This is a genomic window from uncultured Parasphingorhabdus sp. (genome assembly GCF_963975555.1).
Lineage (GTDB): Bacteria > Pseudomonadota > Alphaproteobacteria > Sphingomonadales > Sphingomonadaceae > Parasphingorhabdus.
Genome location: NZ_CAXBHH010000004.1, coordinates 1 through 115343, shown reverse-complemented (window position 1 = coordinate 115343; position 115343 = coordinate 1). Strand labels below are relative to the sequence as shown.

Below are 115343 nucleotides of genomic sequence, written 5' to 3'. Positions count from 1 at the left end.
CTCGCTAACACCCGAAAACGGTCTGGTGTCCGGCTATGTGCGCGGCGCGCACTCGCGCAATATGCGTCCGATACTGATCCCGTCCAATATTGTGCAGGCCGATTATCGCGCTCGGACCGAGGAGCAGCTGGCGTCGATGACGGCGGAACTGGAGCAGAGCAGGGGGCCGTTTCTGGGCGAACCGCTGGCCAGCGCAGCCCTGGACTGGGTGACGGCCCTGACCGCTGCGATCTTGCCGGAAGAACATAGCTATCCGCAAATCCATTCCGCTTTGTCCGCTTTGCTAGACGCGATTTGCGGTGCTCCATCTGCCAAGGGCTGGGCGGTGGCTCTGGTGCGCTACGAGCTGCTTTTGCTCTCGGAACTGGGCTTCGGGCTCGCGCTGGACAAATGCGCGGTAAACGGTTCGGTAGAGGATCTCGTCTATATCAGTCCCAAGAGCGCGATGGCGGTCAGCGCAGGAGCGGGAGCGCTTTACAAGGACCGCCTTTTGCCGCTCCCGGCCTTTCTGAAAGAGACGGTAACCCCTGAATGGGAGGATATATTTGACGGATTGCGCGTCACCGGCTTTTTCCTGAAACGCCATTTCTTTGACGACCGCCGCAAGGATGTGATGGCTGCGCGCTCGGTTCTTGTCGATCGGCTGAAAAGGGTGGTTGCCTAATCGCGCGATTCTCGGCAGGAAGCGGCGCATTCACAAGAAGGAAATTTCATGCATATTGCGGTGCTTGCCGGAGACGGTATTGGTCAGGAAATCATGGTCGAGGCGCTGCGCGTTCTGGAAGCTATGGGCTTGCCGAACCTGCGACTGGAGCACGCCGATGTTGGCGGTATCGCCTATCGTAACCATGGCCATCCTCTGCCGCCGGAAACCGTCGCGCTGGCGAAGTCGGCCGATGCGGTCCTGTTCGGTGCGGTCGGTGATCCGTCCTGCGACAATCTGGAACGCCACCTGCGCCCCGAGCAAGCGGTACTCGGTCTGCGCAAGGAAATGCAGACTTTCGCCAATTTGCGACCCGCCAAAATGTTTCCGGGCATGGAAGATGCCTCCGGCCTCAAACCCGAAATCGCACGCACCATCGATGTTGTGATCGTCCGTGAACTGAACGGCGATGTCTATTTTGGCGAGAAAGGCATGCGCAAGACGGCGGATGGCCTGCGCGAAGGCTATGACATCATGTCCTATGACGAGAGCGAAGTCCGGCGCATCGCGCATGTCGCTTTTCGGACGGCCATGGTGCGCGGTAAGAAACTCTGTTCGGTCGACAAGGCCAATGTGCTGGAAACATCGCAATTGTGGCGCGACGTGATGATCGAGACCTCGGCCGAATATCCCGAAGTCGAGCTCAGCCACATGTATGTCGATAATGCGGCGATGCAGCTGGTGCGCAACCCGGGCCAGTTCGATGTGGTCGTGACCGGCAACCTGTTCGGTGATATTCTTTCCGATCAAGCGAGCATGTGCGTCGGCTCGATTGGCCTGCTGGCGTCGGCATCGCTCGGCGAAGGCACCAAGGGCCTCTATGAACCCATCCACGGCAGCGCGCCCGATATCGCAGGGCAGGGCATTGCCAATCCTTCGGCTATGATATTGTCCGCAGCGATGATGTTGCGGCACAGCTTCGCTATGGACGCCGAGGCGGACCGGATCGAAGCAGCGGTTGCCGCCGTGCTCGCTCAAGGGGTTCTCGGCCATGATCTGGGCGGCAAGGCTTCAACCACGGAAATCGGCGATGCTATTGTCGCGCAGCTGACGGAAGGCTAGGAAAGAAATATGAAAAGAAACACTGGCCAAGACCGTAATATCACCAAGAACTGGCGCCCGGCGACCAAGGCGATCCGTAGCGGAACGATGCGTAGCGAATTCGGCGAGACATCCGAAGCCCTCTTCCTGACCTCCGGTTATACTTATGATTGTGCAGAGGATGCTGCTGCCCGCTTTAGCGGCGACCAGGACGGCATGACCTACAGCCGTCTGCAAAATCCGACGGTGCAGATGCTGGAAGAGCGGATCGCGATGATGGAAGGCGCGGAAGCTTGCCGCACCATGGCATCGGGCATGGCTGCAATGACGGCAGCCTTGCTCTGCCAGCTGGAAGCGGGCGACCATGTCGTTGCCAGTCGCGCTTTGTTCGGCTCCTGCCGCTGGCTGACCGACAGTTTGCTGCCGAAATTCGGGATAGAAACGACCGTGATAGACGGCCGCGATATTGAAAATTGGGAGCAGGCGATCAGGCCGAATACCAAGGTTTTCTTTTTCGAAACGCCGGCCAACCCGACCATGGAAGTGATCGATCTCCGCAGCGTCTGCGCTCTGGCGCGGGACAAAGGCATCACCAGCGTGGTCGACAATGCTTTTGCCACCAACGTCCTGCAGCGGCCGATGGAATTCGGCGCCGACGTGGTCGCCTATAGCGCGACCAAGATGATGGACGGGCAAGGGCGCGTATTGGCCGGTGCCGTCTGTGGTACCGAAGAATTTATCGAAGGCCCGCTGCTCGCTTTTACCCGCAACACCGGACCTACTTTAAGCGCGTTTAATGCATGGGTCGTGCTCAAGGGACTGGAGACTCTGGACCTGCGCATCCGCCGACAGAGCGATAATGCTCTCGAAGTAGGCAGGTTTCTGGAGCAACGGGTCGAGAAAGTCTTGCACCCCGGTCTGCCCAGTCACCCGCAGCATAATGTGGCGATGAGCCAGATGGAGGCCGCCGGGCCGATCTTCTCGCTCTATGTCGGTGGCGGACGCGCGCGCGCGCATGGCTTTCTCAACGCATTGAATTTGATCGATATTTCAAATAATATCGGGGATAGTCGTTCGCTGATGTGCCACCCTTCAACGACCACCCACCACGGGCTGGGAGAAGAGGGCAGACTCGAGATCGGGATTACCGAAGACATGATCCGGATCAACGTCGGGCTGGAAGATCCGGTCGATTTGCTCGAAGACCTGGATCAGGCCCTTTCGTCTGTCGGGCTTTAACTCTATATCATGTCCATGGAATCATTCTTCCCGTTTGCTGAAACCACCGACGGCGTCACCGTGCGCGTGTCGGTGACTTTCCTGCCGGAGCAATCCGACATCGACGGCAGGCGCTGGTTCTGGGCCTATCATGTGCGGATCGAGAACCATCGTGACACCGCGGTGCAGCTGTTGACGCGGCATTGGCGGATAAACGACCAGCGCGGTGGCCTGCAAATGGTCGATGGCGACGGAGTAATCGGCGAACAGCCGATCATCCAGCCGGGCAGATCCCATGATTATGTTTCGGGTTGCCCGCTCAACACCCCCAGGGGCTCGATGGAAGGTCATTTTGTCATGGTAGGCGACACGCCACCGGCTTTTGAAGTTCGTATTCCCCGTTTTATTCTATCCGAACCGACGGTCGAGCAATGAAGCGCACCCATTTGCCATTGAACGGGCTGCGTGTGCTCGATGCCGCCGCTCGGCACCTCAGCTTTACCAAGGCAGCCGATGAACTGGCGGTAACGCCTGCTGCGGTCGGACAGCAAATCCGCGCGCTTGAGGATATGCTGGGCGTTGTCATGTTCCGGCGGACACCCAAAGGACTGGAACTGACCGATGAGGCCTCTGCCGGGCTGGACGCGCTGCGTTCCGGCTTTTTGCAATTCGAGGAAGCAGTTCGGGCGATGCAGTCGGGCCAGTCTTCGCACAAGCTGACAATCGCCGCGCCGCGCGACTTCACCCAGAAATGGCTGAACGAGAGACTGGCCGGTTTCTCCGCCGACCATCCGGATACCAGTTTCGCGCTGGTTGCTGCAGACGATGAAATTGATTTCACCGAAGCCAATCTCGACGTCGCAATCTGGCTGGGTGACGGCCCGGGCCAGCATGAAGGCAGGATGCTGGGTGATACCGTGTTCGTGAAAGTTTCTGCTCCGGGGCAGAAGGGCGGCAACAAGATTGACTGGCCGGGCTGCCCCATTTCCGAGGGCGAGGAAACATTGATGCGGGTTGCCGATGGCGGTCTTGCCATAGAGGCGGCGGTCAATGGCTTCGGCTATGCTTGGGTTCCGAAAATGCTGGTCCAGCGCGATCTTGCTGCTGGCCGGGTAGAAATTATCGGCGAAGACAGCGTCTCGTCGCGCGGTTACTGGCTGATGGCTCCGCTTCCGCAATGGCGGCAGCAGAAGGTGAAGGCGCTGGTCGAGGCCTTGGCCGCCGCATAGACCTCCCGGGTTTTTAGCTATTCTTCCCCCAGCAGATTTATCAACCGTGTCGTCAGCGCCAGCAGCTCGCTTTCCTGAAGTGATTGTTCTTCATTGTTCCAGTTGACCGTGACGGCATAGGTTTTTCCGGTTTTGGAGCGCAGCAGGAAATTATAGGCCAAGACCCCGGGTTCTGATCCGCCCTTATAGCCGAAATAAGCCCATTTCCGGGCCGCGTCCTGTCCGATCCCGGGGTTGATCGCCAGGATTGCCCGGGTGTCCGCGCTTGCGCTCTTGTGGAGATAGGCGAGCAGCCTGACGATATCCGCCGGCGTTGCAAACCATTCCAGTTGATTGATGAAATTGGGTTTGTTGGTCAAAATGCGCGGATCGATACTGTCGAGCGTCAATGCGCGGTCATATTTGGTCAGCAGGCGTTCGCGTTCAGTCGGATCAGCAGCGAGATATTTGTCTCTCCGATTTTCATGCACGGGCATTTTCAGAGCCGAGGCCTGCCTCGTCATCAAAATCGGGCGCAACTCGTCCGGATCGTGGTGGCCAGCGGCTTTCACAATCCCGGCCAATTTTTTCTGTCCGATGATCCGGATCAACGTGTCGGTAGCGCTATTGTCGCTGATCGAAATCATCAGCGTCGCCAGCGTATGAAGCGTGACCGGCGACCGATCGGGCCAGTTCTGGCTGACACCGGACGGATGGGATTTGGGACCCAGTTGTACGACATCGGACCATTGCCGTTCGCCGGCTCGCACGGCCCGGTCGAGTTCGGCCAGGATATAGAGTTTGAATGTGGAAGCAATCGCATAGCGGCCGTCGGGATCAATCGCGGCGACAGGCGGGAGGTCGGCCGTGCCCAATGGCTGGATCAATAGTCCCTGACGACCGGGCAGGGCATCAATCGCAGCAATGACGTCATCGAGCGAGCCGGCATCGGCTTCGAACCCCGTCAGGAGAAGGCCGGAAATACGATGCGGGGGAGTGTTTTCGAGATCAATGTTGACCGTACCGATCGCCTTTTCATAACGTATCTTGAGGATCGCGGAATTGGCGTTGCGGGGGGTGATTGAGGCAATTTCGACAGCTTGCCCATGCTGCGTCCGGACTTGCGCAGTCAGCGCGCGGAACTGGGCAGGCGGCACCGCGTTGCGAAAATTCTCGTCGAAAACCCCGGCTTCAATTTCTTCGCCTTGCAACAGTCGAAGCACATCATTGGCGCGCGCCGAAAGCTGATTGGAAATATCGGATTGTGTCTGCGCTTTGGCAGGGCTTGCGATAAGGGCGAAGGAAAAAGGCAGAAGGCAAAGCGCGAAAACATATAGGAACCGCACGATAATCTCCTGTAACCGCCCTCAGTCAGGCTCCAACCACTAGGCGTCGATCACATCTTCATCAAGGCTGGCAGCATTTTGCTGGATGAAGTTGAACCGGTGCTCGGGGTTCTTGCCCATCAGCCGGTCGACCAGATCCTTGACGCTCGCGCGTTGCTCATATTCCTGTGGCAATGTCACCTTGAACATCGAGCGGGTTTTCGGGTCCATCGTCGTTTCGCGAAGCTGGGAGGGGTTCATTTCGCCGAGACCCTTGAACCGGCTGACGTCGACCTTCTTGCCCTTGAACGGACCATTTTCAATTTTTGTCCGCGCTGCGTCGTCCTGAGCATAGAGGCTCTTGCTCCCTGCGCTGATCCGGTAGAGTGGCGGCCGCGCGAGATAGAGATGGCCGCGCCGGACCATTTCCGGCATTTCCTGGAAGAAAAAGGTCATCAGCAAAGTCGCGATATGGGCGCCGTCGACATCGGCGTCGGTCATGATGATCACGCGTTCGTAGCGCAGATTGTCGGGCTCGCAATCCTTGCGCGTGCCGCAACCGAGCGCGAGGATCAAATCGGCAATCTCGCTATTGGCCATGATCTTGGCGTTATTCGCGGATGCCACGTTGAGAATTTTACCGCGGATCGGCAGGATCGCCTGGGTTTTGCGTTCCCGAGCCTGTTTCGCGGAACCGCCAGCGCTGTCGCCTTCGACGATGAACAATTCGGTGCCCTCGGGATCGCCGATCGAGCAATCGGTCAACTTGCCGGGCAGGCGTACCTTGCGGCCCGATGTCGCGGTCTTGCGCTTGACCTCGCGCTCGGCCTTGCGCTTCAGCCGTTCGTCCATCCGCTCCATGACAAAACCGAGCAGCGCCTTACCGCGATCCATATTGTCGGTGAGGAAATGGTCGAAATGGTCACGTATCGCATTTTCGACAAATTTGGCTGCTTCCGGAGAGGTCAGCCGGTCCTTGGTCTGGCTTTGAAATTGCGGATCGCGAATGAACACGGACAGCATCATTTCACCGCCGGAGATGATGTCGTCTGCGGTCAGCTGTGACGCCTTCTTGATCTGGACCAGTTCGCCAAAGGCACGCAGTCCGCGAACCAGCGCGTTGCGCAGGCCGGTTTCGTGGGTTCCGCCATTGGGCGTCGGAATGGTGTTGCAATACCAGCTGTAGCTGCCGTCGGTCCAAATCGGCCAGGTGATCGCCCATTCGACGCGGCCCTGCTTGTCCGGAAAATCCTGACTGCCGGAAAAGAAATCCGTGGTGACGCATTCGCGCCCGGACAGTTGTTCGCGCAGATGATCGGACAGACCACCGGGGAACTGGAATGTTGCTTCCGCCGGAACATCATCGCTGGCCTGACTCTCGTCGCATTTCCAGCGGATTTCTACACCGGCGTAGAGATAGGCCTTGGAACGCGCCAGTTTGAACAGTCGCGCTGCCTTGAACAGATTACCCTCGCCGAAAATTTCGATATCGGGGACGAAGGATATGCTGGTACCGCGGCGGTTGGGCGCTGTGCCAACTTCCTCGAGTTTGGAAGTCGCTAGCCCTTGGGAGAAAGTCTGGCGATAGATGGTCTTGTTCCGCGCCACTTCTACGACCGTGTCGGAGGACAGGGCGTTGACGACGGAAACGCCGACGCCGTGCAGTCCGCCCGATGTCGCATAGGCCTTGTCGGAAAATTTGCCGCCCGAGTGGAGCGTGGTCATGATCACTTCGAGCGCCGATTTGCCCGGGAATTTCGGATGGGGATCAACCGGAATACCGCGACCATTGTCGGTGACGGTGAGACGGTTTTCTGAATCCAGCGTTATTTCTATCCGGCTGGCATGGCCGGCGACCGCTTCGTCCATACTATTGTCGATAACTTCGGCAGCGAGATGGTGGAGCGCGCGTTCGTCGACGCCGCCAATATACATCCCCGGTCGCTTGCGAACAGGCTCGAGACCTTCGAGAACCTCGATTGCCGAGGCATCATAGTCACCGGTTTTGGATTGGGTTGGCGGGTTGGAACCGAACAGATCATCAGACATGTTCGATCCTATAAGAGCGCGGGAGTCACACTGGCAAGAGACTTATTGGGTCTCTTGCCAGTACATTGAAAATTCTTGCGATTTGATGGTTTGTTTAACGAACCCGCGGGCCGCCAAACGGCAGCGGTGGGGGTGCACGACGGGCACCGCGAGGCAGTTGGGCCTGGAACGCGCGACCGCAATGTTCGACGCAATAGGGAAAGCCCGGGTTCACTTCTTCGCCGCAGAAATGGAAGTCGGGTTCACCGGGATGATTGATCGGCCAGCGACAGATTTTGTCGTTGAGGTCGAGCAGACTCGTCTTGTCCGCAATTTCTTCGCTCGGCTTGGCCGGAACCAGACGGCGCGGTGGTGCTGGCGGAATCGGTGCCTGCTGGTCGCCTGGACCCTGACGCAAGAAGCCGCCAGGTCCGACAGAAACGATCTTCGGACCATCATGTTTGGGCTGACGCGCCTGCTGTGCGGCATGGGTACGGGCTGCCGGCGTTGGTGGTGGCATGGCGCGACGCGCGACATGTTCTTCCTTTGGCTTGGCAACGGCACCAGCCTTTGCCGGTGGCTTTTTCGGCTTGGCCGCCGGTTTTGCATCTTTTTTGGCTTTGGGCTTGGCCTTTACCGGAGACGGGCGCGATTTCAGGCCAAGGCGATGAGCCTTGCCGATCACAGCGTTACGACTGACGCCGCCCAGTTCTTCTGCGATCTGGCTGGCTGTCAGGCCTTTTTCCCACATATTCTTCAGCGAATCGATCCGCTCATCCGTCCAAGCCATGCAAAGTCCTAATCATCTCGAGTTCGGGGGCGATATAGGGTTGCCGGGGTTAATATACAACCACGTTAATGGTCGGGTAGCCGTGCGATATAGGGTTGTGATTGGCGGTGGGAGCCGATAGGCGGAAAGAATATGCTCGACCAACCCGAAAAAGATCACCCGTCAGACCTTCCGTTCAATGCCATGCGCTTTGCCGAGCCGGGCGTACCCGTCATTCGCGGAGTCAATTGGGCTGGATTTTCAGCGCTTTACGGGAAAGAAGTGCGGCGGTTCTTCAAGGTTCAGCTGCAGACGGTCTGGGCGCCTTCGATCACCACATTATTGTTTCTGGTCATATTCACCGTTGCCATGGGTCGCGGTGACCGTAGCGTAATGGGTGTTCCGTTTGCGGACTTTATCGCGCCGGGCCTGATTTGTATGGGCATGTTGCAAAATGCATTCGCCAACAGCAGCTTTTCGATGCTGGTCGGCAAGATCCAGGGCACGATCATCGACTATCTGACCCCGCCGTTATCGGTCGGGGAATTGCTGGGCGCGCTGGTCGGCGCCTCGATGACACGGGCAGCGCTGGTTGGCTTCGCGGTCTGGCTGGCGATGTTTCTCTGGCCCGGCGTTAACGTCGGAATCGCGCACTGGTGGGCCGTGCTCTGGTTTGGCCTCATGGGGGCCGCAATGTTGTCGCTTCTGGGCGTACTGACATCGATCTGGGCAGAAAAATTCGATCATGCCGCTGCGGTGACCAATTTCGTGGTGGCGCCATTGGCTCTGCTGTCCGGGACATTTTATTCGATCGATCGGTTGTCGCCGGCGTTTCAGGCCGTCAGCCACGCCAATCCGTTTTTCTACGCGATCTCCGGGTTCCGCTATGGCTTTCTCGGGGTGGCGGATTCGCCGATCGTGGCGGGCGCGCTGATATTATTGGCGATCAATATCGGCCTGACGGTTTTATGCTATTTTCTGCTGAAATCGGGCTGGAAGATCAAGTCCTGACCCATCGCAAGCCGGCCTTAATGCCGGTGGATGCCATGTAGCTGATATTGGCCGCTCTCTGTTGCATGAAACAGTCGAGCGACATCGGGATGCCCGATCGGCTCGCCACTGTCATCAGACAACAAATTCTGCTGGCTGACATAAGCGACATAGCTGCTGTCATTACTTTCCGCGAAAAGATGATAAAAGGGCTGGTCTTTGGGGGGCTGCAGATCTTTCGGAATGGCTTCATACCATTCTTCGCTATTCGCGAACACCGGATCGATATCATAGATCACACCGCGAAAATCAAAAATGCGATGGCGCACGACGTCGCCAATGGCGAAACGGGCAGCGAGGATGTCCGGTGTGTTGGCTGGCAAGGGATTGCCGGACTTATATGGATCTAATGAGTTCATGATGCCAATTTAGGCGCTTCGGGGTCAGATGCAAGCACCACATCTGCAATGATGCGTGGCGAAGGCGAGGGTTTGCGGCCAGTGCGGGCTTGTTCGGTGGTGCGGGATCATTGCAAGGTTCGGCGCTTTGCGTGCGTCCGGTCTCAAGTTTTTTCCCAATACTCAAACATATACGCTTCCCCGGCTTCATCAGTATTCCGACTAGCGTCAAGCGACCGGAATATTGTCACGGTCGAATGAAACGACATTGTAAATCAGCAGCTTATCGATTCACGGAATCTTATGTTTTTGCGGTCTAAGGCGGTTAATTGCTTCTTTATTTATATTTTGGATGCGATTCCCCCAGGAGTTTGAATGCGCGTACTGACTTGCCTTTATCACGAACATAATCTCTGGATCGTGGCTTTGGCTGCTGCGATGTGCCTCGTAGGATCGCTGACATCGGTGAAGCTGTTCCAACGCACCTTCACAGATACAGGCGCATCGCGCTACCAGTGGTGCTTTCTATCCGCTTTTACCGCGGGTTCAGCGATCTGGGCGACGCATTTCATTGCCATGCTTGGTTACCGGCCTGGCGTTCCGGTAACACTTGACGGAACTTTAACCGTGCTCTCCGCGCTGATCGCAATTGTCGGCACCGCGGTGGGCTTGCTGGTGGGCTCTTCACGCAATCGTTTTATAGCGGTTTTCACGGGCGGCGGGATCATCGGTCTGTCGATCGCTTCGATGCATTATCTCGGAATGTTCGCCTATCGGGCTGATGGCATTGTCAGATGGTTGCCCGAATATGTGATTGCTTCTCTGGTCCTGTCTGTCACTCTTTCTGCGCTGGTCATTGACCGGGTAAGAAAAATTGGCATGTCGAAAAATATCGGACAGCCCGCCGGATTGTTCGCCGCGGCAATCGTTACCTTGCATTTTACCGGCATGGCCGCCTTTTCCGTGATCTCGGTTCCCGGCGTGCAGGGCGGCGCGGACAGCGAAGCCTTTGCAGCCTTGGCAGCAGCAGTCGCAATCGTTGCATTGATTATCATCGGTGCCGGCATTTCAACCCATATGCTTGAACGGCGGACCCAGTCGAAGTCCCAGAAGCAGCTTCAATATATAGCGCTGCACGATGCCTTGACCGAAGTACCCAATCGCCGTGCCTTCGCCGAAGCCTTGAAAGTCGAATGCGAGAAGCTTGATAATCATGGGCGCCCGTTTGCCTTGCTGATGGTCGATCTGGATAGATTCAAGCCGATCAACGATACGCTTGGTCATCCTGTCGGTGATATTGTTCTGCAGAAAGTTGCCTGGCGTTTGCGTTATGCTGTCCGTCACGGAGATATGGTTGCGAGGATCGGCGGAGACGAGTTTGCTGTCATTGCTTACGGGATTACCTCGGAAGATGCTGCAAGTGCTTTGGCAGGCCGGGTCGTGGAAATTCTGGGGCGACCGTTTATTGTCCAGGGGCAAGTCGCAGAAATTGGCGCAAGTGTTGGTATCGGCCTCGCGCCCCATCACGGGACCGACCCTGAAACACTGGTACAATATACCGACATTGCATTATATACCGCAAAGCGGGCGGATGAGCGGGGATTTCGCTTGTTTGAACCATCCATGCAGGAGGTTATACAACGGCGACGTTTTCTGGAAACCGATCTTCGCCGCGCTTTCATGCGGGAAGATTTCAAAATCGCCTATCAACCGATTATAGACTCTGCGACTGGCGCCTATACCGGCGCGGAAGCTTTACTGCGTTGGACTTGCCCGGAACGGGGTGAGGTCGAACCATCAGAATTTATTCCGGTTGCAGAAGAGCTGGGGCTGATTTCACGGATTGGCGCCGGGGTTCTCAAACAGGCGTGTATTGACGCCGCTTCGTGGCCCAAACATCTCGATCTGGCGGTCAATATTTCGCCCGTTCAGCTGCTCGATCCGCGGCTTCCCCAGACTGTCATGCAGGCGTTGGAGGATTCGGGATTGCCAGCGACACGACTGGAACTGGAAATCACCGAAACCGCGTTGCTCGGCAATGACGAAATCGTCATGCGGACACTGACGCAATTGTGGGAATATGGGATACGTATTTCGCTGGATGATTTCGGGACAGGATATTCATCGCTAAGCTATTTGCACCGCTTTCCGATTACCCGGATCAAAATCGACAAGTCTTTTGTGCAGAGACTGCCTACCGATGCTGGCAGCGCGTCGATTGTTCGGGCGATCGCCCAGCTTGGCGAAAGCCTCCAGATGAAAATAACGGCCGAAGGCATCGAGACTGACGAACAAATGGCGTTTATTACCGAGCACGGATGTAACGATCTGCAGGGTTTTCTGATCAGCAGACCTGTTAACGCTGCCAGTATCGGCGACCTGTTCCACGGCGAGAAAAACAAGGCTGCAGCATGAACGCGTTCACATCCCACAAGCAATTCTCCCGATTGCTGTACACCAGCGCTCTAGATATCAATCAATCCGGCGAACAACCGGAGCAAACCGCTCGCCGGATAGCCGAAAGCTCTGCGGCGCAAAACCGGTTGTCTGAAGTGACCGGTAGTCTGCTCTTTGTCGACGGGGCTTTCATCCAGATTTTGGAAGGTCCTCCTGAGCAGGTAGAAAAGACTTTCGAGCGCATTTGCTGCGATTTTCGGCATGTCGATGTGCGGCTGATTGATCTGGTCAATGTTTCGGAACGATTGTTTGAAGGCTGGGATATGGCTTGCCTGTGTGCGGATGAAGACACTTCAGTGGCGCTCCGTGACGGACTGCAGGAAATCCGTTTCCTCGTTGGAATAAACGCAAGGCAGGCGACGCTGCAAATGCGCAGTCTGCTCGATAATCAACCTGTTGCGGGCGAAGCCTGAGAACCAACAATCGCTTGTCTAAAGCAGATACTGATAAACTTGCAGGCCCTTGCGAATCGATCGTCGCGCAATGATCGACGATCAGCCACAGATTCCAATATAGCCGGTGTCAGGGAATGGCGGTGAACTGGTGGTGGCGAGATACCCGTTAAGGCCGGAGTCTGGCGGGACATCAAGCCCGATTTGTCTGTGGAGGTGCGTTAGGGATTCGAACCCTAGATACCATTGCTGGCATACCGCATTTCGAGTGCGGCGCTTTCGACCACTCAGCCAACGCACCTCATAGACGAGGCAGCATGTAGCGATCATCCCGCGGCCCCGCAACCCATAACGGGAGGTCGGGAATATTCGTTCCGTCATTCGCTCGCTTGGGAAAGCAAAGCGGGTCGTTTCCGCCATCCAAAATTCGAACTGGAGGGGAGGTTTCTGCACTCTTTTTGCGATATTCATCTGTCAGATACTGCTGAATCTGACTTGAAATCCCGTCGGATCAGGTCCAATCTATCACCGTTCCAGTGGTATTATGAGTGAGAGTTCCCAGTTTTGGCGAAGGTGGTCACAGACATTGATCTTCAAGGCGATCGCCATTGGATGACAAGACTGTTCCTCAGCGGACTGCTTGTCATTGCAAGCCTGTCGTTTGCAATACAATCGCCCGCTTCGGAAGGCGTTGGCGCTGATCAAAAACACGGCCAGTTTTTTACGGCGACCGCCGCTGGTGCCGGAGCTTATATTCTGGGCAAGACGTCCCAGACGATACAGCTTGCCCGCAAACAGATTGCGAAAGACAGCGGACCGGACAACGCGCCCAAAATATTGGTCGCGAGCCATCTTCCGGTGTCCGGGATGGTTGCCGGATTTGCTTCCCATAACGCGCATTCCGGATATTTTGCCGACCATATCTTATTTCGAAGTCGTTCTCGCGCGATATCGACAAGAGCGCCGCCGACGCATTTTTCAGGCTAGAAAATAACCAGACTCTTCGGGAGTCTTTCGGCAATATCATGGCACAGCCTGCCTTTGCAGAATGCTGTTCGTGACTGAAATTGAAATGCATAAAATGATTGAAATAGACAATGGCCCTGCCGTGCCAACGGCAGAGAGCGGGCGCGTATATATTGAAAAGCTGCTCACAAAATATCCATCCACCACTGACAACGAAAATCTGGCGATACTGGAGTTTCTGGGAAGCGCGTCAGCACTTGATGCTGCCTTGCTGACTTGCAACGAGACGATTGCGGAGAAACTAAAGGCGTTCAGATATGATAACCGCAAGCAGCTTGGCTTCACATCGCGAAACTGGGCTGGCTTGGCAATCTTGCTGGGGTTGGTCGCACTTGCGGTCTACTTGATGTGGGATCTTGGAATCTAGGAGATTAATGCTCTGAAGCGGCCATAGGGCAGGCTTGTCCTGTCCTGTGGCCATTCGCCAGGCAAGCGTCCTGATCGAGGGGCAAAAATAATTTTTCGGAATGGATGAAAATCCGGGGCTGCGTCGTTCTCCTGCCAGCAACTCAAAAAAGGAGACGTGACAATGTGTATTTCATCGATGTTTTTAAGCTTGGCCCTTGCAGGTGCGACAACTGTTCCGGCCATTGCCCATGATGGCGAGGAAAGCCACGCCGTGGTCCGGACGGAGCCGATTGCCGGCGTTTACAATAAATTCTGGTATAATTATCTCGTCGACGTTCTCGAGGCCGACAAGGAACTGAAAAGCGACCTTAACCGCGCAACCGACGAAGAAGACAAGCGCGATGCCTGGGAAGAATATGAGCATGAACTGGTCGACGCCGACAAGGACTATGTCGAGGAAATGCGCGATCGCAACTATCGGGTCGCCCGGGTCACCGTTGGCAACCAGGCGGACGTCCGGTAACCAGGCTGACCTCAATATAGGGCAAAAGGCGGGATTTGATCCCGCCTTTTTTATGTCCGCTATGTCAGTACATCAAGGCGGGGAGGTTTATTTCCAGCTTGAATCCAGCAATTGGCGTTCTGTCTCGGCATCTGCCGGCGCGTCCGCCATCATATCGGCGGCGATTGCATTGACCGCGCTGCTTGACGCTTGGCGATAGTCGCTCTCGTTGCCGCCCGGTAATGTGCTGACCATCTTCCATTGCTGTCCCTGGCGGCAGCCAATTCCGGAGACTGCCTCGCCGGTGAAACTGCGGCAGATGTTGCCGGTCTTGGCGCGGAAGGTCAGGCCGATGCGATAGTCACTGTCGTCAGGCTGCGCCGACGCAAGCTGGCTTTCGAGTGCGTCTGCAAGAGGACCACTGGCGACCAGCGCGTCGCCTTGCTGGGCGAAGGGAGCGTCAGAGTCTCCCGCCAGCCCGAATTGGCCGATCACGACCCCCAGAGCCAAAGTCGCCGCTATTGCGCCCCATTGGGCAATACCCATGCTGCGGCGCCGTTGCTTGCTTTCGTCCTGTTCGATTTTGCGTGCGGTGAAACTGCTGTTGACATTGGATGCCGCAGAAGCGGTCAGCATCGCGGCCAGACGATCGGGAACCGCTTCTTCCGTCACCGGATCATAATGGGCGGAAAGCTTGTCGCGCAGCGCTTGCGCCTGTTCAATCTGCCTGGCCAGCGCTGGATCGGTTTCCATCGCCTTCTCGATACGATTGACGGTCACCGCATCGCATTCACCATCGACATAAGCCATGATCGTTGCTTCATCAAAACTCATGCCGCTTCTCCCAAGTCGCGCTGCAGGGCTTCGCGGCCGCGCACCAGACGAGAGGTTAATGTCCCGATTGGAATATCGAGCAAGGCGGCTGCTTCCTTATAGGCAAATCCCTCGACCAGAACGAGCGATACAGCCTCGCGCTGTTCGATCGGCAGACGATCCATCGCGCGGTCGACGTCATTGAGCTCCATCCGGCTTTCCATCCGCTGATGATCGTCACCGGCGATATTTTCCATTGCGCTATCATCATTGGCGACATGTTTGTGGCGGCCCGCCGAGCGCACCGTGTCGATCCAAATATTACGGGTAATTCTGTACATCCAGCTATCCAGTCTTGTTCCTGCCTGCCACTGGTCGCGCTTGTTCAGGGCACGCTCAAGGGCCATCTGACACAGGTCATCTGCGTCATTGATATCGCGCGTCAGGCTACGGGCAAAGCGCCGCAGTCGCGGGAGTAACTCCAGCAGATCCTGTTCAAAGGCCATTCAGCGCGGATATCCTTTATTCATTGTCTATGGATGAAACGACGGACTGCGTTCGTTTAATCCACGAATGCGAAAAAAAAGCAATCGACTTGGATTGCCAAACCGGAACCGGCGCATAAGGAAGCAGACATGAAAACCATAGCCAAATGGATTGCCGCGACATTGCTGCTGCTTACCCCCGCCGCTGCCTTGCCGCAGCTTGCGTTGCCGGGTGTCGGGCCAGCTTTGCCGCTTCCGGACCGTTCTCTCAGCAATATAACCGACCCACTGGTAAATCCGGTAAGCGGGATGGTCGATACCAGCGTGCTGGACCGTTTGAGCAAATCGGAACTCCGGACATTGTTGAACCGGTTGCGGATCGATCGGCTGAACCAGTTCCTGCGCCAGAATCGTGACTATGTAGAGCGCGACCGGAATGGCGACCCCGCCGTTCGTGGGGTGCTGATTGTTACGGGGATATCTGCGGCCTCCCTTGAACGGGCGCAGAAAGAGGGTTTTGAAATATTGGAGCGGAATGAAATCGAAGGCCTCGACCTCAGCTATGTGAAATTCGCAACCCGCCTGGGCAAGCAGTTGAAATCGGAACAGAAGCAATTGCAAAAGCTTGCTCGCGAAGCCGAGGTCAGCGCCGACAATATCTATTTCACCAGCGGTGCGGCTGCAATGCCGGTCAATGCATCGGCGCTGTCCAGCAGTATGTTGGCCGGTGGCGCGGCCCGGTCCGGGGCGATGGGATTGATAGACGGCGGCGTGGCGCGTCATAGCGCAATTAGCATGCCGGTCGAGCAACGCGGCTTCGCCAAAGGCGCGCCGATTGCAAGCAGTCACGGCACCGCGATTGCATCGCTTGTCTCAAGTAGCCTCAAAGCCAATGCGCGCGGTTTGCTGGCCGCCGATATATATGGCAACGATCCTGCCGGAGGCAATGCGACTGCCATTGCCCGGGCCTTGGGCTGGATGGCGCAACGGAACGTCCCGGTCGTCGCCGTCAGTCTGGTCGGACCCGACAACGCTCTGCTTGGTCGCGCCGTCAGGGCAGCACAGCAAAAAGGAATGTTGGTCGTGGCCGCGGTCGGCAATGACGGCCCCGCAGCGCCGCCGCGTTATCCGGCTGCCTATAAAGGCGTGATCGGAGTCACTGGCGTGGATCATCGCGAGCGCGCTTTGCCTGAAGCAGGAATAGCAACGCCAGTGGACTTCGCCGCTCCCGGTGCCGGGATCAAAGGTGCTTCCCCCGATGGCAGCCTCGTGCCGTTACGCGGCACGTCTTTCGCGGCACCACTCGTGGCGGCGCGGCTGCTTTCCCATTATCCAGCCCCGAATATCAGCAAAATCGAGGCAGCGGTAACCGGATTGATCGGTGAGGCCAAAGACCTTGGCAAAAAGGGGGCGGACAAGATCTATGGCAACGGTCTGGTCTGCGGAAATTGCGGTCTCCGCTAGTTTTTCATTTTTTTTGCGATCGATGGATTAAAACGCAAACCGGCATCGTTCTCCATACAGACGGCGAAAATATCATCGTCCTGTAAGGAGAAAGAACATGAAGAAACTTATTATCAGCACATTGACGATCGCATTGATGACCGCAGCACCAGCCTCGGCGCAGTTGCTCGGCGGAAGTGGCGGACTGGGTGGCGGCCTCGGCGGTTCGCTTGGGAGTACTCTGGGTTCGGACACGATTGGCCGTACGACCGGCACCATCGCCGGTAGCGGTGATGTGACAAATTCCACCCGAATTGATCGCACGATTGATACGCAGTCGGGCCAAGTCGCTACCGATGCGCAGAGCAATTCCAGCGCAAATGGTTCGCTGATCGGAGCTGCCGATTTGCCGAGCAATGCCGTCACCGGTTCCGCTAGCGGCTCTGCTTCAAGCTCTGCTAACGGCAGTGCCAACGCCAGCCTGATTGGAACCGACGCCATTCGTTCGACCACCGGGCAAGTGGTTGGCACCGCCCGCAACGCAGCGGGAAGCGCACAATCTGCTGTGGGTGGTGTTGCGTCAAACGCTGCCAATAACGCCTCGGGCGTCGGTTCGCTGACCGGCAGCGCGGCTGGTAGCGGCATGGCAATGGGTAACCTCGGTCAGCTGGCCGCTTCGGGGAGCTCCGCTGCAAATGCCGGCGGTATGTTCGCGGTTGCACCCGGCATGCCCATCGAAGATGCCAAGGGCCGGGTTGTCGGCTATGTTCAGTCGGTCAAACAATCGGGCGCGGGTGTCGTGCAATCGGTGATCGTCGAAACCGGCAACCGTACCGCGGAATTGCCAGCCGCCAACTTCGCCGGATCCGGTGATGTTCTGGTCACCGGGATGAGCAAGGGTGAAGTCAAAAAGGCGTCGAAAGCACAGGATGCCGCTTCGGCTAGCGAATCCAGTCAATAAGCAGGTCGTGGAAATGGTGCCGATGATCTAGTCGCGTACCCCTGATCATCAAGCCATTTCGCGCAGGGAGCGTGCCGGATATTTGTCCGGCACGCTTTTTTGCGCCGTGCCAGCACCGTCGCATTGCGATTTACTTGTTGGCGAACACATCATGAATCGATGTTTTCTCTAATATTCACTGGGAAAAGCTTCTGTTTTTTGCCACGATAGACTTCGGGCAAAGGACATCTGGATGACCAAGAAGAAAATCGCTGACTATCAATCCCACTTGCAAGACGTTCTAGACGCTCCGGAAGGCGCGCATATCGCGGCGCTGTTCGATTTCGACGGCACGATCATTGCCGGTTATTCGGCAACCGCGATGCTGTGGGAGAAAATCAAGCGACGGGAAATGACCGCTGAAGAAGTCGTCGAAACGATAAACGTGATGGCGCAATATAGTACCGGAAACATGGGCTTTTCCGGGCTGATGACCGGCGCCGCGAAATTCATGAAGGGCGTCACCGAAGAAAGCTATTTCGAATTTGGCGAAGAGCTTTACGAAAAATATATCGCGCGCAAAGTCTATCCCGAGGCGCGGGCGCTGATCGAAGCCCATCGCGCCAAGGGCCATACGATTGCCATCGTCTCGTCCGCCACGATCTACCAGATTGAACCCACAGCCCGCGATCTCGACATCGAACATGTGCTTTGTTCGCAATATGAAGTCGAGAATGGCGAGTTTACCGGCAATATTATCCGGCCTTTGTGCTTTGGCGAAGGCAAGGTGATCGCAGCCGAAGGCCTTGCTGCGGAATATGGCCTGGATCTCGACAACAGCTATTTTTATTCCGACAGCTATGACGATATCGAATTGCTGGAACGGGTCGGCAAGCCGCGACCGCTGAACCCCAATGCCAAATTGCGCGAAGTGGCACGCGAGAATGACTGGCCGCTGGAGAAATATGAAAGCCGGGGGCAGGGCAAGCCGGTGGATTATGTCCGGACTATCTATGCCACCGGATCGCTGATCGGCTCGGCGATCGCGTCGCTGCCCATCTGGGCGCTTACGGGATCTCAGCGTGAGGCGATGAATTTTTCCACCGGTCTGTTCGGTGATATCGCCACCGCATTGACGGGTTGCGAACTGGAAGTGACCGGCGAAGAAAATCTGTGGACGTCACGACCCTGCATCTTTGTCTTCAACCATCAGAGCAAGGCTGATGTGATGATACTCGCCAAGCTGATCCGGAAGGATATGGGCGGGGTGGCCAAGAAGGAGGTCCGCGATACGCCGGTGATTGGCAAGCTGATGGAACTGGCCGGAACAGTGTTCATTGACCGCGCCAATGCAAGGAGTGCGATCAAGGCAATGGCGCCCTTGATTGATGCGATTAAAATCGACGGTAAATCGATCGTTATCGCTCCGGAAGGTACGCGAACGCTCTCGCCGAAACTGGGTCCCTTCAAAAAGGGTGCTTTTCATATGGCGATCCAGGCGGGCGTACCGATGGTACCGATCGTTATTCACAATGCCGGCGATGTCGCTCCGAAAAACGAATTTCTTATGCGTCCTGCCAAGGTCCGGGTGGATGTTCTGCCAGTGGTAGACACGAGCAAATGGTCTGTGCGGACGATGAACGAACATGTTGCCGAAGTGCGCGGTATGTTCCTCGAGGCGCTCGGGCAGGCAGAAGAAGAGGAGGCACTTGAAGCGCTGGTCAATGACGAACGGACACCGGAAAAAAAGACAGCGGGTGCCAAGCGATCCGCGACGCCAGATGCTGTAGCAAAAAAGCCGGTAGCCAAGAATACAGTTGCGGGTAAGAAGCCAGCGGATGGCAAAAAGCCACTGGCGAATAAATCCGTTGCCAAAAAGCCCGTGAGTCGATCTACCTCGGCAAAGAAGCCAGCCGCAGCCAAGCCGGCAAAAGTTCAAGCGGCGGAATAAGCTGAAGTCAGGGAGCCGGGATGAAAGAAACAATGCAAATAGCAGAATCCGGGCCCTTGTTGGCGAAAGGTCCCAAGCTATTTGTTATCGACGCGCGCAATGGTGTCGAACGGCGCTATCTGCTCGATTGGCTCCGTAAAACCGTCGCCGAGGATGCGGCTGGCGAGAAACTCAACTGGGTCTCGCTCCCCCTGTCCGATGAACGGGCCAATTTGCGTCTCGGGCCCTTGGGTGAAAAGCTGAAGGAAAATCCGGAGACTCTGGTCATCCCGGTGCGCATTGCCTGGCGTATTCCCAATTTCGAAAAAAGCCGTGCGGTCAAAATGCGTCATGTCATTTTCGGCGATCCGCGAAACCCCGGCAGTTTTCGTGCCCGGTCCATTCTCTTGCGCAACAAGCGGCGCGCCCATTGCCTGACCGGACAGCCTGCGACAATTGGTGAACTCAAACAGCGGTTTGCCGAGCTCAGCAAGGATTATGACCAGACCGACAATGCGGAATTGTCAGCCTTTGTCGTGCGACAGGCTGGCCTGGTGCTGGATATTTCCGAACGCGAATTGCGGGGACGGCGCTATAAGGTTCCGCGGCATGTGGCAGACGGTTTGCGCAGCGATGCCCGTTTCCGGGCCGCGATGACGAAGCTTTCCACTGATCTGGGTCAGAGCGAAGTGGCGCTCTATGAACAAGCCGCAAAATATATGAAGGAGCTGATCGCCCGGCCCAGTCCCATGTTCATCGACATGAAGGCAAAGCTTGACCGGTTCATGTTGTCGCAGGGCTATGAGGACAATGTGGTTTTCGATCGCAAGGAGCTGACCCGGTTGCGCCAGACGATGCGAGACCATCCGACCTTGCTGCTGTTCACCCACAAAACCTATATCGATGGTGTCACCGCCACCGATCTTGCCTATCAAAACGACTTGCCGCTCATCCATTTGTTCGGCGGCATCAATCTGGATTTTTTCGGTCTGGGTTTCATGCTGCGCCGCGCCGGTACGATCTTCATCCGGCGGAGCTTCGAGAATAATCCCGTCTACAAGCTCGTCTTGCGCTATTATGTCAGCTATCTGCTCGAGAAACGCTTCCCGATGACCTGGGCCTTTGAAGGCACACGTTCCCGGCTCGGCAAGCTGATGCCGCCTCGCTACGGCCTGCTCAAATATGTCATGGACAGCGCGCACAGCAACGATATCGAAAATGTGCATATCATTCCCGTCGTCACCAGTTTCGATTTGATCCGCGATGTCGAGGAATATGCGAGCGAGCAGACGGGGCGGATCAAGAAGCCGGAATCGCTGAGCTGGTTCATCGGCTATCTTCGAAGCCTGCGGGAACCGATGGGCAAGGTCTATGTCGACTTCGGCGAACCGGTGGTTATCAAAAAGGCACCCAATCCGAATGACCGGCTGGCCTTGTCGAAAATGGCATTTGAGGTCGCGGTGCAGGCCAACCGGGCGACGCCGCTGACGTTGACTTCGCTGATGTGTCTGTGCCTGCTCGGCACCGCGCCGCGTGCGATGACAGAAATCGAGCTGCGCGCAGTGATAAACTATCTGGTCGGCTGGGCCCGGGAGCGAGACATCCGGTTGAGCGACGATCTGACGGACAAGAATCTTGAAGGTGTCCAGCGTGTTATAGAGACATTGGTCAATAACGGGTTGCTTGTCCGTTATGACAAGGGCCCGACGCTGGTTTACGCGATCGAACCCGACCAACATCCGATTGCCAGCTATTATCGCAACACCATCATCCATCATTTTCTCGACAAGGCGATCATCGAACTGTCGCTTTTGAAGGCGCGGGAAGTCGATGACCGGAAGGCCGCGGATGTGTTCTGGGAAGAGACCGACCGTCTTCGGGATCTGTTCAAGTTCGAGTTTTTCTATCCGGAAAAGCAGCAATATCGGGAAAATCTGAAAGCAGAATTGCAACGGGCAGATCCGGATTGGCAGACGAAGCTCGAGGACGGGGGCGTGAAGCTCGCCAGTCTCACCAACCGCTTCCAGCCGCTGATCGGCCATGCGGTATTCTTGCCGTTCGTGGAGTCCTATACGATCGTATTGGATATCCTGTCGCGGCTGGAGCCAGGCCATGTGATCGACAAGAAGAGTTGTGTCGCAATGGCGTTGAAAGAGGGGCGTCAGGCCTATCTGCTTCGCCGGATCACCAGCGAGGCCTCGATTGGTAAAATCCTGTTTGAAAATGGCTTTAAAATGGCAGCGGGTCTCGGTCTGACCGGCGAAACTACTCCGGAAATCGTCGCCGAACGGAAAGCATTGTTGCGGAAGTTCAGGGCGCTATCCCGCCGGATGGAAAAATCGCGGCTCGAATTGCTGACACTCGCCGACAGGATATTTGAATAATGACGCGGGCCGCCGAAAGGACATTATAATGACCGAGCAGAGCAACATAAGCCAGCTGAGTGCGCAGGACGCCCAGTTTTTATATATCCAGTCCGCCACCAATCTTACCCATGTGATGGCGGTCTATATCTATGATCCGTCCACTGCTCCCGGCGGGAAGGTAAGGTTCAAGGACATTATCGAACATATGCGCAAGCGTATGGATGTCTCGCCAATGTTCAAACGGAAATTATACCGTCTGCCGATGGATATTGATCACCCTTATTGGGTGAAAGACGAGAATTTTGATCTGGAAGCGCATATTTCGCACGGACGGTTGCCCGAGCCTGCTGACTGGCGGCAATTCTGTATTCACGTTGCTCGCCATCACAGCAAGCCGCTGGATATGACCAGGCCACTGTGGGACATGTATGTGCTGGAAGGTCTCGACAATATTCCCGGCTATGCCAAGGGCAGCTACGCCATAATGACGCGAATTCATCATTCCACCATCGATGGTGTGTCCGGTGCGCATTTCTTCGCGGCGGTCTCGGACAAAGACCCGCAAGGAACGCCTGCGATCCCGTTGCCGGAAGGCGAGCCGGCAGCCAATGATCTCCCGACAACGTCGGAGATATTGAGCCGTGCGATCAACAGTACGGTGACTTCACCGGTGAAATTGGCTCAGGCATTGCTGAAATTTGCGCCGGCACTGTTGTCATCGGCTCAAAAGTCTCTGGCCGGCGGTGATGAGGAAACGGCCACGGGGGTTCCGCAAACCCGGTTCAACGGGCCGGTTACCCCCCACAAGATGTTTGATGCGATCACCTTCGATCTCGACGAACTGAAGAAGATGCGTCTCAAAGTGGGCGATGCGACTATAAATGACGTAGTGCTGACGATCTGCAGCGGTGCCTTGCGCCATTATCTGGCCAAGCATAAGGAGCTTCCGAAAGATTCTCTTGTCGCTGTCGCGCCGGTCAACGCCCGCAGCCGTTCGGGCGATGAAGCCAACCCCGGCAACAATATATCGGCGATGACGATCAAGATATGGTCAAATATCGCCGATCCTGTCAAACGCCTCGAAGCGATCAGGGATACCACGCGGGAAACCAAGGCGGCAAAATCCGGGCTGAGCGCGCGGATCATGACCGATCTGACCAAACATATCCCCGGGGTCACCATGGCGGGTGTTGCTCGCATTCTGACCGACGAACGTTTCGCTCCGAAAATGAGCAATTTGATGGTTTCGAACGTCCCTGGCCCCCAGATTCAGCTATATATGAACGGAGCGAAGCTGACGCATCAATATGGTTTGGCACCGCTGGCGCATGGAATGGGCCTGTTTATCGCTGCACTAAGCTACAATGGCAGCATTTCCTTCAGCATTATCTCCGATCGAAAAATGATGCCCGACGTTGAGTTTTTTCGAGAATGCCTGCAAAGAGCGTTCAACGAACTGCGAGACGCCAAGCCTAATGCCGACGTACGTCCGACCAAAAAGACGGCGGTAGCACCAAAAGAACCGGTAACGCCCAGAGATGGTTCGGTAATGTATCGACGGGTTGCCAGGAAACCCAGAACGGTTGCTGCAAAAGCAAGCGGCGGAGGCAAACCGAAAGTAAAATAGGGAGCGGATAGATTGCGCGACGCCCGATTCCCGGGGGACGGCAAATACCATGCGTAATTTTGGTGGAAGAGTGAACCGAAGATGATCCTGAACACGACTTTGAAAATGGAAAAAGCCATGGCCCAGGCCAAGAGCTATTCCGAATGGTCGAAAGCCGCGAAGGCGCACGACAAATCCACTGGAGTCGATGTTTGGAAGACATCTGACGAGAGTAAGCATTTTGATCACAAGTCGATCCGCCGCCGTCTGAAACGTCTCTCGCGGCTCTGGAAAGCGCAGGACAATGCAGGTCTGCTTTATGCCCTGAACGAAGGTATCCACGGCAATATGGACGGAATGGGCCATGCCCGCCTGCACCAGAAAGCGAAATTCGGGACCAAGCAGCTCATTCAGGATTATGTCGACGCGATTGTAAACTCACTGGAATATCTGGCCAGTGACAAGGTGACCGACATACCGTTCGAAGAAAAGCTCGATTTTTTTCGCCGGGCGCAGCATTGCTACGGACGATCAGCTTTTCTGATGAGTGGCTCGGGCGCTTATCTTTATTTTCACGTCGGCGTTGCAAAAGCGCTTTGGGAAGAAGGACTGCTTCCCGACATCATGTCCGGTTCCAGTGGTGGCTCGGTCGTCAGTGCATTGATCAGTACGCATACCGACAAGGAAATACCGCCATTTTTTGAACCGGAGAACCTGACTCTCGGTACGGATCACGAAGACGAAGGGCAGCGCGGCTTTCTGGGCGGCCCCAGTCGTATGCGAGCGGATGAGATACGCCAGCGTCTGACAGACTTGCTTCCCGATCTGACATTTCAGGAGGCCTATGAGCTTACCGGCCGCCATCTCAACGTTTCGATCGCTCCGGCGGAAAAACACCAGACGTCGCGCCTGCTGAACGCCATTGCTTCTCCCAATGTCTATATCCGCGAAGCGGTTCTAGCCTCTTGCGCGGTTCCGGGCATCTATCCGCCGGTAACATTGGCCGCAAAAAACCATCGTGGCGAGCGGGTTCCCTATCTGCCCAATCGCAAATGGGTTGACGGCTCGGTGACCAATGATCTGCCGGTGAAAAGGCTCGCGAGGCTCTACGGTGTTAATCACCATATCGTCAGTCAGGCCAATCCATTGGTGACGCCGTTTGCTACCGATTTCAGCCAGAAACGGAATCCGCTCTCCTCGATCCGCAATGCGTCGACAGCAACCATGAAAGCATGGTTCAACGCCAATGTGGAAATGATGCAGAAACCGCTATCCTATTTTCCGCGCCTGAACAGCATGGCCAATATGGCGCTGTCGGTGATCAACCAGGACTATACCGGCGATATCAATATCATCCGCCCGACCATGTTCTGGGGACCATCGAAGATTTTGAGCAACCTGCCGGTTGAGGATATTGCCGAACTGATCCAGCTTGGCGAACGCACGACCTGGCCGAAAATCGAGATGGTGCGGACCCAGACCAAGATTAGCCAGACACTGGACCGGATCTTGTTCAAATATGAAAATGAACTGGCACATGATCACGAATTGGTGGTGAAGAGGAAAATTGCTTGAAACAGGAAGACGGGAAGTTCCTGCTTCCGCCGGAATCGAAGGCGGCGGGTGCGAATTTATATTGGCAGATATGGCTGCCTGACGACAAACCCAAGGCATTGATCCTGCTTGTTCATGGCTATGCAGAACATTCGGGGCGATACCAATATTTTGCGAAACATTGTCTCGACAGAGGTTATGCCGTCTTTGCCATGGACCATTGGGGCCATGGCAAATCTGACGGAACTCCCGGTTTTGTGCCCGACTTTTCAGTATTCCATGACGGCGTTGACGAGCTGCTGGCGCGCGCAGAGCAGGATTTTCCAGATTTACCGGTGATGCTCGTGGGGCACAGCATGGGCGGATTGATCAGCGCCACCTATCTGTTGTCGAACCAGTCCAAATTTGCCGCCTGCGTCTTGTCCGGACCCGCCGTAAAAGCGGCGGAAGAGCCTTCCGCATTCCTGAAGGCCATCAGTGGCTTTTTGTCCCGATTCTTTCCCAAACTCGGGGTGCTCGAGCTTGATCCGAACGGCGTCAGTCGCGATCCCAAGGTTGTCGCCGACTATCTTGCTGACCCGCTCGTCTATAATGGCAAAATGGGTGCCCGGCTGGCTGCCGAAATGCTGAGCAATATGACCCGAATTCAGGAGAATTCCTGGCAGGTTTCACTGCCCATTCTGCTGCTTCACGGTGGCAAGGACAGTCTGGCTGCCGCTGAAGGATCGAAATATCTGGATAGCCATATTGCCTCGATTGACAAGACGCTCAAAATCTATCCGGAATTGTTCCATGAGATTTTCAACGAGCCGGAAAAAGACGAAGTCTTGAATGATATGACCGACTGGCTGGATACACGCTTGTCGGCAAACAAGGGGTAACAGCGAGCCATGAATATATTTATCACAATCGTGGGAATTATCATGGTGGCGTTTATTGCCCTCTATGTTCTGTTCCCGCGTAGCTTGTTCAGCTTCTTCCGCAACGCCTTGCGCAGACGGGGTAAGCTGACATTGAAGTCGATCAAAGCGGGCGATATGGTCTGGCCCTATCTGGAAGGCGGTTCTCCTGATGCCGAACCGCTGGTGCTGCTGCACGGCTTTGGCGGCGACAAGGATAATTGGGCGGCCTATGCGCCAGAGATCGTTGGAAAATACCGGCTGATTGCTCCTGACCTGCCTGGGTTCGGAGAAAATACCAGGGATATTGACCGGGACTATGACATGGCCACGCAAGCGTCACGCGTTCGGGATTTTCTGGATGCGATGGGTATCGAGAAATGTCATATTGGCGGAAACAGCATGGGCGGTTTCGTGTCTCTGCGCTTTGCGCTGGATTATCCGGAGCGCCTGATCTCGATGACGCTGTTCAACAATGCGGGGGTCGTCGGAGTTAATGAGAGCAAGCTTCAGAAAGAGGCTCAAGACGGCAAAAACCCGCTCGAGATCCACAGTCCCGACGATGTGAAGCGGATGCTCGCTTTCGTAGCGCACAAGCCGATGAAGGTGCCCGGGCAGATTCGGAAAATTTTCTATGAAGATTTTGCCGTGCATCGCGCGTTGCTCGACAAGATTTTCTGGACTTTGGTCGAAGATGGCACGGCCAAGCCGCTGAACGACCAGCTTGATCAGGTTAAGGCACCGACCCTTATCATATGGGGCCGTCATGACCAGTTGATCGATGTCAGTTGTGTCGATGTGCTCGAAAAGGGCATCCCCAACGCAGAATCGATCATTTTTGAAGATGTCGGCCACATTCCGATGATTGAAAACCCCAAGGGCACCGCGAAGCGTCATCTGGAGTTCCTTGCAAAACACTGAAAATCCCTTCAGTCTGGTGCCGATGGTTTTCCTTTAGAGTAGTCGTCAACGAAGGGGTGTTTATGGAGTTGAAGGTCGGACTATTGGGCGGCGGGTCGTGGGGAACGACGGTTGCCTCTCTGGTTTCACGCAACGCGCCGATAAAGCTTTGGGCGCGAAATCCGGAAACCGTCAGCGATATCAACGATAATCACTGCAACAGCAAATATTTGCCGGGCGTCAAATTGCCACTTGCTGTGACCGCGACGTCGGAAATTGGCGAGGCTGTGTCCGGGGCCGATGTGCTCGTCATGGGAATACCTTCCAGCAGCTTTCGCAGCGTGCTGGAGGAGGCAAAGCAATATCTCCGGCCATGGGTGCCCGTTATCAGCCTGACCAAGGGACTGGAACTGGCAACGAGCAAGCGAATGACCGAGGTCATTGAAGAGGTCCTTCCGGGCCATCCGGTTGGCGTTCTGACCGGTCCCAATCTGGCCCGTGAAATCATGGCCGGGCAGGCCGCAGCCAGTGTGATTTCGATGGAAGACGAGATTATTGTGAAACAATTGCAGCAGCTTTTCCACTCGGGCCTGTTCCGCGTTTATACCAATACCGATCTGCTCGGGTGCGAACTTGGTGGTGTGCTCAAGAATATCATCGCCATCGCTGTCGGCATGGGTGATGGTCTGGGTGCCGGCGACAATACCCGGTCAGCCTTGATCACCAGAGGGCTTGCCGAAATCACCCGCTTGGGGGTGGCGATGGGTGGCAGACCCGAAACATTCTCCGGGCTTACCGGTATGGGCGATATGATAGCAACCTGTACCAGTCCATTGAGCCGCAATCGCCATGTTGGCGTCGAGCTGGGCAAAGGGCGCCATATTGATGAAATCATCGGTGAAATGCTCATGGTGGCAGAGGGCGTGAAAAGCGCGCCCACCGTGATTGCTCTGGCCAAGAAATATGGTGTCGCCATGCCCATCGCCGAGGATGTTTTTGAAGTTACCAAGGGCAATCGTTCCGCTGTGCGTGCGTTTCGCGGATTGGTGAATCAATCGGCCGGCGCAGAGTCAGATGCGGGTTGAGACATTTGATTTTCTTCAAGATTTTAAGGTCCGAAATGGCTCATGACGACAGTTATAATATGGAAAGACTGTGTCATTTTTGATGATATTAACTATTTTTTGCAGGCCTATTTCTGCTCAAATAACTCAAAAACAAGAAAATTTCCGAGTCAATTAAGCATGTTAGGAAATCTTCTGGGTTTTTCTTGCTTTGAAATGGGGCACATCATAAAATTCGATAGCATAGGCAGGGGATTTTGTTAGGCTGAGTATCGTCGGGCACCTTTGTCACCCAGGGAGTATAGTATGGAATTTCGCAGCCACGCGGCCAACGATGCGAAAGAGAATCTGCTGGTTGAGGCGAGGGATTTGCTAATCCACTCGGCATCTCCTTCTGATCCAGATATTTTCAGCAAACAGTTCAACGAAATTGAACTGCGCTTTGATCGTTCCGACGAAATATTCTGGTGTTACATGAATCAGACATCCCGGCCGAGCTATACCTACGAACTGGGAGAGGAAATCCAGCAGGTCCAGGACTGGATTCACGCCAACTATGCGATGGATGGATCACAGAGATCAGATCCGTTGCGCTATTTTGTCTGTGGATCCCGTACGCCGGGTATCTACAACCTCGGTGGCGATTTGAAACATTTTGCCGATTGTATCCGTCGTCGCGATCTGGGCGCATTGAAAAAATACGCACGCACATGCGTCCATATGCAATATGAGAATAGCACCGGTTTTGGCGCGCCGATCATCACCATGGCTCTGGTGCAGGGGGACGCGCTGGGGGGCGGTTTCGAACATGCGCTGGCTTTTGACATATTGGTTGCCGAAAAAAGCGCACGGCTGGGCCTTCCGGAAATATTGTTCAATCTCTTCCCGGGCATGGGTGCCTACAGTTTTCTGCGACAGCGTCTTGGTCGCAAGGATACCGAACGGTTCATCCTCGAGGGCAAGCTGTTCACTGCCACCGAGCTATATGACATGGGTGTCGTCGACATATTGGCAGAAGACGGCATGGGCGAGGCCGCAATCGTCGAATATACCAAGGAAAACCGCAGACGCTATCATGCCGAGCGTGCCGTCTATCGTGCGCGAAAAATCGCAAGTCCGGTGAGCCTAGAAGAGCTGCTGGAGATTACCGATGCATGGGCCGAAACCGCGCTTTATCTCGAAGAAGGGGATGTGCGGAAGATGGAGCGGCTCGCAACAGCGCAAGACCGAAGGATTCAACGGTCGCTGAAAGCGGTCTGACGATCTATCGGATTGGCCGCTGTGATCTCGGCTGTGCCGTCTTTGTGACTGTTTGTCGAAACGCGTTTCAGACAATCACCAATATCGGCGACTTGCCGTTCGATTTTTGCCAGATATTCAAAACGGCGATTTTTGAAATCTCTTTCGCCGACCACTTCAAGTCTTGAACAGGACTCAACGAGATAGGTCGCTCCCACATTCGCGGCCCCACTTTTGAATGCATGGGCGTGGAAACGAAAGTCATCGACCGATTGTTCGTCGACTGACTTCCTGAACGCAATCAAGATATCGGCCGCATCTTCCAGATAGGCTTCGATAATAGACTGGACGAAAGCCTCGTCGCCAATCGAGAGAAGATAGTCCAGCTGAGCCGGGTCGATGGCGGGCGGAGCCGGTCTGCTTTCCTGCCCACTAATATTGGCGACCACTTCCAACGGGTCGGAGTGGTTATTGTCTGGCTCCTGATTGACGATATTGACCGTTTGTGAAGCTATGATTTCAATTAATTCCTTTGCCTCGATCGGTTTCGTCATTCGGAGGTCCATGCCCGCATCAAGACATTTCTTTTCCGTTTCCTCGGTGGAATCTGCTGTTAGCCCGATAATCGGAATATGCTTGCGCGGTCCTTCGATCTGACGCCAGAGCTTGCAGCATTCAATGCCGCCCATAACGGGCATGTTCACATCCAGGAACACAATCTCGAACGACCCTTTTTCGAGTTGTTCGAGCGCTTTCTCGCCGTCGGCAACCATGGTAACCTGATGACCCGCATTGGCCAGAATTGTTTCGAGTACCATCTGGTTTGTACGATTGTCGTCCGCGATCAACACCCGAACGGACGAACCGTGGCTTGCCTGGCTGTCATTGCCTGTTTCAGGTTGTTGCTGCTGGGGTTGTAGCTGCTCTGTTTGCTGCGCCCCTGAACCGGCGAATGAACAGCCAATCTGCACTGCGCTGCGAATAGCGCTGAAATCCGACCCCGCAGGGAGAAGCGTCGCGAAAGCCGCCCGCAGTTGAATGTCTGTCAGATTTTTCTTTTTGCCTTTGGTGAACAAGACCGGAGGAAGCTTGGCTTTCCGGAACGCAGACCACATTGGCGATTCGTCATCATGTTCGCTCGCGATGGCATCATCCAGCAGAGCAATGTCATAAAATCCAGTATCACGTTCTTCGAGAATTTTCGTGATGTCGTCTGCCTTGTGGCACTGGACATGGTCTATCATTATCGGTTGCCGGTCGGTATTGCAGATGACCGGTGCATGTTCATCACGGGTCAGCGACAGTATTCTGACGCTATCCTCGTCGGTGCCGTGATTGTCGGCGTTCAGCGTTTCGGCTGGAAACACCAGGGTGAATGTGCTGCCTTCACCGAGTTCGCTATCGACAGAAATATGGCCGCCCATTTGAGTGGCCAGTTTATGACAAATGGCTAATCCCAGCCCGGTTCCGCCGAACTCGCTTGCTATCGTATCATTTGCTTGATGGAAAACATCGAAAATTTTCTGATGGGCTTCCTTTGCAATGCCGGGGCCGGTGTCGGTGACTGACAGCCACATCTGCCCAGGTTCATTCTCCGGTCCGAAACCACATTTCAGGGTGATGGATCCCGATCCCGTAAATTTCACCGCGTTACTGGTCAGGTTGATCAGAATATTGCGAACATAATCGAGCTGACCCGTAATGATTTTATTGCTGTGGGGCTCCGCTTGCAGAACGATCTTGATGCCTTTTTCGTCAGCGGCAATCTGCATGATCTCGCGAACCTCGGAAAGCACGTCCACAAGAGAGAATGGCTTCGGCTCAGGGAGCTCATCGCGAGAATCGGATTGAGCGAAGTTCAGCAGTTGATTGATCAGGTGCAGCAAATGCCGTCCTGCAGATACACTGGTCGCAACCATCTGATGCTGTTTTTCCGGCAGCTTCATGTCGAGAAGATGGGTGCCGTAACCGATGATGGCATTCAGCGGGGTCCGTAGTTCATGGCTGATGCTGGCAAGGAACAGGCTTTTGGCCTTGCTCGCCTCCTCGGCTTCTTCCTTGGCTTGGGAGATTTTGGTGATCAATGTCGAGCAATATGCCGGTATTACCAACAAGCCGACCAAGAGACCGATCGACAATGATGGGCTGTTGCGCCAGAATTCGACGGTATAGATGGTCACTCCGAATGCAATTGCCGCCATCGCTGACGCGAGGAACAGCCAGAATACTCCAAAACGGAAGCCGTTTCCGAGAATGACCCAGAGCATTAGCGGGTAAACGGCCGCAACACTCTCTCCGCCAATCTGGAACAGGAAAGCTGCTGCACCGAAATCCGTACAGAGTCCCATGAACCGCCGCACACTCGAAGTTTTCCGGTGAACGTGATAGGCGATAGCGATTGCTATACTGACGACGAAATAGATGCCGAAACCAATGATCAATCCGGTAGGTGCGCTCAAGATAGCGCAAGCTGACCATGCGAGAACAATCAAAATGATCCGGTTTTTGATCATTTCATGTTCCCGATCACGCGGCTGGCCATCCATGCCGAAGTGCGGATCTATGGGCTGATGATGCGGTTTTGGCGAAGCGCGCGATGTTCGGGATAACACGTTGGTTAGCCTTCTGCCGATCGACTCGGTAGATTTGTTTTCCGCCCATCAAATAATTTGCGGAGATCTCCGGCCCGTTGCGGGCGTGCAATCTGGAATCCCTGGATTTCGTCACAGCCTGAAACCCGCAACAATTCCAGTTGGGCCTCATTCTCGACGCCCTCTGCGACCACTCGCATGCCTAATGCGTGGGCCAGATGCGCGATGGTTCCGATAATTGCCCGGTCAGCCGCACTATGTTCGATGCGCGATATAAAAGTGCGATCGATTTTGAGGCAGTTGGCGGGCAGGTCTCGCAGATATTGCAGAGAGGAATAGCCGGTCCCGAAATCGTCAATCGCGATTCCAACGCCATGGCTGCGAATACGTTGAAGCGTTGCTCTGACTTCCTCATTATTGTCGATCAGCAGCTCTTCGGTGATTTCGATGGTGATTTTGGAAGGCGCAATGCCGTTGGCTTTGATACTGGCCAGCAATTCATCGCAGAGATTGTTATTTTGAAATTGTCTCGGTGAAACATTGATTGCGACGCGTGGCAGATCAATGCCTTGGTCAGCGTGAGCCTTTATTTCGCGGCATACTTCGCCAATCACCCAATTGCCCAGCAGATCCATGAGCCCGCTGTCATCGGCCACCCGGATGAACTGGATTGGAAGTAATCTTCCCCGAACGGGATGCTCCCATCTGATCAGAGCTTCCAGGCCGACATATTCGAGCGTTTGGGCATCCACAATGGGTTGATAATCGAGTGAAAACTCATTCTTGACGAGAGCGTCACGCAATTCATTCTCTAGCGCAGCATCGGCCTGCGCAATTTCGTTCATATCTTCCGAGAAGAAACGATGACAGTTCCGGCCATTGGCCTTGGCATCATACATGGCGAGGTCGGCCATGCGCAGAACTTCTTCATATTCATCCCCGTCGCTGGGGATGAGGCTTACGCCGATTGATGCGCTGATAACCTGACCGACGCCGCTGATGGCATATGGTTCGTTGATAGAGTTGAGGATTTTTGCGCAGCGCGAATTGATCGAATCAATGCTTTCGAATTTGCTGAAGATAATGGCGAATTCATCGCCACCGATCCGTGCCGCAAAATCGTCGGGACCAATGACCTTGGAAATCCGTTCTGCGATTTCCCGCAAAAGGGCGTCACCGCTGTGATGGCCGCGAGTATCATTGATGACCTTGAAACGGTCCAGATCAAGCAGCAACAATGCTGCTTCGCTGTTCGTTTTCTTACAGTGATCAATCGTGGATTTAACGTTTTCGGCCAGCAACACCCGGTTAGGAAGGCCGGTCAGCATGTCATGCAATGCCAAGTGGGTTCTATGTTCTTCGGCAAATTTCCGGGCTGTTATGTCAACCGCGGTTGTCAGAACGCCAATCGCTTCCCCCTTGTGGTTGAGCAGAGGAGATTTGTTGCAATGAAAAATGAGATCGACGCCATCGCTGGTGATTTTTTCTTCATAGTGGGGAATGGCAAGGCCGGATTTCAGAACCAGATCATTCCTGCGGCGGGAGTTGGCCGCTAAGGTCGGTTCGAAAAACGCCGCAAAATCCTCGCCCACCATTTCATCCGGATCTTTGTCGAACAAGGCGGATTGATAGGCATTCGTGAACAGGCAGTTGCCAGATCGATCTGTCGCGTTGATCATGATCGGGATTGTATCAATAATCTGCTCGAGCATGCTTTTGCCCATGGGGCCATCATTTGATGCCATTCCGCCGATAGCGGCATGTTTGCGTTCAATTTCCGATGCGCGCCGGCGCAGAGTAACGCTTTTCTTGCTTTTCGTCAGCAGCGACAAGGCACGACTGCAGAATTCGACATGGGAAACGGGGCTTTGCAAAAAGTCCGTCGCACCCGCATCGAGCGCGGCAAGCCGGCATTCGCGATCCTGATGAGCTGTGATGACAATCGCCGGGATTTCGCTGACGCCCGGCATCATCCGGACTTTCCGGATAAATTCAGCACCATTCATTTGCGGCATACGGTAGTCAACCACCATCAGATCCGCTTGGTTGTCACGCAGCCAATGCAGCGCCTCCACAGGGTCAGCATAAGTGACGGCGGAATATTTTTCCCCCATCAACGTCACAAACTGAGCATAAATCCTCAGGTTCGTTGGCCGGTCATCGACTATCAAAACGCGCGTGTTCATAGCGTTATGGACTACAGGCCTATGTTCAAGATAAGGTTAACACCCGATTATGAGTTTATAAGCTTATTATTCAATGGATTACCGGATATTCGCCATTGTTGGGAATAATGAAGGCCGTTCAACAGGGTTATTTTTTGCCTCGCAACTACGATAATGCGGGTGATGGTCTATTCTTAGCCGAATCAGGCATGCAATGCACCTCAGTCCGGCAAAGGATCGAGAGCGGTTATAGGAATGCCCGCGAACCGGAGCACTGGCATTGCTTTTTTTTGCGATTTTGGGTTAAAGTGTCAGGGCATTTTGTGGAGACGGGGCGCAGTCTTCACAATAACTTTTCTTCGTATTACGATCGGCGAATATCCGCTTGAACGTTGCGGTAAGGCCAGGGGGAACGATCAATGATCCGAATAGGGTTCTTGATGATTACATTGATGGCGGCAATTTGGCCCGCGATGGCCGACGCCAAACGTGTTGCGCTTGTCATTGGCAATTCCGCTTATGTTAACACTGGTTCGTTGTCCAATCCTGTAAATGACGCCAATATTGTCGCCGATTCAGCCCGCAAAGCAGGCTTTGACGAGATTACCGTAGCGCTGGATTTGACGGTAAGCAGCTTTCAGCGCGAACTCCTGACGTTTCAGGAAAAAGCGAATGGTGCCGACGTCGCCATGATCTATTATGCCGGTCATGGCATTGAGGGGCAGGGCAAGAACTGGCTCGTACCCATTGATGCGAAACTCAAAACAACAGCGGACCTTACCGATGAAACAATCGACCTTGATCGAATGGCAGAATCGGTCTCGGGTGCGGGGATCCGGATGGTGGTGCTGGATGCGTGCCGCGAAAATCCATTCGGCAAAGGATGGGCTTCGGGAACCCGGGTTGTCACACAAGGGCTAACGGAATCTGATGCCGATGGCGTGTTGATCATTTATGCGGCGGCGCCGGGACAGATCGCAACCGAAGGTCGCGCTTTCAATTCTCCCTTCGCGGAATCGCTGGCAAAACGATTGCCGCAGCCAGATTTGCCAATACAGATGTTGGCCGGTCTTGTTCGTGATGACGTATTGGCGGCAACCGGTGGCACCCAGCGTCCATTCATGAGCTCAAATATTACGGGCACGCCAGTATATCTGGTGCAAAAGACAGCGGCCGGTCAACCCAATTCTGAAACCGGTAATGTTAGCCAATCCCCGCTCGCGAAATCCGGTTCTTCGCCGACAATTGCAAATTCCGGTGCGGGATCGCCAAATAATCCTTCTAGCTCGGCGTCTGTGGTACCAGCCATCCCGGAAGACAGGGCTGCAGAACGGAGCGTGCCCGAACTTGCCCTAACATCGAACAATGCCAGCCCGCAGTCCGAAGCCGATCTGGCTTACGTACCGCCAGCCACTGTCGAACCGGAATTGCCGGTCTTGCCGCCGACTCCCGTACTCCCCGGCGAAGGCTATCCAGATTGCCGGGAAAATCACCAGGTTTTCGCGATGCCGTTCGACAAGGCGGACGATATAAACGAGTGCACGGTCAAACTGGACAAATATTACAGCGAAGTCCTGACTCCGTTTCGCGAACGGATGATCGAACATCAGGAAGCGATCTCCCAACTCTATGTCGATCAGGTCGGCGGAAACATGCAATATTCACCCAAGAGCCAGGATGGCTTCTACCAGTTGATGATGAAGGAACATGTGGATTCCGATCCTGCAGGAATCAATCTCGCAGATTATCGGAAGGCAGAAGCGCGGTATCAAAAAGATCGTGCCTATCTGCAGGACCGTTTTTGCTTCAACACTGGTTGCGGCGGATATCCTGTGCCGGAATTTGATGTGAAACTCGCCCTCGCGCAGCCGAAGCTTAGAATGGACCGGTCAGCCGGGGTGTCGGAAGGTTCGGGGCAAATCGCTAGCGCCGAGGAAGCCGTTGATGGCGGGAAGAAAAAGAAGAAGCAGAAAACAAAGTCCGGCTCCAAAAAATGCAAGGGTGCAAGGACCGGGGGCGGGCTGATCGGCGGTTTGCTGGGCGGTGTGATTGGCGATGCGGCAGGACTTGGTAATGTGGGAACATTGATCGCCGGCGGAGTGGGCGCCGTGCTGGGTGCCGAAATTGCCTGTCAGCTCGACGAGAAGGAACAGGAAAAAGCCGCCGAAGCCACAATGGCCATTGTCGAGAAAGAAGAGGTCGGTGCCGTTGCAACATGGCAGAGCCCGACTCGTGCAGATGTGTCTGGTTCATCGACCGTCACTGCACTGACGGCTGAACCAGATGGGCGGAAATGCCTGAGCATCACCGATGTTGCGATTATCGATGGCGAGGAAACAAAAATAGCCAAGCAGATGTGCCGTGGCCCAGGAGAGAAAAATTACTCCCTGATGGCGTGACCTGGCCGGAATGCTGGAAGATGCCGTATGTCACCCTCAAAAATTTATGGTCGGGAAGAGAGGATTCGAACCTCCGGCCCCTGCGTCCCGAACGCAGTACTCTACCAGACTGAGCTACTTCCCGATCCGCGCACATTTTCTGTGCAAGGGATGCGCGTATTATATGCTGGACCGATTTGCGGTTCAAGCCATAGCCGAATGACCTTGCAAACACGCCCTATCGATCTCGCGACAACCGGATTTGGTTGAGGATATTGCTATAGCGGTCTAGCGTTTGTCCTACACATGGTTGGAGAATGACGGTTTGATTCCCGGACAACATTACGAGCAGCAATATCTCGACCTGATGCGGCAAATCTGGACGCAGGGTGATGAACGTATTGATCGCACCGGCGTCGGCACGCGCGCGATTTTCGGTGTGACGATGCGCTTTGATCTTGCCGATGATGCCATTCCGTTGCTCACCACCAAGCGCGTGTTCTGGAAAACGGCGGCGCGGGAGATGCTCTGGTTCCTTACCGGTGATACCAATATCCGGGAGCTGGTGAAGCAGAAAGTACATATCTGGACCGACTGGCCGCTCGACAAATATCGCAAGGAAACCGGCGAGCAGCTTGACCGGGATGCGTTTGAACAGCGGATCATCGACGACGATGTTTTTGCCGCCAAATGGGGCGATCTCGGTCCGGTCTATGGCAAACAATGGGTAGACTGGCCGCGTTACACGCCGGCAGGCGAGGGGCTCTATCGCCGCGAGAAAACGGGCATCAACCAGATCGAATTGTTGATCGACGGGATCAAGAACAATCCCGGTTCGCGGCGGCACATTTTTACCGGCTGGAATGTCGCCGAACTGGACCAGATGGCATTGCCGCCCTGTCACAAAACCTATCAGTTTTACGTCTCCGGCGGGAAATTGTCGGGATTGCTTTATCAACGCAGTTGCGATCTTGGTCTCGGTTTTGCGTTTAACGTGTTCTCGGCGGCGCTGTTGATCCGGATGATTGCTCAGCAGTGTGACCTTGAACCGGGGGAACTCGTCTGGAACGGAGGCGATGTGCATCTCTACCTCAACCATGCCGATCTTGTAGAAGAACAGATCACTCGGATGCCTTCGGGCGCTCCCAAGTTGAAAATTCTGCGCAAGCCTGATTCGATTTTCGATTATCAAATCGGCGATTTCGCAGTGGAGGATTATGCTCCGCAATCCCATATCGCTGCGCCGGTTGCTGTTTAGCCTACAACGCGCTGAATTGCTTTCCTGTTGCGTGCTTGTGTGCCGGTGAATGCTGGCTCCCCGACTTTATTTCGCGCCAACAATGTAAACTTCTAGTAAAATATGATACTAGTGCGTCTCAATCGAGTCGTGCGTTTTATATTTTGAGTAGTGAACCAGTAGTGAGGGAGTAGTCCAACCAACTCTTTGGGGAGAGCTTAGAATGTCATTCCGTTCCATCAATCGTTCGCTATTTGTCACCGTGTCTTCTGTTGCCTGTTTGACGGGCCTTGCGACGGCGGCTCAGGCCCAATCCGGCCCAACCATGGTAGAAGATGCTCCGTCTATCGTTATTCGGGATGACCTGACTTTGAACGATCCGCCTCCGGTTGGTATCCTTGACAATGTTGTGGATGTCACGGGTGTGGGACAGATGACCGTAAGGGCCAATCAGGCCACGACTTCTCTGGGCCTTTGCACGGGCACCCTGATCAATCCGCGCACCGTTATTTTTGCGGCCCACTGCGTGAATAGCCAAGCTGCCGACACATATGGTTTTGCTACAGGCGGAACGGCGATTGCTTTCGGATTCAGCGCGGACAATCTTCCGGCAGTCCGCCGCTGGGTTGGACTTGACGGCGGTGTGGCAAACCAGACCGATGTCGATTTCAACATCTATAATGTCGAGCAAGTCTGGTATGATGAACGCTCTCTTCCGACCGGTTTTCTTGAGGCGGATGTCGCGATGGCAACGCTTGATACCCATGCCGGCGGTGTTCCGACCTGGACTATGTTGTTCTCGCCATTAACGGCCGAAACACATGGCATCATAAACGGCTATGGAGCGAGAGGGCTGGGGTCCAATGGGTCCAATCTCGGCATTGATTTCCGGCGGCGTATTGCAGAGAATATGATCTCGTCCGCGAGTTCGCTGAATGACAGGAATAATTTCCTTTTCGGCCCGGATGATTACGGATTACCGCAGACGCTGTATAACACAGATTTTGACAGTCCGGCCGGTCAGGATGCCTTTGATGACACAAACGGCATGTTCGATTTCGACCTTTATGACGGTGCCGCATTGCCGAGAGAAGGCACCACTGCAGGCGGTGATTCCGGTAGCGCATTGGTCGCGGATGAGCTTTTCGACACACCGGTTGTCACAGCGGTATTGTCTGGCGGTTCCAGATTTTTTGGCAACGATCCGAATGATCCGCTGACCTTCCAGCCATTTTCATCCTATGGAACGCAAAGCTTCTATCAGCCGCTCTATCTTTTCTGGGACCAGATCGTGGCAAATAATAGCTATGTTTATGCATCGAGCCGCGCTGGGAATCGGGACTGGTTAAATCCCAACCATTGGGTGCAGGATATGGACCCCAATTACGGCATTGATGTTGATGGTGAACTCGTCAACGCGCTCCCGGGATTTGAGGCACCGGGCGTTACCGGGGATACTCCGAAATTTGGCAATATCTGTTTCCTGGATGACTGTCTCGACCTGTCGACCATAAGCGCGGAATTTGATGAAGGAACGCCGAATAGCGTCTTTATCGAAGGTGGCCCGGGCAGCCTGAACTTCGTCCCGGATAACGTTGTTGCTGATCCATCGGCTGATATACGCGCGCGCTATTATGAAGTAACGCTCGCTGCGCACGGGACCACCCGATTGAGTGATGATGTCACCATTGACCGGCTTAATCTCCAGGGAGCAGCACGGCTTGATATCCGCAGCGGCGGAAATCTGAAAGTCTGGGGTGATTATACCCAGACTGGCGGGTGGCTGGACCTTGACGGTAGCCTGACAACCGGCGAGGCATTCTTTGGTTCAGGGCTGCTGACCGGCAATGGCTTTTTTGATCCGACATTCCTGACTTCGGTCAACGGTTCTATCGCTCCCGGTAGTGGTTTCGGGGATACCGGGACCCTGACGATCGCAGGTGACGTCATCCTGGCTTCCGGAACATTGTCCCTGTTTGATGTTAACCGTTATGGCAATGACCAGTTGGCGGTGGTTGGTGATGCCGACAATCCCGGGATCATTTCTTTGGGCGGTACCGCAGCGGTGATTAATGCATTCGGTCGCAGCAGTGCCCGCTATGGTCAGACTTTCGAGATCATCACGGCTGAAGGTGGCGTCGAGAATAGTTTTGACAATGTTGTGGGCAGGATCGGTGTTCTCTATCCAGAGCTGAGCTACGGTTCTAATAATGTTATCGCGAGGATGCGGGTTATCCGTTTCTCGGATTTCTTCCGAAGCGGCGGTATCACCAACCCGTTCGCACTGGCGTTCGGCAATGCTTTGGATAGTGCGCGCGGTCACTCCTATACCGATCTCGCCAATGTCTATGGTTTGATTGATGTCATGGAAGCGCCTGAATTGAACGCGACTTTCCAGAACCTGTCGGCCTCGCAAGCTGGCCGGACCACCACGTTGGATGAAAGGCAAAGCTCGACGATGCGGACTTTGGTTTCGGATCGCCTGTCATTGCTCGGTTCCCGGCAGGGTGTCGCTGGTAAAATCCAGATTGTGGGCGCGCCCGAGGTCTTCGACGGTCGCCGTCAGATGGTCGGTAGCGCCGCGTCGCAGATCAGTTTCGCCAAAAACTATCAGTCTTCCAGTTGGGATGCCGTGGCACTGCCGGAGAATATGAGCGGTTTCATGTCTGCCGGATTTCAGCAGTCATCGCTGGCATTCTCCGACAATAATAGCGGAGTACAGCAAGGTAGTTGGCATATCGCGATGGGTCTGGAATTTGGTCTGAGCGATCGGACCACATTCGGTACGGCATTCGGCTATGCTAATGGCGTACAGGAGGTCGGCGGCAGTGTTGCCAATGTAGAAACAAACCAGGCGTCGGTTTACGGCAATTATCGTCTTGGTGGAAATTTCTACGTCGGTGGTCAGGCTTCGATGTCTTATTCACAGATCGACTCGAATAGTCGGCTTGCGGCTGGACTTTCGTCCAGTAACCTGAATACCAATTCTCTGGCTTTTGCGAGCGAGATCGAGGCTGGTTATAACATCGATGTCGATGGCTTGATGCTGACGCCGCGGGCCAGCATTGGTTATTCATCCTATAATGTCGAAGGTTTCCGCGATAGCACCGGTAGTCTGGCGCTGGCCGTGGACGAGATCGGCCGTTCCGGTCTGGAAGCCAAAGTCGGATTGAAAATATCGGGCAGCACCAAATTGGGCTTTGCATCGGGGTGGTCGTTCCAGCCCGCCATGAAGCTTGATTATGTGAACCGCGTTTCCGGGAACGATACGAACTTCCGGGTCCGTTTCCTCGATGCGGAAAACGTATCGCTGCTATTGCCCATCGGTTTGCAGGATGCGTCTTATGGTGAGATCAAAGGCGGTTTCAGTTTTACCAACGGCGATTTGAGCTTTGGTGCCGCGGTTGAAAGCCGGTTGGGGCAACAAATCTATCGTGATGACCGCGCTATGATGAACATGGCGCTGCGCTTCTAGATATCGACATCTTCCGAGATAATAGAATAGGGGGGGGCATTGATTTTCTCCCTCTTTTTTATATCTCAGCATAGGACAGATACATTGACCTTTATGAGAAGATGAAATAATATAACAACCGATTGAAACAAATATTGCGCTGCAGCGTTGCGGTGCAGCAGGAGAGTTTGGATGGTTGATGACAGCCGCAAAAGCAATTTGCCGCCCCTGACGTTGCACATCCCGGAACCCAAATTCCGGCCGGGGGATGTTGTTGACTATAGCGATCTGGATATCCCCGCAGCTGGAGCACAGGCACGGCCGGATATCCATACCGCGCCCAAAGATATGCGCGATATGGTCTATGACATGGTCCGCGTTCTGGATGATGACCACCAGGCTGTCGGTCCCTGGGATCCCAAGCTTGATGACGAAACGCTGCTGACGATGCTCCGCACGATGGTGCAGGTGCGGACTTTTGATGACCGGCTGCATCGCCAGCAGCGTCAGGGTAAAACCAGCTTTTACATGAAATGCACCGGCGAGGAGGCGACATCGGTTGCCGCCGCCATGGCATTGCACGGCGATGACATGTGCTTCCCCAGCTATCGCCAGCAGGGAATATTGTTCGTCCGTGGCTATCCGATGATCGAGATGGTCAACCAGATTTTCTCGAACAAGGCCGACAAGCTCAAAGGGCGTCAGCTGCCGATCATGTATAGTTCGAGCGAGCTGAATTTCTTCACCGTATCGGGCAATCTGACCACGCAATATCCGCAAGCAGTGGGTTGGGCGATGGCCAGCGCCAGCAAGGGTGACAGCCGGATTGCCGCCGTTTGGTGCGGCGAGGGATCGACCGCGGAGGGTGATTTTCACGCTGCGATGACATTTGCAGCGGTTTATAATGCGCCAGTGATCATGAATATCGTCAACAACCAGTGGGCAATTTCGTCCTTTTCCGGTTTTGCCGGGGCAGAGCGTACCACCTTTGCTGCGCGCGGTGCCGGCTATGGCATTGCCGCCCTGCGTGTTGATGGCAATGATCCGCTGGCGGTCTATGCGGCCACAAGCTGGGCGGCAGAGCGGGCGCGGACCAATCAGGGGCCGACGTTGATCGAGCATTTCACCTATCGGGCCGAAGCGCACAGCACGTCCGATGATCCGACCGCCTATCGCAGTGCGCAAGAGCGGGAAGAATGGCCGCTCGGTGATCCGATCAACCGGCTTAACAAGCATCTGATCCAGCGCGGCGTGTGGAGCGATGAGCAGCAGGAGCAATTGGACGCAGAATGTCTCGCAGCGGTCAAGGAAGCGGTGACCGAAGCAGCCAAGAACGGCATATTGGGCCACGGTCTGCACCAGCCGTTTGAGACGATGTTTCAGGATGTGTTTGAAGAAATGCCCTGGCATCTCAAGGAACAGGCGGCGCAAGCCAATAAGGAACGGGAAATCAAATGGCCGTCATGAACATGATAGAGGCCATCAACAGCGGCCTCGAAACGATGATGCAGCGCGACGAGAATGTCGTGATCATGGGTGAAGACGTCGGCTATTTCGGCGGGGTTTTCCGCGCGACCGCCGGTCTTCAGGAGAAATTCGGCAAGACGCGCTGTTTCGATACGCCGATTTCCGAATGCGGCATCATCGGTGCGGCGGTCGGCATGTGCGCTTATGGTTTGCGGCCAGTACCGGAAATCCAGTTTGCCGATTATATCTATCCGGGAATGGACCAGCTGATTTCCGAAGCAGCGCGGTTGCGCTATCGCTCGGCGGGCGAATTTACCGCGCCGATGACCGTCCGCTCGCCGGTCGGTGGCGGTATTTTCGGTGGGCAGACGCATAGCCAGTCGCCCGAAGCCATGTTCACCCATGTTTCCGGTTTGAAAACCGTCATTCCGTCAACGCCTTATGACGCCAAGGGGCTATTGATCGCGTCGATCGAGGATAATGATCCGGTGCTCTTTCTCGAGCCCAAGCGGATCTACAATGGTCCGTTCACCGGCTATTATGACAATCCGGTCTCGCCATGGTCGAAATTCGCCGAGTCTGAAGTGCCGGAAGGCCATTATACCGTGCCGCTGGGCAAGGCGAAGATTGTTCGCGAAGGCGATGCGGTGACGGTTCTGGCTTATGGCACGATGGTGCATGTTGCGAAGGCGGTGGTCGAGGAACATGGCATAAATGCCGAGGTTATCGACCTGCGCACTCTGGTGCCGGTCGATATCGAGACGATCGAAAAGTCGGTCAAGAAAACCGGTCGCTGCCTGATCGTGCACGAAGCAACTCGGACCAGCGGCTTTGGTGCGGAGCTGTCGGCGCTGGTGCAGGAACGCTGTTTCTATCATCTCGAGGCACCGATCGAGCGGGTGACCGGATTTGACACGCCCTATCCGCACAGTCTGGAATGGGCCTATTTTCCGGGTCCGGTCCGGATCGGCGAAGCGTTGGAAAAGATTGTCAGGGATTTGAAATCATGAGCAAATATATATTCAACCTGCCGGATATTGGCGAGGGTATTGCCGAAGCGGAAATCGTCAAATGGCATATCAAGATCGGCGATGTCGTAGCCGAAGACGACCAGATTGCCGACGTCATGACCGACAAGGCGACCGTCGAGATGGAAGCGCCGGTTTCGGGCAAGATCATCGGCCTGGCCGGTGAAGAAGGCGACATTATCGCGATCGGTTCGATGCTGGTCGAGATCGAGGTTGAGGGTGACGTCGATGTCGATAAATTGGAAGATTTGGAAGCATCTCTCGCCGTCCCGGACGAGACGGATCAAGCGCAAGATGACGTCGTGCCGTCAGGACAAGTTATTGATAAAAAAGAAAATAATTCGGACATTCCAACAAGTGCATCTCCTCAGAAGGAGTCTGAAGACCCTTCCAGTGCTCCAACAAATCTTGACGCCATTTCCGCTCCAGCCAGCCAGCCGAAACCGCTCGCTACGCCTGCCGTTCGCAAGCGGGCCGCCGATCTCGGTGTCGATCTAAGCGAGGTCAAGGCGCAGGGTGAGCATATCCGGCACAGCGATCTCGATGCCTATCTCAACTATGGTGCGGGGCAGGGCTATCGTCCGTCGGGTGCCGTGCAGAAACGTGACGACGAAAAGATCAAAGTCATCGGAATGCGGCGCAAAATCGCGCAAAATATGGCGGATTCTAAACGGAATATTCCGCATTTCTCCTATGTTGACGAAATCGACATGACCGAGATCGAGGATATGCGCGGCGACCTCAACGCCAATCGCGGCGAGCGGGCGAAGCTGACGATCCTGCCGCTCATGATCGCGGCGATCTGCAAAGCATTGCGCGATTTTCCGATGCTGAATGCGACCTATGATGACGAGGCCGGCTTTGTCACACGCCATGGCGCCGTCCATCTTGGCATGGCGACCCAGACCTCGCAAGGGCTGATGGTGCCGGTTCTGCGCAACGCCCAGGATCTCAATATCTGGCAACTGGCTTCGGAAATTAGCCGTCTTGCCGCCGCCGCACGCGATGGCAGCGCGACGGCGAAAGAACTGACCGGATCAACGCTGACCCTGACATCGCTCGGCCCGTTGGGCGGGATCGCGACCACGCCGGTGATCAACCGTCCCGAAGTGGCGATCATCGGACCGAACAAGATTGTCGAACGTCCGATGATCATCGACGGCGAAATCCATGCGCGGAAGCTGATGAACCTGTCGATCTCGTGCGATCACCGTGTGGTGGATGGCTATGATGCCGCAAGCTATGTGCAGGCGCTCAAGCATTTCCTCGAGACGCCGGTGCTGCTGTTCGCGGATTGAATAGGCTTAATTCTGCCTTCTCCCGTGAGGGAGAAGGATGCGAAGACTTGGCAGCTTGGCTGCCTAGTCGCAGCTGGATGAGGGTGTTCTGCACTTCAGAGAGCAGAACACCCTCATCCAACGCCGCCTAATTCGCGTTGCTCATAAGGCTCTGTATCCTTCTCCCTCACGGGAGAAGGGGCCGGAGAGTTGCCGTTCGTCCTGAGCTTGTCGAAGGACAGCGCGCGCCGATAGGTGCACTTCGACAGGCTCAGTGCGAACGGAACGAGGAAAGTCTGGCTTGGCTCTTTCTTCTCCCTCACGGGCGAAGGGCGCTGAACCCTCAAAGCCCCAGACTTCCCAAACTCTCCTGATCGAATTTCAGGCGGAAGGTGATGAACGGGCCGTCTCTGGTGTAGCGGCTTTCTTCAAAGTCACGGTCTGCGAAGCCGACGACATTATAGCCGACCGAAATATAGCCGTTCTTGAACGGAGTGATGCCGACGCTTGGTCCACCGGAATAAGCGATGCTGTCAAAACCATTGCCGATGCGCGCGGTGGCCTGACCGCCGACATCGATCGTGTCGGACAGGTCGAATTTGATATCCGCACCGATGACATTGCTCCAGCCTTCGACATCATCCTGCCCGAACCGGTCAAACACATAGCGGCTGCCCCAGAAGAAGCCATATTCGCCAGCTTCGGTGAACAGGCCGTTAGCGGCATCAACCGGTGTGTAGTTCACGCTCAGGCTGTTGATGATCCGCCGCGAAGTCACATTCCCGTCGACGAGAAGGAGAGCGCCGCCGATCGGACCGGATGTGCCGGAAACGGCATTGCGCACGCGATCTTCGCGGAATTCGAGCTTCTCGAGCCACGACCATTCGCTGTCGGCCGGGCGATGGGCCCAGCTAGCTTCCGCTTCGATCACTCTAGTGCTGACGCCGGTTTCGTCCTCCGCGACAAATATGCTGGCGAGCGCGCCCAAAGCGCTGCCTTCGCTGATCTGTTTGAGGAGCGCGGTGGTAAAGCCATAGCGCTCGCTAATATCACCATCGCGATATTCGGCCCGACCGTTCCAGCTCCAGTCGTCATGACGGAAGGTGAAGCCGGCGGTGACCGCCAGGAAGTCTTCGGTCAGCGTCGTATCATTGCCCAGAAAACCACCGGAAGCGACCGGTTGTTCTTCATTGATTACGTCGTTGCGATCGAATCCGCCGATGGTTTCATTGCCGTCCAGCGAGAAATCGATCGTCCATTTGTCGTCCAGCGGAATGCTCTGGGTCAGGCCATAGGCGGCAAAAGTGCGCGGGCCATATTCGGTGATTTCCTGCTGGTTCATGCTGCTGACGATGCGTCCGCCGTCCCACGGCGTAACGTCGACACCGATCCGGGCTGTCCGGGCATCGATATTCTCGCCATCGGCAATCTCATAGGTGCCGATGATCTTGATATTCTTGGTGACGGCATAGCGGGCCGAGAAGCTGTGCCGCGCGGGGAAATCAATGCTTTCGTCCTGACCGCCCAGAGCAAATTCGGTTTGCGCATCCAGTTCCAGCTTGCCGTCGAACAACTGCTGGGTCGCGCCCAGCCGGACGAGCCTGGACTCGTTCTCGGTGCCATCGGACAGCCGGTCATTGGCATAGACGAGACCTGCGCGGAACGACCTGTCCTTCGTGCGATATTCCAGTTCGGCGGTACCGGAGCGGCGGCGGGCGCCCGACGTCAGAAAATCTTCCTGATAGCTGGTGACCGCCAGAGACAGATTCTCGCGGACCCTTACGCTGGCGTCGATACCGAATTTACGGGTGCCGGTTTCGGCGGCATTGAGTTGGCCCAGGCCATAGCCGGTCGCCTGACGCCGGACATAGGCGAGCAGATCGAATTTCGAACCATGATGCTCGGCTTCGACCAGCCAGGCGGTGGCGGCTTGCCCGCTGTTTGTCGCGGTGACCGCTTTTGCTTCATTGTCGGTGACGGCCAGTTCCGCGCGGAATTCGGTTCTGACGTCCGGGCGATAGCGGACATCAACGCCGAGCAGATCGGTTTTGACGCTCTCGTCCTCGTCATGCACCGCGGTCGCGCCGATTTTTAGCTTCTGGTCGGCGGTCTGGTAAGTCGCGCGGCCACCGACGTTGAGATTGCGCCCGCCAACGCCGAGAACTTCATATTCGGCGATGATGAACTGCGGATCGAGCCCGCTGCTACGGCTGAGGATCGGTTCGCGAAAGCGCAAGGTGCCGGCGAGATAGTCGATGTCATAATCGATATGCCGGGTCAGCTCGGTCTGTTCGATGATCTGGTCCGAACGCAAGCGGTCGCGCGTTTCCAGCGTGATCCGCTCGCTATTCGCCAGGATATCCCGTGCGGCGAGCGCATAAGGACCGGACAGGCCGTTGCCCTGGATTTCCTCGCGGCGATATTGATTTGGCGAGTCCGCGCCAAAGGCGTTGAGATGGACCTGATCGCTTTTATATTCCGCCTTGATGCCGTTGAATGCGCGCTGATATCGCGCCAGTTCGGGTTCGCTGATGCCGGTTTCATAATCGCCGAACAGGGCGTAAAATTGCGGCCGTTCCAGCTTGAGATAGAGGCGGCGCACCGAAGCGGCATCATAGCGTTGCTCGCTGCGGTCGGCATAGACGGTATAATAGCTGCGGGGATCGATGACGCCCTGAAACAGCGTTTCGTCTTCCTGCTTGTCGCTGTCATAGGCCAAGGTCATGAGCCATTTGCCGGTCACACGGCCCTTGGCATAAAGCGCGACGCGGCCATCGACGTTGATATTGTCCTCGTCGTCGGCAAGGTCCTCGAGCCGTTCGTCCAGCGTGTTGAAGCCAAGCGTACCGGCGGCAAAGCCGACGACGGTCCAAGGACGGTCGCCCGGATCAAGCCATGTCTCGATACGCTGGGTCCGTTCCACTTCGCCATCCCGGAAGGGGAAGGAAATGCTGAGCGAGCCGGAGGCCGTCGTCGGGGCGAGTTCGATATAGGCGATGCCGTCCTCGCCTTCGACCCGCCATACCGGCTCAGCCCGTTCGAGACCGGCTAACTGATTGGCCTGCTGGGCATCGATTTCAATCGCCGGAGCATATGGCGCAGGGACGCTAAAATCGCCTACCATGCCGTTGCGGGCGGGCTTGCCGGTGCGATCCGTTAGCCGCACGGCAATCACCGGACGGGTAACGCCATCGGCGACCAGGACCGACCGGTCCTTGAGCAGTTCGGCATTCAGCGGACTGCCGGCATAATGAACCTTGCGTTCCAATTGCTGGACGAGCGCGCCATTCTGATCGACGACCCGTGCCACGAAGATATTGGTCCGCTCTTCGATTTCGATGCCGCGCCAGGTGCTGACCCGGATTGTGCCGTCCGCGCTCTTCTTCGTTCCGTCAAAAGCAAGGGGATTGACCGGCTTACCGTTGACCGACAGTTCAACCTTCTGGCCGTCCTGATGCTTGATCGCGACGCGCAATGCCTTGACGCGCGGATTATGATCCACTTCGGGGAACAGCCATGCGATGCCGGGCTCCTGACCGGATAGCCAGTCCTGACCGGCTCCGGCAGCTTCCGGATCAGACAGAACGGCGGGCTTGTGATAGTTATATTTTTCGCTGATCTCTCTCGGCGCAACGGTTTTTGCCCGGAAGTCCGCGCGCTTCAGTGCGCCGCCACGGCCTTCGACAAAGCGGGAAATATCGCTGCCAGCGGTCCGTGTGTTTCGCGCGCAGTCGACCGGCGCGAGATCGGCGGGGAAGGTTGACGGATCGACCTGAACCACGTGCAGGCCGGGTTTCAGCCCTTCAAAATGATAGCGACCTTCACTGTCGGTGACCGTATAGGTCCCGTCTTGCAAGATCACCCGAACACCGCCAATTCCCGAAGCTTTTTCGGGATCGGTCGAGCAGCCGCCGTCGGTAATCCGGCCGATCAGCGTGAACCGTTCGAATATACCGTCGCGTTCCACGCGAACCAGCGCGTCGACGGTCGGGCTGGTCGCGCCGCGATCATCGCTCGCCGAGGCGAGATTGAGGGCGTCTCCCGGCTGCGCGTCCTGACGCACTTCCGCGATATAGGTCAGCAGACCGCTGCCGGAAGGGGGCAGGGGTGGTGCCTCGACGGTAAAATCCTGTCCGTTGGGCTGAACAACCGGTGTGATCAGTTCGCCATTATAGCGGATCGTACCGGTTTTGAGCCGCATTGCGCGCGGTAGCTGATCGGAAATCGTAATCTGGCCTGTGGTTCGCACAGCATCGCTATTTTCTACCGTGACCCGGTATTGCACGGCGTCTCCCGGCGCCGCCAGCGTCGCCGAAGCTGTTTTGGTGATGATCAGGTCCGTCCCCGGCTTGTCCAGCGGCACATCGACGCGCACCGGAGCAGGGTCATTCAATATGATGATCCCGCCATAGGAACCGTCGACAATGGTGAATGGCATCCCGTCTGTCCGCCGCAAGGGGGCCAGTTGCTGGGGCGTGGCTGCCGATGCGAAACTGTAGGGCTGCGGGGGCTCGACCAGCAAGCGGTAGCGCCCCGCTCGTGCGAACGGAAAGCGATAGAAGCCTTCGGTGAAATTATAGACGGTGCCGCTACTATCCGTCACCGTGTCGCCGGTGATCACTGTGCTGGGAAAGGCCGACACACCGTCATCACCGAAAACTTCGGCCGGCTGTCCGGTTGCAACATCTATCAGGGTGACCCGCGTTCCCGATACCGGCGCGCCGTCACCGCTATCGAACGTTTCGCCAAAGGGATCGATCAATATGCCCAGCGCCACTTTGCCCAGCGGATTTCCCGCCATTTCGGCAATCGCAACATCGAGTGTATCACCGGGATGGACCGACAGCCTGCAGTCGCCCTGCACCGGATTGGGCGGTATTGCGGCGGTGTTGATCATCCCGATAAAACGGGATGTATCGGGGCCGGTTTCCGAAATCAGGATCACTTCGCGGTCGCCTGCAGGCGTCGAAAGGACGATCTCGAAACTGTCGACCGTCAGCGGGTCCAAATTCTTGCTTGGCGCTAGGATGGACACGATCAGCGGCGCACCGGCCCGGATTTTGTCGGTCGGCGTGATCGATGCCGGGTTCGTGGACGTAGCGGCAAAGGCGCCGTGCAGTTCGATCGGTATACTTCCTGCGGAACCACGGCACATCGTGCCCGGGATGCGCACTTGTTCGGCTCCCGGAGGATCACTGAACTGATAGGTTGTGATCTCGGGCGGCGCGCTAGGCGCTGGAACGACCTGAATGTCGACGCGATTGGAGGGCTTCTGCAGCCTCTGGCCACCTATATCCCATTCCACTTGCGCAATATTGCTGATCAGCGGCAGATTCTGGGCATGCGACTGCTCCCCGGCAAACGCGGGTTGCACGAGTGCCGTAGCAGCAGGCACGGCTAAAGCGCCTGCGACAAAGGCTAGGCCGACTGGCCTAAAAAAGGTGGTGAATATACCCACAGCTATGCCTGAAAAACGGCGGCAAACCAGACAAACGCCGGTTTGCCGCCAGATTCCAGAGTGCCTAGTCTACCGTTACACGGAAGATCATGGCGCGGTTCGTGCCCGCAGCGATGTCAGACAAGGCGCCACTGACCGTCAGTCCCGAAATACTGCCACCGGCAGCACCACCAGTACATGTCTGGGTCTTCGGCGGACCGACCGTAATCGTCGCAGTTGCGTTCAAAAAGATCGAACCGGGGACAAAGGTAATGCCGTTGCCTCCCACATCCGCCGGCAGCGTATCGGTGATAGCTATACCGGTAGCCGTCGCCGAACCCGCACCATTGGCTACCGAAATACAATATTCGATAACCGCGCCGGGTATGGCTTTCGGATTGGTTGATCCCAGCGGATCACTGACCACACGGCTGGATTTGAACACCGAAATGTTCGCTGCAGCAATCTGATATGTGTCGGTGGCGCTGTGATAGCCATTGCCGGCGACATCACCGGTACTCGTACCAGCCCCGTCTGCGAAGACGTTCTGGACCAGCGTTGGATCATCAACAGCTGTGGAATTGTTGGCGAAGGCCGTACCCTTCACGCCGGCGCCGGTAGCAGGAAGTCCCGATCCACCATGGGCCGCCGCCTGGCCAATCAGAGCAACATTCGCCAGATTGCCGGTTACGACACCCGTCGGAATGTTCGCCACAGCGTGAATGGTCACGCTGGTATCTTCGGCGAGGTTGTCGATATAGGTGATCAGCGTATCGGCCGCGTTGAATATACCATCCCCGTTATCGCGATAGTAAGTTGTGGTACCGGTCGTGTTGAAATTGTCGCCGCCTAGCTGTTCGGACGTCAACAACACGTCGATCGTATCGTTGGTCTGGTTGCTGACGGTATAGGTCACGGCCTGTTGGGTCTGTCCGGGAGCGACGATGGTGTTCACCGCATCGCTTTTGGCCACAACAAGATTGACCTTTCTGTCGACAACGAACGTGTCGCTGGTGGTAACCGCGGTTTGCGCGGTCCCGCCGACGTTGAAAGCAACGCTCACATTGTTGGTAATACTCGTTCCGGCATCAGTGCCCAAGTCTGCAGCGAACGCGGGGTTTGCACCCAGCGCCGCTACAGAAATGGTACTAGTGGCAACGAGAAGTTTCAGTATACTGGTCATAACTGTCTCCTGTTTCACTTAATTGGATTGCCTAACCCCGCGGCAATCCATAGCGGTTGCGATCACTTTACAGTGCCGCGGAAAATCAATTTCCCCTCCGATCCTGCGGAAAGGGCGCGATTAAATTTCCATTTTACGTGAGTCACGTCGGTCATGAGGGCAGGGCGAATGTCGCCATTGTCCCTCGCGTAGGTGAGAGCCGAAAGTGGCCCCCAGGTTTTGCCTCCGTCAACGGAGACAATTTCGGTGCCATCAGACGTTCCATTGAACGCCACCGCCTTTGGCAGCGGGTTGGTGACAGAGAAATCGGATGCCGGCGCGCTGCCGACATTTTTATATTTGACGACGAACACGAGATTGTCGCCGGGAATGACTGTTTTTGGCTGCTCGAGAACCAAAGCGGTGGTGCCGTTCGGTTTCGCAACCTTGCGCTCGATAAACACGTCGCTCGACAGGCTGACGTTATTGGCCGCCATGGCGGTGCCAGGAACTATCAGTGCTATCGCAATGAAAAATCTTTTAAACATGTAGCTGTCCCCCTGAAACTTATCAGTCGATGGTTACTTGAAATGTGATGGTGCGTGTCTGTCCGCCCGGCACCGTGCCCAGAGCCACGGCGATCGCACTGCCGTCGAAAGCGCCCGCGTCGGCATCACCGGGAGCGTCGGTCAGTGCCGCGCCCTCCAGGGTGATGCTTCCGCTATTATAAGTGGTGTCAGCCGGGATATCGTCGGTGATCGCCAGATTGGTCAGGTTTCCGGTGCCGGTTGTCGTTGCAACCAGCTGATATCGGATGACTGCACCTGGCACGGCCTCTGTTCCACCAAAGGGATCGACGATGGTCGCGCTTTTGACCAAAGTGATTTCGGTAGCCTGGATTACCAAGAAGCCGCTGTCCTTGTCGCTCGCGCCGGTTGAACCAACCACCGCATCGCCCCCGCCATCGCCTTGTCCGGCGAATATGTCGCCCGGCGTACCGCTGCCGGTCTTGGCCACGGCAGAAAGTTCGATTTCTGAGCGATCAGCATCACCGGCGGAGGCAGGAATGGTGGAAAGGATGAAAACGGTGACGCTTTCATCAGGCGCAAGCACCGGGTCGTTGGTGCCGGGCGTATAGATGGAATCGACTCCGGGATCGTAAACGCCGTTGCCATTGCTATCGAGAATGATCTGTTCGAACGTCGTGTCAAATTCGTCGCCGGGCTTTGCCGTATCCGCTGATAACGTGAAGGCTTCGTCGCCGTTGCCCGTGTTGGTAACCTGATAGGTGGTGGCCTGTCCGGTCAATCCGGGCGAGGTGGCCACATCGCCGGGGTCGCTGGACACTACCGTGACATCCAGCAGCTCGTCGACTTTGATAGTGACTATATTAGAATCAATGGTGACGGGTGAACCGCCCGATGGTGCGTCAAACGTTGCCTGTGCCACATTGACGATGTCGGTTCCCGCGACCGTGCCTGCTGCCTGCGCAGATGCCGGTGTCAAAAAAAGAGCTGCGGCACTCACCGCAAGCGTCAATCGCCGTCGGACGGAAATTGTGGCAAGGGGATGCGAAACCCATTCGCAAGCCTGTTTTTCTTCTCTGGTCATGCAATCTATATGGCAAAGAAAGAAAAATATTTGGTAAACAGATGCTGGATGACGTCATGGGTTTTTCGCCGCCGAAACCGTCGGAAAACAGCCAATAATTTTAGTTAATTAACGAGCCGTTTCGCTCTGCTTTACGCCCTGTTAACCGTAACGGGATGTAACTTACGGTATTTGTTGCCGTCAATATAAGGTTTTGCGATTTTCTCGGAACCATGTCTGGCGCGCTTATCTGGCAGGGTGATAAATCGTGGCTAGATCGGCCATTTCGAGAAATATCTGTGATAATCGAAAGAGTGTAGTTGACAGGGATGCACCGCTCTTATACTTGCGCTGCTTCACCGCCTATAGAGGCACATAAGCGGGTGTAGCTCAGTTGGTTAGAGCGCCGGCCTGTCACGCCGGAGGTCGCGAGTTCAAGTCTCGTCACTCGCGCCATTTCCCTTGTTTTCCGGGAGATGGCGCAAAGCCCCCTTGTTCATCCAGGTCAGCAACGGACGGATCGGAAAGATCCAGCCAATCCCCAGAATGACATAGGCTGGCAATTGCAGCCAGAAATTAAGCCCGCTGAGATAATCGATCAGCGTCACGGCTATGCCGCACCACAGCAGGATCAGAAACAATATCAATATCATGCCGACTGGCTTGCGCCAGCTTGGTTGTTCTTGTCGGATTCTATCGGTTTCTGATGTCATGACGTCATCCTAAATTATTCTATTATTTCACATTCCGTCACGATCATGTGCAGCGGTAGATCATGGGGCTCGCTCGGGATCTCTGCCGCTTCCTGCACTGACCAGGCAAGGCCAATGCGGGGGACCTCCGGATATTGCGCAAAGCTCCGGTCATAATAGCCGCCACCCTGACCCAGTCGCCGCAGCGATCGGTCAAAGGCCACAAGCGGGGCAATGATCATGTCAGGATCGGCGAGGGGGCATGTGTCGCCAGGTTCGGGAATGTCCCGGAATCCTGATTCGAGCAATTCAGGGCCGGTCACCAGCCGGAATTCCAGCACGCCGTTATCCGTTACGCGAGGAAAAGCAATATTGACGCCGGTCTCCGTCAGATATTCGATCAGCCGCTCAGTGGGGGCTTCGCTGCCGACGCTCCGGTAGAATGCGACCGTCTGGCCCGGTTCGAACAGGCGGGTCAGTGGTGAGGGAGGGCGGCGGAAAGACAGGTTACGGCTTGCCACGTCGAGCTGGCCAACAAAGGCATCCCGCCGCCTTCTATATTCTTTACGCAGTTTCTTCTTATTCTCTTTCAAGATACTCAAAAAACATGCTTTCTTTGAAAATGTGACGGGACCATCTTGGTCGTTTGCCGGAAAATCCTCTGACGCCTATTACGTCAGGTGGGTGCCATATGCATCGGACCCGACTGCAAAACAGTCCGCAATCCGTACAGGGACAGCTCCCTAGGAAGTTATATCGCCTCAGGGATGTTCGTATCAAGCTCGTGCCAGACAGTACCCGTCAGATCTTATCTAGGCGTGATATAGGAGTTACTCAAGGCTATTTGCCAGTTGTTCCGTGCGATCGGCCAGTTTTTCCAGCGCTGCTACAACCTGATCGCTGATTGGGCTGGTTGGTGGCGGGGCAGGTGCGGCCGCAGGCGGGGTGGACGCAGCTTGGGCGTTGTGCAGATCGTCGGCCAGCAGCAATGATGTAAACAGCAGCATCCGGCTTTCGGTCAGGCTTGAAGGGTCACCGGATTCGCGGGTTTTCTCGTCAACCATTGTGGCAAGCTTGGTGAGATGCGATTCTTCGCCGTCCTGACAGGTGACCATGAAGGTTCGTCCGCCGATTTCCAGTTTCATTTGCGCCATATCAATGTTCCTGTCGTTCGATCAGGCTGTCTATCGTCTCGATGGCCTGCTGCATTTCCGACTTCAACGCTTCGTGGCGCGCCGCCAGTGCCGGGTCGATCTCTGTCTTGATACTGGCTTTTGCCGATTCTATGCGACTTAAGGCGCGTTCAATCCGGCCTATGGCAAGGATGACTGGTTCATTGTCCATGAGCATTTTCCATAGCTTGCTTCCAACAGGTAAGGTCTTGTCTGGCGTTGCTATCAATCTATTCCGGCGCCGTAAACACTAGATCCTTAAAAGCGGTCCTTGACGCCGCCTTGCTGGATCATCAAAGGAAGAGGCAAAATAGCGAATCGCAGCATTTCGCTGTGCGCTTTCACTCGCCAATCCGGGAGATTAGACCAGTCATGACTGTTACCGAAAAGAACATGGCAAACGCCATCAGGGCGCTAGCCATGGATGCGGTGCAAGCAGCGAACAGTGGCCACCCGGGCATGCCGATGGGTATGGCGGATGTTGCCACTGTCCTGTTCAGCGACTTTCTGAAATATGATCCGAAAGCGCCGAAATGGGCGGACCGTGACCGGTTCGTATTATCGGCGGGCCACGGATCGATGCTGATCTATTCGTTACTCCATTTGACCGGCTATGCGCGGCCAACGCTGGATGATATCAAGAATTTCCGCCAGCTTAGCTCGCCTTGTGCGGGCCATCCGGAAAATTTCAAGCTGGAAGGGGTCGAGACGACCACCGGACCGCTGGGGCAGGGCTTCGCCACTGCCGTCGGTATGGCGATTGCCGAACGGCATCTGAACGCGACCTTCGGCGACGATCTGGTCGACCACAAGACCTGGGTCATCGCCGGTGACGGTTGCCTGATGGAAGGGATCAACCACGAAGCGGTTGGTCTCGGCGGGCATCTGGGGCTTGGAAGACTTAATGTTCTTTGGGATGATAACGGCATAACTATCGACGGTGGAACGGAATTATCGACTAGCGAAGATATTCCGGCACGCTATCGGGCATCGGGTTGGCATGTGGTTTCCTGCGACGGTCACGATTTTGACGATATCCGCAAAGCGCTGAGCGAAGCGGAAGCCGATCCACGGCCTTCGCTGATCGCCTGCAAGACGGTCATCGGTTATGGCGCTCCGACAAAACAGGGCACATCGGCAACCCATGGCGCTCCCCTCGGCGACGAGGAGATTGCCGGAGCCCGCGCTGCTCTCGGGTGGGATTCCGAACCTTTTGTCATTCCGGATGATGTTTTGGCGTCCTGGCGGAAACTTGGTGAAAAGGGCGCTGCTGCCCGGGCCGAATGGGAAAAACGGCTGAGCGGCGACGCGCAATCGGCAGGATTCCAGCGGCGTATGGCTGGTGAACTGCCGGATGACAGCGCGATGCAGGCCTATCTCGCGGGTCTGGCTAAAGACCCGCCGAAATGGGCAACGCGCAAATCTTCCGAAATGGCGCTGGGCGCAATTACCGAAGCGCTGCCCGAGATGATTGGCGGCAGCGCCGATCTTACGGGTTCGAACAATACCAAAACTCCTTCGACCAAGCCTCTGACAAAAGACGATTATTCCGGACGCTATATCTATTATGGTATCCGCGAATTCGGCATGGCAGCGGCGATGAACGGAATGGCGCTGCACGGCGGCATCATTCCTTATGGCGGGACTTTCCTGGTGTTCACCGACTATTGCCGCGGCGCGATGCGGCTTTCCGCGATCCAGAATGCCCGGGTCGTCTATGTCATGACGCATGACAGCATCGGCCTGGGAGAAGATGGTCCGACCCACCAGCCGATCGAACATATCCAGAGTCTGCGCCTGATGCCGAATATGCACGTCTATCGGCCCGCCGATGCGATTGAAACGGCAGAATGCTGGGCGCTCTCGATCAAGCGTGCAGACGGTCCGTCGACTCTCGCACTGACTCGTCAGGGCCTGCCGCCGCTGCGTGATGACGTTAGCGTAAATCTCTGTGAAAAAGGCGGATATCGCCTGAAAGCGGCGGAAGGCGACAAGCGGGTCGTATTGATCGCTACCGGTTCCGAAGTGTCGCTGGCGATGGATGTCGCGGCCAAACTGGAAGCGGCCGGCGTTGGCGCTGATGTGGTCTCGATGCCTTGTACTGAATTGTTCGACGGGCAGTCCGATGACTATCGGAATGAACTGCTTGGCGGTGATGCTGTGCTGCGGGTCTCGATCGAAGCGGGTACGACTTTCGGCTGGGAACGCTATACCGGTCTGAACGGGCTGCGTTTCGGCATCGACAGTTTCGGGGCTTCGGCGCCGATTGACGATCTATATGCGCATTTCGGCCTGACCGTGGATGCCATCACCCCGCAGATAATGAAGAAAATTGGCTGAAATTTAGCGGTAATTTTGAATTCAAAGGAGCAATAGCAATGACGAAAGTAGCAATTAACGGATTTGGCCGGATCGGCCGTCTTGTGGCGCGCGCGATATTGGAACGCGATGATGACGGCCTCGAGCTGGTCGCTATCAACGATCTCGCTGACGCCGAATCCAACGCGCTGCTTTTTGCCTATGACAGCGTTCATGGCCGCTTCCCCGGCGAAGTCACCGCTCACGGCGATCACATCATGGTCAATGGCAAGAAAATTGCAGTCACCTCCGAACGCAATCCCGGCGATCTGCCGCATGCTGCCATGGGTATCGATATCGTGCTCGAATGCACCGGCTTCTTCCAGTCCAAGGATGCGGCGCAACCGCATATCGATGCCGGAGCGAAGCGCGTCCTGATCTCGGCTCCGGCCAAGGGAGATCTGAAAACGGTTGTCTTCGGTGTCAATCACGACGTCCTGACGTCATCGGATCTCATTGTTTCCAATGCGTCTTGCACGACTAACTGCCTCGCACCGGTCGCCAAGGTGCTGAATGACACCGTCGGCATCGAGCGCGGTTTCATGACCACGATCCACAGCTACACCAACGACCAGCGGATCCTCGACCAGATGCACAGCGACATGCGCCGTGCCCGGGCCGGTGCGGTCAACATGATCCCGACAACAACGGGCGCGGCCCGCGCTGTCGGTCTGGTATTGCCGGAATTGAACGGCAAGCTCGACGGTTCGTCCGTCCGCGTACCGACACCGAATGTCAGCCTGGTCGATCTGGTGATCACGCCCAGCCGCGACACCACGGTCGAGGAAATCAACGGTGCGCTGAAAGCGGCAGCGGAAGGCCCGATGAAGGGCGTATTGGTGTTTGAAGACAAACCGCTGGTTTCCAGCGATTACAACCATCAGCCGGCAAGCAGCACCGTCGACAGCCTCGAAACGACGGTTATGGACGGCAAGCTCGTCCGCGTCGTCAGCTGGTATGACAATGAATGGGGCTTCTCCAACCGCATGATCGATACTGCCAAGGTAATGGCAGGCTTGCTCTAAACCATAAAGGTTCTGATTAATGTCGGCTAACAGTTTTAAAACGCTTGATGACATCGGTGAAGTTCGGGGAAAATGCGGCCTGATCCGCGTCGACCTGAACGTCCCGATGGCGGATGGCAAAGTGACTGATGATATGCGGTTGAAGGCTTCGTTGCCGACGGTCGTCGAATTGGCCGACAAGGGTGCGAAACTGCTGTTGATCGCCCATTTCGGTCGCCCGAAAGGCGAGCATAAGCCGGAATTTTCCCTCGAGCCCGTGGTTGCGCCTCTGGCAGCGGTTCTCGGCCGGGATGTCGGGTTCATGCAAGAGCCCGATCAGGCCGCGATCGACGCTTTGCCGGACGGCAGCATCACCGTGCTGGAAAACAGCCGTTTTGCGCCGGGTGAAGAAAAGAATGATCCCGCTATGGCCAAGGCGATTGCTTCCTTCGGTGATTTTTACGTCAACGATGCTTTCTCTGCGGCGCATCGCGCCCATGTGACGACCGAGGGGCTGGCGCATTATCTGCCGTCTTATGCCGGTCGTTCGATGGAACGCGAATTGACCGCGCTCGACAAGGCACTGGGCAATCCGGAACATCCGGTTGCCGCGGTCGTCGGCGGGGCCAAGGTTTCCAGCAAGCTCGACGTGTTGCGGCAGATGGTCGAGAAAGTCGATCATCTGATCATCGGCGGCGGCATGGCCAATACATTTCTGGCTGCACGCGGCGTCAATGTCGGCAAATCCCTGTGCGAACATGATCTCGCCGATACCGCCAATGCAATATTGGAAGCGGCCGACAAGGCCAATTGCACGGTGCACCTGCCTTATGATGTCGTGGTGGCGAAAGAATTCCGGCCCAATCCGCCAACCCGCACCGTCAATGTGCACGAGGTCGCGGCCGACGAAATGATCCTCGATATCGGTCCGGCCGCTGTCGAGGCCCTGTCAGACGTGCTCAAGACCTGCAAGACGCTGGTCTGGAACGGTCCGCTGGGCGCGTTTGAAACGCCGCCTTTCGACGTTGCAACGGTCGCACTGGCGAGAACAGCGGCGGCCTTGACCAAGGAAGGGCAATTGCTCTCGGTTGCAGGCGGCGGCGACACGGTGGCTGCGCTCAACCAGGCGGGCGTTGCCGATGATTTTAGCTTTGTATCGACTGCGGGCGGAGCGTTTCTCGAGTGGATGGAGGGCAAGGTCTTGCCCGGCGTCGAAGCACTCAAACGATCCGATTGAAAATTAATGGGAATGCAAGAATGGCGAATAGTGAAATGTTGAACAAGATTGAAAATGGTCAGGGCTTTATTGCCGCGCTGGACCAGAGCGGTGGCTCGACGCCCAAGGCACTGGCCGGTTACGGCATTGGCGAAGATTCGTTTTCGAACGATGACGAGATGTTTGGACTGATCCACAAGATGCGCAGCCGCATCATTACCGCGCCAAGCTTTGGCAGCGGCAAGATCATCGGGGCAATCCTGTTCGAGAAGACCATGAATGGCGAAGCCGGCGGCAAGCCTGTTCCGGAAGCGTTGTGGGATCGCGGCGTCGTACCTTTTCTGAAAGTCGACAAGGGACTGGCTGACGAAGAAAATGGCGTGCAGTTGATGAAACCTATTCCGGACCTTGACGAGCAATGCAAAAATGCTGTCGCCAAAGGCATGTTCGGCACCAAGATGCGTTCGGTCATCAACAAGGCCAATGCCAAGGGCATTGCCGCCAATGTCGCGCAGCAATTCGAATTCGGCAAACAGATATTGAGTCACGGACTGGTGCCGATCATCGAACCGGAAGTGAATATCAAAAGCGACGAACGCGCCGAATGTGACAAGATATTGCTCGGTGAATTGAACAAGCAGCTCGATGCTCTGGCGGATGACCAGCGGGTGATGTTGAAATTGTCGATTCCCGTCGAGCCCAATCTCTACAAATCGCTGATCGATCATCCCAAGGTGGTTCGTCTGGTAGCGCTGTCCGGCGGTTATTCGACCGAAGATGCTTGTGCGGAACTGACCAAGAATGAAGGCATGATCGCCAGCTTCAGCCGTGGATTGCTTCAGGATCTGCGGGTTTCCCAGAATGATGAGGAATTTGACGCAGTATTGGGTGGCGCAATCGACCAGATCTATCGCGCGTCGATCGCCTAGATAGACGGGATTGTTGATCACGTGAGCGATAATCAGGGTTGCCAACTCTATCTTATCTCGCCGCTGGAAACCGGCGGCGATTTTCCGCAGCGGCTGAGAAGCGCGCTGGAAGCGGGGCCGGTTGCCGCCTTCCAGTTTCGCGTGAAAGATATCGGTCACGAGGAAGCGGCGCGGCTTGGCGGGCCGTTGAAAGCCATTTGTGACGAATTTGACGTGGCCTTCATCGTCAACGACGATATCGCGCTGGCCAGGCAATTGGCCGCCGATGGCGTGCATCTCGGGCAAAGTGACGAGAAACTGAAAAATGCCCGAGCGGAGCTTGGCGATGATATCCAGATCGGTATCACTTGCCATGACAGTCGTCATCTTGCGATGGAAGCGGGCGAGGGCGGTGCAAATTATGTGGCGTTTGGTGCTTTTTTTCCGACCCAGACGAAGGAAACATTTCATACGCCGGAGCTGGACATATTGCAATGGTGGTCGGCGATGATGGAAATTCCCTGCGTGGCGATTGGCGGGATCACACCGGACAATTGCCAGCCATTGATTGACGCAGGCGCAGATTTCCTTGCGGTGAGCGGTGCCGTCTGGAATGATTCCGAAGGCCCGGCTCACGCCGTTCAACGTTTCACTGAAATTTTGGAAAACAGCTAGCTGCTTTTACGAAGAGCTTCTGGTCCTGCCGACATTGGAGGACAGATATTGGATGACAAAGTTGTTCACCGATGGCGGCGCAAAACTGGGCATTTGTTCGATATCGCGCAAATAGCCTTCGGTTGGTTTGAACGAGCCCATCTGACCACGAGAAATTGAATAGCCGAACAGGCCAGCGGCCAGCGCGCATCGCTCGACTGGAGCCGCATCGCCGTCGTCGCGCCGGGCCCGGATAATTTCTGTCTCTACCATGATCCGGTTATAGCTGCCGGGCGATTCTCCGTATTGTATGAAAAAGACCTTTGGGCAATCCTATAGCCTTTCGGTGTCAGCGGGCTTGCCTATTATCGGCCAGCAGATTACAGCGCCGCTCAATCAAACAAACGATCGAGCGAGACAAGCGATGAAAATCAGCGGTGTAGATATCCGTCCGGGCAATATATTGGAATATGAAGGTGGCTTGTGGAAGGTCGCCAAGATCCAGCATACACAGCCGGGCAAAGGCGGCGCCTATATGCAGGTCGAGATGAAAAATCTCATTGATGGCCGCAAGACCAATGTTCGTTTCCGCAGCGCGGACACGCTCGAGAAGGTCCGGCTTGATACCAAGACCTTTCAATATCTGTTCGCCGATGGCGACATGCTGACCTTCATGGACAAGGAAAATTACGAGCAGCTTACGTTGCCCGCCGATTTGCTTGGCGACGCCGTGGCATTCTTGCAGGATGGCATGGACGTGCAACTGGAGCTTTATGACGAAAAGCCGATCTCCGTGGCACTGCCCGACCAGATCGAGGCCGAGGTGGTCGAGGCCGATGGCGTGGTCAAAGGCCAGACGGCTTCATCCAGCTATAAGCCGGCTGTTCTCGACAATGGCGTTCGCGTCATGGTGCCACCGTTCATTTCGGCGGGAACCCGGATCATCGTCGACGTCTATGCCCGCGAATATGTCGGTAAAGTTTCCTGACAATATAGATTCCCTTCCCGCTTGCGGGAGGGGGCAGGGGCGGGCATGACCATGTTGCTCACCCGCTCTTTGAAAAATAGATAGACCCACCCACAGCCCCTCCGGTAAACAGGAGGGGGGAGATAATTAAATGCCAGCACATTCCGCCCTTATCACCGTCATGGAGCGCGCTGCGCGCAAGGCGGGATCGCGCCTGCGCCGGGATTTTGGTGAAGTCGAACATCTCCAGGTTTCCAAAAAGGGCCCGGCCGACTTCGTATCCAAGGCGGATATGCGCGCCGAACGGATTCTGTATGACGAACTGCTGAAGGTTCGTCCCGGCTGGGGCTTCGTTCTCGAAGAGGGCGGCATGATCGAAGGCGAGGAAGGCAAGCCGCGCTGGATCATCGATCCGCTCGACGGCACGACCAATTTTCTCCACGGCATCCCGCATTTCGCGATTTCAATTGCGGTTCAGGAGCCATCGCTCGACGGCCGCGGCTGGGGCAAAATTACCAGTGGTTTGATCTACGAACCGCTCAACGACCAGACATGGTGGGCGGAAATGGACAAGGGCGCATGGCTTGGCGAGCGCCGTTTGCGCGTGTCGGCCCGTCGCGATATGTCAGAAGCACTGATTGCCACCGGCATTCCTTTCAAGGGTCATGGCGATCTCGGTGAATGGGCGCGTATTTTCGGTGCCGTGGCGCCGCAGGTGGCGGGTATCCGTCGCAACGGTTCGGCTGCGCTCGACCTCGCCTGGCTGGCGGCCGGTCGTTATGACGGCTTTTTTGAAGCGGGTCTGAAGGTGTGGGACGTTGCTGCAGGCATACTGATGGTCCGCGAAGCCGGTGGTTTTGTCACCGACTATACCGGCGGCGATCAGCCAATCGGTCAGGGCGAAATATTGGCCTCGAACGAAGCGCTGCACAGCAAGTTGCACCGGATATTGGCAAAGTCGCTGCTGTAAGTGCGAATGGCTCGCAAAAGGCCGTAAATTTAAGCCATTTCGACCTTGCGGCATGGGGAGCCACTGCCTAAAAGCAGCCCAAATATTAGCGAAACGAGTCTGTTTGTGGTCGATCTTTCCGAATATGCACCAATTTTGTTGTTCCTGTTCGTAGCCGTTGGCTTGTCGACAGCGTTCGTGTTTCTGCCTATGGGCGTCTCGCGATTGACCGGAACCCATAATCCCAGCGCTGAAAAGCTCTCGGAATATGAATGCGGCTTTCCCGCCTTCGAAGATTCGCGCAGCCAGTTTGACGTGCGCTTCTATCTCGTCGCGATCCTGTTCATCATTTTCGATCTCGAAGCGGCGTTTCTTTTTCCGTGGGCGGTATCGCTTGATCTGACCGGCTGGGTTGGCTGGTCGACGATGATGGTGTTCCTCGCGGAACTGATCATCGGTTATATTTATGCTTGGAAAATGGGAGCGCTGGAGTGGGATTAGAGGCTAACACCACGGGTTCGGCGATACTCAACGCCGATGGTACCCCGATGCGTCCGAATACCGATCCCGACGAGGGGTTTTTCAAGGACCTGAATTCGGAAGTGAATGACAAGGGCTTCCTTGTCACGTCGACCGAAGAGCTGTTTCAATGGGCGCGCACCGGCTCCTTGTGGTGGATGACTTTCGGTCTCGCTTGCTGCGCGGTCGAGATGATCCACGTCAACATGCCGCGTTACGACATGGAGCGCTTCGGCGCTGCGCCGCGCGCCAGTCCGCGCCAGTCGGACGTGATGATCGTTGCCGGAACGCTCTGCAACAAAATGGCACCGGCTCTGCGCAAGGTCTACGACCAGATGTCCGACCCGAAATATGTGATCTCAATGGGCAGTTGCGCCAATGGCGGCGGCTATTACCACTACAGCTATTCGGTTGTCCGTGGCTGTGACCGGATCGTTCCGGTTGATATTTACGTGCCGGGCTGCCCGCCGACCGCAGAGGCTTTGCTCTACGGCGTAATGCAATTGCAGCGGAAGATCCGCCGCATCGGGACATTCGAGCGCTAATATGGCAAATTCCGCACCTGTAATCTCCAGCAACACCGGCGTTGCTGCAAAGCTTGGCAAAGCCATCGGCGCTGCCTTGATCGATACGGTCGAGGCTTATGGCGAAATCAGCTTTACCGTGGAGCGCAGCAAGCTGGCTTTGGTGCTGGACAAGCTGCGCGACAAGCATGAATATCAGCAGTTGATGGAAATAGCCGGCGTTGACTATCCGGATCGTCCGGAACGGTTCGAGGTCTGCTATCATTTGCTCAGCCTGACCAAGAATCACCGCATCCGCGTCAAGGTTTCGACGGACGAGGATACGCCGGTGCCCAGCGTCACCCATATCTGGGAAGTCGCTGGCTGGCTCGAGCGCGAAGTGTTCGACATGTACGGCGTGCTGTTTGACGGTAACACCGATTTGCGCCGCATCCTGACCGACTATGGTTTTCAGGGTCACCCGTTCCGCAAGGATTTCCCGCTGACCGGCTATGTCGAGATGCGCTATTCCGAAGAAGCCAAGCGCGTGGTTTACGAACCGGTCAAGCTGGCGCAGGATTTCCGCAGTTTCGATTTCATGTCGCCATGGGAAGGCGCGGATTATATTCTGCCCGGTGACGAAAAAGTGGGCGGCGAAGCGCCACCACCGACACCGAAAACGACAGACAAGAAAAATGACACCGGCGCGGGCGACAAGGCCAATAAAGAAGCGGCCAAGCCATCGAAGCGCAAGAAGGCGGCTGTCAAGAAGCCTGCTCCGAAACGGACCAAGTCGGGTACGCAAAAGAAGGGGGAGGGCAAGTGAGTTTCCGGCCCGCAAACTCTTTCGTCCTGAGCTTGTCGAAGGACATGGTCTGTCACAAGCCGGGCTTCGACAAGCTCAGCCCGAACGGCATTGAATCGGAGATATCAAATGTCTGACTATCTCGACGAAATGGATCATATCGCAGATGACGCCGACCCGACGGTTGGCGATCTTGAAATCCAGAATTTCACGATCAACTTCGGTCCCCAGCATCCGGCCGCCCATGGCGTGCTGCGGATGGTGATGGAACTGGACGGCGAAGTGGTCGAGCGCGTCGATCCGCATATCGGTCTGCTGCATCGCGGCACCGAAAAGCTGATCGAGCACAAGACCTATTTGCAGGCCTTGCCCTATTTTGACCGGCTCGATTATTGCTCGCCGCTCGCGATGGAGCACAGCTATGTGCTGGCGATCGAGAAATTGCTCGATCTCGAAGTACCTCTTCGCGGCCAATATCTGCGGGTATTGTTCGCAGAGCTGACCCGCATCTGCAATCACATGCTCAATATCGGCGCCCATGTCATGGACGTCGGCGCGATGACCCCGAACATCTGGGTGTTTGAAATCCGCGAGCAATGTCTTGAATTTTTCGAACGGGCCAGTGGCGCGCGGATGCATAGTGCCTGGTTCCGGCCCGGCGGCGTCCATCAGGACGTGCCGCTGAAGCTGCTCACCGATATGGCCGACTGGCTGGATGAATTTCCGACGCTGTTCAACGATGCGATGAGCCTCGTTGTCGGCAACCGTATCTTCAAGCAGCGCAATGTCGATATCGCGGTCGTATCGAAAGACGATGCTGTGCGCTGGGGCTTTTCCGGTCCGGTATTGCGCGGCAGCGGTGTTGCCTGGGACCTGCGCAAGTCGCAGCCTTATGATGTTTATGACCGGATGGAATTTGACGTTCCGGTCGGCACAAGAGGCGATTGCTATGACCGCTTCATGGTCCGGGTTGAAGAAGTGAAGCAAAGCGCGCGGATCATGCGCCAGTGCCTGAATGAAATGCCTGACGGACCGGTTGCCTCCACCGACCGCAAGATCGTCCCGCCCAAGCGCGCCGAGATGAAGCAGTCGATGGAAGCCTTGATCCATCACTTCAAACTCTACACCGAGGGCTTCCACGTTCCGGCCGGCGAAGTCTATGTCGCGACCGAAAGCCCGAAGGGCGAATTCGGCGTCTATCTGGTCAGCGACGGCACCAACAAACCCTATCGCTGCAAGATCCGGCCCACCGCGTTCAGCCATCTGCAGGCAATGGACTTTATGACCAAGGGCCACATGCTGCCCGACGCCACCGCGATCTTGGGCGCGATTGATATCGTATTTGGAGAGTGTGACCGATAATGGCTGATGCACCAACCATCCCCGACGAGATCGAAACCCGTGCCAAATGGGGCGATTTTGCTTTCACGCCTGCGAACGAGAAGCTCGCGAAATGGCAGATTGCGAAATATCCGGCTGGCCGCCAGAAATCGGCGGTTATGGCGCTGCTCGACCTTGCCCAGCGGCAGGTTGGTGCAGACACGAAAACCCAGGGCTGGCTGCCGGTTCCGGTGATCGAATATGTCGCTGCCTATCTCGATATGCCCTATATGCGGGCCTATGAGGTCGCGACCTTCTACACCATGTATAATCTAGCGCCGGTCGGCCGCTATCATGTGCAGGTTTGCGGCACCACGCCCTGCATGTTGCGCGGCAGCGATGATGTGATGGCAGCCTGCAAGAACAAGGGTCTCAACAAGGGCAAGACCACGCCCGACGGGCTGTTCACGCTGACCGAAGTCGAGTGTATGGGCAATTGCTCCAACGCACCGATGGTGCAGATCAACGACGATAATTACGAAGATCTTGATTATGACATCATGACCCGGATCCTCGAAGATCTGGCGGCGGACAAAGACATCAAGGTCGGTTCCCAAATCGGTCGCAAGACCAGCGAAGCCGAAGGTGGTCCGACCAATCTGAAAGCCATGGTCGACGCCAATCACGATTACCGGAAAGAGTGGTGATGCCATGCACGTTGACGGATATGCAGGCTGGATCGGGCTCGGCGTGGTCATCATTGGCATTATCGGCGGCCTTTGGGGCCGTTGGAGGAAAAAATAATGGCGTTTGATTTCCTTCAGGACAAAGACCGTATCTTCACCAATGTCTATGGGTTTCAATCCTATGACTTGAAGGCTGCGCAGAAGCGCGGTGACTGGGACAATACCGCCGATATTATCAAGCGCGGCAATGACAAGATCATCGAGGAAATGAAGGCCAGCGGCCTGCGCGGTCGTGGCGGAGCGGGTTTTCCGACCGGCCTGAAATGGTCGTTCATGCCCAAGGAAGCGCCCAAGGACAGCCAGGGCAATCCGCGGCCGAGCTTTCTCGTCATCAACGCCGATGAATCCGAGCCGGGCAGCTGCAAGGACCGCGAAATCCTGCGCAACGATCCGCACAAGCTGATTGAAGGCGCCTTGATCGCCGGTTTCGCGATGCGGGCCCGCGCGGCTTATATTTACATTCGCGGCGAATATATTTTCGAAGCCAAGGTCATGGAGGCGGCCGTCAAGGAAGCCTATGACGCGGGTCTGATCGGCAAGAATGCCGCCAAATCCGGCTATGATTTCGACGTCCTCGTCCACCGCGGCGCCGGCGCATACATCTGCGGCGAAGAAACCGCGATGATCGAAAGCCTCGAAGGCAAGAAGGGCCAGCCACGGCTGAAGCCGCCATTTCCTGCCGGTGCAGGTCTCTACGGCTGCCCGACCACGGTCAACAATGTCGAGTCTATCGCGGTCGTTCCGACGATCCTGCGGCGTGGCGCTGCCTGGTTTGCCAGCTTTGGCCGCGAAGGCAATCACGGTACGAAACTGTTCCAGGTTTCCGGCCATGTCGACAAACCGGCAGTGTTCGAAGAAGCGATGTCGATCCCGTTCAAGGATATGATCGAGAAACATTGCGGCGGTATCACCGGCGGCTGGGACAATCTGCTTGCGGTTATTCCGGGTGGGTCTTCGGTTCCGTTGGTTCCGGCGGCGCAGATCATGGACGCACCAATGGACTTTGATGGTCTCAAGGAGCTTGGTTCCGGTCTCGGTACCGCTGCGGTCATCGTGATGGACAAGTCGACCGACATCGTTCGCGCGATTTCGCGGCTCAGCTATTTCTACAAGCATGAAAGCTGCGGCCAGTGTACGCCATGCCGCGAAGGCACAGGCTGGATGTGGCGCGTGATGGAAAAAATGCGCGATGGCGACGCGGAAATCGGCGATATCGACACGCTGTATGAAGTCACCAAGCAGGTCGAAGGCCACACTATCTGCGCGCTCGGCGATGCAGCGGCCTGGCCGATCCAGGGCCTGATCAGGCATTTTCGGCCGGAGATGGAACGCCGTATTCGCGAGCATAAGGGCGAAGAGATCATGGAGGCGGCGGAGTAGCTATGCCTAAAGTAACCGTAGATGGCATCGAAATCGAAGTGCCGCAGGGCGCTACCGTGCTGCAAGCCGCAGAGCTTGCCGGCAAGGAAATCCCGCGTTTTTGCTATCATGAACGCCTGAGCATTGCGGGCAACTGCCGCATGTGTCTGGTTGAAGTGAAGCCGGGACCACCGAAGCCGCAGGCGAGCTGCGCGTTGCCGGCTGCCGAAGGCCAGGAAATCCGCACCGACAGCGAAATGGTCAAGAAGGCGCGCGAAGGGGTGATGGAGTTTCTCCTGATCAACCATCCGCTCGATTGTCCGATTTGCGATCAGGGCGGCGAATGCGATCTTCAGGATCAGGCGATGGCCTATGGCAAGGGCGGATCGCGCTACGAAGAGAATAAGCGCGCGGTTACCGAGAAATATATGGGACCGATCGTCAAGACGGTGATGACCCGCTGCATCCACTGCACCCGTTGCGTGCGCTTTGCCGAGGAAATCGCCGGCGTCGAGGAAATTGGCGCTATTGGTCGCGGCGAGGGGATGGAGATTACGTCCTATCTCGAAGGCGCGGTGCACAGCGAATTGTCCGGCAATGTTGTCGACCTTTGCCCGGTCGGCGCTTTGACCAGTAAGCCTTATGCGTTTGAAGCGCGTCCCTGGGAATTGACCAAGACGCTCGGCATAGACGTGATGGACGGTGTTGGCACCAATATCCGGATCGACAGCCGTGGCCGCGAAGTGCTGCGTGCTCTGCCTCGGGTCAATGATGACGTGAATGAGGAATGGGCGACCGACAAGACCCGCCACGCGATCGACGGCCTGATGAAGCGCCGTCTCGACAAGCCTTATGTGCGCAAGAACGGCAAGCTGGAACAAGCAAGCTGGAACGAAGCATTCCAGGCGATTGCCGATGTGAACGCGGGCAGCTCGGTTGCTGCTATTGCCGGCGATCTGGTTGACTGCGAAACCATGTACGCGGCGAAAAAACTGCTCAAGTCGATGAAGTCGGACATGCTGGAAGGCCGCCAGACCGGACTTTCCTATGACGTGTCCAATCTCGCCGCGGTGAACTTCAACTCTACCATTGCCGGTATCGAGGAAGCGGACGTGATCCTGCTGGTCTCGACCAACCCGCGCTGGGAAGCGTCTCTGGTCAACACCCGCATCCGCAAGGCTGTCCGCAAGGGCGGAGCGAAGGTTTATGGCATCGGCCCCGAAGCAGACCAGACCTATCCGGTCGAATGGCTGGGTGACGATATGGGCTTGCTGACGAAGCTGCCCAAGGCGATTGCCGATGCGCTGAAGGGCGCAGAACGGCCAGCGATCATCCTTGGTGGTGGTGCGCTCAGCGTTGAAGGCGCGCATGGCGCAGCGCTCAAGCTGGCTGGGAAATATAAACTGGTTCGTGATGGCTGGAACGGCTTTAACGTCCTCCACATCGGTGCTTCGCGCACCGGCGGGCTGGCGCTCGGCTATGCTACCGATGGCGGGATCAAGGCGATTGCGGCGAAGAAGCCGAAATTGCTGTTCGCGCTTGGTGCGGACGAAATGAATTACGAGCCGTTCAAGGATAGCTTCAAGGTCTTTATCGGCCATCATGGCGATGCCGGTGCCCATGCGGCGGACGTTATCCTGCCGGGCGCTGCCTATACCGAGAAAAACGGCACTTATGTCAATCTCGAAGGGCGCGTTCAGCGTTCGAACAAGGCGATTTTTGCGCCGGGCGACGCGCGCGAGGACTGGAGCATTTTGCGGGCCCTGTCGGATGTGATGGGCAAGACTTTGCCATTCGACAGTTTCGAGCAATTGCGCGCCCATATGGCGAAAGATCATCCCGAACTGGCTGCAGAAGGTCTGCTGACGTTCGAATGGTCGCCGCCAACCGGCTTGCCCGACAAGCCGAAGGGGCAGGGTGTCCATCCGGTCAAGGATTTCTACCTGACCAACAGCATCGCCCGCGCCAGCGCGACGATGCAGCGCTGTTCTGCGGAATTGCTGCATGCCGATGACGAATTGATGGAGGCGGCAGAGTGATTGTTTCTGGTAATACCGTCATCCCGGCGCAGGCCGGGATCCAAACCAATCTCGGCTCTCTCTCGATAGTCGGGCTGGACCCCAGCCTTCGCTGGGGCGACAATATGGAGGTGTCAGCATGACCGCATATCTCCAATCCCTGATGGGCTTTGAAGCCGGCTGGTTCGTCGGCACGCTCGCGTTGATCCTGCTGATCGCGCTGCCGCTGATGCTCGCCGTGGCGATGATCATCTATGTCGACCGGAAAATCTGGGCCGCCATGGCATTGCGCCGCGGACCAAATGTGGTCGGGCCCTTCGGTTTGCTGCAGTCTTTCGCCGATGGTTTGAAAGTGTTCCTGCAGGAAACGATCATTCCTTCGGGCGCCAACAAGGGCCTGTTCCTGCTCGCACCGATCATCACCTTCACCGTGGCTTTGCTCGCCTGGGCGGTTATCCCGTTCGGCGAGAACATGGTGCTGGCCAATATCAATATCGGCTTGCTCTACATTCTCGCGGTCAGCTCGCTGGGCGTCTACGGCGTGGTTATTGCCGGTTGGGCGAGTAACTCGAAATATCCGTTCTTTTCCGCGATGCGTGCTGCCGCTCAGATGATTTCATACGAAGTCTCGATCGGCTTCGTGATCATTGCGGTGGTGCTGATGGCCGGCAGTTTCAACATGCAGGATATCATCATCGCGCAGAAATCCCATCTGCTCGGGATCAATGCTTATGGCATCAATCCTTTGCTTTTTCCGATGGCGGTGGTGTTCCTGATCTCCTCGCTCGCCGAAACCGCTCGGACACCGTTCGATCTGACCGAAGCGGAAAGCGAGCTGGTCGCCGGTTACCAGACCGAATATTCGTCCATGTCCTTCGCGCTCTTCTGGCTCGGGGAATATGCCAATGTGCTGCTGATGTGCACGCTCAACGCGATCCTGTTCTGGGGTGGCTGGCTGCCACCGATTGACTGGGCACCGCTTTACATGGTGCCGGGCATCATCTGGCTATTCGCAAAGATTTTCTTCTTCTTCTTCATCTTCAGCTGGGTCAAGGCGACGGTTCCGCGTTACCGCTATGACCAGCTGATGCGTCTGGGCTGGAAGATATTCCTGCCGCTGAGCCTGTTCTGGGTATTCCTGGTCAGTGGGTATCAGATGATCGATAAATTTGGATTGCCGCTATGAATATCGCACAAACCATCAAGGCCTTCACCCTGTTCGAATTTATCGGCGCGCATATGCTGACGCTGAAATATTTTTTCAAGGCGAAGAAGACGATCAACTATCCCTATGAGAAGAACCCGATTTCGCCGCGGTTCCGGGGTGAGCACGCTTTGCGTCGCTATCCCAATGGCGAGGAACGCTGCATTGCCTGCAAGCTGTGCGAAGCGGTCTGTCCGGCGCAGGCGATCACGATCGAGGCCGAACCACGTGAAGACGGCTCACGCCGCACCACGCGCTATGACATTGACATGACCAAGTGCATTTACTGCGGTTTCTGTCAGGAAGCCTGTCCGGTCGACGCCATCGTCGAAGGGCCGAATTTCGAATATGCGACGGAAACGCGCGAAGAGCTGATTTACGACAAATCGAAACTGCTGGAAAACGGCGACAAATGGGAGCGGGCAATCGCGGCAAACCTTGCCGCCGATGCGCCCTACCGGTAATGGGCGAGGGAACACGGGGATTATGATAATTTCACACGATTCTGACATACTCGTCATCCCAGCGAAGGCTGGGATCCAATCCAATATATGCTCTTCCACCATAGGCGGGTTAGGCCCCAGCCTTCGCTGGGGTGACGGAGTGGGAATATAATGCAAATATTTGCTTTCTATCTATTCGCATCCATCGTGCTTGCCAGCGGTGCTTTCTGCATCTTTGCGCGCAATCCGGTGCATAGTGTCTTGTGGCTGATCCTGGCGTTTTTCAACGCAGCGGGTCTGATGTTGCTGGTCGGCGCGGAGTTTATCGCGGCGCTGCTGGTGATCGTCTATGTCGGCGCGGTTGCAGTGCTATTCCTGTTCGTCGTGATGATGCTCGACATTGATTTCGCTGAGTTGCGAGCGGGTTTCATGAAGAACCTGCCGCTTGGCCTGCTGCTGGCTCTGGTGCTGGTAGTAGAAATTATTTTTGGCGTCGGTGCATGGCAATCGTCGGGCATGGGAGAGGCCACTGCTGCTGTCGGCCTTCCGGAAGGCGCGCCTTCCAATATCGAGCAGCTGGGCGCTTTGCTCTACACCAAATATGTCTTCCTGTTCGAGGCCGCGGGCATGATCCTGCTGGTCGCTATGGTCGGCGCAATCGTTCTGACCCACCGCAACCGCGGCGGCGTCCGGAAACAGAATATCGCCGATCAGGTCGCTCGCCGGCCCGAGGATGCAACCCGCAACACACAGCCTGAAGTCGGTAAAGGGGTCGAGCTATGATCGGCATCGAACATTATCTCGTCGTCAGCTCCATCCTGTTCGTGATGGGCATGCTCGGCATATTTCTCAATCGCAAGAATATCATCATCATCCTGATGGCGATCGAATTGATCCTCCTTGCGGTGAACCTCAATTTTGTCGCGTTCAGCGCCTTTCTCGGCGACATGACGGGACAAGTGTTCGCCATGTTCATCCTGACCGTGGCCGCAGGCGAGGCCGCCATCGGGCTGGCCATTCTCGTGATTTATTTCCGTCAGCGCGGCACCATTGCCGTCGATGATGTCAACCGGATGAAGGGGTAACGCCGGTGAATTTCAATTCCGTCATCCCAGCGAAGGCTGGGATCCAACCCAAATCATGTGCTCCCACCATAGGCGGGTTAGGCCCCAGCCTTCGCTGGGGCGACGAGGTTAATTCGTGAACAGCATCACCCTCATAGTATTCCTGCCCCTGCTGGCAGCGATCGTCGCCGGTTTCGGTAACCGTGTCCTCGGCAATGTGCCGGCGAAAATCATCACCACGGGCGCGCTGTTCACTGCTTGTGGGCTGAGCTGGCCGATATTCATCGGTTTTCTGAGCGGAGCCAGCAGCGCGGAAGTCGTGCCGGTTATGACCTGGATTGTCTCCGGCGACCTGACATTTGACTGGGCCTTGCGGGTTGATGCGCTGACCGCCGTGATGCTGGTCGTCGTGACCACCGTTTCCGCGCTCGTCCATCTCTATTCATGGGGCTATATGGATGAAGATCCGGATCAGCCGCGCTTCTTTGCCTATCTGTCGCTGTTTACCTTTGCCATGCTGATGCTGGTGACCGCCAATAATCTGGTCCAGATGTTCTTTGGCTGGGAAGGCGTTGGTCTTGCATCCTATCTGCTGATCGGTTTCTGGTTCAAGAAACCCAGCGCCAATGCCGCCGCGATCAAGGCTTTTGTCGTCAACCGCGTCGGTGACCTCGGCTTCATGCTCGGCATATTTGGTACCTTCCTGGTATTCGGCACGGTGTCGATTCCGGAAATCCTCGAAGCCGCTCCGGCAATGGCCGGTTCGTCGATCACCTTTGCCGGGATGCGTCTCGATACGATGACGATAATCTGTCTGCTGCTGTTCGTCGGCGCGATGGGCAAGTCCGCGCAACTCGGCCTGCACACATGGCTGCCGGACGCGATGGAAGGGCCGACACCGGTTTCCGCCCTGATCCACGCTGCCACCATGGTTACCGCAGGCGTGTTCATGGTCTGCCGTCTTTCCCCGATGTTCGAAACCAGCCCTGTCGCTTTGATGGTTGTGACCATTGTCGGCGCGTCCACCGCGATTTTTGCGGCTACGGTCGGTCTGGTCCAGCACGATATCAAGCGTGTGATCGCTTATTCGACCTGTTCGCAGCTTGGCTATATGTTCTTTGCTGCTGGCGTTGGCGCTTATAGCGCGGCGATGTTCCACCTGTTCACCCACGCGTTTTTCAAGGCGCTTTTGTTCCTTGGCGCCGGTTCGGTGATCCATGCGATGCATCACGAGCAGGACATGCGCTATTATGGCGGCTTGCGGAAAGAAATTCCGTTGACCTTCTGGGCAATGATGGCCGGAACGCTGGCGATTACCGGCGTCGGTATTGTCGGACTAGGCGGCTTTGCCGGTTTCTATTCCAAGGATGCGATTATCGAGGTCGCTTTTGCCAGCGGTACCGAAGTCGGCCAGTTTGCTTTCTTCATCGGCGTTCTCGCGGCCCTGCTGACCAGCTTCTACAGCTGGCGGCTGATGTTCCTGACCTTCTGGGGCACACCGCGCTGGATCCAGTCGGAACATATCCAGCATAGCGTTCACAAAACACCAGAGGAAGCCGGAGCCGACCAGACCGGCGGCTATCATCCTCATGAAAGTCCCGTTTCCATGCTTATCCCTCTTGGCGTATTGGCCACCGGTGCGGTTTTCGCCGGCTTCCTGTTCCACAATCAATTTGTCGAAGCAGCCGAGGGTGCAGCTTTCTGGGCCGGAAGCCTCGCTTTTGACGAGCATCTGATGCACGAAATTCACAATGTTCCGATGTGGGTGAAGCTGTCCTCGACCGTCGCGATGCTGACCGGTCTCGGCACCGCCATCTTCATGTATTTCTATGGCAAAGACCGTCCGGCGCGTCTGGCCGCAACCTTCAGCCCGCTCTACAAATTCTTCTTCAACAAATGGTATTTCGACGAGCTCTATCATCTGATCTTCATCCGCCCCGCTTTCTGGCTGGGACGGCTATTCTGGAAGACTGGCGACGAGGGTATGATTGACCGGTTCGGGCCAAATGGCATCGCTTCGGTGATCGCCAGCGGAACCGGCGTCATGAAACGCTTCCAGAGCGGTTACCTATACACTTACGCCCTCGTCATGCTGCTTGGCCTTGCTGCCGCAGCGACCTGGATTATCGTGCAGGGAGCCAGCTAATGAACCAGCTTGATTTCCCGATCCTGTCCCTGATGATGGGGCTGCCCATGCTGGCAGCGATTATCTGCCTGTTCCTCAACGCGCAGGCCGCGCGCTGGCTGGCGCTTGTTACAACGCTGGTGCTGTTCGGTCTCGGCGTGGTTCTATGGGCCAATTACGACATTGGCGGTCCGCAGTGGCAATATGTCGAACGGGCCGACCTGTTCGGTAGTTTTGCATGGGCGCTGGGTATCGACGGCATCTCGATGCTGCTGATCATGCTCACCGTCTTCCTGATGCCGATCTGTATCGGTGCAAGCTGGGAATCGATTCAGACACGGGTTGGCGAATATATGGCGGCCTTCCTGTTCATGGAAGTGCTGATGATCGGCGTGTTCGCGGCGCAGGATATTTTCCTCTTCTACATACTGTTCGAGGCTGGCCTGATCCCGATGTATCTGATCATCGGTATCTGGGGCGGCGCCAACAGGATTTACGCCAGCTATAAATTCTTCCTCTACACCTTGCTCGGTTCGGTGGTGATGCTGGTAGCTATGCTGTGGATGGTACAGGATGCCGGAACCAGCGATATTCCAACCCTGCTCAACTATGATTTCGCACCCGAGGCACAGACATGGCTGTGGCTGGCATTCTTCGCCAGCTTCGCGGTCAAGATGCCGATGTGGCCGTTTCATACATGGTTGCCCGACGCGCACGTTCAGGCGCCAACCGCCGGTTCGGTGATTCTGGCTGGCGTGCTGCTGAAAATGGGTGGTTACGGCTTCCTGCGTTTCTCGCTGCCGATGTTCCCGGAAGCATCCGAACAATTCATCTGGCTGATCTTCGGACTGTCGATGGTTGCAGTGATCTACACTTCGCTGGTGGCGCTGGTGCAGCAGGATATGAAGAAGCTGATCGCTTATTCATCCGTTGCCCATATGGCGATCGTCACGCTCGGCCTGTTCGCGTTTAACCGTCAGGGTATCGAGGGTTCGATCATCGTGATGCTGAGCCACGGCCTTGTATCCGCTGCGCTCTTCCTTTGTGTCGGCGTGATCTACGACCGGCTGCACACACGCGAAATCGACCGTTACGGCGGGCTGGCAATCAACATGCCGAAATATGCCATATTGTTTCTGCTGTTCACCATGGCCTCGATCGGCCTGCCGGGTACCAGCGGTTTCGTTGGCGAATTTCTCTCGCTGATCGGCCTTTACGAGGTTAGCAGCTGGGTCACGCTTGTCGCGACGACCGGGATCATTCTCGGCGCCGGCTATATGCTCTATCTCTATCGCCGGGTTGCATTTGGTGAACTTGTTCACGAGGATGTCAAAGCGATGCCGGATCTTTCTGCACGGGAAATGGCGCTGCTCGCGCCGATCGCCGCTGCTGTCATGTGGATGGGTGTCTATCCCGAAAGCTTCATGGCCCCGATCCGGGGTGACGTCGGCGCGCTGGTTGCGCGCATCGACCGCGCCGCTCCGGAAGGCGACGCGAATCTTAAAATGGGCGAGGCCAAGGCCGTCGCCAAAGACCACGCCCAAGGGGAGGCACACTGATGGATATCGGAAATTCCCTTTGGCTGGTTTCGCCTGAAGTCTTTCTTTCGGCTTCGAGCCTGATCCTGCTGATGATTGCCGCATGGGGCGGCGAAAAATCCGCACGTCTGGTTACTATATTGTCGGCAGCGGCGCTTTTCGGCGCATCGATCCTGCTGATGGTGCTCGCGCATATGCCCGAATTCAAAGGCGGAGCCTATGCGTTTGACGGCCAGTATCGCATGGATGCTTTCGGCAGTGCGGCGAAATTCCTCGTCTATCTTGCCGCGATAATCTCCCTGATGGTGGCGCCGCGCTTCTTCAAGGGGAGCGGCAGATATCGGCCCGAATATCCGATCCTGATCCTGTTTGCCTCCGTCGGCATGGGGATGATGGTCTCGGCAACCGACATGATGACCCTCTATATCGGTCTCGAGTTGAACAGCCTGTCCGCTTATGTACTCGCCAGCTTTATCCGGACCGACATAAGGTCCTCGGAAGCCGGTCTGAAATATTTCGTCCTTGGCGCACTGGCCAGCGGTATGCTGCTGTTCGGTATTTCTCTGGTTTACGGGTTTGCCGGTTCGACCAGCTTCGCCGTGATCGGTGATACGCTGAGCGGTGATCTTTCAACCGGCCCGTTGATTGGACTGGTTCTTGTCCTCTCCGGTCTGGCGTTCAAGATCAGCGCCGTGCCGTTCCACATGTGGACGCCCGATGTTTATGAAGGCGCGCCGACACCGGTCAGCGCATTCTTCGCCAGCGCCCCGAAAGTGGCCGCTGTTGCTTTGACCACGCGGGTGATCATAGATGCCTTTGGCGGCCAGACTTCGGCCTGGCAGCAGATCATCGTCTTTGTCGCACTGGCTTCGATCATTCTCGGGGCGGTTGCCGCCATTGGTCAGCAAAACATCAAGCGACTGATGGCCTATAGTTCGATCAATAATGTCGGCTTCATACTCATCGGTCTCGCTACCGGCACGGCACAGGGTATTTCGGCGATGATGTTCTATCTCGCCATCTATGTTGCGATGACCCTGGGCAGCTTTATCTGCATTATGGAAATGCGGGACAAAGACGGGAAGCCTCTGGAGACCCTGTCGAGCCTCGCTGGCCTGTCACAGACACGCCCGGGTCTTGCTGCAGCTTTTGCCGTCTTCATGTTCTCGCTCGCCGGTATCCCGCCTCTGTTCGGTTTCTGGGGCAAGTTTCTGGTGTTTGATGCCGCCGTTGCAGCAGGCATGTTGCCGCTCGCGGTCATCGGTATCGCCGCTTCGGTAATTGGTGCCTTTTACTATATCAAGGTCGTCAAGATCATCTATTTTGATGATCCCGCTGGCGAGATTGTTGTCACCGGCCACAAGACCGAAAATGCACTGATTGCGGTTCTGGCATTGTTCGTATCGCCGCTCGGCTATCTTGCGATACCGTTCATGGCGCCTGTGACGATTGCAGCCGGGGCGTCTCTTTTCTGACTATTCGCATAGAGACGGTCGGGCAAACCGCATCGACCAATGCGGATTTGAAGGCGCTGGCCGAGCAGGGCGGCGCCGTTGAAGGCTTTTGGCTGCGCGCCGAAAAGCAGATTGGCGGAGTCGGGCGTCTCGGACGCAAATGGGAGAGCCCGGCGGGCAATCTCTATTGTAGCACGATAGTCGATATCCGGTCCGGTGACCCGGCACCTTCCAATCTTTCCTTTGTCGCCGGACTAGCCGTCTATACTTCTATCCGTTCGTTCCTTCCCGACGCCGAAATGATCCTGAAATGGCCGAATGATGTTCTGGTATCGCAGGGCAAAATCTGCGGAATCCTGCTGGAGCGGGTGAAAAATCAGGTTGTGGTCGGGATCGGCGTGAATATCTCGGTCAAACCCGAGGTCGAGGGCAGGGTAGTGACCAGTCTGGCGACCGAGGGCGCAACCATAGACGCTGCCGGTTTTCTGGACCATTTGTCCGAAACATTCGCCGCTTTTGTAAATATCTGGCGCGATCAGGGATTTGCGCATATTCTGACGGAATGGCAGAAGCTGGCCCATCCGGTTGGCAGCGCAATCACGACCAGTGATGATCGCGGCGAAAGAATAACCGGCGAATTTGCCGGCCTGACCCGTGATGGCGCACTCTGCTTGAGAAAAGCCGATGGAACGCTTATCGAAATACACGCCGGTGACATTTCCATCGGATAGAGAGAAGAGTCGCTGATGCTATTGGCAATCGACGCCGGAAATACCAATGTTGTGTTCGCTCTTTTTGACGGCGATGACATTCGCGCGCGCTGGCGCATCGCAACCGATGCCCGCCGCACTGCCGATGAATATGTTGTCTGGCTCCGGCAGTTGCTGGAGCTGGAAGGGCTGGAGCTGAGCGCAGTTGATTCAGTAATCATCGGCACGGTGGTTCCGCGGGCGCTCCACAATCTGACGGTTCTCTCGGAAAAATATTTTGGCGTGACCCCGCTTGTCGCCGGCCGTGGCGCGGCGGAATGGGGCGTCGCCCTTGATGTAGAGCAACCCGATAGCGTCGGCGCCGACCGCGTGCTCAATGTTATCGCGGCGCATCAGAAATATAAGCAGGATATCGTGATCATCGATTTCGGAACGGCAACCACGTTCGATGTCGCAGACTATGAAGGCGCCTATAAAGGTGGTATCATCGCCCCTGGGATTAATCTTTCGCTGGATGCTCTTGTCGGAAAGACCGCACAGCTTCCGCGTATCGCGCTGGAATCGCCCGAAAGTGACAATGTAATCGGCACCACGACGGAAAGTCAGATGCTGATTGGTATTTTCTGGGGTTATGTTGCGATGATCGAAGGGCTAGTAGCGCGGACAAAGGCGCAAATCGGCCGACCGACCAAGATCATTGCTACCGGCGGATTAGCCGTATTATTTGACGAACATACAGATGTATTTGACCATCTGGAATCGGACCTGACTCTTCAGGGCCTGCATTTCCTCTATCAGCGAGCAACACACGCTACATGACAAAAGCAAAAAAAGAACTTCTCTTCCTGGCCCTTGGCGGTTCGGGCGAAATCGGCATGAATGTCAACCTGTACGGCTGTGACGGCAAATGGGTGATGGTCGATCTCGGCATGACCTTTGCCGACCCCAGCTATCCGGGAATCGACCTGATCCTCCCCGATCTTGAATTTATCGAGAAGAACCGCAAGGATCTGCTCGGCATCGTGCTGACCCATGGTCATGAAGATCATATCGGCGCGGTCCCTTATTTCGCCGCCGACCTTGATGTTCCGCTGTTCGCGACTCCGTTCACGGCAGGTCTGATCCGGCGCAAGCTGGAAGAAGTCGGGCTGGAACGTCAAGTCAAGCTGAACATCATTCCCAACGAGGGCAGCTTTGATCTCGGACCATTCGGCTTCCGCTATTTGCCGATCGCGCACTCTATTGCCGAGGGCAATGCGATGCTGATCGACACGCCTTATGGCAGGATTTTCCACACCGGTGACTGGAAGCTGGATGACGAGCCTGTGCTCGGTGTCCCGTCTTCACCGGAAACGCTCAAGCAGATTGGCGATGACGGCATTCTCGCCATGGTCTGCGATTCGACCAACGTCTTCAACGAAAAGGCATCCGGATCGGAAGGCGAAGTGCGCCGCAACCTGATGCGGGTTGTCGAGGATATCGACACGCGCATCGTGGTGACGACCTTCGCATCCAACGCTGCCCGATTGCAGACTCTTGGCGAAGTCGCCATCCATGCAGGGCGCAAGCTTTGTGTGGCTGGCCGTTCGCTTGACCGGATCATCGAGAATTGCCGCGAGAACGGCTATCTCAAGGATTTCCCGCCGACCGTGGACTTCCAGGAGGCGATGAGCCTGCCGCGTGACAAGGTCATGATCATCGCAACCGGTGGTCAGGGAGAGGCTAGGGCCGCTCTCGGACGGATCGCCGGCGACAGCCACCAGATCAAGCTTTCCGAAGGCGATCATGTGCTGTTCTCGTCGAAACAGATTCCCGGCAATGAAATCGCGATTGGCCGGATCCAGAACCAGCTGGCGTCGAAAGGCGTGGTAATGATTACCGAGCGTCAGGAGCATATCCATGTTTCCGGTCACCCGGGACAGCCCGAGCTCGCCCAGATGTACGACTGGATAAGACCGGAAATCCTAGTCCCGGTTCACGGCGAGATTCGCCATATGAAAACCCAGGAGCGCTTCGCTCTCGATCATGGCGTCCCGAAGGCTATATTCCAGCAAAATGGCGATGTTGTGCGTCTGGCGCCCAACGGACCGAAGATATTGGGTCAGGAACGCACCGGACGACTTGTCGTTGATGGCGATGTAATTATCCCGGCCGACGGCAGAACCTTGAACGACCGGCGCAAGACAGCGCATAACGGCATGATCTCGGTAGCCATCGGTCTGGATCACAAAGGCAAGATTTTCGGTCAACCGGTCCTGAAAATGCACGGCGTCCCGCTCGAGGAAGACGAAGAAGATTTTCTCGACGAAGTGGTCGACAAGATCGTCGGCAAATATTCCAAGCCGGTTGGCGACATCGACAAGTTCAACGAAGCGATTCGTTTGCTCGTCCGTCGCAGTGCGACCGAATGGACCGGTAAAAAACCCATCGTTTCGGTGCTCACTGTGGAGGCCTAGCAGGTCATGCAACTCTACTCCGTCTTCGCGATCTATGTATTATTCTGGGTGACAGCCGCGTTCATCATCCTGCCAATCGGTATCCGCAACCACCATGAAACCGGCAAGGAAATGGTGAGAGGGCAGTCGGACGGCGCTCCGGCCAATTTCCGGCCCTTGCGGGTATTGTTGCTGACCACGCTGCTTGCGACAACCATGTTCGGGCTATTCTATCTCAACTATGTCTATGGCTGGATCAGCATCGACACTATTGATTTCTTCAACAGCCGCGAACGGATGAAAGACGTCTGATCCTAGCTGCGCAGACGCTCGATCGCCTGGGCCAGGGCGACATATAGTTTGCCGACATCTGACGAAAGCAGGGTCACGCTGATCGCGCTGCCGTCACGGGTGGCAAGCACGCCGCGCAGCATCGCTTCGAAATCATGAATGTAGCGGTTCACATGCTCGCGGAATTCGTCATTCGCGGAATATTGCGCCAGCACTTCGCGCACTTCCCGATTGTCGAGCAAGCGAACGGCGCGCCGCGTAAAGATACCGCGATCGCCCTTCAGATAGGCGGCCCATTCGGTGTCGGTGACGTCGTTCGACAGAATCTTGCCGACATCAATCGATATGGAGTTCAGTGACTCGGTCAGTTGCGCCACCCGCCGGGTGAAGTTCTCGTCGCTGCTTTGCTCGGACTTTTCCTTGGCAAACAGGATGCGTTGCTCGAGATTGGTCGTCATGTCTTCGATGGCGGCCAATTGATCGGTAAGATGGGCAGCGGTCGACTGGGTTGTCGCAACCGCACTCGACACAGCCTTCTCCAGCTTCGGAGCTATTGACCCGATCTTGTCGTCGATGATCCGGTTCAGCGCTTCTTCGCTTACTCTTTCGAAGGTTTCGGTTGAGCCGGCAATCGACTTTTCGAGCACTTCGCGCGAATGTTCGGAAGCCTGTTTCGCTGTGTCCTTGACCCGCAACAGGGCACTGATCAGCTTCTCGCCGGCGCTTTCTGCCAGAGATTCATTCTGCTCGCGGATTTCTTCGAGCGATTTGGAAATTGCCGCAATCTGGTCGACAATCGATCGGCCCGCAACGTCTCCCTCTTCCCGCAATTTCTGAATCTGTTCCTGCTGCTGGCTGATCGACAGGTCGGTTTGCGCAATGCGCTCCGCTATTTTTTCAGCGTCTTCCTGCGCCTTGTTCGCTTCGCTGGCGATCTGGCCATATAGAGCCAGGCTTTCCTTGGATTTCTCCGAGACCCGCTCGAATGCATAGGGCAGGGTTTCGTCCATCTCCCGCGCGCTGCTATCAAGCGCCACCAGTAGGCGTTCCATACGTTCGATCATGCCATCGGCGACACCATGGCCACTTTCGAGCGAAAGCTGCAGGGCGGCGCTATTCTGTTCCATCGCGGCCATTGCAAAGGCCAGATTCGCCGTCTTGTCGCCGCTTTCGTTGTCGAGCTTTTTGAGGTTGTCAGAGATTTCGGAGACGGTTTGGTCAAGCGTCGCCGCCAGCGCTTTCAAGCGCAGCTCTTCTCCGTCAGCGACTTTGCCGGCGCTTGCCAGAGCCGCTTCGAGAGCGTCGAGGTCTGCACGCATCACCAGCGCTGATTCCGATGTTTCGGAAGCGAGATCGGATCGTGCTTTGCGCAGCGCTTCGATGGTTTCTGCTGTCGTTTTTTCCAACAGGTTCGCCAGTTCGGCCGAGCCGGCACCGGCGTCATCGAGCTGTTTCATCAAACTCGCTTTGATTCGTTCCGCTTCGGCCGCGAGACTTTCAACCGAGAGGACCGATTTGTCCGTCAGTTCATCGAGGCTCTTCTTGGCTCCGGCGCCGACTTCCCCGATTTTTCTGAGGATCGAAACCATGGCAGCCATTTCGGTTTGGGCCGTCCGCCCGGCATTACCGATCTGATTGGTTACGTCCTTGGCGGTGTTGATGACCACCGGCAGATGGTCGCGCAGCTGCTCGAGATTTTTATAAGCGGCTTCACCGACTTGATCGAGCTTCACCATTTTGCCGAGACCGTCTTCCAGCGAGCTTCTCATCAATTCGGCGGCATTGACCAGTTTGACAGAAGATTTGTCCCCGAGGAATTCGAGTTCGCGGCTTTCGTGACTCAGGAACTCGCGCGCAACGCTGAGTTCGTTATTGACCGTTTTCAGTCGGGCTTCGAGCAACTCGGACTCGGCGCGCAGCGAGGAGGCTACATCGTTGAAGCGATTCGCCTCTTTGCTGCTGTTGCGCATGTAGAGCAGATAGCCGACGCCCAGCGTGGCAATCGGCAAACACCATTGGGTGATCAGGTCTATCCCGGCCTTGGCAGATGGTATCGCGGTGAAAATATCGCGGTTGGCCCAGAAGAAAAATCCGGTCCAGCCGAGGGCGGAAATAGCCAGCAATAACACTGGTATATATTGCGATCGGGCCGGGGCAGTTGTCACTTCATCAGTATAATGGCTCCAGCTGTCGTCCGACAGGCTCTCGCTATCTTGCTGGATTTCTTCAGCTGAATCTTGCTGTTCCGCTTCCGGACCGTGCGCATCACTCGCCATGTTTGCGGTTGCTTCTGCCTGTTCGCTGTCAGGATTTTCATCCCGATCGCGCCACATCCCGATTATCTTATTTTCACCTGTCATGAATGCTATTTAACACAATATCGAATCATATAAACTATAAGTTAACCATATCGGGTGTATTCGACAAAAATGTCATTTGATTATGGAGCTTTGGATGCCGCTCTGACGGCTGCAGTAGGCGACGACCAGTTGCTCATTGCAGAGCTCCGCGCGGCGTTTCTCGAGAGCGCAAGACGGCAAGTCGATCTTCTGAGCCGAGCGCGTTGCGATGCCAATTGGGAATATGCTGCGTGGCGTCTGAAGGGGCTTGCTGCCAGTTTCTCTGCGACCAAGATTCTGCATCTAGCCGATGAAGCCGCTCATTCGGCGCCAGGCGATCCGGTGATATTGCGGAAATTGCAACGTGCAGTTTCCGAAGTCGAGGTCCATCGGGACTGAGTTCCTTTCTGGCGTAATAACTGCCCAACTGCACCCACTTCTCCGGATTATCGATTGGCATGTTCGGGCGCCACCATCTATGGACAGGAACAACCTTCCTATTCATCGACCGGGACCCAAATATTCGTGAAACTGGCACTGATTTCCTTAGCAAAAGACGATCTCGAGGGGACTGGCCCGATTGCTTTGCTGCCGTTATTCGACGGCACTCTGCTCGACTTGCAGATCCGCGCCGCGCAGCGCTTCGGTTGCGAAAAATTTATTTTCCTCTGCCCCGTGACGCATGGCGCTTTGTTGCAGAAGATCGATGCGATGAAACAGCAGGGACTGGATGCGGAATATGTCCGCACCCCCAGTGATCTGGTACAATATGCGACCGATCAGGATCACATAATCTATATCGCCGACGGCATATTGCCCAATGCAGAGATTGTTGAACAATTGAGCGGGGAACCGCAGGAATTGCTGTTTACCGTGTTGCACGGGGACGAATATCAGGAGTTCGAGCGGATTGACCTCAACCAGCGCTGGCTGGGTATTGTCTCGCTCAACACCTCGCGCCTGAGCGCCTTGATCGATATCCCGGATGACTGGGAGGTCGGCTCTGCCTTGCTGAGAACGGCGGTGCAGGCGGATTGTCCGCGTGCGATTATTTCAGATCGCAGAATGGGCGCCGGGGCAATTGCGCATGTGCAAAGCGAAATCAGTGCGGAGCAATTTACCCGGCGCAAGTTGAGAGACATGCCCGCCAAAGGCAGTAATTTCCTCAACCGCTTTCTTCTACATCCTTTGGTGAAACGCAGTCTTCCACGGCTTTGGAAGAAAAAGGCTGCGCCACAATATCTTGGCATATTTACGCTGACAGCAGGGGCTGGCGCAATTCTGACGGCTGCTTTCGGTTATGCCGTTGCATCGCTGATCCTGCTTTTTGCCGGCAGCGTGGCGCAATATATGCGCGCAGCAATGGTGCAATTTGGCAGTGTGGTGACTGTAAGGGACTGGACCCGTTTGGCGCTGGAATTTCTCGCGGCAACTGCTGTGGTGATCCTTCTGGTGAAAGCCTCTGTTACACCGACTTTGGCGCCAAATCTAGTGATCGCATTCTTGTTGCCCGCCCACCTGCTTCTCTCGAGGGCCGGAACCCTCAATCGCCGTCTGGCTCTGATGAAGCCGGATATGCGATTGATCTTGCTCGTTTTGCTGTTGGCCACTATTTTTGGCGCGTTTCCATACGGCCTTTATGGCGCAGCACTTTATACCGGTCTGTTTCTCGTTCTTGATCGATATCTGACCAAAGATTCGCCGGAGAAACCTGCCTTGCGGGGCCAATAGCCGAATCCCGCTTAGCGGCTTGTTAACCACATTGGGGTACGGACAGGCTATGGCACAGCGAGTTTTTCGATGAACGAGACGATGAATAACGATATCATCCGGCATGCTTCTGCAATGGCTGATAAAGCTACGTTCATTGCAGAGGACTTTGCTCAGGCGCTGTTTCCCAGAACCAATGTGGTTTTTAATGACCGGATGCGGTCCAATGCGCGGCAATATCTGCGCAGTGTGATCGGCCAGATCGAAGCGCGTATCTGCGTGATAGTGACCCAGGAGCTTGGCGTTACGCAGGAAACACTCGTGAAGATTGCGGCAGGCGGGGCAGGTCAGAGCTTTCGTTTGCTCGAGAATTCCGGTTTGCTCAAGACGGTGGAAATCGTCCAGCATCTATTTGTCAAAGCACAGCAAAGCGAACTGGCTGCGCGATTGTTGCAGAAGATTTCGCAAGCGGATCTTGAGGCGACGTTGACCCGTCACCTCGATCATGACGATCCGGTGATTGCCGAAGCCGCCATGGGCCTGCTGGTAGCGCAATCGAAAACCACCAGCGCGGTCGGCGAGATATCCGCCAGTCTGGCCGATTTGCCCGCTGAAATCGCATATGCTTTTGCCTGGCCCGTAACGGCCTCGCTCGCCCGGCTTTCCGGCTTGCCCGGTCTGCAATTGCAGACGGCAACCGAGCGGCTACTGGCCTCTCATGACGAAAGCGCCAGCGTGGCGCGCAAGGCCGACCGTCTCGCCCAGTTGATCGAGCAATCGAAAACGGCGGAGGACCATATTCCGCATCCGATGAGAGATGGTCTGTCCCTGTTCATTGCGCGACTGGCCAGACAGACAGGTTTGACCAGCGATCAGATTGTGACCTTCACGGCCGAACCGGATATGGCACGGCTTGTCGTCGCCATGCGTGCGGCAGATTTCCCTGTGCAGGAGGCCCTGTCGGTATTTTTTGCTCTTGATGACGGCGACCATATTCTCACCGCAGCCACCTATGGAGAGACCGACCGGGACCGGTCGCTAGCTCTGGCATCGCGCTGGGCCGCACCCGATAGTTTCCAGAACGCGCAACGGGTTCTCGCCGACGACAGTCTGGGTGATCGGGGCAAATGACGGGATCAGGCAAACTGGCCGAACCGGTGCGCGGGCAAGTGGATTTCGACGGCATGCTTTTGTCCGCCGATCCGCTGTTGATGCGGCTGCACCTGCGCAGCGGTGGCGCTGAAGGCGGAGCATTGGCGGTACCAGAATTGGCGGAATTGTGCCGGATCAGTCGCAGACTGGGGATGAATCTGTCGCGAGCGGCACAGGCATCGGATGATGACTGCCGGATTGATATGTGGGTCGAAACCCGGTTGGTTTCGTCAGAAAAAGACCAGCAGCTCAGCCTGGCCATTATCGACTGGAAAGAGCGCCCTCATGATGACACGGGCAAAATAGATTCCGCTCGCGAACGTGATTTTGACCGGTTGGAAGGGCGGGGAGCGATCAGAACCGATGCGGCTCTGCGGATCATCGCCCAGCAAATGCCCGTCGAAGCTGGGCAGGCTTCCGATGCTATTGGTCAGTCCTTGCTCGATATATATGATGTCATTCCCCCTTCGGCCCACGCGAGATTGCTCGAATCAGTGGCCGAGCGGCAACCGATCCGTAATCAGCGGGTGCGCGAGAAAGGCGGGAGCCAGCGTCTGTTCGTGCTGCAAGGGCAACCATTGATAGACAAGGGCGGCATTTTCGCTGGCTACCGCTTTACGGCAACGCCGGATGATCCGGAGACAAGCGGCAAAGACGCCAAGGCCGTGGCCGGAAAACTGATCAGCGACAGTCTGTTCGGGTCCCAGCTTGGTCCGGCCTTGCGCCAGCCGCTTGGCAAGATCATCGCGAACGCAGAAACGATCAGCAGCAAGCTCGAAGGTCCTTTGCGGGGTGACTATGCCAGCTATGCCAAGGATATCGCATCGGCCGGCCGGCATTTGCTGGATCTGGTCAATGATCTGTCCGATCTCGAGGCTATTGAACGGCCCGAATTTACGGTTGCTCCTGATGATATCGATCTCGTCGATCTGGCGCACCGCGCGGCGGGTTTGCTGGCGGTAAAGGCTTCTGATCATCAAATCAGGATCGACCTGCCCAAGGAAAGCGACAAGCTTCCTGCCCGTGGCGAATTTCGCCGGTCGCTGCAAATACTCGTCAATCTCATCGGTAACGCCATCCGCTATTCGCCCGACGGTTCGGTGATCAAGGTGCGCGTTTCTGCCGGCGAAGAACTCGCGCGGATTTCGGTAACCGATCAGGGCGACGGCATTGCTGCGGAAGACCAGGGCCGGATTTTCGAGAAATTCGAACGGCTTGGCCGGTCTGGCGATGGCGGCAGCGGACTGGGTCTGTTTATCTCGCGTCGACTGGCTCATGCCATGGGCGGAAGTCTGACCGTAGCGAGCGCGGCTGGTAAAGGTTCAACCTTCACCCTGGCGCTTCCCGACCGAAAAGAGCCATAAAAAAGGGGAGCACAGAGGCTCCCCTTCTTCTATAAATGTTTATTATCTCTACCGCTTGTCGATAGGGACAAAGTCGCGCTTGGCCGGACCTGTGTACAGCTGACGCGGACGACCGATGCGCTGGCCTGGATCGGAAATCATTTCGTTCCATTGAGCGACCCAGCCGACGGTGCGGGCAAGGGCGAACAATACGGTGAACATCGATGTCGGGAAACCGATCGCGGACAGGATGATACCCGAGTAGAAGTCGACGTTCGGGAACAGCTTCTTGTCGATGAAATAGGGATCGTTGAGCGCCATTTCTTCCAGTTTCAGGGCAACATCAAAGACCGGATCCTTGACCTTCAGCGTTTCAAATACTTCACGCACGGTTTCCTGCATCACCGATGCACGTGGATCGTAATTTTTGTAAACGCGGTGGCCAAAGCCCATCAGACGGAACGGATCGTCCTTGTCCTTGGCGCGCGCGATATATTCCGGAATGCGATCGGGATGGCCGATTTCCTTCAGCATGTTGAGCGCTGCTTCATTGGCGCCGCCATGGGCAGGGCCCCAGAGGCAGGCAATGCCGGCCGCGATGCAGGCAAACGGATTGGCACCCGAAGAACCGGCAAGCCGGACGGTCGAGGTCGAGGCGTTCTGCTCGTGATCGGCATGGAGGATGAAAATCCGGTCCATGGCTTTTTCAATCGCCGGATGCACTTCATATTCCTCGGCGGGAACGCCGAATGTCATGCGCAGGAAATTGCCGGTGTAGGACAATTCATTGTCGGGATAGACGAACGGCTGACCGATCGAATATTTATAGGCCATGGCGGCGATTGTCGGCATTTTCGCGACCAGACGGTGGCTGGCGATCATCCGCTGGGCGGGATCGTTGATGTCGGTGCTGTCATGATAGAAAGCTGACAATGCGCCAACCACACCGCACATGATCGCCATCGGGTGAGCGTCGCGGCGGAAGCCCTGATAGAAACCGCGCAGTTGCTCATGCACCATGGTGTGACGCGTGATCGTGTTGTTGAAATCGGCAAATTCTTCCGATGTCGGCAATTCGCCACGCAGCAAGAGATGCGCAACTTCCATGAAGCTGCTCTGCTCGGCTAGCTGTTCGATCGGATAGCCGCGGTGCAGCAATACGCCTTCGCCGCCATCGATGAAGGTCAGCTCGGACTCGCAGCTAGCGGTCGAAGTGAAGCCGGGGTCATAGGTGAAGGCACCGGTCTGGCCGTATAATTTACGAATATCTACAACATCGGGGCCCACTGTGCCCGTCAGAATCGGATATTCATGAGTGTCGCCGTTGATGCTGAATTTTGCGTTATCGCCCACGATATTGTCCTTTCTGCTCCTGAAAAATCAGGTTTTTTCTATTTGATCTGCAAGACGGCCTAATGATTCTTCTTTACCAAGAAGTATCAGGACGTCAAAAATTCCGGGTGAACTGGTACTTCCTGTCAGTGCGGCGCGCATAGGTTGTGCGAGCTTTCCCAATCCCAGTTCGGCAGACTCCGCGATCGCTTTTATGACTTCTTCCGTTGCCTCGAGTGTCCAGTCTTCCAGATCAGTCAAGCCAAGGTGAATCGATTTAAGCAGCGTCCGTGCGTCAGCGTCTAGCAGATTTTCTGCCCGTTCGTCGAGGCCAAGTGGGCGTTTTTTAAAGAGAAAAAGACTGGATCCGGCCAATTCGATCAGATTTTTCGCCCGGCTCTTCAAAACCGGCATCGCCTGGCCCAGCAAATCGCTGTCTGAAGTCGATAAGGACGTGCCCAATTCCTGTTCGATCCATGGCGTCGCGAGCCGCACGAGGTCCGCATCACCGGCCTCGCGCATATATTGACCGTTGAGATTTTGCAGCTTTTTCGCGTCGAAGCGCGAAGGCGATTTACCGACGCCTTCCAGCGCAAACCACTCGATAGCCTGCGCCCGGGAGATGATCTCGTCATCGCCATGGCCCCAGCCGAGGCGCAGCAGATAGTTGAACATCGCGTCTGGCAATATGCCCATGTCGCGATAGGCCTCGACGCCCAGCGCGCCGTGGCGCTTCGACAATTTTGCGCCGTCATTGCCATGGATCAGAGGGATATGCGCATAAACGGGCTCGGCCCAGCCCATTGCCCGGACCAGCGCCAATTGGCGGAAAGCATTGTTGAGATGATCATCACCGCGAATCAAATGGGTGACGCCCATGTCATGATCATCGACGACGACCGCGAGCATATAGGTTGGCGAACCGTCGGAGCGCAGCAGGATGAAATCGTCAATCTCGCCATTCTGGACCGAGACATCGCCTTGTACCATGTCGGCGATGGTCACTTTGCCGGCGGTTTCGGTTTTCAGGCGAATCACAAACGGCGCACCTTCCGGAGCTTCCGATGGGTCGCGCTCGCGCCAGCGGCCGTCATAGCGCATCGGCTTTTTCTCGGCCCGCTGCTTTTCGCGCATTTCGGTCAGTTCTTCGGGGGTCGCAAAACATTTATAGGCATTGCCCGACGCCAGCAGTTCATGGGCAACCTCGGCATGGCGTTCGGCGCGTTCCGACTGGAACACCGTTTCGCCATCCCAGTCGAGACCCAGCCATTCCAGCCCTTCGGAAATCGCATCAATCGCTTCCTGGGTCGAGCGCGCCTTGTCGGTATCTTCGATGCGCAGCAGCGCTTTTCCGCCATGGTGCCGGGCAAACAGCCAGTTGAACATCGCGGTACGGGCACCGCCAATGTGCAGGAATCCGGTCGGGGAGGGAGCAAAGCGGGTTACGACCATATTTGTCTCTTTCGGCTGTTCAGCATCATTTGAATTCACGCTTGATGGTCCCTGTGATAGATTTTTGAAATGCGGGATGGATCGAGCCCGAATAGCACCACTGGCACCGGTACCGGTTTGATCGGCACCGCCCTTAGCACGCTGTTCGATCCGCGACAATTGCCTGATTCATGGCGTGGCGCGCAACTCTCCAAATTGATTGAAATACAAATGGAAAAGGAGCGGGATCAGCTTCCCTTATGGGTGCCGGTGGCGCTCGGTTGCGGCATCGCGTCCTGGTATGTTCTCGCTAATCCCGCCTGGTCGATGGCGTTTATCAGCCTGTGCTGCGGGATTGCCCTGTTTGCCGTCATGACGGGACGAGATACGAGAGCCGGGAAGGCACTTTTCTGGTTCGCGCTGCTGGCGGCCATTGGCTGCGCCTTGATCGGGTTCCGGTCGTGGAGCGTCGCCGCGCCGGTATTGGACCGGCCCATTGTCACCACATTCAATGCCAGGATTGAGCGGGTCGAGCCGGTGTTGGCGCGCAATATGGTCCGGCTGATGCTGGATACCGGTGAAAATTCCGGTTTGCCGCCAAAGGTCCGGGTCAATGTGCCGCTTGATCAGGCCTATCCGGATTTGCAGGACGGTGCCCTGATCCAGCTGCGCGCACGCTTGATGCCACCGGCGATGCCGGCGCTGCCCGGAGCCTATGATTTCTCCGAACGCGCCTGGTTTCAGGAGCTCGGCGCGACCGGGCAGGCGTTGGGAGAAATCAGGATATTGCAGCGCGCCGATCCGCTCTTTGCGCTGTCGCGCTATCGCCAGCAGCTGTCCGCGCATGTTCAGTCGCAAATGTCCGGTGCTGCCGGGGCGATTGGCGCAACCTTGGCCACCGGGGATCGCGGTGCCATCGATGAAGCGGATGCCGAGGCGATGCGGCGTAGCGGTCTGGCGCATCTGCTCTCGATCAGCGGGCTGCATGTCACGGCGGTTGTGGGCGCAATCTATTTGCTGGTGCTCAAGTCGCTCGCCTTGTCGCCGTTATTGGCGCTGCGGTTCCGCTTGCCGATAGTGGCAGCGGGATGCGCGGCGCTGGCGGCGGTCGCCTATACGCTGATGACTGGTGCGCAAGTGCCGACGATCCGGGCCTGCGTCGCTGCCCTGCTGGCGCTGGTCGCATTGATGATGGGGCGCAGCGCGATCACCCTGCGGATGGTCGCGGCGGGCGCGTTGTTCGTCTTGGTCTTCTGGCCCGAGTCGCTGGTCGGGCCGAGCTTCCAGCTTAGTTTTGCGGCGGTCACCGCGATTATCGCGCTGCACGAGCATCCGCGGATCAAGGCGCTGGTGATGCTGCGCGACGAACCTTTGATCCGCCGACTCGGTCGTTTCATATTTTCGCTGTTTCTGACAGGCCTGGTGGTGGAAGTCGTCCTGATGCCGATTGCCTTATATCATTTTCACAAGGCAGGGCTTTATGGCGCATTGGCCAATATCGTCGCTATCCCTCTGACAACATTCGTGATCATGCCGCTGGAGGCGCTTGCTTTGCTGCTGGACAGTATCGGTCTAGGCGCGCCCGTCTGGTGGCTCTGCGAACAGGCCTTGAGCAGTCTGATCGCGCTCGCCCATTTTGTTTCCTCCCGCCCAGGCGCGGTGACGATGCTGCCGTCGATGCCGGTATTGGCGTTCGGACTGGTGATATTGGCTGGCCTGTGGATTTGCCTGTGGCGAGAGCGATGGCGCTATCTCGGATTGATCCCCGCTATAGTCGGAGCCTTGCTGATCATCACCAACCGCGCACCGGATATCTATATCACCGGCGACGGCCGCCATGTCGGCATCCGAAACGATCAGGGGGAGCTGGCGATGCTCCGCACCAGTGGCGGAGATTTCATTCGCGACATGATCCGTGAAAATGCCGGAGTGGAGGGGAAATCGCAGGCGCTCGAAGACTGGCCCAATGCCGAATGCAATAGCGACGCTTGTCTTGTCACCATCGATAATGAGGGGCGGAAATGGTTGGTTATGGCCACTCGCAGCTCGCATTATATTTCCGCTCTGGCTCTGTCTGCAGCCTGTCGCCGTGCCGATATCGTGGTGAGCGACCGATGGTTACCGGAAAGCTGTGAGCCGCGCTGGATCAGGGCAGATCGGGACCTGCTGTCTCGCGTGGGAGGCATGACGATTGATCTGGAGCAGCAGAAAATCTCTACTTCACTAGAAAGGACAGGCAGGCATGACTGGACCCGCTACCGATCCGGAGAGGCTGATGCGAGGACGGGCGGCGCGAGAAAGGTTGACGCGCGGAAGGCTACCGTCAAGAAAACCGTTCAGTAACGGCGCAGCAATCCGGCCATCTTGCCCTGAATGCGGACTTCGCCTTCGCCGTAAATCTGCGGCTCATAGGCGGCGTTGGCGGGGTCGAGGCGGATGCTTCTGCCCTCTTTGCGGAGATATTTCAGCGTCGCTTCTTCCTCATGGATCAAGGCGACGACAATCTCGCCGTCGCGCGCGACTTCGGTTTTCTGGATCAGCGCATAATCGCCATCGAGAATGCCTGCGTCGATCATCGAATCGCCGGACACTTCCAGGGCATAATGTTCGCCGGGGCCGAGCAGGGCAGCAGGGACGCTGAGCGCCGACTGGCCTTCCATTGCCTCGATCGGAGCGCCAGCGGCGATCCGTCCGTGCAACGGGATTTCCAGCACGTCATTATTGGCAGCCGGAGCAGGATTGGAAATGACCTCGCGGACCGGTGTGTCCGGGTGCAGCGATACAACATTGGAGGGCTCCGCTTCGTGCAAACCGCCCTCGGGCAGTTTCAACACTTCCAGAGCGCGCGCCCGGTTGGGCAGGCGGCGGATGAAGTGCCGCTCCTCGAGCGCGCTGATCAGCCGGTGAATACCGGATTTGGACTTGAGCCCGAGGGCTTCCTTCATTTCCTCGAACGAGGGGGAAACGCCGCTATCCTTGAGCCTGTCATCAATGAAACAGAGCAATTCATGTTGCTTTTGCGTGAGCATGTCCAGTGTCCTGTTCTGGGAACGAATACAGAACAATTAAGAAACAAAACGGGGGAAGTCAAGCGGGAAGTGATTGTCTCTCTGCATAGGTAATTAGCTCAACCGCTCCTAAACTAAGCTAAGATTGACTATTTAGTATCAGTGTAAGATATCGATCCCTCAGTTGGGGGAAGATTCGAATGTCCGATATAATTGTTGAACTAGATGCGTTTATAATTGCGGACGACCACAGAGTGTTCAAGTGCTCACCCGGCAAAACCTATCGTTTTTACAATCAAGTTCGAAACGCAAAGGCAGTTTTTTTAGACATTCGAGGCCTTGAAGACATTCCGTACAAAGAAGAGGACTGGAACGAAGATAAAATTCTGGAGATTATTGCTGATGATCGTTGGAGCAGGGAATTAGAAAGTCGTGCGCGGGGCAACCAGCATGTAGGAACAGAAGGTGTAGGTCGTGGCGACAAAACGCGACTTGGTTTCCTAAAGGCGTTGCTGTTTGAGGCTAAGCGGGGAGATCTCATTGTCGTTCCTGCTGAAGGGTATGACAAAGACGTTTTGATCGGCGAACTTATTGATGACGCGGGTGATTTTCAGCAAATTTCGGCGACCGATGACGAAACCGAGTATGTTTATCTTGGCCGGAGAGTTAAATGGAGAAGCGCTTCTCCTAAACGGTTATTGAGCGAAGAGATGATTAGAGCTCTCCACACTCAAACGGCATTTTTCCAGTTAAAACGGAGCTTTCACGAGGAAATTTACAAGCTCGCGTATCGAAATTTTATTTTCCGTGGTGACTATGTAAGTGAATTTCGAACTTCTAAGCTGCGATTCACAGCAGAAGATCATGCTGTTGTTTCCACATGGCTTAATGGCTTTGACGTTCTTCGCAATTCGGTTGAAATGACAAATCCAACCAATGACGTGAAGCCTAGTTTTTTTGAGTTGGGTTTGCAGGAACTTGATGATTCCTTGGCGGCAGAAGTTCAGATTGATATTCAATCTCCAGGGGAAGTGTTTGTTAAATCATTCGGCCCCTTCGCTCTCGCATTGATGGCATTTTTCCCACTCGCAGGGTGCGATTCTCAGGCGGTCGTCGATCAAGGTGTGACGGTCAAATTAAAAACAGTCGGAGGTGGCATAAGCAGTCACACTGAGGTTCAAGAGTGCGTTAACTCGATGGCAATTGCATTGGGCCATGAGAGACTCGATCAATCGAGTCAATTGTGCGACCGGGCGATAAGGGATGCGAAAATGACAACTCAAGCGGTCTTGAAATCTGGCCATAAAGAGAGCAAATAGGTAACATGGCCTCCGCACCCATACCTAACTCACGACTTACGCGCGATCAAATCGTGCATAACGTCAAACTCGCAGTGGGCGCGCTTGTGACCGCCGCTTTGGGTGGGCTATTTGCTGCAGTATTTACTTATTACGCGACCGTGCAAGTTAATACCGAAGCATCGTTGCAACAGCAATATCTATCAGCAATCCAAGACTTCTCCGCCACTGGCGCGAAAGTTGATGCTAGTATCACAGAATTGGCAGATACTGTTCTTGATGGTCAGGGATTGACAGATGCAAGGCGGGAAGCTCGTCAAGCAATCGCTGCACACGCTGCTGCCAGCCAAAGCCTCTCGCAGGTGGTTGGTCAGGGAAATGTTGACGAATATGTCCAGGGATTGGCAACTCTTCGCCTTCTCGTTGACGATACCAATGGCAAAATAAACGCACTCAAAACTTCTAATGCACGCTTTGATTTGATGGATAATCGTGTGGTGATGATTAATGAAGCTAGACGAAGGGTCTACGACCGCACTTAAAGAAGCCCGAGAAACGGGCGAACTCAAAGAGTTCATCAAGGAACACGAAGCCGCCATTGCGGCAACGCTCAAATCGGTGGTCGGTAAGTCGAAGCCAGTTCAGAAAACATCGTCTCGGGATGCCATTAACTAAATCCCGATAAACGGCACCCTCTCACCCGCCTGCGCCGCATCCGCATTAGCAGGCCGGCAAAGCAGCGCATTGGCCGCAGCCAGCACCGATAGCTTGGCGCTGTCCTGGCTGCCAAAAGGCGTAATCCCGGTCTGGTCGACCTTCGCCCGCAGAAACTGCGCGCGGGGGCCATTGGCGGGGAGGGCTTCGCTGGTCGGGGCGCTCTGATATTCGGGCAGATAGCGGGCGGCTCCGGCCATGTAGCGGATCAGCGGCAGCAGGAACAGGGTCGCCGCTACAAAGGCGGAGGCCGGGTTGCCGGGGAGCGCCAAGATCACTGTGTCGCCAAGCTTTCCGGCCATCACCGGCTTGCCCGGTTTCATCGCGATCTTGTAGAAGTCGATCTCCGCGCCGAGCCGCTCGAAGGCGGGCCCGACCAGATCATGATCGCCGACCGATGCGCCGCCGATGGTGACGATGATATCGCAGTCTTTCGCGCTTTCCAGCGTCTGGCACAATATCTCCATATCGTCGGGAATGCGGCTCAGGCTGCGGGTTTCGGCGGTCAGGCCGGAGAGCATGGCGGACAGCATGACGTCATTGCTGGCGGGTATCTGGTGGGGCAGGGTCTCGCAGCCGGGCGCGACCAGTTCGTCGCCGGTCGAAACCACCGCCACGCGGGGCTGCTGCCCGACCGAAAGTTCGCCATAGCCGGCGATAACCGCTTCGCCGAGCGCGGCCGCATTGAGCAGGCTGCCTGCGGGCAAGCCGATGCTGCCCTGCTTGAAATCGCCGCCCTGATGGCGGACATGGCGGCCTATTTCGGGCGAGGGCTCTGCGGTCAGGCGGATGGTGGCGCCATCGGCTGCGACATTTTCCTGCATGACCACTGTATCGGCGCCCTCGGGTAGCAAAGCGCCGGTGAATATCCGCGCGGTTTCTCCCGACTGCAGCGCGCGGCAGGGCGGGCTGCCAGCCGGACATTCACCGATCAATGTCCACGGGCCGTCCCGATCTTCAAAGCGGATCGCATAGCCGTCCATCGCCGACATATCGGCGGCCGGTTGCTCGCGTCTGGCGATCAGGTCGGCGGCGAGATAGCGGCCGAGCGAGTCATGGACGGACAGGGTCTCGGCGGGCAGGCGGGACGCCAGCGCGATCAGTCGCTGCTGGGCTTCGTCCAGAGGCAGCAAGCTGCTCATTCCGCTGTCCAGTCTCCCGACTTGCCGCCGCTTTTCGAGAGCAGGCGGATATCGCTGATCTCCATGTCCTTCTGCATCGCCTTTGACATATCATAGATTGTGAGGAGTGCGACGGAACAGGCTGTCAAAGCTTCCATTTCCACGCCGGTCTTGCCGGTCAGTCGGGCCATGGACGAGACCTTGATGCCGTCATCGAGAAAGGTGAAATCCACCGCCACTTTGGTCAGCGCCAGCGGGTGGCACAGGGGGATGAGATCGCTGGTCTTTTTTGCCGCCATGATCCCGGCAATGCGCGCCGTCGCCAGCACGTCGCCCTTCTTCATGGCGTTCGCTTTTATAGCTTCCAAAACTTCCATTTTCATCGTGATCCGGCCCTCGGCATGGGCCTCGCGGACCGTGTCGGCCTTGCCGCCCACATCGACCATATGGGCCGCGCCGTCGCCGTCGATATGGGTCAATTTGCTCATTTGGTTCCTGTCAAAAGCTCGCGGGTTGCGGCCTCCACTTTATCCTGTCGCATCAGAGATTCACCTACCAAAAAGGCTCGGGCGCCGGACCCGGACAATCGCTGGCAATCTTCATGGGTGAAGATACCGCTTTCCGACACCATGATCCGGTCGTCGGGCACCAGCTTCGCCAGCCGTTCGGTCTGGTCGAGGCTGGTGTCAAAGGTCTTGAGATTGCGGTTGTTGATGCCGAGCAGGGGCGATTGCAGCTTCAGCGCCCGTTCCAGTTCCGTCTCGTCATGCACCTCGATCAGCGCGTCCATGCCAAGCGACAGCGCTTCCGCCTCGATCTCCGCCGCCAGAGCATCGTCCAGCACCGCCATGATGATCAGGATAGCGTCCGCACCCAGCGCCCGCGATTCAGCGACCTGCCAAGGATCGACCATGAAATCTTTGCGCAGGCAGGGCAGTTCGACCGCCGCGCGCGCGGCGACCAGATATTCATCCGCGCCCTGAAAATAGGGCTGGTCGGTCAGAACTGACAGGCAGGCTGCACCGCCAGCCTGATAGGCTTTGGCATGGGCCGGGGGATCGAAATCCGCGCGGATAAGGCCCTTGGACGGGCTGGCTTTCTTGATCTCGGCGATCAGGGCGAAGCCGTCCGCAGATTTTGCGCTGATCGCTGCGGCAAAACCGCGCGGTGCGCTCTGACGGGCAATGTCCTCGCTCAGCTTTGACGCTGAAACTTCCGCCTTCCGTTGCCGCACATAGTCCCGCGTCGTCGCGCAAATTTCTTCAAGCTTGTTCATTGATTGGCGATCCAGCAATTGAGCATGGCGTTGGCAAGCCCCTTGTCGAGCGCTTCTGCGGCTTCCTCGACGCCTTCCTCCCAGCTGTCGACTTCGCCTGCCACCATCAGCGCGGCGGCGCTGTTGAGCAATACGGCATCGCGATAGGCGGACTTCTCGCCCTGCAGAAGCGCCTTGAGCGCAGCGGCATTATATTGCGCATCGCCGCCTTTTATCGCTTCTGCCGGATGGCGGGTCAGGCCCGCATCCTCCGGGGTGATCCGGCTGATCGTGACCGTGCAATCGCTGATCATGGCAATGCGGCTGGGACCGGAAATGCTGAGCTCGTCGAGCCCTTCCTCGCCAGAGACGATCATCGCCTTGTCATAACCCAGCTGCAGCGCCGCTTCGGCATAAGTCTCGACCAGATCGGGCGAGGCGACGCCGATCAGCTGCCGTTTGACCTTTGCCGGATTGCACAAAGGACCGAGTAGATTGAAGATCGTCCTGCGACCGATGGCTTTGCGGATCGGTCCCAGCGGGCCGAGCGCCGGATGATGGTTGGGCGCGAAGAAAAAGGCGATGCCGATCTCGCGCAGATTTTGCTCGGCCTTGCTTGCCGCTTTCGCCAGATCCAGACCGAGCGCTTCCAGTGTATCCGCAGCCCCCGATTTGCTAGAGGCGGCGCGGTTGCCATGCTTTGCCATGGGAATTTCGCAGGCGGCTACAACCAGAGCGGTGGCGGTGCTGATATTCAGACTGTGGCTGCCATCCCCTCCAGTGCCGCAGACGTCAATCGCGTTGGCGGGCGAATCCACGCCGATCATCCGGGCGCGCATTTCTGTTGCTGCTGCAGCGATTTCCGTCGCGGTCTCGCCCCGGTCGGCTAGCGCGACCAGAAAAGCGGTGATTTCGTCGGCCGAGCAGGAACCATCAAATATCGCGGAAAAAGCTTCGCGAGCAGACGCTTCGGACAGGGCGCTCGCCGGATCGGGCAAGGTCATGCCCGTTCCTTCGCTTCAATCCCGGCAATCGCCATGAAATTGGCCAGCAGCGCATGGCCATGTTCGGTGGCGATGCTTTCCGGATGGAATTGCACGCCGTGGATCGGCAGGCTTTCATGGCGAAAGCCCATCACCGAACCATCGTCGGCGGTGGCGTTGACCGGCAGGCTATCGGGAATATCCTCGACAATCAGCGAGTGATAGCGGGTCGCGGTATAAGGCGAGGGCAGTCCGGCAAAGACGCCGCTGCCGTCATGGGTGACTGGTGAAGTCTTGCCGTGCATTAGGCCGCCGCGTACGACCTTGCCGCCAAAATGCTGTCCAATGCTCTGGTGACCGAGACACACCCCGAGCAACGGCTTGCCCGCATCGGCACAGGCCGCGACCAGATCGAGCGATATGCCCGCTTCATTTGGGGTGCAGGGGCCCGGAGAAATCAGGAAGGCCTGCGCTCCGGTGGCCAGCGCTTCGCTGGCGGTCAGCGCATCATTGCGCTCCACGCGAACCTCCGCGCCGAGTTCCATCAGATAATGGACCAGGTTGAAGGTGAAGCTGTCATAATTGTCGATAACCAGAATCATGAACCGCGTCTAACGGGCCGCGTTTGACCGGCCAAGCAATTTCGTTCTTTCCGCTATTTGATGCTGCTCGAAGGCCGACCGGACAGCGCGATTTTTTCGACGAACAGCAATTGTGTTTTGTGCGCCGAGCGTCCACAATATTATCAATTGAAACCAAAGGATCTTCCAATGAGAACCAGTCATGTTTTCCTGTCCGCAGCTGCATCGCTGCTCGCCCTCTCGGTTAGTGCACCAAGCCTGGCAAAAGACGCTGCCGCCGAAGTGACGGCAGATGAAAATGTTGCGAATACAGAAAAAGCGGAAATTGGTGCCTGGGGAATTGATCTCTCCGCGCGGGATATGTCGGTGACACCCGGTGCGGATTTCTTCCGCCATGTTAACGGACATTGGCTGGACACCGTAGAGATTCCCGAGGACCGGTCGCGCTATGGTTCGTTCGACATCTTGCGGGAGCGATCCGACGATCAGGTCCACGCGATCCTTGACGATCTCGCCGCACGCGGTGACGGAGCCGATGCGCTAGATCAGAAAGTCGGTGCATTTTACGCTGCATGGATGAACGAGGCTGCAATCGAAAAGCTGGGGACCAAGCCCCTTGAACCCTATCTCGCGAAGATAAAGGCCGTCAGCGACCGTGCGGGATTGCTGAAACTGTTCGGGACTGTCGGCTATGCCTCGCCGGTCGGGGTCGGCACTTTGCCTGATCCGGCCAATCCCACCCGCTATATTGTGGCCGCGGGTCAGGACGGTCTGGGCATGCCCAGCCGCGACTATTATCTCAAGGAAGGTGCGGAATATGACAAGTTTCGTGCGGCCTATCGGGATTATTTGATAAAGATACAGAAACTGGCGGGGATCAGCGATGCTGCCGCCAAAACCGACCGGATCATTGCTCTGGAAACCGCCCTCGCGAAATCGCAATGGGAACCCGAGCGGCAGCGCGACATCAAGCAGATTTACAATCCGATGAACCGCGAGCAGTTGATGGAACTGGCGCCGGAGTTCGACTGGACCAGCTGGCTGGAAGCTAGCGGCTTTGGCAAGGTCGATACGATCATCGCCGCCGAAACCACCGCAATCACCGCGAGTGGCAAACTGCTTGAAACTGTCCCGGTCAGCACCTGGAAAGACTATCTGACGGCGCATTTCATCAGCGACAATGCGGCCTATTTGCCGAAGGCGTTTGACGAGGCAAAATTCGATTTCTTCAGCAAGACCCTGCGCGACATTCCGGTCCAGAAAGACCGCTGGAAGCGGGGTGTCGATCTGGTCAACAGCAATATGGGCGAGGCGATCGGCCAGAAATATGTGGATCGCCACTATCCCGCCGAAAGCCAGCGGCAGATGACCGAACTGGTCAACAATCTGACTGCCGCCCTGGGCGAAAGAATCAGGAAGAGCGACTGGATGGATGCAGCGACGCGCGGCGAAGCGCAAAAGAAGCTCGACGCTTTCGAACCCCGGATCGGTTACCCGTCGAAATGGATCGATTATTCACCGCTGGTCGTGAAGCCGGATGACGTGCTCGGCAATGTTCAGCGCGCCGCGAAATTTGCTTTTGACGTTGATCTGGCACGGCTGCCTCATCCGGTCGATCGCGAGTTGTGGGAAATGAATCCGCAGACCGTGAATGCTTATTATAATCCGCTGCTCAACCAGATCACCTTTCCAGCGGCCATATTGCAGCCGCCATTTTTTGACCCCAACGCCGACCCGGCGGTCAATTACGGTGCGATCGGTGGGGTCATCGGGCATGAAATCGGCCACGGCTTTGACGATCAGGGGCGTCAGTTTGACGGTAGCGGCAAACTACGGGACTGGTGGACAAAGGAATCTGCGGAGAAGTTCGAAGCGCGGACAAAATTGCTGAAGGAGGCCTATGACAAGTTCGAGCCGGTTCCCGGCGTTCACGTCAACGGCCAGCTCACGATGGGTGAGAATATCGGTGATCTGGGGGGGCTTGAAATGGCCTATTCCGCCTATCGCCGATACGTCGCCAGCCATGGCGAGCAGCCTGTAATCGACGGCCTGACCGGCGACCAGCGCTTCTTCCTGTCCTGGGCGCAGGTCTGGCGCGGTAAATCGCGCGAAAACGCGCTGCGCGAGCAATTGCTCACCGATCCGCACAGTCCGACCCAATATCGTGTGGGTGGCGTAGTTCCGAACATCGATGCCTGGTACAAGGCGTTTGACATCACGCCAGACAGCGCGATGTATATCCCGCCCGAAAAACGCGTGAAAATCTGGTAGGCAATGTCATGAGCGAACCTGTAACCGTGAACATACCCCATAAACTGGGACTGACCGAAGCCAAAAGCCGCGTCGGCAGCGGCATCCATACGTTGGGCGATATCATCCCGGGCGCCAGCCTGACCGACCATCATTGGGAAGGCGATCACCTCCATTTCACCCTGGAGGCCGTCGGCCAGCGCATCGGCAGCGAAATGCAGATTCGCGAGGACGAGGTCTACGCGATTTTCGACCTGCCGCCGATGCTGGCGATGTTTGCCAACAAGATTAAGGAAAAGCTGCAGAAGGAAGCGCCGAAGATGCTGGAGTAGGTTGATTGGTCCAAAATGGCTTAAAGCGGTAAGCGGGCGAAAATGTTGATCATTCTGACGCCAGCCATTGGGCGGGAAGAAGGCAGAGCGCCTCGATTAGCTAAACGCTTTTCTGCGCAGCCCTTCTATATAATCGACAGCGAATGCCTCAAGCTGTTCGGGATCGGAAGGTAATCCGCCCTGTTCGTCCGATGCGCCGCCAAGCTCGTCGCGACTGTTGACCCGCGGAAATGGTTCAGGCGGAACTGGCACATCAAGGAAATTGCACAAGGGCTCCCACCCGTCCTTCGGATGGAACACGAGTAACCGTTCTGACGGGATCGTGCTTATGACCTCCTCGTTATAGGCGCGATACCAGTTGGCCATCCATTCGGGATCGTTGATATGTTCGCCAAACTGGCGAAGATAAGTGCCTTGCAGCATCTGCAACAGGTCGCTGCCTTCGAGAGAAGCGAGCATGCGCTGCGAATTGATCGTCTCGTTGCACGATTCGACCCAGGCGTCAGCGTCGCGTACTGTCAGCAGGATTTTCGCGTCCGGATAAAACTCGGCCAGTTCGCGCCAATAGACACAGGCCGGATTATCCGTGACGGAGCGATAGCCGTCGAAAATGGCGTCCCAGTCCGGCTTGCCGTCGACAACATTCTGCCAAAGCGGGATATTGCGGCGGGCACTGCGGAACACTTCCACCATATGGTAGCATGGCCCGACTCCGATATGTTCAAGCGCGAATTTCATCGAAAAGGTGGCAGTTCGCCCTGGTCCTACACCAATTACGTCCAATGCCATCAGTTATGTCCCTGTGCTGCTGTCCTTTTTCAAACTATGGCGTACACATCCTCTGTTGGCAAGCCGCGCCACCAGAAACGCGTCCGCCTTGGCCGACATTCGGACTGTTCCCGACAAGCTGCTGGCCGGTATGCGGAACTTGCCGGTTCCATAGATTCTCAGCCTCAAAATCACATGTCTTGTGCGGAGGCGATTGATCCGGTTCTCCGCTATGCAGTTCAACCAATAAACGCCCGCATTTGCGCCTCTATAGGGTTGCGCAATTCACGGCCCGAACCCGATATCCTGCGCCAGCTTTACCGACCATCATTGGGAAGGCGATCATCTCCAGTTCACCCTCAAGGCCGTCGGCCAACGCATCGGCAGCGAAATGCAGATTCGCGAGGACGAGGTCTACGCGATTTTCGACCTGCCGCCGATGCTGGCGATGTTTGCCAACAAGATTAAGGAAAAGCTGCAGAAGGAAGCGCCGAAGATGCTGGAGTAGGCTGGTTGGTCCAGAACGGCGTTAAGCCGTTAGCGAGCGAAAACGTCGATCATTTTGACGTCAGCCATTGGGAGGAAAGGGGCAGGGCCGGTTTCGATGGAAAATGGATCGGTGCAGGTTATCGTTCAATCTAGTCCACTGTTTAAAGAAGTTTCACTCGTCCGGCGCACCTACAAGCTTGATCGTAAATCCGTCGCGCGCATTCTCGATTTCATATTCCGTCAGTGTCGGCCTGACGCCATAGGTGCCGGTCCAGTCCATACGCCATCGCCGGTAGGTCCATTCTCCCCCTGCACTGCCAGTCATGGCTTTGCTGACCACATCTCTTCCTACAAATCCCACACCCTGAAACTGTGCGCCGGTCGTGACGGCTAGATTCCCGACCGCGAATTTACCGCTATTTTCCTCTTTGATCATTTCTTGTCGTACCCGCAGATCGGGAAAAGTGATCCGTTCAGGGTTTTTGCCTCGCTGCATGAAATAAACTTCATAATAGGGAAAGGGCTTGCCCCAGCTCACCGGCACAGCAATCAGATAAGTGTTCCCTTCATCAGACCGCACGGCTAGCGGAACGCCCCCTGTCGATGGATCGGCGGACGCCCAGATCTCCAGCACATCGGCGAGCCCCGTCAGGCCTTCCATGTCGGCGAAACCGGAATCGGAATAGGCGCGAAGCGACATATACCGGCTGGCATAAATCTTCCGAATACAAAGCGCATCGGAATTGCACCGATCAGCGGCCTTTATCCAGGCCAGCTGCTCGCGGCGCAGGTTTCTGTCCTTGTCGCCTTCCCGGGGGTTTGTTTCCAGGGCTCGCGCTCCGTCATAAGCCTTGTTCAGCATTGCATCGAGCGCAAGCAGGTCATCCGACTGACAAACGGCTTTCTCCCGCTGTGTCGCCGCCGCTGTGCAGTCGATGGCGTGAGCCGTGCCCGAATGTCCGGCGAGAACGCCCATAAAAAGCAGGAGTAAAATATATCGACCAATTGTCACGGACATTCCCCTTGAACCCGGCGCTTGTAGAAACCCGATAATCCTGCGCGGCGTTGGCTATGCCCCATAGCGAAGTTTCTGCTTTCGGGCGAGAAATACAGCGTCGATCTGTCTGCCATTGGGGCGACAGTTGCCCAGCCGCTTTCGATTTTCATCCAATCAGTTCGAATGACCGAAACTGGGTGGGGAGCGGACATTAACAATCCGCTAGCGCTACGGTAGCGAGGCTCCTATCGTGCTGATATGTATGAGACTGCTTTGGCCGAACTGCGGGCACGTTGGCGCGACGGGAACCACTACTTGGGTAAAGATGACTCCGCCGGTGGTCAGAACTAAGCGGACTGAGTGCAACTAAAGTCTTCGACAGGTTGGCTGTCGAACTTTCGTGTGACTTCTTCGTCGGGTTCCTTGGCTGGGATTTTGCTGATGGAATAGCGAACGCACTTAATGGCGCGCTTTTAGAATTGGCGGGCAGCGATAACGAGCTTGTCTGGCCTGATGCATTCTTTGAATTTTATTGCGCATTCGACCACAGCGAAATGGAGGGGCCGAGGGGTCGCGAGATAATTCGCGATTTCCTACAGAAGCACACAACGTTGACGGGCTGAAGGTCCGCCTTTCGGGCGGAAGCTGCGACCCCCGCCCAAAAGTCCGCTTGTTGTTATAGATAATTTCCTACAAGCGGACGGACTGCAATCGGTCCAGTTCCGGCCAAGCGAGTGAGCCAGCGTGCCTCGCGTCTTGTTTGAGCAATTTGGCAACAACCTGATAGGTCCGCTCATTATCCACATCGATCGCATTGCGCCCCTCTGTCAGGACAACGGGCCTTACGCGAAGACCTATACGTTTCGAAATCCGCCGCATTGCACCATCTAAACTGATCATACCGGAGCGGAGCAAGAGAAGGTTGAGCACCCCAAAGCTTTCTATAATTCGTCCTATTTTTTTGGCAAATTGCCCACCGCCTCGAAAAATTTCAGCCGCCGCCAGAGCATGTGCGCCGGACAGACCGTAAAGATTGCAATTGGAATAATGATTATCCGAAAAAGTGTAGAAACGGTTTTGCCCTTGAGGGTGCGTTGATAACACAGCCGGTTTGGTGGTTAGGCCAACGGCGACATCGGCACCCGATGATAGCACGTTGGCCATTTCCTGAATGGCGACAGCGGTCAACAGCGCATTATCCGCCGTCGTAATCATAGTCGGCCTATCACCCATTTCAGTGATGGCGGCGATGACGCTATCGGCAATGCTCAGCTGCGAAGGGATGCAACGTATCTGCGTCCCGGCGTCGCCCAGCGCCGCAATAACCGGGGCAAGAGCAGCAAATCCGTCGCGTTCGATCGAAATGCCGATGTCCCCCACGGCAGGATGATGCGCCAATGTCTCCAGCACATGCATAATCAGCGGTTTACCACCGATAGGAATGATGCATTTATGTGAGACATTGTGCGCAATCGCCAACGGGTCGGTAATTCCGGGGCGCTGTGCAGCGAGCAGGATAACATTTGTGGGCATTAAAATCACCATCAAGTTGTGTTTCTGAATAGCGGGTTGCCACCTTATGCTTTCACCCATCGACAATGGAATAATTGGCGGTCTGTCGATCTCAATTTATCAGCGAACTAGGTTATTTGACTTCGACAAAACGGTACATAAAGTTACAAACTAAATTTGTTCGATAGAAATTAATCGCCTGTTTCTATGTTCGAGCCAGATCAAATTTCTGCTATCATACGCCAGCGAGTGGCATTGAAAGGCCCGGCATGTGGACAAGCCTTGTCGCTATTTTCGTGCCGCCAGAGGCTCGGCATCACTGAAACCGCTGCGTCTTGTCCTATGGGATGAGGGCCAGCGAAGGCTGATTGTGCGAAATGACCTAATATTGGGAGAACTCAACTGTATGCCACTCAGCTGTTTGCCAAATGTCCGCTAACGGGGCGCTAGCGGACGGACAGAAACCGCACGCACCATGCCCCTTTTACGGCCATGGCGAACTTTCAAGCTACTGCCCGAAGCCGATATCCTGCGCCCGCTTCACTGCCTCTTTGGCTGCTGCCAGCAACGCGCCCGCTTTGGCCCGGCATTCGGCCAGCTCATAGTCAGGATTGCTGTCCGCGACGATCCCTGCGCCCGCTTGCACGTGCAGCATCCCGTCTTTCACAATCCCGGTGCGCAACACGATACAGCTGTCCATGCTGCCATCGGGAGAGAAATAGCCGACGCCGCCTGCGTAAGCGCCGCGCGTCTCGGGCTCGAGTTCGGCGATGATCTGGCAGGCGCGGACTTTCGGCGCGCCGCTGACCGTGCCGGCGGGGAAGCCGGCGAAGAGGGCGTCGAGCGCATCCTTGTCCGGGGCCAGTTCGCCGACTACGTTGGAGACGATGTGCATGACATGGCTGTAAAATTCGACGGTATAGCTGTCGGTGACCTCGACACTGCTCGCAGTCGCCACGCGGCCAACATCGTTGCGGCCCAGATCGAGCAGCATCAGATGTTCGGCCCGTTCCTTGGGATCGGCGAGCAGGCTTTCCTTATTCGCTTTGTCCTCTGTCGCATTCTTGCCGCGGGGGCGGGTGCCGGCAATCGGCCGGATGGTGACCTCGCCATCTCGCGCGCGGACCAGTATTTCGGGGCTCGAGCCGGTCAGGGCAAAACCGGGAAGGTCGAGGAAGAACAGGAAAGGTGAAGGATTGATCCGCCGCAATGCGCGGTAAAGTTCGATCGGGGGCAGAGCGAAGGGCGTGGTGAAGCGCTGCGCCAGTACCACTTGGAAGACATCTCCGGCCTCGATATAATCCTTGGCGCGCAGCACCATCTCGCCATATTTCTCTGCCGAGATATGTGGCGTGAATTCTACCTCGTTCGGGCTGAGTATGCCCAAGCCAGCCTGTACGCCGCCTGACAATCGTCCTTCAACAAGCTCGGGACGAACAGGGGCGGACAGACCCCGCTGGGCCTCGTCCAGCCGTTCCTTTGCCGCAGCGATCTTGGCTTCGCTATCGCCATCGGTTTCCGGCCATACGGGTGCGACCAGAAACAGCTCATCCGCGAGCCGGTCAAAGATCAGGATCACGGTGGGCCTGACAAACAGCATGTCTGGCAGATCCAGATCGGATTGCGGGGCGCGGGGAAGCTTCTCGACCAGTCCGATTGTCTCATAACCAAAATAGCCGACGAGACAGGCGAGGGCGCGGGGCAGTTCTTCCGGCACGTCCATCTGGCAGGCCTTTACCAGATTGCGCAGCGCGGAGAGGCTGTCGCCTTGTTCCGCTGCAAAAGCCTCGCGATCCTTCAGCCATGTGCGATTGATTGCCGCCTTCTCGCCATCGGCCCGGAATACCAGGTCAGGCGCAAGGCCGATCATGCTGTGACGTCCCCTAGTCTCGCCACCTTCGACCGATTCGAGCAGATAGTCGCCGCGGCCATCTTCCATCAGCTTCAGCGCAGCGGACACCGGCGTTTCGGTGTCGGCAATCTGCCGTCGCCAGACCAGCGCCGGCTTGCCGCTGTCCAGTGCCGCGCGTGCCGCTTCTATTCCGAAACTGCCCGCCATATTGGGATCAATTACCGCCGAGCAGCTGTTTTTTCAGCGCCGTCAGCGTAGTCTCGTTGCGCTCCACACCGATGTCAGCCTTCATCGCGTTGATGAACTGCGCGGTATATTCATTGCCCAATACTTGCTTGAACTGTGCTCGTGTTGATTGCAGCAGATCGTCACGCTTGGACGCATCGCCGCGATTGAGCTTGTCGAGTACGACCACGAACCACCCCTGATCGCGCGGCGCTGCGAGGGCTTTCGCTGTGCCCTGTGCCATGCTGAACATTAGGCTGAGAGGCGCAGGTACCTGGCCCTGCTGGCTCTGTCGGGCAAGTTCGGCTCTCGTCGAACTGATCCGTTCCGGATTGGGCAGCTTCACACCGGCATCGGCGACGGCTTTGGACAATGATGTGCCGCTGCTGACCGCTTTTGCAATCTTGTCGGCGACTGTCTTGGCTTTCTTCGACCCCTGATCGAGCATATAGTCGCGGGTCACCAATTGCTCGATCTGCGCCAATGGTGGCGGAGCAGCCTCGGTAATTTCGGAAACATCGACTACGGCATATTGCTGGCCCGGAATGATTTCGACGACCTGAGGGTCGGATTCTGCATCCACGGCAAATGCTATCGGCAATAACCGCTGCATCTCCGGTATCGGCTTGTAATTCTGATCATTCGGGTTCTGGCCATTGGCGAGCAGGGGAGGGGTCGCTTCCACTTTCAGCTGTTCGGCTTTGGCGATGTCGCCGAGCGTTGCGCCGTCAGCAAATTCATCCTCAAGACGGACCGTCAATTCGGCCATTGCCTCTTCAATTTTTGTGCGGGTCAGTTCGCTGACAATCTCGGTGCGAACCTGCTCCAGCGTACGACCGGGGATTGGTTTGATATCCTTGACCATCACGATGTGCCAGCCCAGCGCGCTTTGGGCGGGGCCAGCGACAGCGCCCGACCGGGCGGAAAACGCGGCATTGGCAACCGACTGGGAGGCCATATTGATAAAGTCGGTTTTATTGGTCGATCCCACTTCAGCAGCGGACAAGCCAACCGATTGCGCGGCCTGTTCGATCGAAGTACCGCCAGTTATTTTGGCCGCCAACGCCTGGGCGGCGGCTTCGGTTGGCACGATGACCTGTTTTAGATTGCGGGTCTCGCTGGCGGAATAGCGGGACTTGTTGAGACTATAATAGCCCGCGATTTCCTTTTCGCTAGGCTTGATCTTGTCGTTGAACCGGGATTTTTCGAACAATGCGTAACGGATCGTCCGGCGTTCGGGAATCGTGTAGCGGGACGCGTTCTTGGCATAAAAGGCCTCGACCGCTGCCTTGGCTGGCTTGACGTTCTCGATGAAGGCCACCGACGGAATTGTTGCAATCTGTCCTTCGCGTGATTCGAGCAGCAGGGAGGCATAAGGAACAACAAGCTTCTGCGGTACCGCTGCGCCGAATCCGGCTGCCGTCAACAGCTGGTCAGCCATTAGATTACGGGTAAAATCATTGCGCAATTGGGCTTCGCTTATCCCTTGTTGCTGCATGGCGCGGCGGAAATTCTCTTCGCTAAACTGCCCGTCAGCACCTTGAAAGGTCGGAATGCTTGCGATCTCGCTATCAACCAGACGTTTGCCCGCTGCCATGCCATATTTCGTACCGAAATCGGCAATGGCGAAGCTGTTGATCAGTCGTTCCAATACATCGTCGAAGCCGCCGCCGTTGACATAGGTTTTTAGATCCAGTCCGGTATTCTCACGCTGCTCGCCGCGGAACGCATTGGTTACGGATTGGCTGAGTTCCGCGCTGGTCAGTTTGCTGTCGCCGACTTTAGCTGCTGTTCCAGAACCGGTAACCCCGCCGAATGTACCGCTGCTCGACACATCGGCCGTGGCGAAGGCAATGGCGATCAGGCCGACGAAACAAAGGGTCAGGAAAAGACCGAGTTTCGAAGAAAAAATGCGGCGGAAAAAACTGATCATAAAAGAGATGTTCCATTGCGGGAGTTGGATTTGCGCTTGCTTTAGGCGGCTTGGCTTTGTGGTTCAAGCAAAAGACTGCGGAAGAAAATTGGCAAGGTGATGGATATTTGATAGCGGATGCCCAACAGAAAAACAGAAAAGGCAGAACGCATCATGGCAAACCGCAAATATATTGTCGGCAACTGGAAAATGAACGGGTTGCGGGCACAGCTTGCGGATATCTCCGCCATTGCGGCCATTGCATCCAATCATGATGGCGCAGATGTCGGAATCTGTCCGCCAGCAACGTTGATCGCCGCTGCCGTACAGGCCAATCCGGGCTTTGCCATTGGCGCGCAGGATTGCCATTTTGCCGAAAATGGCGCGCATACCGGATGCCTGTCTGCTGCCATGCTCAAGGAAGCAGGAGCCACTTATTCGATTCTCGGGCACAGCGAACGCCGCGCCGATCAGCAGGAAGGTGATGCCGAAGTGAAGGCCAAGGCCGAGGCGGTTCACGCAGCCGGCATGGGCGCCATAATCTGCGTCGGAGAAACCGAAGAAGAACGCGATGCCGGGCAGGCCATTGAAATTGTCACGGTGCAGATCGCCCGCTCCTTCCCTGCAGGTGCCAACGCAGAATGGCTGACCATCGCTTATGAACCGGTCTGGGCGATCGGTACCGGCCGGGTTCCGGAGACCGGCGATGTCGCCGAAATGCACGCCGCAATTCGCAAGAAGCTGGGAGAATTGATGGGGCAGGGCAGTGATGCCGTGCGGATTCTCTATGGCGGGTCGATGAATGGTGGCAACGCAGCGGAATTGCTGGCGGTGCCCAATGTCGATGGCGGGCTAGTTGGCGGCGCAAGCCTGACGGCAGCGAAATTCGGACCGATTATCGAGGCTGCTGCAGCCGGTTGAACCGACCCGCTTCGCAGCAAGGCGCGGCAAAATGATTTTCGCCTTTTGCGTCCGTCCAGCCAATGCTGACGCAATTCCGCAGTGCTTTGGCGCATTGCTATCGGAGGTCGGCGATTTTCATCGCTTGAACTCGGACGGCTCAATCGCTATGTGCGCTGCACGTTGGAGCGCATGCTCCCCTTATTAGTTCGGAAAACTCATGTTTCTTTTTCTTACCGTCCTTCAAGCCATTGTCGCCGCCATGTTGGTCGGCGTTATATTGATGCAGAAATCCGAAGGCGGTGGACTGGGTGTCGGCGGCTCGCCATCCGGTATGATGTCGGCGCGCGGCGCAGCGGATCTGCTGACCCGGTCTACTTCGGTCCTGGCGGTCTTGTTTGTGTCCTTGTCAATCTCGCTGGCGGTTCTTGCTGCTGCTGAAGGCAAAACCGATACTATTGACCAGAGTCTGCAACGCGACACCAGCGCACCGGTTTCAGCACCTGCTGATGATGTGCCTCTGGTTGGTGACGATCCATTGGCCGCAGCGGCTGCAGCGGCTGCAGCAACTGCGGATGACCAGGCTCCTGCTACCAATTCGGATGCTACCGTTCCGCTGGACCAATAGGTTCTTCCAAAGCCCTATACTGACATTGATAGCCGGATCATCGTGCAGATCGCGCGTTCGTATCGATTCGCGTTCAGAAAAGACCGGCGACTGACCAAAGTAAAATAATATTTATTTCACTTTTCCGGATTCGCGGGATTGCCATATGCGGTGATAACGCCTTAAGCCTCTCCTCCCATGGCGCGATATATTTTCATTACCGGCGGTGTGGTTTCCTCTCTTGGCAAAGGTCTGATGGCAGCGAGCCTCGGCGCTCTGTTACAGGCTCGCGGATATTCCGTGCGAATCCGGAAACTTGACCCCTATCTCAACGTTGATCCAGGCACGATGTCGCCTTATCAGCATGGCGAAGTCTATGTCACCGACGACGGGGCGGAAACCGACCTCGATCTGGGCCATTATGAACGCTTCACCGGCGTTCCGTCGCTGCAGTCCGACAATGTCACATCTGGCAGAATCTATCAGTCGATCATCACCAAAGAACGTCGCGGAGACTATCTCGGCGCCACCGTGCAGGTCATCCCGCACGTTACCGACGCGATTCAGGAATTTGCCGAGGACAAGCTCGACGGCATTGATTTCGTGTTGTGTGAAATTGGCGGAACGGTCGGCGATATCGAAAGCCTGCCGTTTATCGAAGCGATTCGGCAGCTGCGCAACAAGGTCGGCCGGGACAATGCGATTTCCGTGCACGTCACGCTGGTGCCCTATATCGCGGCTGCCGGCGAACTGAAAACCAAACCGACCCAGCATAGCGTCCGGGAATTGACCTCGTTGGGAATTCAGCCGGATATCCTGCTTTGCCGCTGTGAACATCCGCTGCCCGATAGCGAACGGAGCAAAATCGCCCAATTCTGCAATGTCCGCAAGGAATCGGTGATCCCGGCGCTGGACGCGAGCAATATCTACAACGTGCCTCTGCAATATCATAACGAGGGTCTGGACAGAGAAGTGCTGCGTGCCTTCGGCATTGACGATGCGCTCGAGCCCGACTTGTCGCGCTGGTATGATGTCATGGAACGGATCGAGAATCCTGAAGGGGAAGTCATCGTCGGCGTGGTCGGCAAATATGTCGGTCTGCAGGATGCCTATAAATCGCTTCAGGAAGCCCTGTTCCACGGTGGTCTGGCGAATCGGGTGAAGGTGCAGGTCCGCTGGCTCGATGCGGAATTGTTTGAAAATGACGAGGATCTCGCTGCCAAGCTGGAGCCGCTTCACGCAATATTGGTGCCCGGTGGCTTTGGCGAACGCGGTAGCGACGGCAAGATCGGATCGGTTAAATTTGCCCGCGAAAATGACATTCCGTTTTTTGGCATCTGTCTGGGCATGCAAATGGCCTGCATCGAAGCGGCCCGCAATCTGGCCGGTATCGACACCGCGTCGACCACCGAGTTCGGGGCAACCGAAGAGCCGGTTGTTGGCCTGATCACCGAATGGATGACCGAAGAAGGTTTGCAAAAACGGGAAGCTGGCGGCGACATGGGCGGCACGATGCGACTCGGAGCCTATGATGCTGTTTTGCAGCAAGGCTCGAAAATCAGCGAAATTTACGGCAGTCGCGAAATCAGTGAACGCCACCGTCACCGTTACGAGGTGAACAAGGGCTATGTCGAACGATTGGAAAAAACCGGTCTGATATTCTCGGGCATGTCACCCGACGGCGAGCTTCCGGAAACCGTGGAACGCCCGGATCACAGCTGGTTCGTCGGGGTGCAATATCATCCCGAGCTCAAGAGCAAGCCGTTTGATCCACATCCGCTCTTCGCGTCTTTCATCGCCGCCGCTTTGCAGCAAAGCCGCCTCGTTTAATTGCTAAAGCATGGAGAATTCAGCATTTTCGAACGGATGTCGAATTTGTCCAATCCATTTTACCAAATATTACTATTGTCACATGCACGTCGCGACGAAGTGCTAGAACAAACTTCCGAGCAACGCTGAGGGATTAGAAACAGTGAAAGCTGAACAACTGGCGGGTATATTGGCAGAGCATAGTCTGTTTGCCGATTGTGATGAAGCTGAACTGGCGGACTTGATATTGCGTGGGCATTTCATGCAATATAAGAAAGGGGATGAATTGATCATGCAAGGCGATCCTGGCAACTCGCTCCTGATATTATTGTCGGGCAATGCGCGTACCAGTATGATCGCCAGCAATGGTTATGAAGTTGTGCTTGATTATGCGGAAGCGGGCCAGGTTCTGGGTGAAATCGCTTTGTTGGACGGCGGCGAGCGCACCGCCAGCGTCACCGCTATTGAACCGACGTCGGCCCTTTCGATCACGCGCGAAGCGTTTGAAGAAATTCTGGCGAAGCACAAGAATATGGCGCTGCGGCTGCTGAAAGTCATGGCTAGCCGCATCCGGATGGCGAACAGCATGATCGAAGGTGATCGCGCTTATACGTCCGGGCCACGTCTGGCGCGCTATTTGTTGCGGCTTTCTGTCGTCGGTGCTGAAGAAGGACGACTGAAACTGGATTTGAGCCAGAGCGAACTCGGAAACTTTGCCGGGATGTCGCGTGAACATATTAACCGGCAACTGTCAGCCTGGTCTGAAAGCGAGATCGTGGCAGTGGAGAGCGGGAAGGTCATTATATTGGACCATGCGATGCTCTCCCATATTGCCGAAGCAGATTCTTGACGGAAATTGGCCATTTGCGACCCGGGCTAATTATCGTCAAGAGTGACACCAAGCGGGTGTCAGGGGCAGTCGGATCCTCATCCGGCTGCCCCATTTCATTCTATCATTGATAAAAAAGGCAGCCAGATCGCTCTGGCTGCCCGATTGTTAAGGGAAGAGAACCGGTTTACGCGGCTTTCTCCTCTGCTTTCTTCTGCTTGTGAGCAATTTTTGTGACATTGTCCGCCTTGTTGATGGCGATTGTCTGCGGCCGCATCGCTTCCGGGATTTCGCGGACCAGGTCAATCTCTAGCAGGCCGTCGGCCAGAGCTGCATTTTCGACTCGGACAAAATCGGCGAGTTCGAAGCGTCGTTCAAAGTTGCGGTTGGCTATGCCCATGTGGAGGAACTGCTTGCCTTCCTGATCTTCGGCTTTCTTGTTGCCGGCGACGAGCAGCAAATTCTGCTGGGCGGTAATTTCGATTTCCTCATCCTTGAAACCGGCGACGGCAAGCGTGATCCGATATTGATCTTCGCCGCTGCGTTCGATGTTGAACGGCGGGTAATTCTCGGACTGCTGCGCGCGGGCGTTATTTTCAAGAAGGTCGAAAAGCCGGTCGAATCCGACGGTGGACCGGCGATAGGGGGTAAAGTCAAAACGATTCATATCTATATCCTCTTCAATTGAGCAATGTAAATCTGGACCCGCA

General features: G+C 56.1%; 98 protein-coding genes and 3 tRNA genes (1 of these 101 running past the window's edge). 67 read left to right on the top strand and 34 right to left on the bottom strand.

The genetic code is table 11. From position 1 onward, the window contains the following. The 5 genes in view from recO to AAC060_RS10325 are tightly spaced (at most 48 nt apart) and all read left to right on the top strand, a layout consistent with a single transcriptional unit that may run on beyond the window. Positions 1–664, top strand: partial view of a DNA repair protein RecO gene (gene recO / locus AAC060_RS10345; protein ID WP_339825785.1) — the 3' portion only. It extends 71 nt beyond the left edge of the window; only the last 664 of its 735 coding nucleotides appear in the window; the start codon falls outside the window, past its left edge; its stop codon occupies positions 662–664. A 48-nt stretch (positions 665–712) separates the two neighbouring features. Continuing rightward, positions 713–1765: a 3-isopropylmalate dehydrogenase gene (gene leuB, locus AAC060_RS10340; protein WP_339825782.1), complete on the top strand. Its 1053-nt coding sequence runs from the start codon at positions 713–715 to the stop codon at positions 1763–1765. Positions 1766–1774: 9 nt separating this feature from the next. Then, positions 1775–2983 (top strand): aminotransferase class I/II-fold pyridoxal phosphate-dependent enzyme, encoded by a 1209-nt coding sequence (locus AAC060_RS10335; protein WP_339825780.1) that lies wholly within the window; start codon positions 1775–1777, stop codon positions 2981–2983. Positions 2984–2998: 15 nt separating this feature from the next. Beyond that, positions 2999–3397 carry a Co2+/Mg2+ efflux protein ApaG gene (apaG, locus tag AAC060_RS10330; protein WP_339826326.1) on the top strand — a complete coding sequence of 133 codons (399 nt, stop codon included), beginning with the start codon at positions 2999–3001 and terminating at the stop codon, positions 3395–3397. After that, positions 3394–4191: a LysR family transcriptional regulator gene (locus tag AAC060_RS10325; protein WP_339825777.1), complete on the top strand. Its 798-nt coding sequence runs from the start codon at positions 3394–3396 to the stop codon at positions 4189–4191. Before apaG ends, AAC060_RS10325 begins: the two co-directional genes overlap by 4 nt. A gap of 17 nt (positions 4192–4208) precedes the next feature. On the opposite strand, the gene AAC060_RS10320 is transcribed toward AAC060_RS10325, so the two are convergent. The 3 genes from AAC060_RS10320 to AAC060_RS10310 form a co-directional block, all read right to left on the bottom strand. After that, a complete protein-coding gene (locus tag AAC060_RS10320; protein ID WP_339825774.1) occupies positions 4209–5516 on the bottom strand; it encodes a serine hydrolase in 1308 nt (435 codons plus the stop codon). Between the two features lie 39 nt (positions 5517–5555). Next, the gene (gene parE / locus AAC060_RS10315) at positions 5556–7544 is read right to left on the bottom strand and encodes a DNA topoisomerase IV subunit B (RefSeq protein ID WP_339825770.1); all 1989 of its coding nucleotides are present in this window, start codon (positions 7542–7544) and stop codon (positions 5556–5558) included. A 94-nt stretch (positions 7545–7638) separates the two neighbouring features. After that, the gene (locus AAC060_RS10310; protein ID WP_339825766.1) at positions 7639–8313 is read right to left on the bottom strand and encodes a GcrA family cell cycle regulator; all 675 of its coding nucleotides are present in this window, start codon (positions 8311–8313) and stop codon (positions 7639–7641) included. A 132-nt stretch (positions 8314–8445) separates the two neighbouring features. Here AAC060_RS10310 and AAC060_RS10305 point away from each other — a divergent pair, with 132 nt between their 5' ends. Next, positions 8446–9303, top strand: coding sequence for an ABC transporter permease (locus AAC060_RS10305; protein WP_339825763.1), 858 nt, complete (start codon positions 8446–8448; stop codon positions 9301–9303). Positions 9304–9320: 17 nt separating this feature from the next. On the opposite strand, the gene hspQ is transcribed toward AAC060_RS10305, so the two are convergent. Continuing rightward, entirely contained in the window at positions 9321–9701 is a 381-nt protein-coding gene (hspQ, locus tag AAC060_RS10300) for a heat shock protein HspQ (RefSeq protein WP_339825760.1), read from the bottom strand. Between the two features lie 354 nt (positions 9702–10055). Here hspQ and AAC060_RS10295 point away from each other — a divergent pair, with 354 nt between their 5' ends. Both AAC060_RS10295 and AAC060_RS10290 read left to right on the top strand, forming a co-directional pair. Continuing rightward, positions 10056–12095 (top strand): EAL domain-containing protein, encoded by a 2040-nt coding sequence (locus tag AAC060_RS10295; RefSeq protein ID WP_339825757.1) that lies wholly within the window; start codon positions 10056–10058, stop codon positions 12093–12095. Then, positions 12092–12550: a BLUF domain-containing protein gene (locus tag AAC060_RS10290; RefSeq protein WP_339825754.1), complete on the top strand. Its 459-nt coding sequence runs from the start codon at positions 12092–12094 to the stop codon at positions 12548–12550. The genes AAC060_RS10295 and AAC060_RS10290 overlap by 4 nt, the downstream gene beginning before the upstream one ends. Before the next feature lie 190 nt (positions 12551–12740). On the opposite strand, the gene AAC060_RS10285 is transcribed toward AAC060_RS10290, so the two are convergent. Further along, positions 12741–12830: transfer RNA gene (locus tag AAC060_RS10285), tRNA-Ser, on the bottom strand. A gap of 311 nt (positions 12831–13141) precedes the next feature. On the opposite strand from AAC060_RS10285, the gene AAC060_RS10280 reads away from it, so the two are divergent. The 3 genes from AAC060_RS10280 (at position 13142) to AAC060_RS10270 (ending at position 14426) form a co-directional block, all read left to right on the top strand. Further along, positions 13142–13516, top strand: coding sequence for a hypothetical protein (locus AAC060_RS10280; RefSeq protein WP_339825751.1), 375 nt, complete (start codon positions 13142–13144; stop codon positions 13514–13516). 70 nt (positions 13517–13586) lie between these two features. After that, positions 13587–13922, top strand: a complete 336-nt coding sequence (locus AAC060_RS10275) for a hypothetical protein (protein ID WP_339825748.1) — start codon at positions 13587–13589, stop codon at positions 13920–13922. Positions 13923–14084: 162 nt separating this feature from the next. Beyond that, a complete protein-coding gene (locus AAC060_RS10270; RefSeq protein ID WP_339825745.1) occupies positions 14085–14426 on the top strand; it encodes a hypothetical protein in 342 nt (113 codons plus the stop codon). Positions 14427–14513: 87 nt separating this feature from the next. On the opposite strand, the gene AAC060_RS10265 is transcribed toward AAC060_RS10270, so the two are convergent. After that, entirely contained in the window at positions 14514–15239 is a 726-nt protein-coding gene (locus tag AAC060_RS10265; RefSeq protein ID WP_339825742.1) for an anti-sigma factor, read from the bottom strand. Continuing rightward, a complete protein-coding gene (locus tag AAC060_RS10260; protein WP_339825739.1) occupies positions 15236–15724 on the bottom strand; it encodes an RNA polymerase sigma factor in 489 nt (162 codons plus the stop codon). The genes AAC060_RS10265 and AAC060_RS10260 overlap by 4 nt, the downstream gene beginning before the upstream one ends. Before the next feature lie 129 nt (positions 15725–15853). Between AAC060_RS10260 and AAC060_RS10255 the strand changes: the two genes are divergently transcribed. The 10 genes from AAC060_RS10255 to AAC060_RS10210 all read left to right on the top strand — a co-directional run bounded on the left by AAC060_RS10255 (position 15854) and on the right by AAC060_RS10210 (position 29665). Continuing rightward, positions 15854–17167: a S8 family serine peptidase gene (locus tag AAC060_RS10255; RefSeq protein WP_339825736.1), complete on the top strand. Its 1314-nt coding sequence runs from the start codon at positions 15854–15856 to the stop codon at positions 17165–17167. A 97-nt stretch (positions 17168–17264) separates the two neighbouring features. Then, complete coding sequence (locus AAC060_RS10250) at positions 17265–18107, top strand: hypothetical protein (RefSeq protein ID WP_339825733.1); 843 nt, start codon at positions 17265–17267, stop codon at positions 18105–18107. A gap of 232 nt (positions 18108–18339) precedes the next feature. Further along, positions 18340–20037: an HAD-IB family hydrolase gene (locus tag AAC060_RS10245; RefSeq protein ID WP_339825731.1), complete on the top strand. Its 1698-nt coding sequence runs from the start codon at positions 18340–18342 to the stop codon at positions 20035–20037. 20 nt (positions 20038–20057) lie between these two features. After that, a complete protein-coding gene (locus AAC060_RS10240; RefSeq protein WP_339825729.1) occupies positions 20058–22400 on the top strand; it encodes a glycerol-3-phosphate 1-O-acyltransferase in 2343 nt (780 codons plus the stop codon). A 28-nt stretch (positions 22401–22428) separates the two neighbouring features. After that, on the top strand, positions 22429–24009 hold the full coding sequence (locus tag AAC060_RS10235) for a wax ester/triacylglycerol synthase family O-acyltransferase (RefSeq protein WP_339825727.1): 1581 nt from the start codon (positions 22429–22431) through the stop codon (positions 24007–24009). An 81-nt stretch (positions 24010–24090) separates the two neighbouring features. After that, positions 24091–25563, top strand: coding sequence for a DUF3336 domain-containing protein (locus AAC060_RS10230; RefSeq protein ID WP_339825725.1), 1473 nt, complete (start codon positions 24091–24093; stop codon positions 25561–25563). Then, complete coding sequence (locus AAC060_RS10225; RefSeq protein WP_339825721.1) at positions 25560–26423, top strand: lysophospholipase; 864 nt, start codon at positions 25560–25562, stop codon at positions 26421–26423. The genes AAC060_RS10230 and AAC060_RS10225 overlap by 4 nt, the downstream gene beginning before the upstream one ends. Positions 26424–26432: 9 nt before the next feature. Beyond that, complete coding sequence (locus tag AAC060_RS10220) at positions 26433–27362, top strand: alpha/beta fold hydrolase (protein WP_339825718.1); 930 nt, start codon at positions 26433–26435, stop codon at positions 27360–27362. Between the two features lie 62 nt (positions 27363–27424). Then, positions 27425–28426 (top strand): NAD(P)H-dependent glycerol-3-phosphate dehydrogenase, encoded by a 1002-nt coding sequence (locus AAC060_RS10215; protein ID WP_339825715.1) that lies wholly within the window; start codon positions 27425–27427, stop codon positions 28424–28426. A gap of 285 nt (positions 28427–28711) precedes the next feature. Next, entirely contained in the window at positions 28712–29665 is a 954-nt protein-coding gene (locus tag AAC060_RS10210; protein WP_339825712.1) for a crotonase/enoyl-CoA hydratase family protein, read from the top strand. Here AAC060_RS10210 and AAC060_RS10205 read toward each other — a convergent pair. Beyond that, entirely contained in the window at positions 29641–32157 is a 2517-nt protein-coding gene (locus AAC060_RS10205; protein WP_339825709.1) for an ATP-binding protein, read from the bottom strand. The two genes, AAC060_RS10210 and AAC060_RS10205, sit on opposite strands and share 25 nt — an antisense overlap. Before the next feature lie 104 nt (positions 32158–32261). After that, positions 32262–34421, bottom strand: a complete 2160-nt coding sequence (locus AAC060_RS10200) for an EAL domain-containing protein (protein ID WP_339825705.1) — start codon at positions 34419–34421, stop codon at positions 32262–32264. A 431-nt stretch (positions 34422–34852) separates the two neighbouring features. Here AAC060_RS10200 and AAC060_RS10195 point away from each other — a divergent pair, with 431 nt between their 5' ends. Next, entirely contained in the window at positions 34853–36799 is a 1947-nt protein-coding gene (locus tag AAC060_RS10195) for a caspase family protein (protein WP_339825702.1), read from the top strand. Between the two features lie 47 nt (positions 36800–36846). Here AAC060_RS10195 and AAC060_RS10190 read toward each other — a convergent pair. Further along, positions 36847–36923: transfer RNA gene (locus AAC060_RS10190), tRNA-Pro, on the bottom strand. Positions 36924–37106: 183 nt separating this feature from the next. Between AAC060_RS10190 and thyA the strand changes: the two genes are divergently transcribed. From thyA to AAC060_RS10165, 5 genes are all read left to right on the top strand, one after another. After that, complete coding sequence (gene thyA, locus AAC060_RS10185; RefSeq protein ID WP_339826324.1) at positions 37107–38036, top strand: thymidylate synthase; 930 nt, start codon at positions 37107–37109, stop codon at positions 38034–38036. A 202-nt stretch (positions 38037–38238) separates the two neighbouring features. After that, positions 38239–41490 carry an autotransporter domain-containing protein gene (locus AAC060_RS10180; RefSeq protein ID WP_339825699.1) on the top strand — a complete coding sequence of 1084 codons (3252 nt, stop codon included), beginning with the start codon at positions 38239–38241 and terminating at the stop codon, positions 41488–41490. A gap of 171 nt (positions 41491–41661) precedes the next feature. Then, positions 41662–42936: a 3-methyl-2-oxobutanoate dehydrogenase (2-methylpropanoyl-transferring) subunit alpha gene (locus tag AAC060_RS10175; RefSeq protein WP_339825697.1), complete on the top strand. Its 1275-nt coding sequence runs from the start codon at positions 41662–41664 to the stop codon at positions 42934–42936. After that, complete coding sequence (locus tag AAC060_RS10170; RefSeq protein WP_339825695.1) at positions 42924–43946, top strand: alpha-ketoacid dehydrogenase subunit beta; 1023 nt, start codon at positions 42924–42926, stop codon at positions 43944–43946. Before AAC060_RS10175 ends, AAC060_RS10170 begins: the two co-directional genes overlap by 13 nt. Continuing rightward, positions 43943–45262: a dihydrolipoamide acetyltransferase family protein gene (locus AAC060_RS10165; protein ID WP_339825693.1), complete on the top strand. Its 1320-nt coding sequence runs from the start codon at positions 43943–43945 to the stop codon at positions 45260–45262. Before AAC060_RS10170 ends, AAC060_RS10165 begins: the two co-directional genes overlap by 4 nt. 322 nt (positions 45263–45584) lie before the next feature. Here AAC060_RS10165 and AAC060_RS10160 read toward each other — a convergent pair whose 3' ends face one another. From AAC060_RS10160 to AAC060_RS10145, 4 genes are all read right to left on the bottom strand, one after another. Next, positions 45585–50699 carry a hypothetical protein gene (locus AAC060_RS10160; protein WP_339825690.1) on the bottom strand — a complete coding sequence of 1705 codons (5115 nt, stop codon included), beginning with the start codon at positions 50697–50699 and terminating at the stop codon, positions 45585–45587. 64 nt (positions 50700–50763) lie between these two features. Further along, complete coding sequence (locus AAC060_RS10155; protein ID WP_339825687.1) at positions 50764–51861, bottom strand: hypothetical protein; 1098 nt, start codon at positions 51859–51861, stop codon at positions 50764–50766. A 62-nt stretch (positions 51862–51923) separates the two neighbouring features. Next, complete coding sequence (locus AAC060_RS10150) at positions 51924–52388, bottom strand: hypothetical protein (protein WP_339825685.1); 465 nt, start codon at positions 52386–52388, stop codon at positions 51924–51926. A gap of 22 nt (positions 52389–52410) precedes the next feature. Continuing rightward, positions 52411–53451 carry a hypothetical protein gene (locus AAC060_RS10145; RefSeq protein WP_339825683.1) on the bottom strand — a complete coding sequence of 347 codons (1041 nt, stop codon included), beginning with the start codon at positions 53449–53451 and terminating at the stop codon, positions 52411–52413. Positions 53452–53809: 358 nt separating this feature from the next. Between AAC060_RS10145 and AAC060_RS10140 the strand changes: the two genes are divergently transcribed. Next, a tRNA-Asp gene (locus AAC060_RS10140) sits at positions 53810–53886 on the top strand. Here the strand turns inward: AAC060_RS10140 and AAC060_RS10135 are convergent. The 4 genes from AAC060_RS10135 to AAC060_RS10120 all read right to left on the bottom strand — a co-directional run bounded on the left by AAC060_RS10135 (position 53865) and on the right by AAC060_RS10120 (position 55466). Beyond that, positions 53865–54143, bottom strand: coding sequence for a DUF2842 domain-containing protein (locus AAC060_RS10135; RefSeq protein WP_339825681.1), 279 nt, complete (start codon positions 54141–54143; stop codon positions 53865–53867). The two genes, AAC060_RS10140 and AAC060_RS10135, sit on opposite strands and share 22 nt — an antisense overlap. 14 nt (positions 54144–54157) lie before the next feature. Further along, entirely contained in the window at positions 54158–54724 is a 567-nt protein-coding gene (locus AAC060_RS10130) for a 5-formyltetrahydrofolate cyclo-ligase (RefSeq protein ID WP_339825679.1), read from the bottom strand. Positions 54725–54952: 228 nt separating this feature from the next. Next, complete coding sequence (locus tag AAC060_RS10125) at positions 54953–55276, bottom strand: cell division protein ZapA (RefSeq protein WP_339825677.1); 324 nt, start codon at positions 55274–55276, stop codon at positions 54953–54955. Position 55277: 1 nt separating this feature from the next. After that, positions 55278–55466, bottom strand: a complete 189-nt coding sequence (locus AAC060_RS10120) for a hypothetical protein (RefSeq protein ID WP_339825675.1) — start codon at positions 55464–55466, stop codon at positions 55278–55280. 200 nt (positions 55467–55666) lie between these two features. Between AAC060_RS10120 and tkt the strand changes: the two genes are divergently transcribed. The 5 genes from tkt to thiE are packed head-to-tail and all read left to right on the top strand — an operon-like array spanning position 55667 to position 61455. Continuing rightward, complete coding sequence (gene tkt, locus AAC060_RS10115) at positions 55667–57634, top strand: transketolase (RefSeq protein ID WP_339825673.1); 1968 nt, start codon at positions 55667–55669, stop codon at positions 57632–57634. A 38-nt stretch (positions 57635–57672) separates the two neighbouring features. Further along, complete coding sequence (gene gap, locus AAC060_RS10110) at positions 57673–58677, top strand: type I glyceraldehyde-3-phosphate dehydrogenase (RefSeq protein WP_339825670.1); 1005 nt, start codon at positions 57673–57675, stop codon at positions 58675–58677. Between the two features lie 19 nt (positions 58678–58696). Continuing rightward, positions 58697–59893, top strand: a complete 1197-nt coding sequence (locus AAC060_RS10105) for a phosphoglycerate kinase (protein WP_339825668.1) — start codon at positions 58697–58699, stop codon at positions 59891–59893. A gap of 20 nt (positions 59894–59913) precedes the next feature. Continuing rightward, on the top strand, positions 59914–60801 hold the full coding sequence (locus AAC060_RS10100; RefSeq protein ID WP_339825666.1) for a fructose bisphosphate aldolase: 888 nt from the start codon (positions 59914–59916) through the stop codon (positions 60799–60801). Between the two features lie 21 nt (positions 60802–60822). Further along, positions 60823–61455 carry a thiamine phosphate synthase gene (gene thiE, locus AAC060_RS10095; RefSeq protein WP_339825664.1) on the top strand — a complete coding sequence of 211 codons (633 nt, stop codon included), beginning with the start codon at positions 60823–60825 and terminating at the stop codon, positions 61453–61455. Positions 61456–61461: 6 nt separating this feature from the next. Here thiE and AAC060_RS10090 read toward each other — a convergent pair whose 3' ends face one another. After that, positions 61462–61707: a hypothetical protein gene (locus tag AAC060_RS10090; RefSeq protein ID WP_339825662.1), complete on the bottom strand. Its 246-nt coding sequence runs from the start codon at positions 61705–61707 to the stop codon at positions 61462–61464. Between the two features lie 151 nt (positions 61708–61858). Between AAC060_RS10090 and efp the strand changes: the two genes are divergently transcribed. The 20 genes from efp to AAC060_RS09990 all read left to right on the top strand — a co-directional run bounded on the left by efp (position 61859) and on the right by AAC060_RS09990 (position 81905). Next, positions 61859–62422, top strand: coding sequence for an elongation factor P (gene efp / locus AAC060_RS10085; protein WP_339825660.1), 564 nt, complete (start codon positions 61859–61861; stop codon positions 62420–62422). A 130-nt stretch (positions 62423–62552) separates the two neighbouring features. Continuing rightward, on the top strand, positions 62553–63371 hold the full coding sequence (locus AAC060_RS10080; RefSeq protein ID WP_339825658.1) for an inositol monophosphatase family protein: 819 nt from the start codon (positions 62553–62555) through the stop codon (positions 63369–63371). Positions 63372–63476: 105 nt separating this feature from the next. Further along, on the top strand, positions 63477–63851 hold the full coding sequence (gene ndhC, locus AAC060_RS10075) for an NADH-quinone oxidoreductase subunit A (protein WP_335651416.1): 375 nt from the start codon (positions 63477–63479) through the stop codon (positions 63849–63851). A gap of 47 nt (positions 63852–63898) precedes the next feature. After that, positions 63899–64414 (top strand): NADH-quinone oxidoreductase subunit B, encoded by a 516-nt coding sequence (locus tag AAC060_RS10070; RefSeq protein WP_176279511.1) that lies wholly within the window; start codon positions 63899–63901, stop codon positions 64412–64414. 1 nt (position 64415) lies between these two features. After that, positions 64416–65198 carry an NADH-quinone oxidoreductase subunit C gene (locus tag AAC060_RS10065; protein ID WP_339825655.1) on the top strand — a complete coding sequence of 261 codons (783 nt, stop codon included), beginning with the start codon at positions 64416–64418 and terminating at the stop codon, positions 65196–65198. Between the two features lie 108 nt (positions 65199–65306). Beyond that, on the top strand, positions 65307–66539 hold the full coding sequence (locus AAC060_RS10060) for an NADH-quinone oxidoreductase subunit D (protein WP_339825653.1): 1233 nt from the start codon (positions 65307–65309) through the stop codon (positions 66537–66539). Then, positions 66539–67204 carry an NAD(P)H-dependent oxidoreductase subunit E gene (locus AAC060_RS10055; RefSeq protein WP_339825651.1) on the top strand — a complete coding sequence of 222 codons (666 nt, stop codon included), beginning with the start codon at positions 66539–66541 and terminating at the stop codon, positions 67202–67204. Before AAC060_RS10060 ends, AAC060_RS10055 begins: the two co-directional genes overlap by 1 nt. A gap of 96 nt (positions 67205–67300) precedes the next feature. Beyond that, the gene (nuoF, locus tag AAC060_RS10050) at positions 67301–68623 is read left to right on the top strand and encodes an NADH-quinone oxidoreductase subunit NuoF (protein ID WP_339825649.1); all 1323 of its coding nucleotides are present in this window, start codon (positions 67301–67303) and stop codon (positions 68621–68623) included. Between the two features lie 2 nt (positions 68624–68625). After that, entirely contained in the window at positions 68626–70641 is a 2016-nt protein-coding gene (gene nuoG / locus AAC060_RS10045) for an NADH-quinone oxidoreductase subunit NuoG (RefSeq protein WP_339825646.1), read from the top strand. Between the two features lie 118 nt (positions 70642–70759). Further along, entirely contained in the window at positions 70760–71806 is a 1047-nt protein-coding gene (gene nuoH, locus AAC060_RS10040; RefSeq protein ID WP_339825644.1) for an NADH-quinone oxidoreductase subunit NuoH, read from the top strand. Beyond that, complete coding sequence (nuoI, locus tag AAC060_RS10035) at positions 71803–72288, top strand: NADH-quinone oxidoreductase subunit NuoI (protein ID WP_339825642.1); 486 nt, start codon at positions 71803–71805, stop codon at positions 72286–72288. Before nuoH ends, nuoI begins: the two co-directional genes overlap by 4 nt. Before the next feature lie 147 nt (positions 72289–72435). After that, the gene (locus AAC060_RS10030) at positions 72436–73050 is read left to right on the top strand and encodes an NADH-quinone oxidoreductase subunit J (RefSeq protein WP_339826322.1); all 615 of its coding nucleotides are present in this window, start codon (positions 72436–72438) and stop codon (positions 73048–73050) included. Next, the gene (gene nuoK, locus AAC060_RS10025) at positions 73047–73352 is read left to right on the top strand and encodes an NADH-quinone oxidoreductase subunit NuoK (protein ID WP_067198924.1); all 306 of its coding nucleotides are present in this window, start codon (positions 73047–73049) and stop codon (positions 73350–73352) included. The genes AAC060_RS10030 and nuoK overlap by 4 nt, the downstream gene beginning before the upstream one ends. A 115-nt stretch (positions 73353–73467) precedes the next feature. Beyond that, positions 73468–75477, top strand: a complete 2010-nt coding sequence (gene nuoL / locus AAC060_RS10020; protein WP_339825640.1) for an NADH-quinone oxidoreductase subunit L — start codon at positions 73468–73470, stop codon at positions 75475–75477. Continuing rightward, positions 75477–77015, top strand: a complete 1539-nt coding sequence (locus tag AAC060_RS10015) for an NADH-quinone oxidoreductase subunit M (protein WP_339825638.1) — start codon at positions 75477–75479, stop codon at positions 77013–77015. Before nuoL ends, AAC060_RS10015 begins: the two co-directional genes overlap by 1 nt. Next, positions 77015–78469 (top strand): NADH-quinone oxidoreductase subunit NuoN, encoded by a 1455-nt coding sequence (nuoN, locus tag AAC060_RS10010; RefSeq protein ID WP_339825635.1) that lies wholly within the window; start codon positions 77015–77017, stop codon positions 78467–78469. Before AAC060_RS10015 ends, nuoN begins: the two co-directional genes overlap by 1 nt. Further along, the gene (locus AAC060_RS10005; protein ID WP_339826320.1) at positions 78466–79179 is read left to right on the top strand and encodes a biotin--[acetyl-CoA-carboxylase] ligase; all 714 of its coding nucleotides are present in this window, start codon (positions 78466–78468) and stop codon (positions 79177–79179) included. Before nuoN ends, AAC060_RS10005 begins: the two co-directional genes overlap by 4 nt. A 15-nt stretch (positions 79180–79194) precedes the next feature. Beyond that, entirely contained in the window at positions 79195–79977 is a 783-nt protein-coding gene (locus AAC060_RS10000) for a type III pantothenate kinase (protein WP_339825633.1), read from the top strand. After that, entirely contained in the window at positions 79974–81614 is a 1641-nt protein-coding gene (locus AAC060_RS09995) for a ribonuclease J (RefSeq protein ID WP_339825631.1), read from the top strand. The genes AAC060_RS10000 and AAC060_RS09995 overlap by 4 nt, the downstream gene beginning before the upstream one ends. A gap of 6 nt (positions 81615–81620) precedes the next feature. Beyond that, positions 81621–81905 (top strand): DUF1467 family protein, encoded by a 285-nt coding sequence (locus AAC060_RS09990; protein ID WP_339825629.1) that lies wholly within the window; start codon positions 81621–81623, stop codon positions 81903–81905. A 2-nt stretch (positions 81906–81907) separates the two neighbouring features. On the opposite strand, the gene AAC060_RS09985 is transcribed toward AAC060_RS09990, so the two are convergent. Beyond that, entirely contained in the window at positions 81908–84244 is a 2337-nt protein-coding gene (locus AAC060_RS09985) for a hypothetical protein (RefSeq protein ID WP_339825627.1), read from the bottom strand. 69 nt (positions 84245–84313) lie between these two features. Between AAC060_RS09985 and AAC060_RS09980 the strand changes: the two genes are divergently transcribed. The 4 genes from AAC060_RS09980 (at position 84314) to AAC060_RS09965 (ending at position 88449) form a co-directional block, all read left to right on the top strand. After that, on the top strand, positions 84314–84622 hold the full coding sequence (locus AAC060_RS09980) for an Hpt domain-containing protein (protein ID WP_339825625.1): 309 nt from the start codon (positions 84314–84316) through the stop codon (positions 84620–84622). A gap of 126 nt (positions 84623–84748) precedes the next feature. Beyond that, positions 84749–85954, top strand: coding sequence for a hypothetical protein (locus AAC060_RS09975; protein ID WP_339825623.1), 1206 nt, complete (start codon positions 84749–84751; stop codon positions 85952–85954). Positions 85955–86023: 69 nt separating this feature from the next. Continuing rightward, positions 86024–87064: a hypothetical protein gene (locus AAC060_RS09970; protein ID WP_339825621.1), complete on the top strand. Its 1041-nt coding sequence runs from the start codon at positions 86024–86026 to the stop codon at positions 87062–87064. Beyond that, positions 87061–88449 (top strand): HAMP domain-containing sensor histidine kinase, encoded by a 1389-nt coding sequence (locus AAC060_RS09965; protein ID WP_339825618.1) that lies wholly within the window; start codon positions 87061–87063, stop codon positions 88447–88449. The genes AAC060_RS09970 and AAC060_RS09965 overlap by 4 nt, the downstream gene beginning before the upstream one ends. A 48-nt stretch (positions 88450–88497) precedes the next feature. On the opposite strand, the gene AAC060_RS09960 is transcribed toward AAC060_RS09965, so the two are convergent. Together AAC060_RS09960 and gltX are read right to left on the bottom strand one after the other, a co-directional pair. Then, positions 88498–89781: a citrate synthase gene (locus tag AAC060_RS09960; protein ID WP_339825616.1), complete on the bottom strand. Its 1284-nt coding sequence runs from the start codon at positions 89779–89781 to the stop codon at positions 88498–88500. Between the two features lie 27 nt (positions 89782–89808). Next, complete coding sequence (gene gltX, locus AAC060_RS09955; protein WP_339826319.1) at positions 89809–91212, bottom strand: glutamate--tRNA ligase; 1404 nt, start codon at positions 91210–91212, stop codon at positions 89809–89811. A gap of 69 nt (positions 91213–91281) precedes the next feature. Here gltX and AAC060_RS09950 point away from each other — a divergent pair, with 69 nt between their 5' ends. Beyond that, positions 91282–93534: a ComEC/Rec2 family competence protein gene (locus AAC060_RS09950; RefSeq protein ID WP_339825614.1), complete on the top strand. Its 2253-nt coding sequence runs from the start codon at positions 91282–91284 to the stop codon at positions 93532–93534. Here the strand turns inward: AAC060_RS09950 and lexA are convergent. Beyond that, a complete protein-coding gene (gene lexA, locus AAC060_RS09945) occupies positions 93528–94220 on the bottom strand; it encodes a transcriptional repressor LexA (RefSeq protein WP_339825613.1) in 693 nt (230 codons plus the stop codon). The genes AAC060_RS09950 and lexA overlap by 7 nt on opposite strands. A gap of 179 nt (positions 94221–94399) precedes the next feature. Between lexA and AAC060_RS09940 the strand changes: the two genes are divergently transcribed. Then, positions 94400–95518 (top strand): hypothetical protein, encoded by a 1119-nt coding sequence (locus AAC060_RS09940; RefSeq protein ID WP_339825611.1) that lies wholly within the window; start codon positions 94400–94402, stop codon positions 95516–95518. Between the two features lie 5 nt (positions 95519–95523). Next, positions 95524–96039, top strand: a complete 516-nt coding sequence (locus AAC060_RS09935) for a hypothetical protein (RefSeq protein ID WP_339825609.1) — start codon at positions 95524–95526, stop codon at positions 96037–96039. Positions 96040–96168: 129 nt separating this feature from the next. Here AAC060_RS09935 and glp read toward each other — a convergent pair whose 3' ends face one another. The 5 genes from glp to AAC060_RS09910 are packed head-to-tail and all read right to left on the bottom strand — an operon-like array spanning position 96169 to position 100172. Continuing rightward, positions 96169–97353 carry a gephyrin-like molybdotransferase Glp gene (gene glp / locus AAC060_RS09930; protein ID WP_339825608.1) on the bottom strand — a complete coding sequence of 395 codons (1185 nt, stop codon included), beginning with the start codon at positions 97351–97353 and terminating at the stop codon, positions 96169–96171. Next, on the bottom strand, positions 97350–97820 hold the full coding sequence (moaC, locus tag AAC060_RS09925; RefSeq protein ID WP_339825606.1) for a cyclic pyranopterin monophosphate synthase MoaC: 471 nt from the start codon (positions 97818–97820) through the stop codon (positions 97350–97352). Before moaC ends, glp begins: the two co-directional genes overlap by 4 nt. Continuing rightward, positions 97817–98608, bottom strand: coding sequence for an indole-3-glycerol phosphate synthase TrpC (trpC, locus tag AAC060_RS09920; RefSeq protein WP_339825604.1), 792 nt, complete (start codon positions 98606–98608; stop codon positions 97817–97819). Before trpC ends, moaC begins: the two co-directional genes overlap by 4 nt. Then, positions 98605–99591 carry an anthranilate phosphoribosyltransferase gene (gene trpD / locus AAC060_RS09915; protein WP_339825602.1) on the bottom strand — a complete coding sequence of 329 codons (987 nt, stop codon included), beginning with the start codon at positions 99589–99591 and terminating at the stop codon, positions 98605–98607. The genes trpC and trpD overlap by 4 nt, the downstream gene beginning before the upstream one ends. Beyond that, positions 99588–100172, bottom strand: a complete 585-nt coding sequence (locus AAC060_RS09910) for an aminodeoxychorismate/anthranilate synthase component II (protein ID WP_339825600.1) — start codon at positions 100170–100172, stop codon at positions 99588–99590. Before AAC060_RS09910 ends, trpD begins: the two co-directional genes overlap by 4 nt. A gap of 168 nt (positions 100173–100340) precedes the next feature. On the opposite strand from AAC060_RS09910, the gene AAC060_RS09905 reads away from it, so the two are divergent. Both AAC060_RS09905 and AAC060_RS09900 read left to right on the top strand, forming a co-directional pair. Beyond that, positions 100341–102422 carry a M13 family metallopeptidase gene (locus AAC060_RS09905; protein ID WP_339825598.1) on the top strand — a complete coding sequence of 694 codons (2082 nt, stop codon included), beginning with the start codon at positions 100341–100343 and terminating at the stop codon, positions 102420–102422. Between the two features lie 8 nt (positions 102423–102430). Further along, positions 102431–102733: a polyhydroxyalkanoic acid system family protein gene (locus tag AAC060_RS09900; protein WP_339825597.1), complete on the top strand. Its 303-nt coding sequence runs from the start codon at positions 102431–102433 to the stop codon at positions 102731–102733. Between the two features lie 96 nt (positions 102734–102829). On the opposite strand, the gene AAC060_RS09895 is transcribed toward AAC060_RS09900, so the two are convergent. Next, positions 102830–103522, bottom strand: a complete 693-nt coding sequence (locus tag AAC060_RS09895) for a sulfotransferase family protein (RefSeq protein ID WP_339825594.1) — start codon at positions 103520–103522, stop codon at positions 102830–102832. A gap of 262 nt (positions 103523–103784) precedes the next feature. Between AAC060_RS09895 and AAC060_RS09890 the strand changes: the two genes are divergently transcribed. Further along, a complete protein-coding gene (locus tag AAC060_RS09890; RefSeq protein ID WP_339826317.1) occupies positions 103785–104009 on the top strand; it encodes a polyhydroxyalkanoic acid system family protein in 225 nt (74 codons plus the stop codon). A 153-nt stretch (positions 104010–104162) separates the two neighbouring features. On the opposite strand, the gene AAC060_RS09885 is transcribed toward AAC060_RS09890, so the two are convergent. The 4 genes from AAC060_RS09885 to AAC060_RS09870 form a co-directional block, all read right to left on the bottom strand. Further along, positions 104163–105002 (bottom strand): lysozyme inhibitor LprI family protein, encoded by an 840-nt coding sequence (locus AAC060_RS09885; RefSeq protein WP_339825591.1) that lies wholly within the window; start codon positions 105000–105002, stop codon positions 104163–104165. A gap of 675 nt (positions 105003–105677) precedes the next feature. Beyond that, positions 105678–106580 (bottom strand): NTP transferase domain-containing protein, encoded by a 903-nt coding sequence (locus AAC060_RS09880; protein WP_339825589.1) that lies wholly within the window; start codon positions 106578–106580, stop codon positions 105678–105680. 427 nt (positions 106581–107007) lie between these two features. Beyond that, positions 107008–108558 (bottom strand): anthranilate synthase component I, encoded by a 1551-nt coding sequence (gene trpE / locus AAC060_RS09875; protein WP_339825587.1) that lies wholly within the window; start codon positions 108556–108558, stop codon positions 107008–107010. Between the two features lie 7 nt (positions 108559–108565). Then, positions 108566–110509 (bottom strand): SurA N-terminal domain-containing protein, encoded by a 1944-nt coding sequence (locus AAC060_RS09870; RefSeq protein ID WP_339825585.1) that lies wholly within the window; start codon positions 110507–110509, stop codon positions 108566–108568. Between the two features lie 153 nt (positions 110510–110662). Here AAC060_RS09870 and tpiA point away from each other — a divergent pair, with 153 nt between their 5' ends. The 4 genes from tpiA to AAC060_RS09850 all read left to right on the top strand — a co-directional run bounded on the left by tpiA (position 110663) and on the right by AAC060_RS09850 (position 114654). Continuing rightward, the gene (gene tpiA, locus AAC060_RS09865; RefSeq protein WP_339826316.1) at positions 110663–111409 is read left to right on the top strand and encodes a triose-phosphate isomerase; all 747 of its coding nucleotides are present in this window, start codon (positions 110663–110665) and stop codon (positions 111407–111409) included. Between the two features lie 199 nt (positions 111410–111608). Next, entirely contained in the window at positions 111609–112016 is a 408-nt protein-coding gene (secG, locus tag AAC060_RS09860) for a preprotein translocase subunit SecG (protein ID WP_339825583.1), read from the top strand. Positions 112017–112193: 177 nt separating this feature from the next. Next, complete coding sequence (locus AAC060_RS09855) at positions 112194–113825, top strand: CTP synthase (RefSeq protein ID WP_339825581.1); 1632 nt, start codon at positions 112194–112196, stop codon at positions 113823–113825. A gap of 142 nt (positions 113826–113967) precedes the next feature. Beyond that, positions 113968–114654, top strand: coding sequence for a Crp/Fnr family transcriptional regulator (locus AAC060_RS09850; protein WP_339825578.1), 687 nt, complete (start codon positions 113968–113970; stop codon positions 114652–114654). A 166-nt stretch (positions 114655–114820) separates the two neighbouring features. Here AAC060_RS09850 and AAC060_RS09845 read toward each other — a convergent pair whose 3' ends face one another. Continuing rightward, positions 114821–115300 carry an Hsp20 family protein gene (locus tag AAC060_RS09845; RefSeq protein WP_339825575.1) on the bottom strand — a complete coding sequence of 160 codons (480 nt, stop codon included), beginning with the start codon at positions 115298–115300 and terminating at the stop codon, positions 114821–114823. Positions 115301–115343 lie beyond the last annotated feature (43 nt).

Excerpts from the sequence above, each read along its gene's own strand:
- AAC060_RS09845 (WP_339825575.1), bottom strand. The coding sequence starts at position 115,300 with ATGAATCGTTTTGACTTTACCCCCTATCGCCGGTCCACCGTCGGATTC.
- AAC060_RS10245 (WP_339825731.1), top strand. The coding sequence starts at position 18,340 with ATGACCAAGAAGAAAATCGCTGACTATCAATCCCACTTGCAAGACGTT.
- AAC060_RS10255 (WP_339825736.1), top strand. The coding sequence starts at position 15,854 with ATGAAAACCATAGCCAAATGGATTGCCGCGACATTGCTGCTGCTTACC.
- AAC060_RS09935 (WP_339825609.1), top strand. The coding sequence starts at position 95,524 with ATGGCCTCCGCACCCATACCTAACTCACGACTTACGCGCGATCAAATC.
- AAC060_RS10295 (WP_339825757.1), top strand. The coding sequence starts at position 10,056 with ATGCGCGTACTGACTTGCCTTTATCACGAACATAATCTCTGGATCGTG.
- apaG (WP_339826326.1), top strand. The coding sequence starts at position 2,999 with ATGGAATCATTCTTCCCGTTTGCTGAAACCACCGACGGCGTCACCGTG.
- AAC060_RS10155 (WP_339825687.1), bottom strand. The coding sequence starts at position 51,861 with ATGACCAGTATACTGAAACTTCTCGTTGCCACTAGTACCATTTCTGTA.
- AAC060_RS10105 (WP_339825668.1), top strand. The coding sequence starts at position 58,697 with ATGTCGGCTAACAGTTTTAAAACGCTTGATGACATCGGTGAAGTTCGG.
- AAC060_RS09985 (WP_339825627.1), bottom strand. The coding sequence starts at position 84,244 with ATGACAGGTGAAAATAAGATAATCGGGATGTGGCGCGATCGGGATGAA.
- AAC060_RS10070 (WP_176279511.1), top strand. The coding sequence starts at position 63,899 with ATGCGTCCGAATACCGATCCCGACGAGGGGTTTTTCAAGGACCTGAAT.
- AAC060_RS10125 (WP_339825677.1), bottom strand. The coding sequence starts at position 55,276 with ATGGCGCAAATGAAACTGGAAATCGGCGGACGAACCTTCATGGTCACC.
- nuoN (WP_339825635.1), top strand. The coding sequence starts at position 77,015 with ATGGATATCGGAAATTCCCTTTGGCTGGTTTCGCCTGAAGTCTTTCTT.
- AAC060_RS10200 (WP_339825705.1), bottom strand. The coding sequence starts at position 34,421 with ATGAACACGCGCGTTTTGATAGTCGATGACCGGCCAACGAACCTGAGG.
- AAC060_RS10080 (WP_339825658.1), top strand. The coding sequence starts at position 62,553 with ATGCCAGCACATTCCGCCCTTATCACCGTCATGGAGCGCGCTGCGCGC.
- AAC060_RS09870 (WP_339825585.1), bottom strand. The coding sequence starts at position 110,509 with ATGATCAGTTTTTTCCGCCGCATTTTTTCTTCGAAACTCGGTCTTTTC.
- AAC060_RS10265 (WP_339825742.1), bottom strand. The coding sequence starts at position 15,239 with ATGAGTTTTGATGAAGCAACGATCATGGCTTATGTCGATGGTGAATGC.
- AAC060_RS10055 (WP_339825651.1), top strand. The coding sequence starts at position 66,539 with ATGGCTGATGCACCAACCATCCCCGACGAGATCGAAACCCGTGCCAAA.
- AAC060_RS10260 (WP_339825739.1), bottom strand. The coding sequence starts at position 15,724 with ATGGCCTTTGAACAGGATCTGCTGGAGTTACTCCCGCGACTGCGGCGC.
- glp (WP_339825608.1), bottom strand. The coding sequence starts at position 97,353 with ATGAGCAGCTTGCTGCCTCTGGACGAAGCCCAGCAGCGACTGATCGCG.
- AAC060_RS10240 (WP_339825729.1), top strand. The coding sequence starts at position 20,058 with ATGAAAGAAACAATGCAAATAGCAGAATCCGGGCCCTTGTTGGCGAAA.
- efp (WP_339825660.1), top strand. The coding sequence starts at position 61,859 with ATGAAAATCAGCGGTGTAGATATCCGTCCGGGCAATATATTGGAATAT.
- nuoH (WP_339825644.1), top strand. The coding sequence starts at position 70,760 with ATGACCGCATATCTCCAATCCCTGATGGGCTTTGAAGCCGGCTGGTTC.
- AAC060_RS10090 (WP_339825662.1), bottom strand. The coding sequence starts at position 61,707 with ATGGTAGAGACAGAAATTATCCGGGCCCGGCGCGACGACGGCGATGCG.
- AAC060_RS10220 (WP_339825718.1), top strand. The coding sequence starts at position 26,433 with ATGAATATATTTATCACAATCGTGGGAATTATCATGGTGGCGTTTATT.
- AAC060_RS10100 (WP_339825666.1), top strand. The coding sequence starts at position 59,914 with ATGGCGAATAGTGAAATGTTGAACAAGATTGAAAATGGTCAGGGCTTT.
- moaC (WP_339825606.1), bottom strand. The coding sequence starts at position 97,820 with ATGAGCAAATTGACCCATATCGACGGCGACGGCGCGGCCCATATGGTC.
- AAC060_RS10325 (WP_339825777.1), top strand. The coding sequence starts at position 3,394 with ATGAAGCGCACCCATTTGCCATTGAACGGGCTGCGTGTGCTCGATGCC.
- AAC060_RS10165 (WP_339825693.1), top strand. The coding sequence starts at position 43,943 with ATGAGCAAATATATATTCAACCTGCCGGATATTGGCGAGGGTATTGCC.
- AAC060_RS10120 (WP_339825675.1), bottom strand. The coding sequence starts at position 55,466 with ATGGACAATGAACCAGTCATCCTTGCCATAGGCCGGATTGAACGCGCC.
- trpE (WP_339825587.1), bottom strand. The coding sequence starts at position 108,558 with ATGGCGGGCAGTTTCGGAATAGAAGCGGCACGCGCGGCACTGGACAGC.
- AAC060_RS09980 (WP_339825625.1), top strand. The coding sequence starts at position 84,314 with ATGTCATTTGATTATGGAGCTTTGGATGCCGCTCTGACGGCTGCAGTA.
- AAC060_RS09905 (WP_339825598.1), top strand. The coding sequence starts at position 100,341 with ATGAGAACCAGTCATGTTTTCCTGTCCGCAGCTGCATCGCTGCTCGCC.
- AAC060_RS09895 (WP_339825594.1), bottom strand. The coding sequence starts at position 103,522 with ATGGCATTGGACGTAATTGGTGTAGGACCAGGGCGAACTGCCACCTTT.
- tkt (WP_339825673.1), top strand. The coding sequence starts at position 55,667 with ATGACTGTTACCGAAAAGAACATGGCAAACGCCATCAGGGCGCTAGCC.
- AAC060_RS10280 (WP_339825751.1), top strand. The coding sequence starts at position 13,142 with ATGACAAGACTGTTCCTCAGCGGACTGCTTGTCATTGCAAGCCTGTCG.
- AAC060_RS09965 (WP_339825618.1), top strand. The coding sequence starts at position 87,061 with ATGACGGGATCAGGCAAACTGGCCGAACCGGTGCGCGGGCAAGTGGAT.
- AAC060_RS10000 (WP_339825633.1), top strand. The coding sequence starts at position 79,195 with ATGCTATTGGCAATCGACGCCGGAAATACCAATGTTGTGTTCGCTCTT.
- leuB (WP_339825782.1), top strand. The coding sequence starts at position 713 with ATGCATATTGCGGTGCTTGCCGGAGACGGTATTGGTCAGGAAATCATG.
- AAC060_RS10175 (WP_339825697.1), top strand. The coding sequence starts at position 41,662 with ATGGTTGATGACAGCCGCAAAAGCAATTTGCCGCCCCTGACGTTGCAC.
- AAC060_RS10060 (WP_339825653.1), top strand. The coding sequence starts at position 65,307 with ATGTCTGACTATCTCGACGAAATGGATCATATCGCAGATGACGCCGAC.
- AAC060_RS10205 (WP_339825709.1), bottom strand. The coding sequence starts at position 32,157 with ATGATCAAAAACCGGATCATTTTGATTGTTCTCGCATGGTCAGCTTGC.
- nuoI (WP_339825642.1), top strand. The coding sequence starts at position 71,803 with ATGAATATCGCACAAACCATCAAGGCCTTCACCCTGTTCGAATTTATC.
- AAC060_RS09940 (WP_339825611.1), top strand. The coding sequence starts at position 94,400 with ATGTCCGATATAATTGTTGAACTAGATGCGTTTATAATTGCGGACGAC.
- AAC060_RS10135 (WP_339825681.1), bottom strand. The coding sequence starts at position 54,143 with ATGACATCAGAAACCGATAGAATCCGACAAGAACAACCAAGCTGGCGC.
- AAC060_RS09900 (WP_339825597.1), top strand. The coding sequence starts at position 102,431 with ATGAGCGAACCTGTAACCGTGAACATACCCCATAAACTGGGACTGACC.
- AAC060_RS09855 (WP_339825581.1), top strand. The coding sequence starts at position 112,194 with ATGGCGCGATATATTTTCATTACCGGCGGTGTGGTTTCCTCTCTTGGC.
- AAC060_RS10310 (WP_339825766.1), bottom strand. The coding sequence starts at position 8,313 with ATGGCTTGGACGGATGAGCGGATCGATTCGCTGAAGAATATGTGGGAA.
- AAC060_RS10195 (WP_339825702.1), top strand. The coding sequence starts at position 34,853 with ATGGCGGCAATTTGGCCCGCGATGGCCGACGCCAAACGTGTTGCGCTT.
- AAC060_RS09950 (WP_339825614.1), top strand. The coding sequence starts at position 91,282 with ATGCGGGATGGATCGAGCCCGAATAGCACCACTGGCACCGGTACCGGT.
- AAC060_RS09970 (WP_339825621.1), top strand. The coding sequence starts at position 86,024 with ATGAACGAGACGATGAATAACGATATCATCCGGCATGCTTCTGCAATG.
- AAC060_RS10210 (WP_339825712.1), top strand. The coding sequence starts at position 28,712 with ATGGAATTTCGCAGCCACGCGGCCAACGATGCGAAAGAGAATCTGCTG.
- AAC060_RS10145 (WP_339825683.1), bottom strand. The coding sequence starts at position 53,451 with ATGACCAGAGAAGAAAAACAGGCTTGCGAATGGGTTTCGCATCCCCTT.
- gltX (WP_339826319.1), bottom strand. The coding sequence starts at position 91,212 with ATGGTCGTAACCCGCTTTGCTCCCTCCCCGACCGGATTCCTGCACATT.
- secG (WP_339825583.1), top strand. The coding sequence starts at position 111,609 with ATGTTTCTTTTTCTTACCGTCCTTCAAGCCATTGTCGCCGCCATGTTG.
- AAC060_RS10335 (WP_339825780.1), top strand. The coding sequence starts at position 1,775 with ATGAAAAGAAACACTGGCCAAGACCGTAATATCACCAAGAACTGGCGC.
- nuoG (WP_339825646.1), top strand. The coding sequence starts at position 68,626 with ATGCCTAAAGTAACCGTAGATGGCATCGAAATCGAAGTGCCGCAGGGC.
- AAC060_RS09910 (WP_339825600.1), bottom strand. The coding sequence starts at position 100,172 with ATGATTCTGGTTATCGACAATTATGACAGCTTCACCTTCAACCTGGTC.
- AAC060_RS10290 (WP_339825754.1), top strand. The coding sequence starts at position 12,092 with ATGAACGCGTTCACATCCCACAAGCAATTCTCCCGATTGCTGTACACC.
- trpC (WP_339825604.1), bottom strand. The coding sequence starts at position 98,608 with ATGAACAAGCTTGAAGAAATTTGCGCGACGACGCGGGACTATGTGCGG.
- lexA (WP_339825613.1), bottom strand. The coding sequence starts at position 94,220 with ATGCTCACGCAAAAGCAACATGAATTGCTCTGTTTCATTGATGACAGG.
- parE (WP_339825770.1), bottom strand. The coding sequence starts at position 7,544 with ATGTCTGATGATCTGTTCGGTTCCAACCCGCCAACCCAATCCAAAACC.
- AAC060_RS10230 (WP_339825725.1), top strand. The coding sequence starts at position 24,091 with ATGATCCTGAACACGACTTTGAAAATGGAAAAAGCCATGGCCCAGGCC.
- AAC060_RS10215 (WP_339825715.1), top strand. The coding sequence starts at position 27,425 with ATGGAGTTGAAGGTCGGACTATTGGGCGGCGGGTCGTGGGGAACGACG.
- AAC060_RS09990 (WP_339825629.1), top strand. The coding sequence starts at position 81,621 with ATGCAACTCTACTCCGTCTTCGCGATCTATGTATTATTCTGGGTGACA.
- hspQ (WP_339825760.1), bottom strand. The coding sequence starts at position 9,701 with ATGAACTCATTAGATCCATATAAGTCCGGCAATCCCTTGCCAGCCAAC.
- AAC060_RS10180 (WP_339825699.1), top strand. The coding sequence starts at position 38,239 with ATGTCATTCCGTTCCATCAATCGTTCGCTATTTGTCACCGTGTCTTCT.
- AAC060_RS10305 (WP_339825763.1), top strand. The coding sequence starts at position 8,446 with ATGCTCGACCAACCCGAAAAAGATCACCCGTCAGACCTTCCGTTCAAT.
- gap (WP_339825670.1), top strand. The coding sequence starts at position 57,673 with ATGACGAAAGTAGCAATTAACGGATTTGGCCGGATCGGCCGTCTTGTG.
- nuoF (WP_339825649.1), top strand. The coding sequence starts at position 67,301 with ATGGCGTTTGATTTCCTTCAGGACAAAGACCGTATCTTCACCAATGTC.
- AAC060_RS10235 (WP_339825727.1), top strand. The coding sequence starts at position 22,429 with ATGACCGAGCAGAGCAACATAAGCCAGCTGAGTGCGCAGGACGCCCAG.
- AAC060_RS10150 (WP_339825685.1), bottom strand. The coding sequence starts at position 52,388 with ATGTTTAAAAGATTTTTCATTGCGATAGCACTGATAGTTCCTGGCACC.
- AAC060_RS09995 (WP_339825631.1), top strand. The coding sequence starts at position 79,974 with ATGACAAAAGCAAAAAAAGAACTTCTCTTCCTGGCCCTTGGCGGTTCG.
- AAC060_RS10170 (WP_339825695.1), top strand. The coding sequence starts at position 42,924 with ATGGCCGTCATGAACATGATAGAGGCCATCAACAGCGGCCTCGAAACG.
- AAC060_RS10250 (WP_339825733.1), top strand. The coding sequence starts at position 17,265 with ATGAAGAAACTTATTATCAGCACATTGACGATCGCATTGATGACCGCA.
- AAC060_RS10015 (WP_339825638.1), top strand. The coding sequence starts at position 75,477 with ATGAACCAGCTTGATTTCCCGATCCTGTCCCTGATGATGGGGCTGCCC.
- tpiA (WP_339826316.1), top strand. The coding sequence starts at position 110,663 with ATGGCAAACCGCAAATATATTGTCGGCAACTGGAAAATGAACGGGTTG.
- trpD (WP_339825602.1), bottom strand. The coding sequence starts at position 99,591 with ATGACCTTGCCCGATCCGGCGAGCGCCCTGTCCGAAGCGTCTGCTCGC.
- nuoK (WP_067198924.1), top strand. The coding sequence starts at position 73,047 with ATGATCGGCATCGAACATTATCTCGTCGTCAGCTCCATCCTGTTCGTG.
- AAC060_RS10270 (WP_339825745.1), top strand. The coding sequence starts at position 14,085 with ATGTGTATTTCATCGATGTTTTTAAGCTTGGCCCTTGCAGGTGCGACA.
- AAC060_RS09880 (WP_339825589.1), bottom strand. The coding sequence starts at position 106,580 with ATGGGTGAAAGCATAAGGTGGCAACCCGCTATTCAGAAACACAACTTG.
- AAC060_RS10065 (WP_339825655.1), top strand. The coding sequence starts at position 64,416 with ATGGCAAATTCCGCACCTGTAATCTCCAGCAACACCGGCGTTGCTGCA.